101 protein-coding genes, 1 tRNA gene and 1 pseudogene (2 of these 103 cut by a window edge) are annotated in these 113,605 nt (G+C 67.7%); 56 read left to right on the top strand and 47 right to left on the bottom strand.

Annotation, left to right across the window (positions count from 1 at the left end; translation table 11 throughout):
* From LA521A_RS13560 to LA521A_RS13545, 4 genes are all read right to left on the bottom strand, one after another.
* Positions 1-312, bottom strand: partial view of an NBR1-Ig-like domain-containing protein gene (locus tag LA521A_RS13560; protein ID WP_281779405.1) — the 5' portion only. It extends 1,248 nt beyond the left edge of the window; only the first 312 of its 1,560 coding nucleotides appear in the window; the start codon lies at positions 310-312; its stop codon lies beyond the left edge, outside the window.
* Between the two features lie 2,428 nt (positions 313-2,740).
* Positions 2,741-3,817 (bottom strand): right-handed parallel beta-helix repeat-containing protein, encoded by a 1,077-nt coding sequence (locus LA521A_RS13555; protein WP_281779404.1) that lies wholly within the window; start codon positions 3,815-3,817, stop codon positions 2,741-2,743.
* A gap of 146 nt (positions 3,818-3,963) precedes the next feature.
* The gene (locus LA521A_RS13550; RefSeq protein ID WP_281779403.1) at positions 3,964-4,704 is read right to left on the bottom strand and encodes an SOS response-associated peptidase family protein; all 741 of its coding nucleotides are present in this window, start codon (positions 4,702-4,704) and stop codon (positions 3,964-3,966) included.
* A 181-nt stretch (positions 4,705-4,885) separates the two neighbouring features.
* A tRNA-Phe gene (locus tag LA521A_RS13545) sits at positions 4,886-4,961 on the bottom strand.
* Positions 4,962-5,133: 172 nt separating this feature from the next.
* Between LA521A_RS13545 and LA521A_RS13540 the strand changes: the two genes are divergently transcribed.
* A complete protein-coding gene (locus tag LA521A_RS13540; protein ID WP_281779402.1) occupies positions 5,134-5,577 on the top strand; it encodes a DUF6491 family protein in 444 nt (147 codons plus the stop codon).
* On the opposite strand, the gene LA521A_RS13535 is transcribed toward LA521A_RS13540, so the two are convergent.
* From LA521A_RS13535 to ftsY, 4 genes are read right to left on the bottom strand one after another with little or no spacing between them, the layout of a single operon-like run.
* Positions 5,574-5,849 (bottom strand): oxidative damage protection protein, encoded by a 276-nt coding sequence (locus tag LA521A_RS13535; RefSeq protein WP_281779401.1) that lies wholly within the window; start codon positions 5,847-5,849, stop codon positions 5,574-5,576. The genes LA521A_RS13540 and LA521A_RS13535 overlap by 4 nt on opposite strands.
* A 1-nt stretch (position 5,850) precedes the next feature.
* Positions 5,851-6,921: an A/G-specific adenine glycosylase gene (mutY, locus tag LA521A_RS13530; RefSeq protein ID WP_281779400.1), complete on the bottom strand. Its 1,071-nt coding sequence runs from the start codon at positions 6,919-6,921 to the stop codon at positions 5,851-5,853.
* Complete coding sequence (locus LA521A_RS13525) at positions 6,918-8,183, bottom strand: AsmA family protein (RefSeq protein WP_281779399.1); 1,266 nt, start codon at positions 8,181-8,183, stop codon at positions 6,918-6,920. The genes mutY and LA521A_RS13525 overlap by 4 nt, the downstream gene beginning before the upstream one ends.
* Positions 8,184-8,200: 17 nt before the next feature.
* Positions 8,201-9,463 carry a signal recognition particle-docking protein FtsY gene (ftsY, locus tag LA521A_RS13520; protein ID WP_281779398.1) on the bottom strand — a complete coding sequence of 421 codons (1,263 nt, stop codon included), beginning with the start codon at positions 9,461-9,463 and terminating at the stop codon, positions 8,201-8,203.
* Positions 9,464-9,527: 64 nt separating this feature from the next.
* Here ftsY and rsmD point away from each other — a divergent pair, with 64 nt between their 5' ends.
* From rsmD to LA521A_RS13480, 8 genes are all read left to right on the top strand, one after another.
* A complete protein-coding gene (rsmD, locus tag LA521A_RS13515) occupies positions 9,528-10,217 on the top strand; it encodes a 16S rRNA (guanine(966)-N(2))-methyltransferase RsmD (RefSeq protein ID WP_281779397.1) in 690 nt (229 codons plus the stop codon).
* Between the two features lie 7 nt (positions 10,218-10,224).
* Positions 10,225-10,728 carry a pantetheine-phosphate adenylyltransferase gene (gene coaD / locus LA521A_RS13510; RefSeq protein WP_281782099.1) on the top strand — a complete coding sequence of 168 codons (504 nt, stop codon included), beginning with the start codon at positions 10,225-10,227 and terminating at the stop codon, positions 10,726-10,728.
* Between the two features lie 64 nt (positions 10,729-10,792).
* Positions 10,793-11,284: a hypothetical protein gene (locus tag LA521A_RS13505; protein WP_281779396.1), complete on the top strand. Its 492-nt coding sequence runs from the start codon at positions 10,793-10,795 to the stop codon at positions 11,282-11,284.
* A gap of 340 nt (positions 11,285-11,624) precedes the next feature.
* Positions 11,625-12,395, top strand: a complete 771-nt coding sequence (locus LA521A_RS13500) for a hypothetical protein (protein ID WP_281779395.1) — start codon at positions 11,625-11,627, stop codon at positions 12,393-12,395.
* Positions 12,396-12,429: 34 nt separating this feature from the next.
* On the top strand, positions 12,430-12,684 hold the full coding sequence (locus tag LA521A_RS13495; protein WP_281779394.1) for a YfhL family 4Fe-4S dicluster ferredoxin: 255 nt from the start codon (positions 12,430-12,432) through the stop codon (positions 12,682-12,684).
* A complete protein-coding gene (ggt, locus tag LA521A_RS13490) occupies positions 12,684-14,417 on the top strand; it encodes a gamma-glutamyltransferase (RefSeq protein ID WP_281779393.1) in 1,734 nt (577 codons plus the stop codon). Before LA521A_RS13495 ends, ggt begins: the two co-directional genes overlap by 1 nt.
* A 367-nt stretch (positions 14,418-14,784) precedes the next feature.
* Positions 14,785-15,675 carry an MBL fold metallo-hydrolase gene (locus tag LA521A_RS13485; protein WP_281779392.1) on the top strand — a complete coding sequence of 297 codons (891 nt, stop codon included), beginning with the start codon at positions 14,785-14,787 and terminating at the stop codon, positions 15,673-15,675.
* The gene (locus LA521A_RS13480; RefSeq protein WP_281779391.1) at positions 15,672-16,427 is read left to right on the top strand and encodes a TMEM43 family protein; all 756 of its coding nucleotides are present in this window, start codon (positions 15,672-15,674) and stop codon (positions 16,425-16,427) included. The genes LA521A_RS13485 and LA521A_RS13480 overlap by 4 nt, the downstream gene beginning before the upstream one ends.
* Before the next feature lie 191 nt (positions 16,428-16,618).
* Here the strand turns inward: LA521A_RS13480 and LA521A_RS13475 are convergent, their stop codons facing one another.
* A complete protein-coding gene (locus LA521A_RS13475) occupies positions 16,619-17,260 on the bottom strand; it encodes a helix-turn-helix domain-containing protein (RefSeq protein WP_281779390.1) in 642 nt (213 codons plus the stop codon).
* Positions 17,261-17,454: 194 nt separating this feature from the next.
* Here LA521A_RS13475 and LA521A_RS13470 point away from each other — a divergent pair, with 194 nt between their 5' ends.
* The 9 genes from LA521A_RS13470 (at position 17,455) to LA521A_RS13430 (ending at position 28,164) form a co-directional block, all read left to right on the top strand.
* Complete coding sequence (locus LA521A_RS13470) at positions 17,455-19,491, top strand: serine hydrolase (RefSeq protein WP_281779389.1); 2,037 nt, start codon at positions 17,455-17,457, stop codon at positions 19,489-19,491.
* Positions 19,492-19,543: 52 nt separating this feature from the next.
* Positions 19,544-20,563, top strand: coding sequence for a dipeptide epimerase (locus LA521A_RS13465; protein WP_281779388.1), 1,020 nt, complete (start codon positions 19,544-19,546; stop codon positions 20,561-20,563).
* Positions 20,560-21,879, top strand: coding sequence for a peptide MFS transporter (locus LA521A_RS13460; RefSeq protein ID WP_281779387.1), 1,320 nt, complete (start codon positions 20,560-20,562; stop codon positions 21,877-21,879). Before LA521A_RS13465 ends, LA521A_RS13460 begins: the two co-directional genes overlap by 4 nt.
* Before the next feature lie 61 nt (positions 21,880-21,940).
* Entirely contained in the window at positions 21,941-22,174 is a 234-nt protein-coding gene (locus LA521A_RS13455) for a hypothetical protein (protein ID WP_281779386.1), read from the top strand.
* Between the two features lie 38 nt (positions 22,175-22,212).
* The gene (locus LA521A_RS13450) at positions 22,213-24,555 is read left to right on the top strand and encodes a TonB-dependent receptor (RefSeq protein WP_281779385.1); all 2,343 of its coding nucleotides are present in this window, start codon (positions 22,213-22,215) and stop codon (positions 24,553-24,555) included.
* Positions 24,556-24,635: 80 nt separating this feature from the next.
* Entirely contained in the window at positions 24,636-25,655 is a 1,020-nt protein-coding gene (locus tag LA521A_RS13445; protein WP_425494521.1) for an N-acetyltransferase DgcN family protein, read from the top strand.
* Between the two features lie 20 nt (positions 25,656-25,675).
* Entirely contained in the window at positions 25,676-27,280 is a 1,605-nt protein-coding gene (locus LA521A_RS13440; protein ID WP_281779383.1) for a serine hydrolase, read from the top strand.
* A 174-nt stretch (positions 27,281-27,454) separates the two neighbouring features.
* Positions 27,455-27,856, top strand: a complete 402-nt coding sequence (locus LA521A_RS13435) for a GFA family protein (RefSeq protein WP_281779382.1) — start codon at positions 27,455-27,457, stop codon at positions 27,854-27,856.
* A 23-nt stretch (positions 27,857-27,879) separates the two neighbouring features.
* Positions 27,880-28,164 (top strand): hypothetical protein, encoded by a 285-nt coding sequence (locus LA521A_RS13430; protein ID WP_281779381.1) that lies wholly within the window; start codon positions 27,880-27,882, stop codon positions 28,162-28,164.
* A gap of 62 nt (positions 28,165-28,226) precedes the next feature.
* Here the strand turns inward: LA521A_RS13430 and upp are convergent, their stop codons facing one another.
* Entirely contained in the window at positions 28,227-28,859 is a 633-nt protein-coding gene (upp, locus tag LA521A_RS13425; RefSeq protein WP_281779380.1) for a uracil phosphoribosyltransferase, read from the bottom strand.
* A 91-nt stretch (positions 28,860-28,950) separates the two neighbouring features.
* Positions 28,951-31,296, bottom strand: coding sequence for a TonB-dependent receptor plug domain-containing protein (locus tag LA521A_RS13420; protein ID WP_281779379.1), 2,346 nt, complete (start codon positions 31,294-31,296; stop codon positions 28,951-28,953).
* A 184-nt stretch (positions 31,297-31,480) separates the two neighbouring features.
* Between LA521A_RS13420 and LA521A_RS13415 the strand changes: the two genes are divergently transcribed.
* The gene (locus LA521A_RS13415; RefSeq protein ID WP_425494520.1) at positions 31,481-32,620 is read left to right on the top strand and encodes a phytase; all 1,140 of its coding nucleotides are present in this window, start codon (positions 31,481-31,483) and stop codon (positions 32,618-32,620) included.
* A gap of 269 nt (positions 32,621-32,889) precedes the next feature.
* Here LA521A_RS13415 and LA521A_RS13410 read toward each other — a convergent pair whose 3' ends face one another.
* On the bottom strand, positions 32,890-34,386 hold the full coding sequence (locus tag LA521A_RS13410) for an aminotransferase class III-fold pyridoxal phosphate-dependent enzyme (RefSeq protein ID WP_281779378.1): 1,497 nt from the start codon (positions 34,384-34,386) through the stop codon (positions 32,890-32,892).
* A 126-nt stretch (positions 34,387-34,512) separates the two neighbouring features.
* Here LA521A_RS13410 and LA521A_RS13405 point away from each other — a divergent pair, with 126 nt between their 5' ends.
* From LA521A_RS13405 to LA521A_RS13375, 7 genes are all read left to right on the top strand, one after another.
* On the top strand, positions 34,513-34,944 hold the full coding sequence (locus LA521A_RS13405; RefSeq protein WP_281779377.1) for an Lrp/AsnC family transcriptional regulator: 432 nt from the start codon (positions 34,513-34,515) through the stop codon (positions 34,942-34,944).
* A 281-nt stretch (positions 34,945-35,225) separates the two neighbouring features.
* Complete coding sequence (queA, locus tag LA521A_RS13400) at positions 35,226-36,299, top strand: tRNA preQ1(34) S-adenosylmethionine ribosyltransferase-isomerase QueA (RefSeq protein ID WP_281779376.1); 1,074 nt, start codon at positions 35,226-35,228, stop codon at positions 36,297-36,299.
* Positions 36,296-37,408, top strand: a complete 1,113-nt coding sequence (gene tgt / locus LA521A_RS13395) for a tRNA guanosine(34) transglycosylase Tgt (protein WP_281779375.1) — start codon at positions 36,296-36,298, stop codon at positions 37,406-37,408. The genes queA and tgt overlap by 4 nt, the downstream gene beginning before the upstream one ends.
* A 149-nt stretch (positions 37,409-37,557) precedes the next feature.
* A complete protein-coding gene (gene yajC / locus LA521A_RS13390; protein ID WP_281779374.1) occupies positions 37,558-37,899 on the top strand; it encodes a preprotein translocase subunit YajC in 342 nt (113 codons plus the stop codon).
* A 58-nt stretch (positions 37,900-37,957) separates the two neighbouring features.
* Positions 37,958-39,802, top strand: a complete 1,845-nt coding sequence (gene secD, locus LA521A_RS13385; RefSeq protein WP_281779373.1) for a protein translocase subunit SecD — start codon at positions 37,958-37,960, stop codon at positions 39,800-39,802.
* A gap of 18 nt (positions 39,803-39,820) precedes the next feature.
* The gene (secF, locus tag LA521A_RS13380) at positions 39,821-40,795 is read left to right on the top strand and encodes a protein translocase subunit SecF (RefSeq protein WP_281779372.1); all 975 of its coding nucleotides are present in this window, start codon (positions 39,821-39,823) and stop codon (positions 40,793-40,795) included.
* A gap of 230 nt (positions 40,796-41,025) precedes the next feature.
* Complete coding sequence (locus LA521A_RS13375; RefSeq protein WP_281779371.1) at positions 41,026-43,593, top strand: Cache 3/Cache 2 fusion domain-containing protein; 2,568 nt, start codon at positions 41,026-41,028, stop codon at positions 43,591-43,593.
* A gap of 1,178 nt (positions 43,594-44,771) precedes the next feature.
* Here LA521A_RS13375 and LA521A_RS13370 read toward each other — a convergent pair.
* Positions 44,772-45,590, bottom strand: a complete 819-nt coding sequence (locus tag LA521A_RS13370) for an inositol monophosphatase family protein (protein WP_281779370.1) — start codon at positions 45,588-45,590, stop codon at positions 44,772-44,774.
* Between the two features lie 103 nt (positions 45,591-45,693).
* On the opposite strand from LA521A_RS13370, the gene LA521A_RS13365 reads away from it, so the two are divergent.
* The 3 genes from LA521A_RS13365 to LA521A_RS13355 all read left to right on the top strand — a co-directional run bounded on the left by LA521A_RS13365 (position 45,694) and on the right by LA521A_RS13355 (position 49,641).
* The gene (locus tag LA521A_RS13365) at positions 45,694-46,503 is read left to right on the top strand and encodes an RNA methyltransferase (RefSeq protein ID WP_425494519.1); all 810 of its coding nucleotides are present in this window, start codon (positions 45,694-45,696) and stop codon (positions 46,501-46,503) included.
* A gap of 88 nt (positions 46,504-46,591) precedes the next feature.
* Entirely contained in the window at positions 46,592-47,518 is a 927-nt protein-coding gene (locus tag LA521A_RS13360; RefSeq protein WP_425494601.1) for a phosphate/phosphite/phosphonate ABC transporter substrate-binding protein, read from the top strand.
* The gene (locus LA521A_RS13355) at positions 47,515-49,641 is read left to right on the top strand and encodes a putative bifunctional diguanylate cyclase/phosphodiesterase (protein WP_281779368.1); all 2,127 of its coding nucleotides are present in this window, start codon (positions 47,515-47,517) and stop codon (positions 49,639-49,641) included. Before LA521A_RS13360 ends, LA521A_RS13355 begins: the two co-directional genes overlap by 4 nt.
* 202 nt (positions 49,642-49,843) lie before the next feature.
* Here the strand turns inward: LA521A_RS13355 and LA521A_RS13350 are convergent, their stop codons facing one another.
* The 3 genes from LA521A_RS13350 to LA521A_RS13340 form a co-directional block, all read right to left on the bottom strand.
* Positions 49,844-50,140 carry a TFIIB-type zinc ribbon-containing protein gene (locus tag LA521A_RS13350; protein WP_281779367.1) on the bottom strand — a complete coding sequence of 99 codons (297 nt, stop codon included), beginning with the start codon at positions 50,138-50,140 and terminating at the stop codon, positions 49,844-49,846.
* A gap of 54 nt (positions 50,141-50,194) precedes the next feature.
* Positions 50,195-51,460, bottom strand: coding sequence for a polyhydroxyalkanoate depolymerase (locus LA521A_RS13345; protein ID WP_281779366.1), 1,266 nt, complete (start codon positions 51,458-51,460; stop codon positions 50,195-50,197).
* A 96-nt stretch (positions 51,461-51,556) separates the two neighbouring features.
* Complete coding sequence (locus LA521A_RS13340) at positions 51,557-52,165, bottom strand: class I SAM-dependent DNA methyltransferase (RefSeq protein WP_281779365.1); 609 nt, start codon at positions 52,163-52,165, stop codon at positions 51,557-51,559.
* Positions 52,166-52,352: 187 nt separating this feature from the next.
* Between LA521A_RS13340 and LA521A_RS13335 the strand changes: the two genes are divergently transcribed.
* Together LA521A_RS13335 and LA521A_RS13330 are read left to right on the top strand one after the other, a co-directional pair.
* On the top strand, positions 52,353-52,802 hold the full coding sequence (locus tag LA521A_RS13335) for a CopD family protein (protein WP_281779364.1): 450 nt from the start codon (positions 52,353-52,355) through the stop codon (positions 52,800-52,802).
* 81 nt (positions 52,803-52,883) lie between these two features.
* Complete coding sequence (locus tag LA521A_RS13330) at positions 52,884-54,029, top strand: hypothetical protein (RefSeq protein ID WP_281779363.1); 1,146 nt, start codon at positions 52,884-52,886, stop codon at positions 54,027-54,029.
* 9 nt (positions 54,030-54,038) lie between these two features.
* Here LA521A_RS13330 and LA521A_RS13325 read toward each other — a convergent pair whose 3' ends face one another.
* Genes LA521A_RS13325 through LA521A_RS13315 form a run of 3 tightly spaced genes read right to left on the bottom strand, consistent with a single transcriptional unit; the run spans position 54,039 to position 55,156 of the window.
* Positions 54,039-54,257, bottom strand: a complete 219-nt coding sequence (locus LA521A_RS13325) for an RNA-binding S4 domain-containing protein (RefSeq protein ID WP_281779362.1) — start codon at positions 54,255-54,257, stop codon at positions 54,039-54,041.
* A gap of 39 nt (positions 54,258-54,296) precedes the next feature.
* Positions 54,297-54,566 carry a GIY-YIG nuclease family protein gene (locus LA521A_RS13320; RefSeq protein ID WP_281779361.1) on the bottom strand — a complete coding sequence of 90 codons (270 nt, stop codon included), beginning with the start codon at positions 54,564-54,566 and terminating at the stop codon, positions 54,297-54,299.
* On the bottom strand, positions 54,563-55,156 hold the full coding sequence (locus tag LA521A_RS13315; protein WP_281779360.1) for a hypothetical protein: 594 nt from the start codon (positions 55,154-55,156) through the stop codon (positions 54,563-54,565). Before LA521A_RS13315 ends, LA521A_RS13320 begins: the two co-directional genes overlap by 4 nt.
* A gap of 90 nt (positions 55,157-55,246) precedes the next feature.
* Here LA521A_RS13315 and dbpA point away from each other — a divergent pair, with 90 nt between their 5' ends.
* On the top strand, positions 55,247-56,662 hold the full coding sequence (gene dbpA, locus LA521A_RS13310) for an ATP-dependent RNA helicase DbpA (RefSeq protein ID WP_281779359.1): 1,416 nt from the start codon (positions 55,247-55,249) through the stop codon (positions 56,660-56,662).
* Positions 56,663-57,470: 808 nt separating this feature from the next.
* On the opposite strand, the gene LA521A_RS13305 is transcribed toward dbpA, so the two are convergent.
* The 5 genes from LA521A_RS13305 to LA521A_RS13285 all read right to left on the bottom strand — a co-directional run bounded on the left by LA521A_RS13305 (position 57,471) and on the right by LA521A_RS13285 (position 61,575).
* Positions 57,471-57,815, bottom strand: a complete 345-nt coding sequence (locus tag LA521A_RS13305) for a hypothetical protein (RefSeq protein WP_281779358.1) — start codon at positions 57,813-57,815, stop codon at positions 57,471-57,473.
* A 106-nt stretch (positions 57,816-57,921) separates the two neighbouring features.
* On the bottom strand, positions 57,922-58,317 hold the full coding sequence (locus tag LA521A_RS13300) for a DoxX family protein (protein ID WP_281779357.1): 396 nt from the start codon (positions 58,315-58,317) through the stop codon (positions 57,922-57,924).
* A gap of 121 nt (positions 58,318-58,438) precedes the next feature.
* Positions 58,439-59,254 (bottom strand): general secretion pathway protein GspB, encoded by an 816-nt coding sequence (locus tag LA521A_RS13295; protein ID WP_281779356.1) that lies wholly within the window; start codon positions 59,252-59,254, stop codon positions 58,439-58,441.
* Positions 59,255-59,258: 4 nt separating this feature from the next.
* A complete protein-coding gene (locus LA521A_RS13290; protein WP_281779355.1) occupies positions 59,259-60,575 on the bottom strand; it encodes an ExeA family protein in 1,317 nt (438 codons plus the stop codon).
* 70 nt (positions 60,576-60,645) lie between these two features.
* The gene (locus LA521A_RS13285; protein WP_281779354.1) at positions 60,646-61,575 is read right to left on the bottom strand and encodes a DMT family transporter; all 930 of its coding nucleotides are present in this window, start codon (positions 61,573-61,575) and stop codon (positions 60,646-60,648) included.
* Between the two features lie 541 nt (positions 61,576-62,116).
* On the opposite strand from LA521A_RS13285, the gene LA521A_RS13280 reads away from it, so the two are divergent.
* From LA521A_RS13280 to LA521A_RS13265, 4 genes are all read left to right on the top strand, one after another.
* Complete coding sequence (locus LA521A_RS13280; RefSeq protein WP_281779353.1) at positions 62,117-64,582, top strand: TonB-dependent receptor plug domain-containing protein; 2,466 nt, start codon at positions 62,117-62,119, stop codon at positions 64,580-64,582.
* 136 nt (positions 64,583-64,718) lie between these two features.
* Positions 64,719-65,051 carry a TfoX/Sxy family protein gene (locus LA521A_RS13275; protein ID WP_281779352.1) on the top strand — a complete coding sequence of 111 codons (333 nt, stop codon included), beginning with the start codon at positions 64,719-64,721 and terminating at the stop codon, positions 65,049-65,051.
* A gap of 740 nt (positions 65,052-65,791) precedes the next feature.
* Entirely contained in the window at positions 65,792-66,382 is a 591-nt protein-coding gene (locus tag LA521A_RS13270) for a YceI family protein (RefSeq protein ID WP_281779351.1), read from the top strand.
* A gap of 68 nt (positions 66,383-66,450) precedes the next feature.
* Positions 66,451-66,819 carry a DUF1428 domain-containing protein gene (locus LA521A_RS13265; protein WP_281779350.1) on the top strand — a complete coding sequence of 123 codons (369 nt, stop codon included), beginning with the start codon at positions 66,451-66,453 and terminating at the stop codon, positions 66,817-66,819.
* On the opposite strand, the gene LA521A_RS13260 is transcribed toward LA521A_RS13265, so the two are convergent.
* The 7 genes from LA521A_RS13260 to LA521A_RS13230 all read right to left on the bottom strand — a co-directional run bounded on the left by LA521A_RS13260 (position 66,788) and on the right by LA521A_RS13230 (position 71,751).
* A complete protein-coding gene (locus LA521A_RS13260; RefSeq protein ID WP_281779349.1) occupies positions 66,788-68,116 on the bottom strand; it encodes an RNA polymerase sigma factor in 1,329 nt (442 codons plus the stop codon). The genes LA521A_RS13265 and LA521A_RS13260 overlap by 32 nt on opposite strands.
* Before the next feature lie 219 nt (positions 68,117-68,335).
* Positions 68,336-68,875 carry an SRPBCC family protein gene (locus LA521A_RS13255; RefSeq protein WP_281779348.1) on the bottom strand — a complete coding sequence of 180 codons (540 nt, stop codon included), beginning with the start codon at positions 68,873-68,875 and terminating at the stop codon, positions 68,336-68,338.
* Positions 68,876-68,885: 10 nt separating this feature from the next.
* Positions 68,886-69,314: a YciI family protein gene (locus LA521A_RS13250; protein WP_281779347.1), complete on the bottom strand. Its 429-nt coding sequence runs from the start codon at positions 69,312-69,314 to the stop codon at positions 68,886-68,888.
* Between the two features lie 32 nt (positions 69,315-69,346).
* The gene (locus LA521A_RS13245; protein ID WP_281779346.1) at positions 69,347-69,751 is read right to left on the bottom strand and encodes a VOC family protein; all 405 of its coding nucleotides are present in this window, start codon (positions 69,749-69,751) and stop codon (positions 69,347-69,349) included.
* Positions 69,752-69,804: 53 nt separating this feature from the next.
* Positions 69,805-70,215, bottom strand: coding sequence for a VOC family protein (locus tag LA521A_RS13240; protein ID WP_281779345.1), 411 nt, complete (start codon positions 70,213-70,215; stop codon positions 69,805-69,807).
* A 24-nt stretch (positions 70,216-70,239) separates the two neighbouring features.
* A complete protein-coding gene (locus LA521A_RS13235; protein ID WP_281779344.1) occupies positions 70,240-70,668 on the bottom strand; it encodes a YciI family protein in 429 nt (142 codons plus the stop codon).
* 198 nt (positions 70,669-70,866) lie between these two features.
* Positions 70,867-71,751, bottom strand: coding sequence for a LysR substrate-binding domain-containing protein (locus LA521A_RS13230; protein WP_281779343.1), 885 nt, complete (start codon positions 71,749-71,751; stop codon positions 70,867-70,869).
* A 145-nt stretch (positions 71,752-71,896) separates the two neighbouring features.
* Between LA521A_RS13230 and LA521A_RS13225 the strand changes: the two genes are divergently transcribed.
* The 3 genes from LA521A_RS13225 (at position 71,897) to LA521A_RS13215 (ending at position 74,344) form a co-directional block, all read left to right on the top strand.
* Positions 71,897-72,340, top strand: a complete 444-nt coding sequence (locus LA521A_RS13225) for a cupin domain-containing protein (protein WP_281779342.1) — start codon at positions 71,897-71,899, stop codon at positions 72,338-72,340.
* Between the two features lie 34 nt (positions 72,341-72,374).
* Positions 72,375-73,274 carry a DMT family transporter gene (locus LA521A_RS13220; RefSeq protein WP_281779341.1) on the top strand — a complete coding sequence of 300 codons (900 nt, stop codon included), beginning with the start codon at positions 72,375-72,377 and terminating at the stop codon, positions 73,272-73,274.
* Positions 73,275-73,450: 176 nt separating this feature from the next.
* Entirely contained in the window at positions 73,451-74,344 is an 894-nt protein-coding gene (locus LA521A_RS13215) for a cyclase family protein (RefSeq protein ID WP_281779340.1), read from the top strand.
* 275 nt (positions 74,345-74,619) lie between these two features.
* On the opposite strand, the gene LA521A_RS13210 is transcribed toward LA521A_RS13215, so the two are convergent.
* From LA521A_RS13210 to LA521A_RS13195, 4 genes are all read right to left on the bottom strand, one after another.
* Positions 74,620-75,942 (bottom strand): NTP/NDP exchange transporter, encoded by a 1,323-nt coding sequence (locus LA521A_RS13210; RefSeq protein WP_281779339.1) that lies wholly within the window; start codon positions 75,940-75,942, stop codon positions 74,620-74,622.
* Between the two features lie 13 nt (positions 75,943-75,955).
* Complete coding sequence (locus LA521A_RS13205) at positions 75,956-76,921, bottom strand: aldo/keto reductase (RefSeq protein WP_281779338.1); 966 nt, start codon at positions 76,919-76,921, stop codon at positions 75,956-75,958.
* 404 nt (positions 76,922-77,325) lie between these two features.
* Complete coding sequence (locus LA521A_RS13200) at positions 77,326-78,141, bottom strand: DUF72 domain-containing protein (RefSeq protein ID WP_281779337.1); 816 nt, start codon at positions 78,139-78,141, stop codon at positions 77,326-77,328.
* Between the two features lie 2 nt (positions 78,142-78,143).
* A complete protein-coding gene (locus LA521A_RS13195; RefSeq protein ID WP_281779336.1) occupies positions 78,144-78,593 on the bottom strand; it encodes a VOC family protein in 450 nt (149 codons plus the stop codon).
* A 135-nt stretch (positions 78,594-78,728) separates the two neighbouring features.
* Here LA521A_RS13195 and LA521A_RS13190 point away from each other — a divergent pair, with 135 nt between their 5' ends.
* Complete coding sequence (locus LA521A_RS13190; RefSeq protein WP_281779335.1) at positions 78,729-79,079, top strand: GFA family protein; 351 nt, start codon at positions 78,729-78,731, stop codon at positions 79,077-79,079.
* 283 nt (positions 79,080-79,362) lie between these two features.
* On the opposite strand, the gene LA521A_RS13185 is transcribed toward LA521A_RS13190, so the two are convergent.
* Positions 79,363-81,177, bottom strand: coding sequence for a DUF885 domain-containing protein (locus LA521A_RS13185; RefSeq protein ID WP_281782096.1), 1,815 nt, complete (start codon positions 81,175-81,177; stop codon positions 79,363-79,365).
* 190 nt (positions 81,178-81,367) lie between these two features.
* Between LA521A_RS13185 and LA521A_RS13180 the strand changes: the two genes are divergently transcribed.
* Entirely contained in the window at positions 81,368-83,296 is a 1,929-nt protein-coding gene (locus tag LA521A_RS13180; RefSeq protein WP_281779334.1) for an alpha/beta hydrolase family protein, read from the top strand.
* Here LA521A_RS13180 and fdhD read toward each other — a convergent pair.
* Genes fdhD through LA521A_RS13165 form a run of 3 tightly spaced genes read right to left on the bottom strand, consistent with a single transcriptional unit; the run spans position 83,249 to position 86,519 of the window.
* Entirely contained in the window at positions 83,249-84,046 is a 798-nt protein-coding gene (fdhD, locus tag LA521A_RS13175) for a formate dehydrogenase accessory sulfurtransferase FdhD (RefSeq protein ID WP_281779333.1), read from the bottom strand. The two genes, LA521A_RS13180 and fdhD, sit on opposite strands and share 48 nt — an antisense overlap.
* Positions 84,043-84,279, bottom strand: coding sequence for a hypothetical protein (locus tag LA521A_RS13170; RefSeq protein WP_281779332.1), 237 nt, complete (start codon positions 84,277-84,279; stop codon positions 84,043-84,045). The genes fdhD and LA521A_RS13170 overlap by 4 nt, the downstream gene beginning before the upstream one ends.
* Positions 84,276-86,519: an FdhF/YdeP family oxidoreductase gene (locus tag LA521A_RS13165; RefSeq protein WP_281779331.1), complete on the bottom strand. Its 2,244-nt coding sequence runs from the start codon at positions 86,517-86,519 to the stop codon at positions 84,276-84,278. Before LA521A_RS13165 ends, LA521A_RS13170 begins: the two co-directional genes overlap by 4 nt.
* A gap of 186 nt (positions 86,520-86,705) precedes the next feature.
* Here LA521A_RS13165 and LA521A_RS13160 point away from each other — a divergent pair, with 186 nt between their 5' ends.
* Positions 86,706-87,560, top strand: coding sequence for a DUF2785 domain-containing protein (locus LA521A_RS13160; protein ID WP_281779330.1), 855 nt, complete (start codon positions 86,706-86,708; stop codon positions 87,558-87,560).
* Positions 87,561-87,666: 106 nt separating this feature from the next.
* Positions 87,667-88,128, top strand: a complete 462-nt coding sequence (locus tag LA521A_RS13155) for a hypothetical protein (RefSeq protein ID WP_281779329.1) — start codon at positions 87,667-87,669, stop codon at positions 88,126-88,128.
* A 34-nt stretch (positions 88,129-88,162) separates the two neighbouring features.
* Here the strand turns inward: LA521A_RS13155 and LA521A_RS13150 are convergent, their stop codons facing one another.
* Positions 88,163-88,456 carry a hypothetical protein gene (locus LA521A_RS13150; protein ID WP_281779328.1) on the bottom strand — a complete coding sequence of 98 codons (294 nt, stop codon included), beginning with the start codon at positions 88,454-88,456 and terminating at the stop codon, positions 88,163-88,165.
* 112 nt (positions 88,457-88,568) lie between these two features.
* On the opposite strand from LA521A_RS13150, the gene speG reads away from it, so the two are divergent.
* A complete protein-coding gene (gene speG / locus LA521A_RS13145) occupies positions 88,569-89,153 on the top strand; it encodes a spermidine N1-acetyltransferase (RefSeq protein ID WP_281779327.1) in 585 nt (194 codons plus the stop codon).
* Positions 89,154-89,762: 609 nt separating this feature from the next.
* Here speG and LA521A_RS13140 read toward each other — a convergent pair.
* Positions 89,763-90,740: pseudogene (locus tag LA521A_RS13140) on the bottom strand (peptidylprolyl isomerase); the annotation flags it as partial.
* 135 nt (positions 90,741-90,875) lie between these two features.
* Between LA521A_RS13140 and LA521A_RS13135 the strand changes: the two are divergent.
* From LA521A_RS13135 to LA521A_RS13120, 4 genes are all read left to right on the top strand, one after another.
* Positions 90,876-91,403 (top strand): hypothetical protein, encoded by a 528-nt coding sequence (locus tag LA521A_RS13135; protein ID WP_281779326.1) that lies wholly within the window; start codon positions 90,876-90,878, stop codon positions 91,401-91,403.
* A 230-nt stretch (positions 91,404-91,633) separates the two neighbouring features.
* Entirely contained in the window at positions 91,634-91,999 is a 366-nt protein-coding gene (locus tag LA521A_RS13130; RefSeq protein WP_281779325.1) for a PadR family transcriptional regulator, read from the top strand.
* Positions 91,996-92,934 carry a sensor domain-containing protein gene (locus LA521A_RS13125; protein WP_281779324.1) on the top strand — a complete coding sequence of 313 codons (939 nt, stop codon included), beginning with the start codon at positions 91,996-91,998 and terminating at the stop codon, positions 92,932-92,934. Before LA521A_RS13130 ends, LA521A_RS13125 begins: the two co-directional genes overlap by 4 nt.
* 120 nt (positions 92,935-93,054) lie before the next feature.
* Positions 93,055-93,264 carry a DUF6289 family protein gene (locus LA521A_RS13120; RefSeq protein WP_281779323.1) on the top strand — a complete coding sequence of 70 codons (210 nt, stop codon included), beginning with the start codon at positions 93,055-93,057 and terminating at the stop codon, positions 93,262-93,264.
* A gap of 135 nt (positions 93,265-93,399) precedes the next feature.
* On the opposite strand, the gene LA521A_RS13115 is transcribed toward LA521A_RS13120, so the two are convergent.
* Complete coding sequence (locus LA521A_RS13115; protein ID WP_281779322.1) at positions 93,400-94,005, bottom strand: DNA-3-methyladenine glycosylase; 606 nt, start codon at positions 94,003-94,005, stop codon at positions 93,400-93,402.
* 175 nt (positions 94,006-94,180) lie between these two features.
* On the opposite strand from LA521A_RS13115, the gene LA521A_RS13110 reads away from it, so the two are divergent.
* The 5 genes from LA521A_RS13110 to LA521A_RS13090 all read left to right on the top strand — a co-directional run bounded on the left by LA521A_RS13110 (position 94,181) and on the right by LA521A_RS13090 (position 103,055).
* Positions 94,181-95,212 (top strand): YihY/virulence factor BrkB family protein, encoded by a 1,032-nt coding sequence (locus LA521A_RS13110; protein ID WP_425494518.1) that lies wholly within the window; start codon positions 94,181-94,183, stop codon positions 95,210-95,212.
* A gap of 307 nt (positions 95,213-95,519) precedes the next feature.
* Positions 95,520-96,605 carry a sensor histidine kinase gene (locus LA521A_RS13105; RefSeq protein WP_281779321.1) on the top strand — a complete coding sequence of 362 codons (1,086 nt, stop codon included), beginning with the start codon at positions 95,520-95,522 and terminating at the stop codon, positions 96,603-96,605.
* Position 96,606: 1 nt separating this feature from the next.
* Positions 96,607-97,485: a LytR/AlgR family response regulator transcription factor gene (locus LA521A_RS13100; RefSeq protein WP_281779320.1), complete on the top strand. Its 879-nt coding sequence runs from the start codon at positions 96,607-96,609 to the stop codon at positions 97,483-97,485.
* A gap of 1,327 nt (positions 97,486-98,812) precedes the next feature.
* Entirely contained in the window at positions 98,813-101,914 is a 3,102-nt protein-coding gene (locus LA521A_RS13095; protein WP_281779319.1) for an efflux RND transporter permease subunit, read from the top strand.
* Between the two features lies 1 nt (position 101,915).
* Positions 101,916-103,055 (top strand): efflux RND transporter periplasmic adaptor subunit, encoded by a 1,140-nt coding sequence (locus LA521A_RS13090; protein ID WP_281779318.1) that lies wholly within the window; start codon positions 101,916-101,918, stop codon positions 103,053-103,055.
* A 485-nt stretch (positions 103,056-103,540) separates the two neighbouring features.
* Here LA521A_RS13090 and LA521A_RS13085 read toward each other — a convergent pair whose 3' ends face one another.
* The 4 genes from LA521A_RS13085 to LA521A_RS13070 form a co-directional block, all read right to left on the bottom strand.
* Positions 103,541-106,546 (bottom strand): bifunctional diguanylate cyclase/phosphodiesterase, encoded by a 3,006-nt coding sequence (locus LA521A_RS13085; RefSeq protein ID WP_281779317.1) that lies wholly within the window; start codon positions 106,544-106,546, stop codon positions 103,541-103,543.
* A gap of 152 nt (positions 106,547-106,698) precedes the next feature.
* The gene (locus LA521A_RS13080) at positions 106,699-107,079 is read right to left on the bottom strand and encodes a response regulator (protein WP_281779316.1); all 381 of its coding nucleotides are present in this window, start codon (positions 107,077-107,079) and stop codon (positions 106,699-106,701) included.
* Positions 107,072-108,259, bottom strand: coding sequence for a two-component system sensor histidine kinase NtrB (locus LA521A_RS13075; protein ID WP_281779315.1), 1,188 nt, complete (start codon positions 108,257-108,259; stop codon positions 107,072-107,074). The genes LA521A_RS13080 and LA521A_RS13075 overlap by 8 nt, the downstream gene beginning before the upstream one ends.
* A 106-nt stretch (positions 108,260-108,365) precedes the next feature.
* Entirely contained in the window at positions 108,366-108,557 is a 192-nt protein-coding gene (locus LA521A_RS13070) for a hypothetical protein (protein ID WP_281779314.1), read from the bottom strand.
* A 244-nt stretch (positions 108,558-108,801) separates the two neighbouring features.
* Between LA521A_RS13070 and LA521A_RS13065 the strand changes: the two genes are divergently transcribed.
* The 3 genes from LA521A_RS13065 to LA521A_RS13055 are packed head-to-tail and all read left to right on the top strand — an operon-like array spanning position 108,802 to position 112,593.
* Positions 108,802-110,613 (top strand): sensor histidine kinase, encoded by a 1,812-nt coding sequence (locus LA521A_RS13065; RefSeq protein WP_281779313.1) that lies wholly within the window; start codon positions 108,802-108,804, stop codon positions 110,611-110,613.
* Entirely contained in the window at positions 110,610-111,053 is a 444-nt protein-coding gene (locus LA521A_RS13060; RefSeq protein ID WP_281779312.1) for a response regulator, read from the top strand. The genes LA521A_RS13065 and LA521A_RS13060 overlap by 4 nt, the downstream gene beginning before the upstream one ends.
* A gap of 10 nt (positions 111,054-111,063) precedes the next feature.
* Positions 111,064-112,593: a response regulator gene (locus LA521A_RS13055; RefSeq protein ID WP_281779311.1), complete on the top strand. Its 1,530-nt coding sequence runs from the start codon at positions 111,064-111,066 to the stop codon at positions 112,591-112,593.
* 255 nt (positions 112,594-112,848) lie between these two features.
* Here LA521A_RS13055 and LA521A_RS13050 read toward each other — a convergent pair whose 3' ends face one another.
* Positions 112,849-113,605, bottom strand: the final stretch of a protein-coding gene (locus tag LA521A_RS13050) for an amylo-alpha-1,6-glucosidase (RefSeq protein WP_281779310.1). 1,361 nt of this gene lie beyond the right edge of the window; the window shows 757 of its 2,118 coding nt (coding positions 1,362-2,118); the start codon falls outside the window, past its right edge; it ends in the stop codon at positions 112,849-112,851.

The raw sequence follows: 113,605 nt of genomic DNA, 5'->3' as shown, positions 1-113,605 counted from the left end.
GAAGTTTGCTGCTGCATTGGGGTCCGCCCCATGCGGATTGCCGGTGGTAAACAAATGCGATGTGACCATTACCACCGCCTTGTTGCCATACGATTTGGCTAGGCCAACTTCCCTGAGAATGATTGGATCCCAATCGATGCCGTCGCCACCGGTATAGACCACCGTGACGTTTGTATGATCCTGGTTTTCCGGCTGGAACGACATGTCCGGCGGAATAGTGTTGTTGGCAAAGTAGCCGAAGTACTTCGGCAGTGCCGCCGCAGGTAGGCTGAAGAGCGACGCGAGTAGCAGAAGAGCGATTCTGTAACGCATTGGATGTCCTTATGGTTTGACAACTGCGGTCAAAAGTTCCCTTGGCGCGAATCAGCGTGTAGTGGTTCACCTCCGTTGTGAATCCTTGTCTACGAAGAACGAGGGCACGCGGCACCGAGCGCCCGTGCGTCAACAATAGAGCGTGCTCCCCATGGCCACAGTGCCGACCAACGTGGCGCGTGGGAGTGACTTCAATCACGAAACGAATGTGCCCCGTGAAGTGAAACGCGAGCGGGAATCAGCCTCCCTGCCTCGGCGCCTGGTGCGGACATCGAGGGCTTGTGGTCGCGTTCGTGGGGATGGTGTTTCCGGCGTGCTCGTCAAATCAGGAACGCGGCGGTTACGCGTGGACGCCGGAGGAAAGACCCAGTGGTAACGCGATCGGAACCGGCCCTCGGGCCCCTTGTTGAAGAGTGCGCCAAGCACGGCATCAGCCGGTCTGTGGCGTATGAACTGGTGGCCAGTGGTCACCTTGAGACGTTCAAAATCGGTGCGAAGCGCTACTCCTGGTGGACAGCTTTGGCGCGCTACCCGGGAAACTGGCCGGGCTGGAAGGGGGTGGTAAGTGACCGCCTCCGTCCTCAATCTCGGTTTGACCGCCAACCGAGCCGATATCCGCGTCGGTTACGGGGCAGGTTCGGGCCAAGCCCTGGCTACCGTGGAGCGCATGGACTCGCGCACGAACAATCCCGCTCGCCCTCTGTCGGAACGCGAGGCAGCGGCCCGCCTTGGCATCTGTCCGCGCACGCTCCAGGACTGGCGTCGTCGCGCTTGCGGTACGCGTAGCGTTACGCATTGGGCGTGCAGTGTCGCCGGTGTGCCAGTAGGTCGATCGCCTGCAGAAGCTCGTGAGAATCTTGAAAAGGCGGGCTTCCCCGGGACGAAGATCAGTAATGAAGCAGGAACTGAGGGGGGGGCTTGCATAATGTTGCGGATAAGAAGATGGATGTTCGCGTCATGGACGGCGGGCCGCACCATCCCTTGTGACGAACAGACAGGGCACCAAGCAACCGGTCAATCCTGCGGACGGAAAGAACTTCGGTAACATCCCGAAAGCCCAGCAACGCGCGGGAAGCCACATCTACTTCCGAGAGAAAAAGTGATGGAGCTAATTCGAAAGCCATCTCGCTACCTTCCACCGTCGCGGAATCCGCGTTGAGCCAAATGTTGGTCGGCGCATCCCTCGATCAGCTTAGCGCATTCAGCATTGAGGCCAGACTGAGGTTCTTAACCGACAAACTCATTTCTGGTGCGGCTAGCTATGTCGATATTGAGTTCACATGTGATGCAAGCGTAGCAACGGGTGTTCGAGCCAACTCAGCGGCTGCATGTGACGTGCCCCCGTCGGCGAGGGCTACTCTGCTGGCCGAACTCTATGAGCTTATTGGTCTGACAGTCGAAGGTGTCACGCTGCAGTCCGATGGAACATGCACTGTGCATGTTGGGAGATCGTCGATAGTCCTCAAGTTGTCGGGAGATGATCTTGAAGATGATGACTGGATGTGGAGGGTTGAGAGTGAGGTCCCCGTTGCCCATGAGATTGGCCAGATCAAAGCTGTGTCCTGCATCCCACTTGGTTCAGATGTGCAATTCATCGCGAGGAGTGTTGATTAGGCGGTGCTCAAGGATTCGCGAGGCTACAATCTGCGATAGGGACTTAGAAAAGCCCCGACGCGACCGTTCGCGCCTCGAAACCGGAGTTGTTTCATCGAATGACTTGCGCCTTCCATAGGCCCGTAGAACGCTCCTTCTGACTAGGGAGCTTGTGCTCGGTGTCTTCAATGCCCGGAAGGCTGACGGGAAGTGCAGCGGCATCAAGCACTAGGCGTACTTTCCGAAACTAACTAGACAGCGCCAGGCTGCTCGGAAAGCGGGACGGATTGCCACCTTCCCGCTGTCCTATATAGGGAGCACTTCGCCCCCCCCCCCCCCCGGCCAAACGCTACCGGTGCTGGCCCCGGCAATGACCAGTATCAATTCGGAGGGCGCCATCCGCGACACAGGATGGCTACCAAATTACGATTGGGCGGCGTAGCTCAGCGGATGATCGCTAGGTCGAAGTCTTCGAACCAGTTGTCTGCGTCAGATACGGGCTCGCCGCGGCAGCTGGGCAGTGAAGTGGGAGGCGCGCATTCGCGAGACCGTCAGGGACATAGGAGATCCGTTCGCCCACCTGATGGTGAGCAGGGGGCAGACGATCTCCACCACCCATCCCCGCAGGCGCCGCTCGCGTCGCTGACCAGGAGCCACAGATGACGACCAAATTCCCGTGGCCAGAGATCGAGCTCTGCCTCCATCAGCTCCGACTCTGCGCGGACGACCTGAAGGCGCGGTTCCCAGATGTCGGGATCACGGATATGTGCCGAGAGAGCATCGGCAACACTGATCGATGAGAATGCTCCCCTCACCGATCAGTGCAGTAGGCGAATCAGCCAACCAAACGTGAGCCTTGATATACAGGGAAATCCAGGTCGCTTGCCGCCCCTGACTTCTTGACCTCAGCAATCCCTCTTATGTCGCTGAAGGTGTGATGATTCAGACTTGACCCTTCAATCTTCTTCCCGTCTTGGGCAAAGATGCTCAGGAAGGTGCCGTAGGCTGGGCCGCCACCTGTATTTCCGAGCAGGGAAAAGAAGCTTGTAATCGTGATGCCTTTCAGGTGTGGCTCTGAAGCCACTGCGGTCGCAGCCCAGGCCGCACTAGCTGCCATGCCCACTGATGAGTAGAAGTTGCTCTCGGCACCGCAGCCGGTAAGCGCTACACCTTGGCAGTTGGACAGAAAATACCCGTACCCATTGTTGGAGTCGGCGCCGCAGTTATTGATCGTCGAGTACACCACGCTATTGAGCGAGAAGCCCGTCTGACCGCACGAATCAGCCCAGCACGTGTCGAGCTTCAGCGAAGTGTGGAAACCTAGGAATCTGAACCCGAAGTCGCGCGCTTCTCGCGCCCAGCAGCGTTCGAATGAGCACATGTAGCTGTTCTTTGCGACGAATCCGCTGCCGCCTGCGTTCACTACCAATACGTCCCGCAAGTGACAAAAATTCCTGTAGGCGATCGAGCCGCTATCGTCGATCTCTACACCGTTGCTTGCCGTGTTCGCGACGCATAGGCCTTCTACGCCAATATGGCCATAGCCGGTTAGGCGCAGGCCTGGACCTGTCTGTTGTCCTGCGAAATCCAATGTCGCCGAGTGCGGAGTTCCAGGCCCTCGCAACGTGATGTAGCTAGGGAGGATTAGAGTTTCTGCGATTAAGTACCGGCCAGAAGGTATTAAGACAACGCCTCCGCCAGTTCCGGTGCCCGCAGCAAGTGCAATCGCTGCTTTGAAGGCCTGAGTGCTGTCATTGACCCCACTCGGGTCTGCGCCCTGTTCTACTACGTCGAAGCTGTAAGACACTGTGCTGCTTGACGAAATCGAGGCGTTCGCTTGATGAGACAACCCTATCAGGGCAGCACCAGCGACCGATCCTCCGAGCAGCAAACCTCTACGGGTAGCATCCATGTCATTCCTCTTGTTAGTACAACGGAAGGTGCGCGCATTCGCGCATCGCCAGCCTCGTAGCGGCAAGGATCCGAGTCAAGGAGGAATGGGCGTCAGTGCCATCGGTGCGCGCAGGCAATCACATTTTCCGCGCATACGACACTCGATCAGCCGGTCGAGCGATGTTCGTAGTAGGGATGCTGCTTGTCCTCAAGGATCTCGTCCATAACGGCGAGATTCTTCGGGTCGGAGCTGAGCCAGGCATCCACATGCTCCGGCTTGATGTTGATGATGGTCCGATCATGGCCCGTCATCGCGACCTCAGGCTCTGGATTGTCCGTGATCGCAGCGCAAGACAGTAGCTCCTCGACGCCGTCCGTCCACGCGTACCAGAGCACCGGAATGTAGAGCGGCTCGCCCGTCTGCGGGGTGAACTCCAGCTCCATGCTCTTCGGACGCTCCCCATCGGTCAGTGCGCGCTGCTCGTAGTCGTGGCGAGCCACACTCTCGTAGAAGTGCGTCGCGACCATGATCCCGTGGTTGTAGCCATAGAGGCGCTTCCAGACGCTCCGCAGGCTGTCCCTGCGGGCGTTATAGGTGCCGGGCTTGGCCTTCTCGTCGGCGACTGTCCAGCCGGGCAGGCGGCACTGGTAGCGCATCGGCTTGACGACCTTGCGGCCATCCTCGACGACCATGACCAGCGTGTAGTCGCCGGGCCAGATACGGTCATCGTCTTCCGCAGGCTCGGTGCGCTGAAGCTTGTCGGCCTTGAGGCGTTCCGCCGCGATTCGGTTGTTCGCGACCCGGATGATCTCTTGAGACTTCTTGGTAACCCGCTTCTGGAGAGCCGCCTCAGTGCGCCCGATCTTTGAGATGTTCGCGTGGGTGCCAATCGGCCTGTTCGCCATTGCAGTCGCGCTGATGGCGAGTGGCGCATGGACCGTATGGCGTCTGCATTCCGATCCAGCGCGCTGTACGAAAGTCACTGACGCTCCTCGCGCTCCCCCGGTGCTCCCCCGGGCTTGGCCGATGGCCCAAAACAAAAAGCCCAGTAGGGCCTGAGGGCCTAACTGGGCTTGAGATTTTGAATGGTGGCCGGGGAGGGAATCGAACCCCCGACACGGGGATTTTCAATCCCCTGCTCTACCAACTGAGCTACCCGGCCATTCCGCAACGGGCTGGCCGTGCGAGAAGCGGAATGATACGGATGGCCGCGAGACTGCGCAAGCCGGATGTGTGCTGAACGGGTCGGGGCAGGGGATCTGGCGGACGCGGCGGGCGGGTGCATGATGAGGCGACGGTCCACGCCGCAGCCGCAACGGCTGCAAGGAAACCCCATGAAAGCGCTGGTTTTCGCCGTTCTTTCCACCCTGGCCTTTACCGCGTGCGCGGCCGATGCGCGCATCAGCGATGCCGACCGCCTCGCGCTCTATCGCGCCAATGCGGGGCAACCGGTCCAGAACTTCCAGTACTTCGGCCGGCTCGATGGCTGGACGCCGCTGGGCGATTCCGCGCTTGCCGTGTGGACCAAGCCGAACACCGCGTACCTGATCGAACTCAAGGGCACGTGCCAGGACCTGGATTTCGCCAACGCGATCACCGTGACCAACCAGTCCGGACGCGTGTATTCCAATTTCGACAAGGTCATCGTGCTGGGCCGCGGGCCCAACCAGATCCCATGCTGGATCAAGGAAATGCGCCCGATCGACGTCAAGGCGCTGAAGGCCGCCGAACAGGAAAAGCGCCAGGCGCAGACGGCCGAGCGCGAGCAGACGTCCTAGCCGTTGCCTTCCGGTACATAGCCTGCGGGCTTGGCGGCGTCGCGGCCGAAGAGGAACTTCTCCATCTCGCCTTCGAGGAAGGCGCGATGTTGCGGGTTCATCGGCGACAGGCGGTTCTCGTTGATCAGCATCGTCTGGTGCGCGAGCCATGCCGCCCACGCGGCCTTGCCGATGTGGGCGAAAACGCGCTTGCCCAGATCGCCGGGCCAGGGGACGAAGTCCAGGCCTTCGGTTTCGCGCTTCTCGTATTCGCAGTAGACGGTGCGGGGCATGTCAGGCGCCTTGGTTCGTGAGCAGTTTGCGGATGGGCGCGGGAATGCCGAGCGATGCCAGTTCCTCGCGCGCGACCCAGCGCAGGTCGTCATTGTCGCCGATCTTTCCGCGCGCCTCGGCACGCACGCGCAACGGTTGCAGTTGCAGCTTGTAGTGGCTGAAGGCGTGGTCGATCGGCGGCAGCGCCAGCGCGCCGGCGTAGTCGCCGGACAGGTGTTCGTCGAACCAGCCGCGCGCGGCTTCCGCGTCGTCCGCTTGTGGCAGTGTCCATAGCGATGCCCAAATGCCGGTAGGCGGACGGCGCAGCATCAGGATGCGGCCCTGTGCGTCTTCGGCCCACAACACGTGCGCGTACTTCTGCGGTGGTGTCTTGCCGGGTTTGGGCGTCGGCAGTTCGGCGATGCGGCCTTCGCGACGCGCGACGCAGTCGTCCTGCAGCGGGCACAACACGCACGCCGGGTCGCTGCGCGTGCACAGCGTCGCGCCGAGGTCCATCTGCGCCTGCGTGTAGTCGGCCAACCGGTGCTCGGGCAGCTGAGAACTCGCGACGTGCTCGTCGACCAGCGCCCACAGTTTCCGTTCGACGGCGGGAAGGCCGGGATAGCCTTCGACGCCGTGATACCGCGTCATCACGCGCTTGACATTGCCGTCGAGGATCGCGTGCCGGTCGTTCCACGCCTGCGATGCGATCGCCGCGGCCGTGCTGCGCCCAACGCCAGGCAACGCGGTGAGCGCCTCCAGATCGCGCGGCAACTCGCCGCCATGCCGTTCGACGCATTGTTTCGCCGCAGCGTGCAGGTTGCGTGCGCGGGCGTAGTAGCCCAATCCCGACCACAGCGCGAGCACGTCGTCGAGCGGCGCAGCGGCGAGGTCGCGCAACGTCGGCAATGCATCGACGAAGCGCTGGAAATATGGCGCGGCGGTTTTCACCTGCGTCTGCTGCAGCATGATTTCCGACAGCCACACGCGATACGGCGTGCGTGGATGCTGCCATGGCAGATCGTGGCGACCGCTTACGTCGAACCAGGCGAGGAGGCGGGCGGAAAAATCGGGCGGAACGCGTGCGGTCATGGGGCCTGGTCTTCGCCGAATTCGACTTCCACGCCTTCCAGCGTCGCGCCGGCGATGTCGAGTTTCGGGCTGCTCAGTCGACCATTCAACGGTGGCAGCGGCGAGGCGCTGTCGAACGCGTCGAGCCAGCGCAGGATCGACGGGAGCTTGAACGATCCGTCGAAACGCGTCGTGTCGCGGCGCAGGCGCAACGCCGTGGTCGCCGACAGATCGGCGCGGCCGCGATAGTCGAGCGCGAAGGGCAGGGGCGAGGTGGATTCGCCGAGCGGGGAAGGTAGTGCCGGCCAGGCGCGCGGCCACGACGACAACGTGCCGTCGAGCTGCAACGACAGCGAATCGCCGAACGCCAGCGCACCCGTGCCCTGGAGGTTCGGTACCGCGCCGGAGCCGTACACCACCGCGCCGAGCGGTGCGACGCGCAGCGTGCCGTCGAACACCCGCAGCGGTCCGGCGATGCCGTACGTGAACGCAAGATCGGTGTCGCCATTGCGATACGTCGCGTCGGCGCCCAGGCGCATCGCGTCCAGTCCGATGCCGTCCGCGCCGTTGTGCAGGCGGCCGGAAAGCCGCGCCCGCATCGGCATCGTCCATGGCGGCGAGAGCACGGTGACGTTTCCGACGACGCCCAGTCCAGCGCCCGCCGCGGGACGCGTCATCGCGGCGCGGACATCGAACGGCACGCGCAATTCGCCCGTCGTGAAACGCGCGAGCAGTCGTGCGCGCACCATGCGGTCGGGATGGAACGAGGGAATGTCGGCCTCGATCGCTTCCACGTGCCAGCCGTCGCCCGCCACGCGGCCGCGGACGATGCGCAGGCCGTCGGTGAGCGTCGGCAGGCGCGCCTGCTTCGAAGGCGGGCGCGTTGCCATCCAGCGCTGGAGCGCGGGCAGGTCGAGTTGCGGCGCATCCAGTTCGATGCGGCGCACGGTGAGGTCCGCACCGCGTGCGCGGATCGTCGACCACGGCAGTTCGAGGCGGATGCGATCGGCGCGCAACAGCGGCGTCGCATCGCCCGGCTTGCGCGCGACGACGTCGCGGATGGTGAGCATGGGCGTGCCACGCAGACGGTATTCGCTCGCGCCGCTCGAGGTGATTTCCAGCCGGAGCGCGCTGCCGACCTGCGCGAGGATCAACCGCGCGACGCGTTCGGGCCGCGACACCCAATGCAGGGCGAACGCGAGCACGGCCAGTGCGATCAACAGCGCCAGCAGCCCGATGCGGCGCCGGCGGGGCGGTGGGGTTTCAGGCTCCGGCGCGGCCATGCGGTGCCGGCGCGGCCTCAGGCGCCGAGGGATTCAGGCAGCAGCGCGTCGACGAAGGCTTCCGCGTCGAACACGCGCAGGTCTTCCGGTCGCTCGCCGATGCCGGCGAAACGGATCGGGATGCCGAATTCGCGCGCCAGTGCGAACACCACGCCGCCCTTCGCCGTGCCGTCCAGCTTGGTCACCACCAGGCCCGTCACGCCGACGGCCGCATGGAACTGGCGCAGCTGCGACAAGGCGTTCTGGCCGGTGGTGCCGTCGATCACCATCAGCACCTCGTGCGGCGCGGACGTGTCGAGTTTCTGCAGCACGCGCTTGATCTTGCCCAGCTCGGCCATCAGGCCCTGCTGCGTGTGCAGTCGGCCGGCGGTGTCGGCGATCAGCACCTGCGTGCCACGCGCCTTCGCAGCCTGCAATGCGTCGAAGGCGACGGATGCCGCATCGGCGTTCTGCCCCTGCGCGACGACCGGCACGCCGTTGCGGTCGCCCCATGCCTGCAGCTGGGCGACGGCGGCGGCGCGGAAGGTGTCGCCGGCGGCGAGCATCAGCGGACGGTTCTCGTCCTTGAAGCGCTTGGCGAGCTTGCCGATGGTCGTGGTCTTGCCGACGCCGTTCACGCCGACGGTAAGCAGCACGAAAGGCTTCGCGTTCGTGTCGATCTGCAGCGGCTGCGCGACGGGCTTGAGCATCGCGACCAGGTCGGCGCGCAGCGCGGCGAGCAGTGCGTTGGCGTCGGCGAACTCACGCGACTTCATGCGCTTGCGCAGCGATTCGACCAGTTGCGTCGTCGCGCTGACGCCGACGTCGGCCGTGATCAACGCGGTTTCGATCTCGTCGAGCAGGTCGTCGTCCAGGCGTGGATGGCGCGAGAACAAGCCGTTGAAGCTGCGCGCGAACGCCGACCCGCGCAGGCGCTCGCGCCAGCCCGGCTTGCCCGGTGCGGCCGGTTCGGCGACGGGATGGTCGGCAACGGGCGGCGCGGGGGCGATGGGCGCGGCGACCGGCTCGATGTCGAGCGCGGCGGCGATCACTTCGGCGGGAACGGGCTCGGGTTCGCTCGCGCGGGCCGGTTCGACTGCCGGTGCGGCCTGTTCTACCGGAACGACGTCGGACGGCTCGACGGCTTCGCGAGCAGCTTCGTGTTCGACGGCCTCGACCTCGGGCTGGCGCGAGGGAAACGCCGCGGCCAGTTCCTCGATGCTGTAGCGCTCCGTCGCGCCCTCGGGCTTCGCGGCATCGGTCGGAGGCTGGTCTTTCTTGCGACGGAAAAAGTCGAACATCGAGGCGGCGTGGGGGAATGCGCGAGAATGCGCACATGCTAGCACCGGCCTCAGCGAGCCCCCGATGAACAAAGCGCCCCGACGCCCGCCCGGGCCGGTCACCACGTCGGCCAATGCCGGCAAGGTCCGCATCATCGGCGGCCGCTGGCGCGGCACGCGGCTGAGCGTGCCGGACATCGCCGGCCTTCGCCCCACGTCCGACCGCGTGCGCGAAACCCTCTTCAACTGGCTCATGCCGATGCTGCCCGGCGCGCGCGTGCTGGACCTGTTCGCCGGCAGCGGTGCGCTCGGGTTCGAAGCGCTGTCGCGCGGGGCCGGAAGTGCGGTGCTGGTCGAACGCGACCCGGCGCTGGCCGCTGCATTGCGCGCCACCGCCGCACGATTGCCGGGCGGGGAGGTGGCGACCATCGCGCAGGCCGACGCGCAGGCGTGGCTCGCCTCGCAGGCGGAGGGAGCCTTCGACCTGGCGTTCCTCGACCCGCCCTTCGCCGCGGGGTTATGGGATGCCCTGCTGCCGGCACTGGCCCGGGTCGTCAAACCGGATGGCTGGCTCTACGTCGAAGCCCCGCACGAGGCCGCCTTCGCGCTGCCGGCCGACTGGCGCCCGCATCGCGAAGGCCGCACCCGCGAGGTGCGTTACGCGCTCTATCGGCGTGTGCCGGCGGACGCCCCGGCGGCCCCGCCCGCGGCCGGTTCCGCCACTGCTACACTGCCGGCCGCGCCGGCCAGCCCGGATTCCGGCGCCCATGCCTGACCTTCGAATGACCGCGGCCCGTAACCGAATCGCCGTCTACCCCGGCACCTTCGACCCGATCACCAACGGTCATATCGACCTGGTCGACCGCGCCGCCCCGTTGTTCGAACGCCTGATCATCGGCGTCGCCGAAAGTCCCGCGAAAGGCCCCGCGCTGCCGCTGGCGCTTCGCGTCGAACTCGCCCGCAAGGCCGTCGCGCACCACGACAACGTGGAAGTGCGCGGCTTCGACAGCCTGCTGGCGCATTTCGTCGCGCAGGTCGGCGCCGGCGTCCTGCTGCGCGGCCTGCGCGCGGTGTCGGACTTCGAGTACGAATTCCAGCTGGCCAGCATGAACCGCCATCTGATCCCGGACGTGGAGACGCTGTTCCTCACCCCCGCGGAACAGTACGGCTTCATTTCCTCTTCGCTTGTGCGCGAGATTTCCCGCCTCGGCGGCGACGTCTCCGGCTTCGTGCCGCCGGCGGTCGACGCCGCGCTGCAGGCGCAGTGGCAACGCGCTCCACGCTGATCCGGCGCCGCCGGACCAGATGCCTCATCACCACCAACACCCGGAACAAACCGAGGGGAACCCGATGAAGACCACCACCCGTTTGCTGTTGATCGCCTGCCTGTCGATGCCGCTGCTGGCCGCCTGCAACAAGCAGGAAGAGAAGACCGCCGCCGTCGCCGAGGCCCCGCTGGCCGCGCCGACCACCAACGACAGCGCGGCGTGGGACACGTACCTGACGAAGGTGGTCACGCAGAAGATCGAAGGCGCGACCAACGTCTACCTGTACACGCTGCCGGATCCGGCCGGCGCCGACTTCCAGGGCGAGTACGACCGCCAGCTGGAGAAGGCGCAGGGTGACGTCGCCCGCGGCGGCGTGGAAGGCACGCTGCTGGCGTTCGGCTCGCAGAACTCGGCCAAGTCGGCCGACCTCGCCATCGCCTCGTTCGCCCAGGCCCAGCCGGGCACGATGAAGGGCGTGCGCGTGATGTTCATCGGCGCCCAGGCCGACGCCGACCGCGTCAAGGCTGCCGTCGAACCGTCGGGCGCAAAGTTCGAGTTCGTCGAAGCGAAGTGACGTTCCGGCCCGCGTCCGCTTCGCGGACGCGGCTTTGCCGGAACGTCATCCCGGCGAAAGCCGGGATCCAGGCGGGCCCGCGAAAGCGGGCCCGTGCTTTTTGGGACGTCATGCCGCCGCGTAGCGGCGTCGCCTTTGTGGAATCGTCATCCCGGCGAAAGCCGGGATCCAGGCGGGCCCGCGAAAGCGGGCCCGTGCTTTTTGAACTTCATGCGGCCGCGCAGCGGCCACGCCTTTCCCACCAGCCACCCAGGAGCGAAAAATCCACCGCGGACGAATCGCGCCCACCCGGCACAATTCCGGACGTCGCATCGGTGCGACGTTCGAAGGTGCCAGTCCGATGCCGTCCCACGCAGGCCAGAACCGCTTCTCCCTCTTTGTCGCCACGCCTTCCCTGAGGGGTTCGTTCTGCAAGCCCTACGTCCTAGGCATCGTCGACGTGCAGAACCACTGCCTGCGTCGCGGCATCGACTTCGAGCTGCGCGTCGCGCAGGGCATCAGCGCCATCGAGGCCGCGCGCAACGCGCTGGCCAACTGGTTCCTGTTCAACTCCAGCGCGTCGCACATGCTGTTCTGGGACGACGACATGGGCGCCGTCGCCGACGACCTGGTGCGCATGTTCGATTACGGCGATCGCGACGTGGTCGCCGCCCTGTATCCGCGCAAGCGCATCGACATGGGGCAGGTGAGGCAGGCCGTGCTCAACCGGCCCGACGTCGATCCGGCCCTGCTGCACCACGTCGGCGGCGATTTCAGCGGCATGTTCCAGCCGCAGGACGTGGACTGGACCGCCGACGAGCCGGTCCGCGTCGACCGCGCCGGCACGGGCCTGATGATGATCAGCCGCGCGTGCCTGATGCGGCTGGTGGATTCCGGTCAGATCTCGTGCTCGGAGGAGCCGGCGATCCAGGGTGGGCGCATGTACCACTTCTTCCGGCACGTCAGCGAGAACGGCGTCGTCATCGGCGAGGACTTCTATTTCTGCGATCTGGTCCGCGCGTACGGCGGCGGCGTCTGGGGCTGCCCGTGGGTGCGCTCGGTGCACGTGGGGCAGATCGAAGTGTTCGGCAACCTGAAGGCCGTCGCCGGGCTGGGCATCGGGCCCCCGTGACCGGCGGGCGTGCCGGGCGTGAGACAATGTCCGCATGTCCCTGAAGATCAACGAGCTCTGCGTCAATTGCGACGTCTGCGAACCGGCCTGTCCCAATCAGGCGATCACGCAGGGCGAGACGATCTACGTGATCGATCCGGCGCGCTGCACCGAATGCGTCGGCCACTTCGACGAACCGCAATGCGTGGTCGTCTGCCCGGTGGAATGCATCGATCCCGACCCGGACCATCCTGAAACCGAAACGCAATTGCTGGCCAAGCTGGCCGGACTGCGACTGGAGACCCCCTGATGCGAAAGACGTTGCGCGTGCTGGCCAGCCAAAGTTTCCTGACCGCAAGCCTGTTGTTCCTCGCGACGACGTCTCCGCTCGAGGCCGCTCCAAAAACCGCCGCGGCTGCGAAAACGGCAGCGCACCCGCCTGGCGCCGCCATCGCCAGCGCGCACGCGCTCGCCACCGACGCCGGCATGCAGATGATCCGCGAGGGCGGCAACGCGTTCGACGCGGCGGTCGCGGTGTCGGCGATGCTGTCGGTGGTCGAGCCGATCAGCTCCGGCATCGGCGGCGGCGGTTTCTTCCTGCTGCACGACGCGAAGAGCGGCAAGGACGTCTTCGTCGACGCGCGCGAGACTTCGCCCGAATCCGCCACCCCGCAGGCGTTCCTCACGCCGGACGGCCAGCTCGACAACGATCGCGCGACCAACGGCCCGTGGTCGGCGGGCATTCCGGGTCTGCCTGCCGCGCTCGTGCACGTTTCGCAGAAGTACGGCCGACTGCCGCTGAAGACCGCGTTGGCCCCGGCGATCCGCGTCGCGCGCGAAGGCTTCGAGATCTATCCGCGCCTGGAACGCGGCTACGCGAGCCGACGCGCCGTGATGGAGCGTTATCGCGGCACGCGCGAGGTGTTCCTCGCCGACGGCACGCCGCCGAAGGCGGGCGAGATCCTCAAGCAACCTGATCTCGCGAACACGCTGCAGCTGCTCGCGGACAAGGGCTTCGACGGTTTCTACAAGGGCGAGGTGGCGAACAGGCTGCTCGCCGCGGTGAAGGAAGAGGGCGGCCACTGGCGCGCCGAGGAACTCAGCGGCTACCGCGTGAAGGAACGCGAGCCGCTGCATTTCCAGTATCGCGACTGGCGCATCACCACCGCGCCGCCGCCGTCCTCGGGCGGCGTGGCGATCGCGCAGATGCTGCAGATGTTGTCCGGCTGGGACCTCGCCACGCTCGATGAAGCCACGCGCACGCACCTCATCGTCGAGTCGATGCGCCGCGCGTTCCGCGATCGCACGATTTATCTGGGCGATCCGGATTTCGTGAAGATGCCGCTCGCGCGACTGGTCAGCCCGGAATACGCGGCCGGACAGCGCGCCAGCATCCATCCGTCGAAGGCCACGCCGAGCGATCTGCTGCCCGGCCAGCCGGCGCCGCTGGAAGACGACGAAACCACGCATTTCTCGATCATCGACGCCGACGGCAATCGCGTATCGACGACGCAGACGGTGAACCTGCTGTACGGATCGGGCCTGGTCGCGCCCGGCACCGGCGTGCTGCTGAACGATGAAATGGACGATTTCGCACTGCGTCCGGGCACGCCGAACGCGTTCGGCGTGATGGGCTTCGAAGCCAATGCGCCGGCGCCGGGCAAGCGCATGCTCAGTTCGATGACGCCGAGCTTCATCGAATCGAAGGATGAGCTCGCCGTCCTCGGCGCGCCGGGCGGAAGCCGCATCATCACCGAGGTGCTGCTGGGCATCCTGGGTTACGACGATGGTTTGAACGCGCAGCAGGTCGCGGCGAAACCGCGCATCCATCACCAGTGGATGCCCGACGTGATCACCGCCGAGCAGGGCGCGCTGTCGCCGGAAACGGTGAAGGCGCTGGAGGCGATGGGCCACAAGGTCAACGCCGGCGAAAAGCCCTGGGGCAACCTGCAGACGGTGTCGTGGGACAAGCGCACCAACACGCTGCAGGGCGGTACGGACCCGCGCAATCCGGTAGGCAAGGCGGATGTCCTGGTGAAGTGACGTTCTGGCCCGCGTCCGCAATGCGGACGCGGCTTTGCCGGATCGTCATCCGGGCGAAAGCCGGGATCCACGCTTGCGCACAGCGGCCCCGCCTTTGGCGGAACGTCATCCCGGCGAAAGCCGGGATCCAGGCCCGCAGCGTTTCCGTTTGTCTGTCGTGATCAAGGCGATTCCAGCTTCCGCTGGAACGACTGGAAGCGAAAGCATCGCTAGCTGACGATCTCCCGGCCTGGATCCCGGCCTTCGCCGGGATGACGGACAAAAGTGTGGCCGCAGCGAGGCAGCACCCGCCAACCACGTCCAAAGTGCCATTCGATTTGCCCGCCCGCAGCGCTAAAATCGACCCGTCTGACGCAACGGTGACGCCATGAAACTCTGGTCCATCCTCGGCAACAGCCAGAAGCTCGACGGGGGTGCGATGTTCGGCAACGCGCCGCGGGCGATGTGGGCGAAGTGGGCCTCGCCCGATGACGAGAACCGCATCGACCTGGCCTGCCGCGCGCTGCTCGCATCGCCGCTGAACGGCAAGACGGTGCTGTTCGAAACGGGCATCGGCGCGTTCTTCGAACCCAAATTGCGCGAACGCTACGGCGTGGTCGAAGACCGCCACGTGCTGGTCGATTCGCTCGCCGCCGCCGGTTTCAAGCCCGAGGACATCGACGTCGTCGTGCTGTCGCACCTGCATTTCGACCATGCCGGCGGATTGCTTGCGCCGTGGCGCGAAGGCGCGTCGCCGACGCTGTTGTTCCCGAACGCGACCTACGTCGTCGGCCGTCGCCACTACGAGCGCGCGCTGGAGCCGCATGCGCGCGATCGCGCCAGCTTCATTCCCGAATTGCCCGCGCTGCTCGAGGGCACCGGCCGGCTGGAGCTGGTCGATGGCGATTACTCGAAGACGCTCGGCGTCACCGTGCGCTTCCATTACAGCGATGGCCACACGCCGGGCCTGATGCTGGCGGAAATCGTCGGCCCGGACCGCGTGGATGGCGAAACGCATGGCGGCGTGGTGTTCTGCGCCGATCTCATCCCCGGTCGCCCGTGGGTGCACGTGCCGATCACGATGGGCTACGACCGCAACGCCGAACTGCTCATCGACGAGAAGAAGGCGTTCCTCGCCGACAAGCTGCGCCGCAACGTGCATCTGTTCTTCACCCACGATCCGCAGTGCGCGCTCGCGCAGGTCGTGCGCGACGAGAAGGGCAAGTTCGGCACCGCGCATGAAGTGCCGGCGCTGCACGCGAGGGCGCTGGCGGCATGAGGTTCCTGCGGGCGGCGTTCGCGCTGTCGTTGTCGTGCGCGCTGGCCATCGGCGCTGCTGCATTCGGGCAGACCGATGCGCGAGCGGACGCGGGCGACGAACCGATGGGCCTTCCGCAATCCGGCAAGGGATTGCGCGATCGCGATTTCGGCGTGGTGTCGCACCAGTTCGGCCTGGATCGCCAGGTCGAGATGTACCAGTGGCGCGCCAGCGGCGACGGTTACACGCAGGTGTGGAACGCGGCGCCGATCGATTCGCGCGGCTTTGCGCCCGACCGCCAGAACCCGCCCAAGCTGCCGATCGAGAGCCGTCGCTGGTGGGCGCAGGACGCCACGCTCGACGGTCATCCGATTGACCAGAGCGTGTTGCAGGCCCTGGGCACGTGGCGCGTGTTCCGCCCCAACTTCTCGCGCCTGCCGGCGAACCTGGCGGCCTCGTTCCAGCCGGAGGGCGATGGGCTGGGCAGCGCGGAAAATCCGCTGGAACCGCGCGTGGGCGACCTGCGCATCCTGTGGCGCGAGCTTCAGTTGCCGCCGCTGGAAGGCAAGGTCGAATTGCGCGATGGGCGCTGGCGGTTGTCGTCGAGCGCGGCGCAGGCGGCGCTCAGTGCGGCGAGCACGGCGAATGCGGTGGAACTGCCGGCCGACCAGGATCGCGCGCTGCTGCCGTGGCTGCTGGGCGGCGCGACGGTGGTGGTCGTCGTCGGCCTGGTATGGCGCCGCGTGCGTCGGCGTCGCGAGGCGGCTCGCTGATCAGCGCGCTCTTGTAGCCCGGGTAAGCGAAGCGCACCCGGGTCGGCGTACGAATAGCGTTTCGCTTGACGATTCTCCGGGTGCGGCCTTTGGCCTTACCCGGGCTACAAACGCTCGGCTGCCCGGCCGTTGTAGCCCGGGTAAGCGAAGCGCACCCGGGGCACGCCGGATGCCTCAGCGCATCCCGGCGCTCAGCGCGTCCCCGTGCGCGGCACGTCGCCGTGCAGGTGCATCAGCGATTCCATCAACTGCTCGTCGGCGCTGGAGCACACGCCCAGCAGCACCACTTCCTCGCAGCCGTCGGCGGCGATGTACGCGTGGCCCATGTTCGAATCGATGTACACCGATTGCCCGGCTTCCAGCACGATCGGGTCGTAGAACTCGGTGTGCACCTCGGCGCGGCCTTCCAGCACGTGGATGTACTCCTCGCCGGAGTGGTGCACGAGCTCGCCGAACTCCTCGATGCTCTTCGCGCGGACGCGCGTGATCACCGGAATCATGCGCTTGCGGCGCAGTTCCGGGCACAGATAGAAGTAATCGTAGTTCGGCGTGGTGACGCGCACCGAGTCCTCGATCCTGCCGATGCTGCGACGCGCCGTGACCGGCGGCTCGGGCGTGCTGTCGTCCTCGGCGAACAGCTCCGACATGCGGATGTTGAGGCGCTGGCTGATCTGCTGGAGCTTGTCGTAGGTGAGCGTGAGCCGGTCGTTCTCGACCTTCGACAGCGTCGACAGCGGAATGCCACAGCGCTGGCTCATCTCCTTGAGCGTCCAGTCGTTGCGCGCGCGCAGCGCCCGCAGGAGGCTGCCGATGGTCGGGTGTTGCTGGGTCATGCCGATGAACGCTCCTGCTGGGCCGGCGTCACCGGCGACCGCACGGCATGGGGCCGCGCGTACGGTAATTCTAGGTGACGTCCGGAGTCGGTTGACAATTTTCCAATCAGGCTCATTATCTCCAACGGGGTCAGTTGTTGTCAGGCCGTGCCTGTCGCACGGGGCTGTATTCACTGGGTGGGGAGTGGTGCTTGATGAAGAGTCCGATCACGCGGTTCGGGGTGCCTGCGGCGCTGCTGACGCTGGCCATGTCGATGTCCGCGCTGGCGGCCGGGCCGGTCGGCCAGGCGCCGACGCCGCCGAAGGCCGAGCCCGCGCTGCCGGCGCCGCCGACCGACGCGACTGCCGTCGCGGTGCCGGTCCCGGCCAGCAATGAACGCCTGAACGCGGCCGACCTGGAAGCCTGGGTCGACGGCTTCATGCCGTACGCGCTGGAGCAGACCGACGTCGCCGGCTCCGTGGTCGTCGTGGTGAAGGACGGCAAGGTGCTGTTCCAGAAGGGCTACGGCTACTCCGACCTCGCCACGCGCAAGCCGGTCGATCCGGCGCAGACGCTGTTCCGTCCCGGCTCGGTGTCCAAGCTGTTCACGTGGACGGCCGTGATGCAGCTGGTGGAGCAGGGCAAGCTCGATCTCGACAAGGACATCAACACCTACCTCGATTTCAAGATCCCGCCGTACGACGGCAAGCCGGTAACGCTGCGCAACGTGATGACGCACACCTCCGGCATGGAGGAAGCGATCCGCGGCCTCATCGCCAACGACGAGGGCGAGATCGCGCCGCTGGAGGCCACGCTCAAGCACTGGATCCCCGCGCGCATCTACGCGCCCGGCAGCACGCCGGCGTATTCCAACTACGCCACCGCGCTGGCCGGTTACATCGTGCAGCGCGCGTCGGGCGAACCGTTCGAACAGTACGTCGCCAACCACATCTTCAAGCCGCTGCAGATGCAGCATTCCAGCTTCTCGCAGCCGCTGGAGAAGCACCTGCAGCCGATGGTGTCGAAGGGCTACAAGACCGCATCGGACGGCAAGCCGCAGCCCTACGAGTACATCAACCTCGCGCCCGCAGGCAGCTTGGCATCGACTGGCGCGGACATGGGCAACTTCATGATCGCGCACCTCAACAATGGTGCCTTCGGCGATGCGCGCATTCTCTCCGAAGCCACCGCGCGCCAGATGCACGAGACCGGCCAGGATTCGATCAAGCCGCTCAACCGCATGATGCTGGGTTTCTACGAGACCACGATCAACGGCCATCGCGCGATCGCCCACGGCGGCGACACGCAGTGGTTCCACAGCGACCTGCAGCTGTTCCCGGACGACGGCATCGGGATCTACGTGTCGGCCAACAGCGCCGGCAAGGACGGCAGCGCGCGCCTGATCCGCGACGGCCTGGTCACCGGTTTCGTCAACCGCTACCTGCCGGGTCCGTCGAATATCGCCAAGGGCATCGACGAGGCGACCGCGAAGGAACACGCGCAGATGATCGCGGGCGCCTACAACAGCAGCCGCCGCGCAGATTCCAATTTCATGAACCTGGTCTACATGCTCGGCCAGACCAAGGTGACCGCGAACGAAGACGGCACCATCAGCGTGCCGATGCTCGCCGGCTACAGCGGCGCGCCGAAGAAGTGGCGCGAGATCGCCCCGTTCCTGTGGCAGGACACCGGCAGCGGCGACCGCCTCGCGGCGGAAGTCGTCGATGGCCGCGTGGTGCGTTTCAGCGCCGAGCCCATCGCCTCGATCATGGTCTTCCAGCGTGCCGCGTGGTGGCAGACGCCGGGCGTGTTCCTGACGATGCTCTTCGGCAGCCTCGCCGCGCTGCTGTTCACCGTGCTCGCATGGCCGGTGTCGGCGATGGTGCGCCGCCACTACGGTGCGCGCTACGCCCTGACCGGCGATGACGCGCGTGCGCATCGCTGGGTCCGCATCGCCTCGCTCGCCGTGCTGGTATCGATGGGCGCGATGATCGGCATGGTCTTCGCGATGATGTCCGACCTGTCGATGATGTCGCCGTCCAGCGACGTGTATGTCATCGCGCTGCGCGTGCTGCTCACGATCATCCTGCCGCTGGGTGCGCTGATCGCGCTGTGGAATGCCTGGGTCGTGCTGCGCAGCCGGCGCTCGTGGTGGGCGAAGCTGTGGAGCATCGTGCTCGCCGCAGCCTGCCTGTCGCTGCTGTGGATCGGCTTCGCGACGCACCTCATCGGCTTCAGCGCCAACTACTGACGAACCGATGCGCGGCGGTGCACGCCGCCGCGCACGCCAGGGAGTAACTGCCGTGATCAACACCGACCGCGTCCAGCTTGGACTGCGGAACGAGGACTTGCGCCTGTCCGCTCCGTTCCGCATCTCCGGCCATGTCTTCGAAGTCTCGCCCGTCACGCTGGTCACGCTGCGCAGCGGCACGCGCATCGGGCGCGGCGAAGCCGCCGGCGTGTACTACACGCGCGATACGCCTGAGCTGATGCTGACGACGATCGAGCGCCTGCGCGACGTGCTGGAAGACGGCATCAGCCGGCACGAGCTGCGCGCGCTGTTGCCGTCCGGCGGCGCGCGCAACGCCGTGGACTGCGCGCTGTGGGAACTGGAAGCGGCGCTCGCCGGCGTCCCGGTATGGCGGCTGGCGAACATGGATGCGCCCAGGCCGCTGCTCACGACATTCACCGTCGGTGCGGACGATCCCGCGGTGATGGCCGAACGCGCCCGCGCCTACACGCATGCGCGTGCGATCAAGCTCAAGCTCACCGGCGAGGCCGATCTCGACATCGAGCGCCTGCGAGCGGTGCGCGCCGCTCGCCCGGACGCATGGATCGGCGTGGACGCGAACCAGGGCTACATGCCCGACACGCTGGCGCAGCTGCTCCCGGTGCTCGTCGACGAAGGCGTGTCGCTGCTGGAACAACCGTGTCGCCGCGGGTTCGAGGGCGAGCTGGAAGGCGTCGACCGCACCGTGCCCATCGCGGCCGATGAAAGCATCCTCGACCTGGACGAACTGGAAGAGCGCGCGCACTGGTTCGATGTGGTGAACATCAAGCTCGATAAGTGCGGCGGCCTGACCGAAGGGCTGATGATGGCCCGCCGCGCGCGCGAGCTGCGCAAGCGCGTGATGGTCGGCAACATGGTCGGGACGAGCCTGGCAATGGCGCCGGCGTTCCTGCTCGGCCAGTTCTGCGACATCGTCGATTTGGACGGCCCGCTGTTCCTGGACCACGACCGCGAGCCGGGCGTGGTGTACGCCGACGGACACGTCGATTGCCCCGCGAACGTATGGGGCACGCCGGACGCGGTGATCGCGTGAGCATCGCCACCGCGCCGCGCGCCACCGCGGGAGCGCGGTGGTTCAACCAGCCGCCGGGGCTGGCGATCCTGTTCCTCACGCAGATGTGGGAGATCTTCTCCTACTACGGAATGCGCACGCTGCTCGTCTACTACATGACGAAGCAGTTGTTGTTCGACCAGCAGCATGCGTCGCTCATCTACGGCGTGTACGTCGCGACGTTCTACTTCACGCCGATCGTCGGCGGCGTCGTCACCGATCGCTGGCTGGGGCGGAAACGCGCGGTGATCATCGGCGCGGCGATCATGTCCTTCGGCCACTTCCTGATGGCATCGGAGTCGCTGCTCTATTTCGCGCTTGCGGCGATCGCGCTTGGGAACGGCCTGTTCCTGCCCAGCCTGCCGAGCCAGATCGACGACCTGTACGCGAAGGACGATCCGCGCCGCGGCTCGGCGTACAACTTCTATTACGTGGGCATCAACGTCGGCGGCCTGCTCGCGCCGCTGGTCTGCGGCACGCTCGGCGAACTCTACGGCTGGCACTGGGGCTTCGGTGCGGCGGGCGTGGGCATGCTGCTGGGTCTGGCGATCTACACGCTGGGTGCGCGCTGGTTGCCGGCGGAGCGCCCGAAGCCGCGCGACGTGCCGCCCGCGCAGCGCATGCCGCGCGAGGCGATGCGCAAGCGCATCCTCGCGCTGCTTGCGGTGGGGCTGTGCGTCATGGTGTTCCGGGGTGCGTACGAGCAGTCGGGCAACACGATCGCGCTGTGGGCCGACGTTGGCCTGGATCGCGCGGCCGGGGCCTTCACGATCCCGATGACCTGGTTCCAGGCGCTCAACCCGCTGCTGGTGATCTTCCTCACGCCGATGCTCGTCATGCGGTGGACGAAGCAGGCAGCCGGCGGCCGCGAACCGTCGCCGGCGAAGAAGATGGCGCTAGGCGCCTTCGTCGTCGCCGCCGCGTTCGTGATGCTCGCGTGCGTCGATGCGAGCGCGCAGGGAGGCGCGCACTGGAGCTGGCTCGCAGGCTTCTTCCTGCTGTTCACCCTCGGCGAGCTGTTCATCCTGCCGATCGGCCTGGGCCTGTTCGCACGGCTGGCGCCGGCGGGGCACGCCGCAACCACGATCGCCGCCTGGTACTTCGCCTCCTTCGGGGGAAACCTGCTGGCCGGTGCGCTCGGCACGCTCTGGAGCGTGATGGGCCACGCGGCGTTCTTCGGTGCGATGGCGCTCGTCGCGGCGACGGCGGGCACGTTGCTGCGGCTGCTCGATGGCGCGGTAGGCCGGGCGGAGGCGGGGAATGCCCCGGCCCCGCAGTCATCTACTGAACAGGCCTAATCGGATTGACATGTTTCCAATCAGGATGTTTATATCCTGAGAGGGAGTTAAGGAGCGCAACATGGCGACCGCGTTTCCCTTCAGCGACAGGCGGCAACGGCCCGAGGTCATGGGCACCGGCGCGTTTGCGCAGCGGCCTGCCGCCAAGCACGACGGAAAGCCGGACGCGGGAAGCGCCGCGCCTTCGCAGCACACGATCGATCCGGCCCGGGCTCCTGCCCGCGGCCATTCCTACGTCGACTTCGCATCCGTGACGGAAGGCCAGGGCCTTCCGCATCGCGACGTCTTGGGCTGACAGACCGGTTCCAACCGGCGAACTCTGGGGAGAGGGGAATGCACATGCACCACAAGCGCGACACGGCGATGCGGCGCCGCCCGCTGGCGAAGGCGATCACGCGATCGCTGGCGGTGACGCTGGCCGTCGCGTTCGCCGCGCCGGCGATGGCGCAGGAGAGCGCGACGCGGGCGCCCGCGGACGACGTCGCCGCTCAGCCGTCGATCACCACGCTCGACAACATGACGGTCACCGCGAACAAGCGCGAGGAGAACATCCGCGAGGTCGCCGCCGCCATCACCGTGCTCGGCGGGCAACAGCTGGAGAATCTCAACGCCACGCAGATGTCCGACTACGCCAGTTACGTGCCCGGCCTGCAGCTGCAGTCCAGCGGTACGCCCGGCCAGACGCAGGTGTCGATGCGCGGCATCGCGGCGTTGTCGCCCGGGTCGACGATCGGCACGTACCTCGACGAAACGCCGGTCGGCTCCAACAGCCTGTACCAGCAGGCGACGCTGTTCTCGCTGGACCTGTTCCCGTACGACATCGAGCGCATCGAAGTGCTGCGCGGCCCGCAGGGCACGCTGTACGGCGCCGGCGCGATGGGCGGCCTGCTCAAGTACATGACGCGCAAGCCGGACCCCTCGCAGACCGAGTTCCGCATCGGCGGCGGCGTGTCCGACACAGAAGGCGCGGGCGAGATCGGCACGAACTACCGCGTCGGCATGAACCTGCCGCTGGTGCAGGACAGCCTGGCGCTGCGCGTGAGCTACGCGCGCAACGACATCGCAGGCTACGTCGACAACCTCGTCGACGGGCGCCGCGACATCAACGAAGGCGACCAGACCAGTGCCCGCGCCGCGCTCGCGTGGGAAAGCGATGTCGTCGACGTGCAGTTCGCGGTCATGCAGCAGAAGATCGACAGCGAGAACAACGGCACCATCGCGCTCGATCCGGTCACGCACGAGCCCATCGCCGGCCTGAGCAACTACATCTACGAGGACGAGCCCTTCATCAAGGACCTCGACCACTACTCGCTGACCGTCGACTGGGACCTGGGCTTCGCGGACTTCGTATCGGCCACCAGCTATTCGGACACGCATACCTCGATCACCACCGACCAGACGCTGACCTACGGACCGTTCACCGCGCTGCTGGAGCTGCCGCCGGGCCGTGCGTCGCTCAACTACACGCTGGACCTGAAACAGATCACGCAGGAGTTCCGCCTGACGTCGAAGTCCGGGCAGCCGTTCGAGTGGCTCGTCGGCACGTTCTACTCCGACGAGGACGGCGACAACTTCCAGACCGTGCCGATCCTGCAGGCCGACGGCTCGCCGATCCCGGGGCTGTCGACGCTGGGCGACCTGTCGATCCCGAGCACGTACGAGGAGACGGCGGTCTTCGCCAACGGTTCGTACAAGTTCAACGACGTGTTCAAGCTCGGCGCCGGCGTGCGCTTCTCGCGCAACGAGCAGGACTTCGCGCAGATCGTCACCGACGGCATCCTGCTGCCGATCGGCACCAACGTGAACTCCTCCAGCGAGGACGTTTTCACCTGGAGCATCACGCCGCAGTTCCAGGTCAACGAGGACGTGATGGTCTACGCGAAGGCCGCGACCGGCTACCAGCCCGGTGGCCCGAACGTGCTCGCCCCCGGCCTGCCGCCGGTGGTCGATTCCTCGATGCTCACCAGCTACGAGATCGGCATGAAGTCCGCCTTCGCCGACAACCGCGTCGTGCTGGACCTCACCGCGTACCAGATCGACTGGGAAGACATCCAGGTCGCCTCGCAGGTCAACGGGGTCAGCGGCCTGGTCAACGGTGGCGAAGCGACGAGCCGCGGCATCGAGGCCTCGGCTGTGTTCCGTCCCATCGACGGCCTGACGCTCGGCCTCAACGCCGCGTACAACGATGCGAGCCTGGACGAGGATTTCCCGACGATCGTCGTGCCCGCCGGCCCGGCGCAGGTCGAGGTCAACACCGGCCTGAAGGACGACCGGATGCCGTACGTGCCCGACCTGACCTGGTCGCTCACGGCCGACTGGTACGTCCCTCTGGGCGGCAACTGGAGCGCGAACTTCGGCGGCGGCGTGCGCTGGGTCGACGACCGCACCAACGCCACGACCGAACGCCAGGTCGTGCGCCTGCTCGACCCGCCGACGGTGCTGGACGAAACGATCACCGAGCCGCTGGTCATCGACAGCTACACGGCCGTCGACCTGTACGCCGCGTTCTCCAACGACAACTGGACCGTGCGCGCGTACCTGAAGAACGCCACCGACGAGCGTGCGTACTCGACGATGAACGACATTATCAACCAGGTGACGGACGAGACGCACCACACGGCGGCCTCGCCGATCCAGCCGCGCACGTTCGGCGTGGAAGTCGATTACCGCTTCTGAAGCCTGTGGGACGCGGGCGGCCGCAACGGTCGCCCGCGCGTTGCGGCGCGCCCTCGCGCGCTTCCATTGGGGTGAATCACTTGAAGTCCGAAGTCGCGTTACCGCAACCCTATCTGTTGTTCCTCGGCGACACGACCGAGCCCGGCTACGCGAAAACCGCCTTCGGCCTGCGCGACTGGGCCGGCGAGCGATGCGTCGGCGAGTACGTCATCGACGGTGCGACCGTCAGCACCGGCCTCGCCCCGCTTACGCCGGAGGAAGCCGCGGCGCGTGGCGCGAAGGCGCTGGTGATCGGCGTCGCCAACTCCGGCGGTTTCATTCCGCCGACGTGGTGGCCGGCGCTGGTGCGCGCGATGGACGCCGGGCTCGACATCGTCAGCGGCATGCATGCGCGCCTTCGCGAGATCGACGTGCTGCGCGACGCGGCGCAACGCCTCGGGCGACGCCTGATCGACGTGCGCGAACCGCCGTCGAACATTCCCATCGCCACCGGCAAGCGCCGCAGCGGCAAGCGGCTGCTGACGCTCGGCACCGATTGCGCGCTCGGCAAGAAGTACACCGCGCTCGCGCTGACGCGCGCGTTCCACTCGCGCGGCGTCGACGCGACGTTCCGCGCGACCGGCCAGACCGGCATCCTCATCGCCGGGGGCGGTATTCCGATGGACGCGGTGGTCGCGGATTTCGCCGCGGGCGCCGCTGAAATGCTCTCGCCCGATGCGGCGCAGGATCATTGGGACGTGATCGAAGGGCAGGGCTCGCTGTTCCATCCGGCGTACGCGGGTGTTTCGCTCGCGCTGCTGCATGGCAGCCAGCCCGACGTGATCGTCGTGTGCCACGAGCCCGGGCGCGAGCGCGTGCTCGGCCATCCCGGCTACGCGCTGCCTTCGATCCAGGACACCATCGACCTCGCGCTGCGGCTCGGATCGCGTACGAATCCCGACATCCGCTGCGCCGGCGTGAGCCTCAACACCGCGCGACTCGACGACGCTGCCGCGCAGCGTGTGATCGCGCACGAATCGCAGCGCCTCGGCCTGCCGGTCGCCGATCCCGTGCGGGGCGGCGAAACCTTCGACGCGCTGGTCGACGCGTGCCTGTCGTGAACCTTTTCCGGAGACATCCCATGAGTCTGTTCGCACCGGTTCGACTGGCGGCGCTCGCCGCCGCGCTGTGCACGTTGCCGGCGTTCGCCGCGCCGCCGCCCGACCTGGACGCGCGCGTGGAAGCCGCGATGCGCGAACACGGCGTCCCGGGGCTGGCCATCGCCATCGTCGAGGACGGCAAGCCCGTGCTGGCGAAGGGCTACGGCGTGCGCCGGCTCGGTTCGCCCGAGCGCGTGGACGCCGACACGATCTTCCCGACCGGTTCCACCGGAAAGGCGATCACCGCGGCGGCGCTCGCCGTGCTGGTGGACGACGGCAAGCTGCGCTGGGACGACAAGGTCATCGACCACATGCCGTGGTTCCGCATGTACGACCCGTGGGTGACCAGCGAGATGACCGTGCGCGACCTGCTGGTGCATCGCAGCGGCCTCGGCCTGGGCGCGGGCGATCTGATGTTCGTGCCGTCGTCCTCGCGCAGCCGCGCCGACACCGTGCGCGCGCTGCGTTACATTAAGCCGGCGACGAGTTTCCGCAGCGGCTACGCGTACGACAACCTGCTGTACGCGGTCGCCGGGCAACTGATCGAGGAAGTCAGCGGGCAGACGTGGGAAGTCTTCACGCGCGAACGCGTACTCAAGCCGGCCGGCATGGCCGATTCGGTGACCGAACAGGCGGCGCGTTTCGCGAACCCGAACCGCGCGTGGCCGCACGCGCGCACCAGTGGCGTGATGCGCGGCATGGGCCCGCAGGCGGTGCTCGACGAACGCAAGACGCTGGGCGACAACGGCGCGCCCGCGGGCGGGCTGTCGTCCAGCGCGAACGACATGGCGCACTGGCTTCAGGTGCAGCTCGGCAAGGGCACGTGGACGGGCGACGATGGGAAGCCGGTGAAGGTGTTCAGCGAGGCGCAATCCAAGCAGATGTGGACGCCGGCCGTGCTCACGCCGACGCCGACGTGGCCGGGCAAGCTGGCGACCGCCGCGCCGAAGTTCTCCTCGTATGCGCTGGGCTGGAACGTGCGCGATTACCGTGGCGAGAAGATGCTCGACCATGGCGGCGCGGTGTTCGGCGTGCAGGCGTACGTCGCGATGATCCCGGACCGCGATTTCGGCATCGCCGTGCTGATGAATTCCGAAGACACGCAGGCGATGCGCGGCGTCGCGCTGGAGATCATCGACCACGCCCTCGGCGCGCCCAAGACCGACTGGGTGGCGGCGTTCGACGAGTTCATGGACCTGCGCATCGACGGCGGCCTGAAGGCGCTGGACGCCGCCGCCAAAGCCAAGCCGGTGACCGCCGGCAAGCCGTCGCTGCCGCTTGCGCGGTACGCCGGGCGGTATCGCGATGCGTGGTACGGCCCGATCGGCATCACGAACGCGAAGGGCGGGTTGCGCATCGATTTCACGCAGACACCGGGAATGGCCGGCCGCCTGGAGCACGTGCACCACGACACCTTCCGCACCGTGTGGGACGACGCGACGATCGAGCCGGCGTTCGTGACCTTCGGCCTGGGCGCGGAAGGGAAGGTCGATCGCATCACGATGAAGGCCGCCTCGCCGATCGCGGATTTCAGTTACGACTACCAGGACCTGTTGTTCACTCCGTTGGCCGAGTCGTCGAAGTAGGAGCGCGGGAACCCCGGGTGCGCTGCGCTTGCCCGGGCTACAACGGTCCCCCGCTTTTGTAGCCCGGGTAAGGCCGCAGGCCGCACCCGGGGAGCTGCCACGGCCCAACCCTGCTGCCAGCCCCTGTCAGCAGCCCGTGCCATGATCGCGGCTCCGAAGGAAAGGAGCCGTGCCATGTCGATGATCGCGTCCTGCCACTGCGGCGCCACGAAGATCGAGCTTCCCGACGTCCCCACGAAGGCGACCGAGTGCAACTGCACCTTCTGCGCCCGCGTCGGCGGCATCTGGGCCCACTATGGGCCGGGTGAACTCAACGTCCTGTCGAACGATGACGAGCGCACGTACTCCGCCCGCGGAATGAACCAGCACCGCTTCTGCGGCCGCTGCGGCATCCACACTTGGGGCGATTCGCCGGACTGGTCGTCCGCGTACAACAACGACGGCAGTCCGAAGGAAGGCTTCACCCCCGGCACTGTCCCCGAGCAGCGCACCTTCGCCGTGAACCTGCGCCTGATCGACGATCTGGACTGGTCGACGATCAGCGTCGAGAAGCTGGACGGGCGGAACAACTGGTAAGCGGTTCCGGATTCGGATCGTCATTGCCGATTTCAACCGTCATTGCCGATCTCACACCGTCTTTACCGATTTCGAACGGTCATTCCGAATTCGAGCCGCCGTTTCCGATCCCGAATCGTCATTCCCGCGAAGGCGGGAATCCATGCGTGCGTGCCTGCACGCTCGACGGAACGCGTGGCGACGTCGGGCAGTTGGAGCACGGCCTGCGCGGGGATGACCTCATCGTGACGGATGCGATCACGGCCTGGGTCCCGGCTTTCGCCGGGATGACGGAAGGCGAGGGGCGCGCGCGACCGTCGCGTCGATGAGGCCGGCGTTCGCAAAGACGCTCAGCGCGGGCCCAGGCAACCAGCGCCAGCCCCGCCGCACCTCACCCGTGCCGCGTGCCGAAAATCTTGTCGCCCGCGTCGCCCAGGCCGGGGAGGATGTAGCCCACGTCGTTGAGGCGCTCATCGACGGAGGCCGTATAGACCTCGACATCCGGATGCTTGGCTTCCAGCACGCGCAGGCCCTCCGGCGCGGCGACGAGGAACAGGCCCTTGATGCGCTTGCAGCCGGCGGCCTTGAGCATGTCCACGGTCGCGACCAGCGTGCCCCCGGTGGCGAGCATCGGGTCGAGGATCAGCGCCGTGCGTTCGTCCATGCGTCCGGTGAGCTTCTCGTAGTAGCCGACGGGCTGCAGCGTGCGCTCGTCGCGCTGCAGGCCGACCACGCCGACCTTCGCGGCCGGGATCAGTTCCAGCACGCCCGGCAGCATGCCGAGGCCGGCGCGCAGGATCGGCACCAGCGTGACCTTCGCGCCCTTGATGCGACGCGTGGCGACCGGCCCGGACCAGCCCTGGACGACGGCTTCCTCGGTTTCCAGGTCCGCCGTGGCTTCGTAGGTGAGCAGCGTCGCGACCTCGGAGGCGAGTTCGCGGAACTCCTTCGTGCTGATGTCGCCCACGCGCATCAGGCCGAGTTTGTGCTGCACGAGCGGATGGCGGACTTCGACGACTTTCATGGGCGAACCCTGGGCACGGGGGCCGCCAGTGTGCCTTACGCACCGTGATCGCCGCAGCCCCTTCCGCATGGAAGGGGCTGCATCGCGCCCGTCAGAACGAGTAGCGCATGATCAGCTGGTACACCGGGCCGGACGACTCGGTTTCCAGCTCGAACTCGTCGTAGTCGCGGTTGAACTGGTCTTGTGCGTTGTCGAATTTGTGGAACGCCTCGTCCTTGTGCGCGTCGAGCAGGTTCGAGCCGGTCAGGCGCAGCGACAGGTTGTCGCCGAAACGCTTCTCGACGAACACCTCCAGGTCGCCGTCGTAACGCGTAGTCACTTCCTCGGCGAGCAGGCGCGCGAACGCGTTGCCCTGGCGGCGGTAGCTCGCGCCGAACGACATGCCCCAGGCGCGCACGTCGTGGATGAAACCCACGTTGTAGACGTATTTGGCCTGGTTGTTGAAGCGGCGCTCGCCGAAGTCGTCGGTCACGTCGCTGTCCAGCCACGAGTAGTTCACGAACAGGCCCGTGTCCGGCAGGCCGAGCGCGGTGAGCGGCGTCGACAGGTCGAACTCGATGCCATACACGCTGCCGTCGCCGACGTTGCGCGCGGTATAGACGAAGCTGTCCGGATCGAACTCCGGGTAACCCGGTGTCGTCGGCGTCGCGCCGGGATTCTCGTCGAGGAAGTCCTCCACCTCGTCCTCGTAATCGCCCAGCGCGGTCGAACTCGGCTCGCCCGTGTTGACGATCTCGATCAGGTCCTTCACGTCGCGATAGAACACGTTCACGCCGAACACCCCGCGCGTGCCGAGGCGGCGCTCGTAGCCGACGTCCACGCCCCACGCGCGCTCGGGATCGAGCGTCGGATTGCCGGTGAAGTCGTTGTCGCCGAATTCCTCTTCCAGCGTCAGCGGCAGGATCTGATCGAAGTTCGGACGACGCACCGTGCGGCCGACGGAGAACAGCAGACGGTCGGCGCCGGTGAAATCCCACTTCAGGTGCGCCGACGGCAGCAGCGTGTTGTATTCGTTGCTGGCGCTCTCGTCGTCGAAGGCGACGTCCACGTCGGTCGTCTCGTAGCGCAGGCCCGCTTCCCATGCCAGCGCGCCCGCGCTGCCGGTGAACATCAGGTACGGATCGACTCGCGTCTCGTCGATGCGGCTGTCGTTGCGGTCGAACGCATCGTACGGCGGCAGCGCGGCGCCTTCCTCGTCGGTGTCCACCTCGCTCACCTGCAGCGTGGTCTCGCGGCGCTTGTCCTGGAAATCCACGCCGAATTCCATCATCGCGCCGCCCACGCCGCGCTTGTGCGCGAGCTTGAACGTGCCTTCGCTGTCGCGCGTGTCGGTCAGCGTGCGCGTGCCCTCGCGTTCGTCGAACGACGGCGGCGTGTCCTCGTCGTCGAAGCCGCTTTCTTCCTCGGTCGATCGCGTATCGTCGTCGAAGCGCGCGTAATCCAGGTCGAACTCGGTACGACCGCCGGCCATGTCGAACACGTACTCCACGCCGAGCGACCAGTTGTCCTGCTCGATCTTCTCGACCTGGTCGTTGATCGACAGCAGGTTGTCGCGGCGGGTGCTGGTCGGGTCGTTGTACTCGACCGAATGCTCGGTCTCGGTGCGGTCGGTGCGCACGTAGAAGCCATCGACCGACAGGCGCCCCGTGCCGATGTCGCGCGTGTACGACAGGTTGGCCGAATAGTCGTCGCCGTCGCGCGTGTCGTCCTGGTCCTCGCGGTCGGTGAAATCCCCGTCGGGTTCCTCGAAGCGATCGCTGCGCTTGAACTTCGGGTTGTAGCGGCCCTGCACGTTGAAACCGCCAAGCAGGCGGCCGCCACCCACTTCGCCGCTCGCGACGGCGCCGTAGGTCGGCTTGATCTCGCCATCGTCGAAGCGCAGCGCGCCCAGGCGCACGTACTTGCCGTCGAACTCGTAGGCGTCGCGCAGCACGATGTTGAGCGCGCCGGCGACCGCATCGCCCGAGCGGTTCGCGCTGGTGCTGCGGATGATCTCGATGCGCTCGACCAGCTCGGCCGGGATGCGGTCGACGAAAAACGAGCGGTCGTTGCTCGCGCCCGGCACCTTCTTGCCGTTGATGAGGATCTGCGTGTAACCCGGATCCAGGCCGCGCAGCTGCGCGCCGTCGTATTCGAGCACGTCCGACACGAACGCCACGCTCGGCACGCGCTTGAGCATGTCGCCGACGGTAAGCGGTTCGAAGCGCTGGAAGTATTCCAGGTCGTACGACAGCACGGGCGCCACGGCGTCGGTGCGGTTGCGGTATGCGATGTCGGCCTGCACGACCACCGAATCCAGTTGCTTCGGATCGGGCGAGGCATCGGCCGGCGCGTCCGCGGCGTACGCCGTGTTGAAGGCGGCCGCGAAGCTCATCGGCGCGACCAGCGCGCACACCAGCGCACGCGACATCGCCGCGGCCAGCACGTTACGTTTCATCGTCAGGACATCCCCAGGTAATGGAAGGCGAGGGGCAGCGCGCCCCCTGCGGCTGCCCAAGCCGGGTTTTGTAGCCGCGCGGCATGGCGGAAACATGACAGCGATGCGCGCGGCCGATGACACCGCGCCGTCACAATCGCCGCGTAGAAATTCGCGGTTTGTTACGTATCACTCAGGGGAATGCATGTCCGACTCGATGACGATGCGCTGGGCCGCGCTGGCCTTCGCGTGCTGCTTGACCGCGTGTGCGACGACGGGGAATGCGCCGCTCGCGCAGCACGATCGCGAGCCCGACGAAGCGATGGAAGTCGATCCGCTGCTGGCGCAGTCGGGCATCGCGCATGAAGTCATCGCCGAAGCGTTCCTCACCGCGTCCACGCCGGACGAGAACGTCGATTCGCCGGCGAGCTGGCGCGCGCCGGACGGCAAGCGCTGGCTGATCGCGACGGGCAAGGCGAGCGACCGGCTGATCGTGTACGACGGCGCCACCGGCGCGACGCTGCGCACCGTCGGCGGTCCGGGCACGGCGCCCGGCCAGTTGCAGCGGCCCAACGGCATCAGCGTGTCCGGCGATTTCGTGTTCGTGGTCGAACGCGACAACCATCGCGTGCAGATGTTCCAGCTGCCCGATTTCAAGCCGCTGCTCGTGTTCGGCGCGCAGGATCTGAAGCAGCCGTACGGCCTGTGGGTGCGCGCGCAGCGCGACAGCTACGAGGTGATCGTCAGCGACAATTACATGTCGCCGCAGAACGAGGACGTGCCGCCGCCGCTGGCCGAACTCGACCGGCGCTTCAAGCGATACCAGCTGCGTCGCGTGCCCGGCGGCTGGCAGGCGCGGTTGATGGAAACCTTCGGCGACACGGGCGAGGCGGGTGCGATCCGTATCGCCGAGTCGGTGTTCGGCGACATCGAGCACGATCGCCTGCTGCTGGCCGAAGAGGACGTCGCCACGGGCACGCGCCTTCGCGAGTACGGGCTGGACGGGACGTATCGCGGGCGCGACATCGGCGCCGGCCTGTTCAAGGCGCAGGCCGAGGGCATGGCGCTGTATCGCTGCGAGGGCGGCGCGGGGTACTGGATCGCCACAGACCAGTTCAAGGATCGCAGCCTCTTCCACGTGATCGATCGCGTGACGCTGAAGCATCTTGGCGCGTTCGCCGGCAACAAGACGGCCAACACCGATGGCGTGTGGCTGGACCAGTCGGCCGACAAACGCTTCCCGCAGGGCGTGTTCTATGCGGTGGACGACGACCAGGCTGTCGCGGCATTCGACTGGCAGGACATCGCGCGTGCGCTGTCGCTACCGGCGTGCAAGACGGAGTGATTTCGCCGCGTGTGCGGCAACTCATTGCGGCCATCGCATTGCGCAGCCGTGCGCATGCGGCGCGAGGTTCTTGTAGCCCGGGTAAGCGAAGCGCACCCGGGGAGCGCGTAAGCGACGAGGCTGCCCCGGGTGCGGCCTACGGTCTTACCCGGGCTACAAACGCGGGGTGCGCGACGGGAAAGCAGATCGACGGGGAGTGAAGCGGTAAAGCAGGCGAAGACGGCGGGTGTGGGGGCACCCGCCGCCTTCGCGGCGGCATCCGGGGGAGGTCAGGCCGCCGCTGCCTGCTGCGCGCGCGGGCCTTCCCGCAGCGCACGACCGACCATCGCGACCAGCAGGTCGATTTCCTCGCTGGTGATGGTGAAGGTGGGCGTGAAGCGCAGCGAGTTCACGCCGCCGTGGATCACGCCGATGCCGTGCTCGCGCAGCCATTCCTCGGTGGAACCGGCGCCGTAGCACTTGAACTCCGGCGACAGTTCGCACGAGAACAACAGGCCCGTGCCCTGCACCTTGGTGATGAGGCCGCCGAGCTCGGCCTTGAGCTTTTCCAGCTTCTGCAGCGACTCGGCGCCGCGTGCGCGGATGTTCTCGCGAAGCTGCGGGGTGACCTGCGACATCACCGCACACGCGACGTCGAGCGCGCGCGGGTTGGTCGTCATCGTGTTGCCGTACAGGCCCTTCTTGTAGAGCTGCGCGGCCTGCGCGCCGACGGCGAGCACCGACAGCGGGTACTGGCCGGCGTTGAGCGCCTTCGAATAGGTTTCCATGTCCGGCGGATCGAGCTGCTCGAAGCCGGGGTAGTCGATGATCGACAGCACGCCGTGCGCGCGCAGGCCGGCCTGGATCGAGTCCACCAGCAGCAGCGCGCCATGCGAATGCGTCAGCTCGCGCGCGGCCGCGTAGAACGCCGGCGGCACGCCGCGGCCCGGATCGCCTTCGCCCATCACCGGCTCCAGGAACATCGCCTCGATGAACCAGCCATTCGCGTCGGCATCAGCGAATACCTTCTTCAGCGCGTCGATGTCGTAGGGCTCGACGGTGAGCACGGTGTCCTCGCCGCGGAAGCTCGCCAGGTGCTGCAGGTAGGTTTTGCGCGAGGAGTCCGAATACAGCGCCGGACGCTCGGTGCGACCGTGGAAACTGCCCTTCACCACGACGCGCTTGATGGTGCGGCCGGCGTGGCGGCCACCGGTGTCGGTCATCAGCTTGGTGTTCGCATCGGCGATGCGCGCGGCGAGCGAGACCGATTCGGAACCGGAATTGAGGCAGAAGAACTTCTCGTACGGGCAGCCGCCGCGCGCCGCGCCGATCGCCCCGCGCAGCGCACGGTCGAAGCGAAGCTGCGAGAGCGACGGCGTCATGATGTTCGCCATCGCCTGCGGCCGGGCCATCGCGGCCAGCACGTGCTTGGGCGCATGGCCGAAGCCGAGCATGCCGTAGCCGCCGGAATCGTGGAGCACCGCGCCCTTCAGCGTGACGACCCACGGGCCGCGCGCGACGAGGGCGACGTACGGGTTCACCGCATCGTCCGGATAGAAGTTGACGTAGCCGCCCTGGACGGCCTGGACCTGGGCGTCCTCGTCGAGGTCGAGCAGGTCGGCGATCTCGTCCTTCACGCGCTGGTATTCCTGCTCGCCGGCCTCGATGGCCTCGATCAGCTCGGCATGCGTGTGGGCGAAGCGCGCGATGGTCGCGTCGTCCAGGCCATGGGTGCGGCGGCGGCCACCATGGGCGCGCAGGGGGGCGAGACGGTCGATGACGGCCATGGGGTCCTCCGGGGTCGAATCAGGCGACAAGCTTTCCATTATCTGGATTAAATCGTCGATCGACAGTACGGATTTGTACGAAATTATGGATAATTTCGTCGTTTCGACGAAATCCGGGAGCAAAGCGTGAAGATCACCGACGCCGACCAGCAGGTGCTCTCCGTCCTGCGCGAAAACGCCCGGGCCTCGACGGCGGACATCGCGCGACGGTTGAAGCTCTCGCGCACCACCGTCCACAGCCGGATCGAGCGCCTGGAGCGCGAGGGCGTGATCCAGGGCTACACGGTGCGCGTGCACGACGCCGCCGAGCGCGGCCATATCCGCGCCCACATCATGATCACCGTGCTGCCCAAGCGTGCGCCGTCCGTCGCCGCCGCGTTGCACGCGATGCCCGAGGTGCGCGCGCTGCATTCGGTGAGCGGCCCATTCGACCTTGTCGCGCTGGGGGTGGCGCCGTCGGTGGAGGCGATGGACGAGTTGACCGACCGCATCGGCGCGATCGACGGCGTGGAGCGCACGACCTCGGCGATCGTGCTTTCGGCGAAGTTCGAGCGGTGAGATCGAAGCCCGCCGCGCCGCCCTTTGGGGCGTGCGTTGTCGAGCCCCTCTCCCCCCGGGAGAGGGGTTGGGGTGAGGGTCGGGCCGCGCGGACATGCTCGCGCTCGCGATGTCCGCTCCTATCGCCGCGCAAGCAACACCCCCGCAGTAAGCGTGTCAGCCCCCGGGTGCGCTTCGCTTACCCGGGCTACAAAAGCGGTCCGGAAGGCCCCTCGTCCGAACCTCTTACAATGTGCGATCCCACCCGCACCCCGACCGGCCTGTCTCGCCGGCCCCACGCCTTGAAGAAATCCGACTTCCACTACGACCTGCCGCCGGAGCTGATCGCTCAGGCGCCGCTGCCGGAGCGCTCGGCCAGCCGCCTGCTGGTGGTGCCGCCCGCGCAGGACGGCGCCCATGACCGCGGTTTCGAGGACCGCGTCTTCCGCGAGCTGCCCGACCTGCTGCAGCCCGGCGACCTGCTCGTGTTCAACGACACGCGCGTGATCCCGGCGCGCCTGTTCGGGCAGAAGACCACCGGCGGGCGCGTGGAAATCCTGATCGAGCGCCTGCTCGGCGGCTTCGAGGCGCGCGCGCAGCTGGGCGTGAGCAAGTCGCCGAAGGAAGGCGGACGCATCGTGCTCGACGCCGGCGGCGAGGCCGAAGTGCTCGGCCGCGACGGCGAGTTCTACCGCCTGCGCTTCCACGTCGGCGAATCGCTGGAGAATTACTTGCTGCACGCCGGCCGGCTGCCGCTGCCGCCGTATATCCAGCGCGATGCCGGCGCGGACGACGACACGCGCTACCAGACGGTGTTCGCGCGCGAGGTCGGCGCCGTTGCCGCGCCCACCGCGGGCCTGCATTTCGACGAAGCGCTGCTGGAGGCGTTGAAGGCGCGCGGCGTGGAGTTCGGCCACGTCACGCTGCACGTCGGCGCGGGCACGTTCCAGCCGGTGCGCGTGGACGAGCTCGACCAGCACGTCATGCACAGCGAGTGGTTGAACGTCGGCGCGGCGCTGATCGAACAGATCCGCCGCACGCGCGCGGCCGGCGGGCGCGTGATCGCGGTCGGCACCACCGTCGTGCGCGCACTGGAAAGCGCGATGCGCCGCGACGATGCCGGCCAGGGCGAACTCCAGCCCTACGCCGGCGAAACGCGCCTGTTCATCCTGCCCGGCTACCGCATCCGTTCGGTCGACGCGCTGATCACCAACTTCCACCTGCCCGAGAGCACCCTGCTGATGCTTGTTTCCGCCTTCGCCGGCAAGGCGCGCGTGTTCGCCGCCTACGACCACGCCATCGCGGAGCGCTACCGCTTCTTCTCCTACGGCGACGCGATGCTGCTGTTCCCGGCGGACGGGGAGGCCGCGGCATGAGCCGGCTGTCGTTCGAACTGCTGCGCACCGACGGCGGCGCGCGCCGCGGCCGCCTCACCTTCCCGCGCGGCACGGTGGAAACGCCGACCTTCATGCCGGTGGGCACCTACGGCTCGGTGAAGGGCGTGCTGCCCGAGCAGGTCCGCGAACTCGGCGCGGAAATGATCCTGGGCAACACCTTCCACCTGTACCTGCGCCCGGGCCTGGACGTCATCGGCGACCACGGCGGGCTGCACCGCTTCACCGGCTGGAACGGGCCGATCCTCACCGACTCGGGTGGCTTCCAGGTCTTCTCGCTCGCGCACAAGCGCAAGATCACCGAGCAGGGCGTGACCTTCGCCGCGCCGACCGACGGCAGCAAGGTGTTCCTCGGGCCGGAAGAAAGCATGCGGATCCAGAAGGTGCTCGATTCGGACGTCGTCATGATCTTCGACGAATGCACGCCGTACCCGGCGACCGAGGACGTCGCGAAGCGTTCGATGGAGCTGAGCCTGCGCTGGGCAGAACGCAGCAAACGCGCGCACGAGGGCAATGACGCGGCGCTGTTCGGGATCGTGCAGGGCGGCGTCCACGAGGCGCTGCGCACGCGCTCGGCCGCGGCACTGATGGACATCGGCTTCGACGGTTACGCGATCGGCGGCCTCGCCGTGGGCGAGCCGGAGGCCGAACGCAACCACATGCTCGAGCACACCTGCCCGCAGTTGCCGGCCGACCAGCCGCGCTACCTGATGGGCGTGGGCCGGCCGGAGGACCTGGTCGAAGGCGTCGCGCGCGGCATCGACATGTTCGATTGCGTGATGCCCACCCGCAACGCGCGCAACGGGCATTACTTCACCTCCTTCGGCACGGTGCGCGTGCGCAACGCGAAGTACGAGCGCGACCTGCGGCCGATCGAGGAAGGCTGCGACTGCTACACCTGCCGCAACGGGTTCACCCGCAGTTACCTGCGCCACCTGGACCGCTGCAACGAAATGCTGGGCCCGATCCTGGGCACCTTGCACAATCTGCGCTACTACCAGCGCCTGATGGCGCAGATGCGCGAGGCGATCGGGCAGGGAACCTTCGCCGCCTTCCGCGAGTCCTTCTACGCCGCGCGGGCCGCCGATTAGCGATCCGCGCGGGCTTCCCGCCGCGACACCCGCCCGGGGGAGGGGGGGAGCAGCCCGGAGCAGGGGCGGGACGGATCTTCCGTCCGGCCCGGGCCGGCCTGCCGCCCCGTGGCATAATCCCCCGCTATTTTTCGATCAGGACGACCGTCATGAATCTGCTCGACCTCGTGATTTCCCCCGCCTACGCGCAGGCGGCCCCGCAAGCCGGCGCCGGCGGTTTCGGCATGTCGCTGCTGTTCCCCATCCTGCTGATCGCGGTCATGTACTTCCTCATGATCCGCCCGCAGATGAAGCGCCAGAAGGAACACCGCGCGATGCTGGTGAAGCTCTCCAAGGGCGATGAAGTGATCACCAACGGCGGCATCGCCGGCGTGGTGGGCGACATCGGCGAGAACTTCATCACCGTGGAAATCGCCGACAACGTGCGCATCCGCGTGCAGAAGGGCGCCATCGCCAACGTGCTGCCCAAGGGCACCCTGAAGTCGGCGTAAGCCGCTTTCCCGATCCCACCTGAGCGTGCGCCCTTGAGGGCGCGCGCGGAATGCCGCGATGCTTGAATTTCCTAAGTGGAAATATTTCCTGATCCTGCTGGTGCTCGGCCTGGGCGTGCTCTACGCGCTGCCCAACGCCTTCCAGAAGGATCCTTCCGTACAGATCACGGCCAACCGTAGCGGCCAGCTCGACGAAGCCCTGCGCACGCGCGTCAAGGCCGAACTCGCCAAGGCCGGCGTCACGCCGCGCTCGGTGGAGATCGAAGGCGACAACCTGATGGTGCGCCTGGGTTCGCTGGATGCGCAGAGCAAGGCGAACAACGCCCTGCGCACCACGCTGGGCGAGAACTACACCGTCGCGCTCAACCTTGCCTCGACCGTCCCGGACTGGCTGGCCAATCTCGGCGGCAAGCCGATGGTGCTGGGCCTGGACCTCCAGGGCGGCGTGCATTTCGTCATGCAGGTCGACCAGCGCGCCGCGCTGGAAAAGCGTGTCGACGCCTACGCCGAAGACATCCGCGTGAGCCTGCGCGACGCCAAGATCAACTACACCTCGGTCGAACGCCGCCCGGACAACAGCATCCTGGCGATGCTCGCCCCGGGCCAGGACGCCGAGCGCGCGCGCAACGAGCTGACGCGCCTGATGCCGATGCTCAACTTCGACGTCGCCGGCAGCAACGTGAACGTCACCGTGCCCGAAGCCGAGCTGCGCGCGATCGCCGCCGGCGCGATCGAGCAGAACGTCACCACGCTGCGCAACCGCGTCAACCAGCTGGGCGTCGCCGAGCCGATCATCCAGCGCCAGGGCGAGGACCGCATCGTCGTGCAGCTTCCGGGCGTGCAGGACACGGCCGAAGCCAAGCGCCTGATCGGCGCCACCGCGACGCTGGAATTCCGCGCCGTCGTCGATGGCGACGCGATGGAAGCCAAGCGCACCGGCGTGCTGCCTCCGGGCGCGCGGCTCTACACGATCCGCGACACCGAGCAGCCCGTGCTGCTGAGCAAGCGCGTGCTGGCCTCCGGCGACCAGATGGTCGGCGCGAAGGTCGGCCGCGACCAGAACGGCCTGCCGGCGGTGGACATCACGCTCAACAGCATCGCCGGCCAGCGCATGTTCGACTTCACCAGCGAGAACGTCGGCAAGCTGATGTCGGTGGTGTACATCGAGCGCATCCCCACCGTGACCATGGTCAACGGGCAGGAAGTGCGCAGCGTGCGCGTGAAGGAAGAAGCCCTGTCGCCCACGCGCATCGCCGGCGTGTTCGGCAAGAACTTCCAGACCACGGGCCTGGAGAAGACCGAGGCCGAGACGCTCGCCAAGCTGCTCAGCGCCGGCTCGCTCGCCGCGCCCATGGACTTCGTCGAGGAACGCATCATCGGCCCGAGCCTGGGCGCGGAGAACGTCGAGCGCGGCATCACCGCAGTGCTCTATGCCTTCGTGTTCACGCTGGCCTTCTTCACCATCTACTACCGCATGTTCGGCGTGATCACCTCGGTGGCGCTGCTGATGAACCTGCTGATCGTGGTGGCGGTGATGTCGATGTTCGGCGCGACCATGACGCTGCCGGGCTTCGCCGGCCTCGCGCTGTCGGTCGGCCTGTCGGTCGACGCGAACGTGCTGATCAACGAGCGTATCCGCGAAGAGCTGCGCCACGGCGTCCCGCCGAAGGCGGCGATCGCGGCCGGCTACGAGAAGGCGGGCGGCACCATCATGGACGCCAACCTGACCGGCCTGATCGTGGGCGTGGCGCTGTACGTGTTCGGCACCGGCCCGCTGAAGGGCTTCGCGCTGACCATGATCATCGGCATCTTCGCCTCGATGTTCACCGCGATCACCGTGTCGCGCGCGCTGGCGCAGCTGATCTACGGCTACCGCAAGAAGCTCAAGTCCGTGGCCATCTGACCGGGTGAGAACGAACCAATGAAACTTTTCCCGCTTCATCTCATCCCCAACGACACCAAGATCGACTTCCTGCGTACGCGCTACGTGTCGATGACGATCACGGTGCTGCTGTTCGTGGCCTCGCTGGTGATCATCGGCACGTTCGGCTTCCGCAAGGAGGCCTACGCGCTGGAATTCACCGGCGGCACGCTGGTGGAAACCACGTTCGAGAAGCCGGCCGACGTCGACCAAGTGCGCGAGGAGCTGGCGAAGGCCGGCTTCGACAACGCCCAGGTGCAGGCCTTCGGCGGCGGCAACGGCCTGATGATCCGCCTGCAGCCGCACGGCGAGAGCAACAACGCCACCGGCAGCCAGTCGATCGCCAACCAGGTGGTCAAGGCGGTGTCCACGCCGGAGAACCCGGCGCGCGTGGTGCGCAGCGAATTCGTCGGCCCGCAGGTCGGTGCCGACCTCGTGCGCGACGGCATCTACGCCACACTGTTCATGCTCATCGGCTTCCTGATCTACATCGCGTTCCGCTTCGAGCTGAAGTTCGCGATGGTGGCGAGCATCACGGCGTTCTTCGACCTCATCGTCACCGCGGCCTACATCTACGGCACGGGCCGGGAGTTCGACCTCACCGTGCTGGCGGGCCTGCTGTCGGTGATGGGCTTCGCGATCAACGACATCATCGTGGTCTTCGACCGCGTGCGAGAGAACTTCCGCACCCTGCGCGTGGATTCGATCGAAGTGCTGAACCGCTCGATCAACCAGACGCTGTCGCGAACGGTGATCACGGCGGTGATGTTCTTCCTGTCGGCCTACGCGCTGTACCTGTACGGCGGTTCGTCGATGGAAGGCCTGGCGCTGACGCACATGATCGGCGCGGCGGTCGTGGTCGTCTCGACGATCTTCGTCGCCGTGCCGATGCTCGCGATCGGGCCGTTCAAGGTCAGCAAGCAGGACCTGCTGCCCAAGGCGAAGGACGAGGCCGCGCTCGCGCGTCGCCCGTAAGCGCCAGTTCCAGCACGCACCGGAAAGGGCCGCCTCGCGCGGCCCTTTTCTTTTCCGTCCCGGTGGAAACACGGCCGGGTGTCATCCCCGCGTCACTCCACCCTGCAAGGCTATTGAGCTGACCGATCCGGCGCTCGTCGATGGCGGGATCGGTCAAAGCGGCGGAAATTGAGACTCAAGTCACATCCCGCGCCGCCGTTATCGAGGCGATTCCACACCGAACCGCTCCGATGACCCTGTCCGACGCACGCCGCGCCGCACCTGCCCTCTCGTCCCGAAGACCCGCCCGCGGCAGCCACTGGCTGCGCGGCTCGCTGGACCGGCAGATCGGCCTGCCGCTGGTCGCCACGATGGTGCTCATGATGGCCGGCCTCACCATCATGGTGAGCCACTACGCCGCCCAGGCCGTCGAGACGCGCGCGCGCGAGGACCTGCGCTCGGCCACGTCGATCCTGCGCGACAACATCGCCACCTACGAGCAGAGCCTGACCGACGCGACCGAAACCCTCGGCGGCGCGCTGCAGGCCGCGCTGCTCGGCGGCACGGTCGAACTCGCCACCGCCGACGACGGCGCGCCCGTGCTTTCGCTGCAGGGCCAGAAAGTCGACGAGACCTACGCCCCCGTCGACCGCTTCACCCAGGACACCGGTGCGGTGGTGACGATCTTCGCGCGCAGCGGCGACGACTACGTCCGCGTCTCGACCTCCGTGCGCAACGAGAAGGGCGAGCGCGTGATCGGCACGAAGCTCGCGCACGACTCGCCGGCCTACGCGCCCATCGCGAAGAACCAGGCCTACACCGGCAAGACGCGACTGTTCGGCCGCGACTACATGGTCCATTACCGCCCGCTGCTGGATGGCGCCGGCACGACCGTCGGCGTGCTGTTCGTCGGCAAGGAATACGGCGCCGAACTCGCCGCATTGAAGGAGCGCACGCGCGCCATGCGCATCGGCGAGCACGGGCATTTCCTCGTGGTCGAATCCTCGAAGGACGGCGAAACGCTGGCGATCCATCCCACCGCCGAAGGCGCCGCGCTGGCGGACCTCGTCGATGCCGAAGGATTGGCGTCGCTGCGCCAGACCATCGCCGCCGGCGGCGGCACCGCGTACCTCGGCCTGGCCGCACGCCCGAAGGCCGCCGCCGAACCCACGCTGGCCGCGGTCGAAACCTTCCCCGACTGGAACTGGGCCGTCATCGCCGCCGAGCCGGTATCGCAGATCACCGCGTCCACGCGCGCGCTGGTGGCGATGATCGCAGCGGCCGCGCTGGTCACGCTGCTGGTGATCCTCGGCGTGTCGTGGTGGTGCGTGCGCCGCATCGTGACCCAGCCGCTGGAGCAGGTCGCGCGCCTCGCCGACGACGTCGCGCAGGGCCGTTTCGACGGCGCGATGCCGCCGCGGCGCGAGGACGAACTCGGGCGCCTGCAGCAGTCGATGGGCCGCATGCGCGAGCAGGTGCAGTCGGTCATCGGCGCGCAGCGCGAGATGTCGCAGCGCCACGACGTGGGCGAGATCAGCTTCCGCATGGACGCCGACGCGTTCCCCGGCCAGTACGGCGACATGGTGCGCGACACCAACGCGCTGGTCGCCGCGCACATCGCGGTGAAGATGCAGCTGATCGAGGTGATGCAGCGTTACGCGGTGGGCGACCTGTCCGTCGACATGGCGCGCCTGCCCGGCGAGAAGGCCGTGCTCACGCAGACGATGGATACGGTCAAGGCCAACCTGTCGGCGATCAACCAGGAGATCAAGCGCCTCGCCGGCGCCGCCGCTGCCGGCGAATTCGGCGTGCGTGGCGATGCCGCACGCTTCGAGCACGACTTCCGCGCGATGGTCGACGGCCTCAACGCGATGATGTCGGTGAGCGATGCGAACCTCGACCAGGTCTCGCGCCTGCTGCGTGCGATCGCGCGGGGCGACCTCACCGAACGCATGCACGGCGCGTTCCACGGCGTGTTCGCCCGCATGCGCGACGACGCCGACGCGACCGTCGCGCAGCTGACGGGCATCGTCGGCCGCATCCAGCACGCCTCCGATGCGATCGACGGCGCGGCGGCGGAAATCGCGGCCGGTAACGCCGACCTGTCGCGCCGCACCGAACAGCAGGCGGCAAGCCTGGAGGAAACCGCGGCGTCGATGGAGGAACTGACTTCGACCGTGCGCCAGAACGCCGAATCGGCGCGTCAGGCGAACCAGCTCGCCATCGACGCGGCCAACGTCGCCTCGCAGGGCAGCGCGGTGGTGGGGCAGGCGGTGGAGACGATGCGCGAGATCGAAACTTCCTCGCACCGCATCGCCGAGATCATCGGCACCATCGACGGCATCGCGTTCCAGACCAACATCCTCGCGCTGAACGCGGCGGTGGAAGCCGCGCGCGCCGGCGAAAGCGGGCGCGGTTTCGCGGTGGTCGCCTCGGAAGTGCGCGCGCTGGCGCAGCGTTCGGCCAATGCCGCGAAGGAGATCAAGTCGCTCATCGACGACTCGGTGGCAAAGGTCAACGACGGCTCGGCGCTGGTGAATCGCGCCGGCACGACGATGAACGACATCACCGCGTCCGTGCGCCGCGTCACCGACATCATGGCCGACATCTCCACCGCGTCGCAGGAACAGAGCGCGGGCATCGAGCTGGTCAGCAGCGCCATCGCCAGCATGGAAGAGGGCACGCAGCAGAACGCAGCGCTGGTCGAGGAAGCGTCCGCGTCGGCGCACAGCATGGAAGAGCAGGCCAGGGCGCTTGCCGGCGCGGTACGCCAGTTCGTCCTGGCGGACACGCAGGTCGTCACGCGCGCGGCCGCCTGATGGTCGCGAACGGACAGCACGGAGCCTTCGGGCACGCATCGCTCGAGCGCGCCTTCGTTGGGGAGCGAAGGCGCGCTCGCGGTGCGGGTTTCGCGTGTTCTCCCGGCCCGGACGGGTGAAGCCGCGCCGGATTCACAGGCGGCCGGCCATCGAGCCGGTGCTGCAGCGCCCGCGCGAGCCGCAGGTGTTGCTGCCGATGGGAGAGTGGTTCGGCGGCCATTCCTGACGCGCGCGGGGCGTTGGTGGCGTGACGCATAGGCGCCTTCGGCAGCGTCGTGGTGCATCGTCACCCCGGTGAAAGCCGGGACCCACGCCCGTAACGCTGGGCACTCCCATAGCGGCAAACCACCCGTCATCGTCATCCCGGCGAAGGCCGGGACCCAGGCCCATACCGCTTGGGCCCTCGCATAGCGGCGAACCCCATCACCGTCATTCCAGCGAAAGCTGGAACCCATTTTGCTGTTGCGGTTGCGGTTTTGTAGCCCGGGTAAGCGAAGCGCACCCGGGACGCGACCACTTCTCCAACCCGGGTGCGCTTCGCTTACCCGGGCTACAAGAGCTGCGATTGCGTTTGCCTTGGCCCTTGCCGCTTCGCTCCCGCTCTTGATCGTCATCCCCGCGAAGGCGGGGATCCAGGGACTTTCCACGCTGTCCCATGTGCCCCGGAAGAAGAATCACAAGCCAAGCTTCGAACGCCTGGCGGCGCCCGGGTCACTTTTCTTTGCTTGCCCAAAGAAAAGTAACCAAAAGAAAGGGCCGTTCCCCGACAAATCAATCCCACGACCGGACGGAGCAAGGGCGCGTTCGCGATTCGCCATCCATGGCTCAGCCCTCACCGCCGCACATCCATGTGCGGCGCCCGTTGGGGCTAGCAGCAAATGCGCTGTTCAACAGCAACAGCAACGGCAACAGCAACGGCAACAGCAACGGCAACAGCAACGGCAACAGCAAAAGAGAACCGCCACGCGTTTGTAGCCCGGGTAAGCGAAGCGCACCCGGGACGCGACCACATCTCCACCCCGGGTGCGCTTCGCTTACCCGGGCTACAAGAGCTGCGATTGCGGTTGCCCTGGCCCTCGTCCATCGAGGGCCAGACGCCACCACCCTGCACCTGCGCAAACACAAAAAAGCCGCGCAACGCGCGGCTCTTGCGTAGTCAATCCCGCACCGCGAGGCGATCAGTCGAACGCCGCCGCATACCCGGTGTTGACGATCTTCTGCTGCAGCAGGTCGGCGACCTTCAGGTTGCCCGCGACGAGCTGGCGCGTGGCGAGGCCCCGGTTGTCCATCGGGCCGGTCGTGCGGCCGCGGAAGTCGCTGACCTTGCCGCCGGCCTCGCGCACCAGCAGCACGCCGGCGGCGATGTCCCACGGCTTCACGCCCGCTTCGAAGTACGCATCGGCGCGGCCGCAGGCGACGTATGCCAGGTCCAGCGCGGCCGAACCGGTGCGGCGGATGTCCTCGGCTTCCAGCAGCAGGTTGTCGATGGTCTTGAGCTGCGCGGAGACGCGCTCGCGCTCGCGCGGCGGGAAGCCGGTCAGGACCATCGCGCCGTTCAGGTCCTTGCGCTCGGTCACGCGGATGCGGCGCTCGTTGAGCGTCGCGCCGCTGCCGCGGCTGGCGGTGAACAGGTCGTTGCGCAGCGGATCGAAGATCACCGCGTGGATCGGCTCGCCGTTTTCCACCAGCGCGATGGACACGCAGAAATGCGGGATGCCGTGCAGGTAGTTGCTGGTGCCGTCCAGCGGGTCGATCACCCAGGTGAAACGGTTGTGGCCGATCGAGCCGGTTTCCTCGCCCAGGATCGCGTAGTCCGGCGTGGAGCGGCGGAATTCCTTGATGATTTCCTTTTCCGCCAGGCCGTCGACTTCGCTGGCGTAGTCCATCCGGTCCTTTTCGACCACGTTCAGCGCGTCGAGCTTGTTCATGTGGCGCAGCAGGACGTTGCCGGCGGAGCGGGCGGCCTTGACCATGAGGGTGACGGCGGGTTTCTGCATGGGGACGGCGCCTCGTTCGGGGGACGGGGAGAGGATGGACTGGCGGGGGTGAAAGAGCGGCACCGGCGCTGCGGCCGGGGCGCGGAGTTTACCATTGCGCGCCATGAGTTCCGAATCGAAATCCGTGAATCCTTCCCATCCCGCCGCGCAGCGCCTGCGCATCGTCCTCGTCGGCACCCAGCATCCCGGGAACATGGGCTCGGCCGCCCGCGCCATGAAGACCATGGGGCTGGCCCGCCTGGTCCTGGTCGCCCCGGAAAAGCGCCCCAACGAGGAGTCCTACGCCTTGGCGGCCGGCGCCGACGACGTCCTGGGCGACGCCGTGATCTGCCAGACGCTGGCCGAGGCCGTGGCAGATTGCCGCATGGTCCTGGGCTGCACGGCGCGCAGCCGCCGCGTCCAGCTGGAGGAGCTGATGCCCCGCGAGGCCGCCGCGCGCGCCGTGGCGCAGGCCGGCGCCGGGGCCGAGGTCGCGCTGGTGTTCGGCCGCGAACGCACGGGCCTCACGAACGACGAGCTGCAGCTGTGCCACGCATCGGTGCATATCCCGGCCAATCCGGACTACAGTTCGCTGAACCTTGCCGCCGCCGTCCAGGTGCTCAGCTACGAGCTGCGCCTGGCGCTGCTGGACGCCGCCTCCGGCGAGGGCAACGCCGACGCCGATGCCGCCGCGGCCCAGGAAGACCCCCGCGAGCTCCCGGCGTCGCACGCCGAACTGGAAGGCTTCTTCGCGCAGCTGGCCGACACGCTGGACGCCATCGACTTCCACAAGGGGCGCGCGCCCGAATCGGCCATGCGCAAGCTGCGCCGGCTGTACCTGCGCGCCGGCCTGGACGTGCGCGAGGTGCGTATCCTGCGCGGCATCCTCGCCGACGCCCAGCGCATGGCGATGCTCGCAGGATCAAAACGCTGATCTGCGAAACGCCGGGCGGTTTGCCGTTTCGGGCCGGACGCCTTTCGATTACGCTGCCGGACGGCATCCCGATGGGTCGTCGTTCTTGATCGCCAGCCTGCGTCGTACCGCCCTGCTGACCCTGTGCTCGCTGGCCTTGGCCGCCGCTCCGTTGCTGGCGGTGGCGGGTAACGACTCGGGCGTGCTCGTGCTCGGGCGCATCAGCGACAACCCCAAGAAACACTACGAGCAACTCAAGCCGCTGCTCGATTACGTCATCCCGCGCCTGGCCGACGTCGGCATCCACGAAGGCCGCATCCTGATGGCCAAGGACACGCAGCAGATGGCGAGCTACCTTCGCCGCGGCCGCGTCGACTGGGTCACCGAAACCACCGGCACCGCGATGCTGCTGCGCGAACGCGCGCGGGCGACAACGCTGCTCCTCACCGAACGCGATGGCGTGAGCCATTACCACAGCATCTTCTTCGCGCGGCGCGACAGCGGGCTCACGTCGCTGGACGACCTGCGCGGCCACAGCATCGCCTTCCAGCGTCCCAATTCGACCAGCGCGTACTTCGTGCCGGCGGCCGAACTGCTGCGCCGCGGGTTCTCGCTGGAAATCCTCCTCTCGCCGGAAGACCGCATCGAGCGCGACGAGGTCGGCTACCTGTTCGCCTGGTCGGAACTCAACATCTCGACCTGGGTGCACAAGGGCCTGGCCGACGTCGGGGTGATGAGCAACCTCGACTGGACCAACCCGCATCGCATGCCGCCGTCGTTCCGCAACGACCTGACGGTGATCGGCGAAACCAACGACTACCCGCGCGCGGTGGAAATGGTCCGCGCCGGCCTGGATCCGCGCGTCGAGGCGCGACTGCGCGAGGTGCTGATCGACGCCGCCGGCGACCCGGAAGCCGGCGATGCGCTGCTGCGCTTCTTCAACACCACGCGCTTCATGCCGGTGGATCCGGAATCGCAGGAGGCGCTCGACCGCATCTCCGAGGGCGTGGCCCGCGTGCGCGCGGAGGTCGAATGAAGCTGCGCATGGGGTTGCAGGCGCGCTTCCTCGTCCTGATGGGCGTGGCGATGCTGGTGGTGCTCGCGCTGGTCGCGCTGTTGCTCAACCGGCAGGAACAGATGCGCCGCGAGGTCGAGGGCGTCAGCCGCCAGGCCATGCGCACGATGATCGGGCAGAGCCTGCGCCGTCAGGGCGAAGTCGCGGTGACGCAGCTCGCCGCCGGGCTGACCAACCCGCTGTATTACTCCGACCTCGATGCGGTCGGTGCGCTCGCGCGCTCCGCGCAGGCCGCGCCGGACGTGCGCTACGTCATCGTCTTCGACGAGGACGGCAAAGTCGTCCACGACGGTAGCGAGGACATCGCGCATTACGGCCGCCACATGGACGATGCGATGGCGAAGGACGTCATCGCTGCGACCGCGCTGCACACGCAGTTCGACGACCGCGTCATGGACGTCTCGATGCCGATCATGATCGGCCAGCAGCGCGTCGGCGGCGTGCGCATCGGCTACGACATGCAGGCGATGCGGCGGCTGCAGGAGCAATCCGTCGACAAGCTGCGTTCGCGGCTGGACACGCTCGGCCAGCGCCACGTGATCTGGATCGGGCTGCTCGGCGCGGGCCTGCTGGTATTCGGCGCGCTGTCGCTGTGGTTGATCCAGCGACTGCTGGTGCGGCCGATCCGCCGTCTCGCCGAATCCGCGCAGGAAATCGAGGCCGGCCATTTCGACACCACGACTACGGCCGATGGGCGCAACGACGAAGTCGGCGACCTGATGCGCGCCTTCGATCGCATGAGCCGCAGCCTCGCGCGGCACGATCGCGAAATCCGCCGCATGGCCTACACCGACGCGCTGACCGGGCTCGCCAACCGGCTGGCGTTCCGCGAATCGCTCGACGAACGCCTGGCCCAGAGCGACACACGTCAGCTCGCGCTGCTGTTCGCCGACATCGACGATTTCAAGCGCGTCAACGACACGCTCGGCCATGACGCCGGCGACGACGTGCTGCTGGAATGCGCGCACCGCATCGAAAGCGCGGTCGCGCGCGTGGGCGGCGAGGACGCGCTGCTGGCGCGCTTCGGCGGCGATGAGTTCGTGATCCTCGTGCAGGGCACCGACGATCCGCACGACGACGTGCGCACGCTCGCCACCAAGCTCGCCGAAGCGCTCGTGGTAGATCTGGGCGCACCGGTGGAAGTGCAGGGACGTCAGGTGTTCCTCGGCACGTCGATCGGCATCACGCTGTTCCCCGAGGACGCCGCCAGCGGCACCACGCTGATGAAGAACGGCGACATCGCGATGTACCAGGCGAAGGTCGCCGGCAAGAACTGCTTCCGCTTCTACAGCCGCGCGATGAACCAGGCGGTGGAACGCCGCGTGCACCTGGAGCAGGAGCTGCGCGGCGCATGGGATCGCGGCGAACTGAGCCTGGTGTACCAGCCGGTGTTCCGCCTCGTCGACGGCGCGATGATCGGCGCCGAGGCGCTGCTGCGCTGGCGTCATCCGGAGCTGGGCTTCGTCGCGCCGTCGGTGTTCATCGACGTCGCCGAACAGAGCGGCCTGATCGAAGTGCTCGGCCCGCAGGTACTGCACGCGGCGTGTTCGGATGCGGTGGCGTGGCAGAAGGTGCGCAAGGATCCGGAGCCGCTGTTCGTCGCGGTGAACGTCTCGCCGCGCCAGCTGCGCAACGGCGACCTGCCGAACGTGGTGTCCGCGTGTTTGCGCGACACCGGGCTCGCCGCCGACCTGCTGCACCTGGAGCTCACCGAGACGGCGGTGATCGGCGACGAACTTCACGCCAGTGCGCTGCTGTCGGAACTGCGCGGCATGGGCGTGCGCGTGTGGCTGGACGATTTCGGCACGGGTTTCTCGGGCCTGAGCCACCTGCGCCGCGTGCCGGTGGACGGCGTGAAGATCGACCGCAGCTTCGTCGCCGACGTGCTGCGCGACCCGGACGACCTGGCGCTGACGACGGCGATCATCGCGATGGCGCATTCGCTCGGCATCCTCGTCGTCGCCGAAGGCGTGGAAAAGGAAGGGCAGTACGCGATCCTGCGCGAGCGCGGATGCGATTTCGCGCAAGGCTATTGGCTGGGGCATCCGGTGACGGTGGACGAGTTTTTGCAGCTGCGCAGGTGATGGCGCGCGCTGCGCTTGATCGTCATCCCCGCGACGACGGGAATTCATGGGCGTTCGGGGCTCGCTGCTTTTGTAGCCCGGGTAAGCGAAGCGCACCCGGGGCGCGACCACTTCTCCGAACCCGGGTGCGCTTCGCTTACCCGGGCTATAACGACAGGTGCGCGGCTACGACACGCGCATTCGAAATACCGCCCACGACCAATCAGAAATCAAACAACTCGCCCAGAAGATTCTTCTTCTTGCGGTACTTGTAGTCCGACTTGTACTCGCCCTTGTAGCGATCGTCGCGATCGTGGCCGCGCGGGTCGTGCGCCGAAGGCGGAGGCGGCGGAGCCGCGCGCGTGGGTTGCGGAGCGACATCCGCCGAAGCCCGCTCGATCAGCTTGTCGAGTTCACCGCGATCCAGCCAGACGCCGCGGCATTGCGGGCAGTAGTCGATTTCGATGCCCTGGCGATCGGTCATCGCCAGTTTCACGTCACGGCAGACGGGACAATCCATGCGGGGTTCCTCGCGTCGGGGGAACCCCTGTTTTCAGGGCGTGGAGCGGATGAGTCAAGTCGCTTCCGGAACGGGCCGTTCAGCATGGCGCGCAATGAAATCGCGCACCTGCGGATACACCTGCGTGCGCCAGCGGCGGCCGCTGAAGATGCCGTAATGGCCGGCGCCCTCGACGGTGAGGTGTTCGCGGTCGTCCTCGGCGATGCCCGTGCACAGCGTGTGCGCCGCGCGCGTCTGGCCCTGGCCGGAGATGTCGTCCAGCTCGCCTTCGATGGTGAGCAGCGCGGTGGTCCGGATCTTCGACGGATCCACCCGTTCGCCGCGCACGTCCCACTCGCCGCGCGGCAGCAGGTGGTCCTGGAACACGATGCGCACCGTCTGCAGGTAGTACTCGGCGGGCATGTCGAGCACCGCGTTGTACTCGTCGTAGAAACGGCGATGCGCGGCGGCATCGTCGAGGTCGCCCTTCACCAGGTGCATGTAGAAGTCCCAGTGCGACTGGAAATGCCGCTCGGGATTCATCGCGACGAATCCACCGTGCTGCAGGAAACCCGGGTACACGCGGCGCCCGTGGCCGGGGTAGTTCGCCGGCACGTGCTGGATCAGGTTGTCCTCGAACCACGACAGCGGCTCGTGCGTGGCCAGGTCGTTGACCTTCGTCGGGTTCTGGCGGGTGTCGATCGGGCCGCCCATCATCACCATCGAACGCGGCGTGGTTTCGCCACGCGCGGCCATCAGCGAGATCGCCGCCAGCACCGGCACCGTCGGCTGGCAGACGCTGACCACGTGCAGCGTGTCGGCGCCGATCTGGCGGATGAAGTCCTGCACGTACCCGATGTAATCGTCGAGCGAGAATTCGCCGTCTGCCAGCGGCACCATGCGCGCGTCGACCCAGTCGGTGATGTAGACCTTGTGGTCGCGCAGCAGCGTGCGCACGGTGTCGCGCAGCAGCGTCGCGTGGTGCCCCGACAACGGCGCGACGACGAGCACCGGCGGCTGTTCCTTGAGGTCGCGCAGGTTGCCGGCATCGTCGGCATAACGCTTGAAGCGCAGCAGGCGACAGAACGGCTTGCGCGCCATCTCGCGCTCGATCACCGGGTACACGGTGCCGTCGATGTCGATGGAGTGGATGCCGAACTCCGGCTTCTCGTAATCCTTGCCGATGCGGTACATCAGCTCGCAGCCGGCCGCGGTCTGCGCGGCGCCCGGCAGCGATGCCAGCCAGCCGCCCTGCTGTCCGAACATCTTGGCGCAGGCTTCGGCCCAGTACGTCATCGGGGCCATCCACGCGCGGCCCAGCTCGTGCATCTGATAGAGCATCGGTTCGAATCCGGTGGCGGGCCCGGGGCGGGCCGCATGCTGCGTCGCAGCATACTGGAACCGCCCGCGCGCCACGTTAATGCGGGGCGGGGTGGTTCAGGCGGGGCGTTCCAGGGCAACCAGGCGGTCCGAAAGGGCCGGCGAGAGCCATAGATGCGAGCCCAGCGGAACGAAGCCGGCCTTCGCGAATCGCTGCCGGTAGAAGCGCGCGGGCCGCGGATGGAAGCCGACGTCGTCGCCGTCGGTTTCGTCCTCGCCGGTGAAGGTCTCCAGGAACGCGACGCCGCCGCACAGCTCGGCCAGCCCGGGCAGGCCGCGGTCGAGTTCGCGCGTGTCGAGGTAATGCATGACGTCGCTGCAGACCAGCAGGTCGACCGGCGGGCACGGACGCAGCTGCGCGAAGTCGGCGAAGCGCGCGAAGTGCACGTTGCGCCGCGCGCCGAAGCGCTGCACGGCGTACTCGCTGCTGTCGAACCCGAGGTAGGCGGCTTTCGGCCGAAACTTCAACAGCGGTGCGCGCCACGCGCCTTCGCCGCAGCCGATGTCGAGCACGGTACGGATCGGGCGTTCGAGGTGGTATTCGGCCGTGGCCACGGCGAGCGCCACCTTGCGCGTGAGTCGCGCGGCGCTGCCGACGGCATGGTCCTTCTTCGCCGGATCGCGGTACCAGCGTTCGAAGTAGGCCTGGTCGTAGTGTTTGGTCATGGTGAGATTGTACGGGGCGATCACACCGCATCCCTTTGTAGCCCGGGTAAGCGCAGCGCACCCGGGGCCAACGCAGCGGCAATGTCGAACCCGGGTGCGCTGCGCTTACCCGGGCTACAAGAGCGCGGGCTCATTGCACCATGTGCAATCCTATGCGCCGCGCACGCGCTCCCATGCCGAGGACCCCATGGCCTATTTCTGGATCAAGACCGCCCACCTCGTGTTCGTAATGGCCTGGATGGGCGGGGTGTTCTACCTGCCGCGGATCCTGGTGAACATCGCCGAAGCCGGGAACGAGCCCGCCGTGCGCGCGCGACTGGTGCTCATGGGACGGCGCCTGTACCGCTTCGGGCACATGATGTTCGGCCTCGCGTTCGCGTTCGGGCTGGTGCTGTGGCTGGGCTACAAGGTGATCCCGGATTTCCCGACGATGGTCGGCCCCGGCGCGGGCTGGCTGCACGCGAAGCTCGCGCTGGTGGTGCTGATGCTCATCCACTTCACCGTCGCGGGCCGCTGGCTGAAGGGCGTGGATGCCGGACGCACGCTGCCTTCCTCGAAAGCGCTGCGCTGGTTCAACGAACTGCCCGTGCTGCTGCTGGTCGCGATCGTCTTCCTGGTGCTCGCCAAGCCGTTCTGACGAGGCCGGGCGGCTCTCACTCCGCCTCAACCCGCGCCTGCTAAGGTTCGCCGCAATCCACTCACGTAACGTGGAGCGCGAATGGACGAGCGTTATTCGTTGATGCGTGGCGGGCTGCTGTACCGGCTCACGCACGCCGGTGGCGCGGCATGGACCGAGCGCGCCCACGCGCCGTGGATCGCCTTCGCGCTGCTGATGGTCGTGCTGGTGCCGGTCGTCGTGTTCGCCGCGATCGACCGCCGCCTGCTCGGCGGCGTCGGGGTGCCCCTGCTGCACGACTACACCGTGTGGGCGCGGTTCGCCATCGCGATGCCCGCGCTGATCCTCGCCGCGCCGCTCGCCGACGAGCGCATGTGGCGTTCGCTGGGGCATCTGCGCAACCTCGTGCAGGCGGACGATCACGCGAACTTCGAACGCGCGCTCACGAAGCTGCGTCGATGGCGCGATTCGGTCTGGCCGGAACTGATCCTCTTCGCGATCGCCATCGCGGGCATCTTCGCGGCGCCGACGCTTCCGCTGTACGAGCAGGGCGCCACGTGGCGCAACGACGGCACGCAGCTCACGCCGGCGGGGCTGTGGCTGTCGTGGGTCGGCTTCCCGGTGTTCCGGTTCCTGGCGCTGCTGTGGCTGTGGCGCTTCGTGCTGTGGGTATGCCTGCTCGCGCGCTTCTCGCGACTGGACCTCGCGCTGCATGCGGCGCACCCCGACGGCTGCGGCGGCGTCGGCTTCCTCGGCTACGCGCATGCGTCGTTCCTGGTGATGCCCATCGTGACCGGCCTGCTCGTCGCCGGCAGCTGCGCGGTGGAAGTCGAACACCTCGGCGTGCGGCTCGACAGCCTTCGTCTGGTGCTGGGCGGCTACGCGGTGCTCGTGCTCGCGGTCATGCTCGCGCCCTTGCTGCTGCTCACGCCGAAACTCGCCGCGCTCAAGCGCAACAGCCTGCTCGCGTACGGCGCGCTCGGCACCGATGCATCGGAGGAGTTCGAGAGCCGCTGGCTCGGCCGTTCCCGGCGCGATGCCGCGCCCATCCTCGACGGTGGCGATCCGTCCGCGCTGGCCGATCTCACCGCCGTCTACGCGACGGCCAGCCGCATGGGCACCGTGCCGGTGCAGCGCTGGATCCTGCTGCAGTTCATCGGCGCGACCGTGCTCCCGCTGTTGCCGTTGCTGCTGCTGGTCATGCCGCTGGACCAGCTGGTGCAGAAGCTGTTTTCGATGCTCGTGTGAGGCGCGGCCTCAGACGGCGCGTACGCGGATCTCGACGTCGTCCAGGACCACCACCTGGCCCGCGCGGATCTTGCAGGTCTTGCGCAGCTCGACTTCACCGTCGACCGTCACCGCGCCGCTGGCGACGATCGCCTTGCCGGCGCCGCCGCTGTCGCACAGGCCGACCAGCTTGAGCAGCTGGTTCAGTTCGACGTGGTCGCGGTCGAGTTCGAAATCGATGTGCTGCATGTCGGGGCCGGCGGGCGAGGGGGCTGAAGGATACGACGCTCACGTGCCCGCGCACAGCGCACGCTTCTGTTCGGGCCTGAGCTGCTTGATCGCGTGTTCGGCGCGGCTGGCCGAGGCACGGTCCGGATGCGGGAACTGCCCCAGCAACCGCACCGGCGGTCGCGAGCGCGTGTAGCGCGCGCCTTTTCCGGCCACGTGCTGCGCGTAGCGGCGCGCGACGTCGGTGGTGATGCCCGTGTACAGGCTGCCGTCGCGGCATTCCAGCAGGTAGACGAACCAGGGCGCGGCGATGTCGGCGGCGGAGGTCATGGCAGGTAATCGTACAGCCGGTAGATCCACGACAGCTCGTAGACGATCGCGAACGCCACGAACGCCCGGTGGAAGCGCTCGCTCGACACCTTCATCGCGACCAGGCACAGCACCACGAGCAGCCCGTTGCGGATCGGGTACTCGATGCCGAAGTGCTCGTAATAGGGCTTGCCCTTGATCAGCGTGTCGACGAAGTCGATCACGTACAGCGACGCCATGATCCCGAAGAACCAGCTTCGCCGTGACTGGAAGTAATCGCGCCAGCCGCTGTAATCGGCCAGATCGTCTGGAAACAGCAGCGTGCACAGCAGGAACAGCACGACCACGTAGAGCACGAGGAACGCGTAGGAGGTGAACGTCCACGGGTGCACGCGCAGCAGGCCGAATTCCCACCACCAGAAGTGCACCAGCAGGATGAACATCGACAGCGCCCAGCCCAGGTGCACGCCGTAGATGCGCTCGCGCCCCGGATGCTGGACGAACTTCGCCAGGCCCTTCAGCAGCGTGGTGAGCGCCAGGCCCAGCACGATGCCGAGCACGATGCGGATGTGCGCGAACTGCGGATCGCTGGCGACGGCGGTCGTGTCCATGGCGCACCCGGGCTGGCGTGAGGCGATGGCGCGAGCATAGACATCGCCGCGGCGTGGCGCATTCACGCCGGCAGCTGCGATCATGGCGGCATGACCGATTCCCCCCGCTCCCCGGCCCCGGCGACCGCCGGTGCCGCCTTCGACCGCCTCCCGCTCACGCCCGCGCTGCTGCAGGGCGTGCAGGCGCTGGGCTACACGCAGATGACTCCGGTGCAGGCGCAGGCGTTGCCGGCGATCCTCGACGGCCGCGACCTCATCGCGCAGGCGCCCACCGGCAGCGGCAAGACCGCTGCGTTCGGCCTCGGCCTGCTGCACCGGCTCGATCCCGCGTCCGGCGCGACGCAGGCGCTGGTGCTGTGCCCGACGCGCGAACTCGCCGACCAGGTGGGCCGCCAGCTGCGCAAGCTCGCCTTCGCGATCCCGAACCTGAAGCTGTCGATCCTGTGCGGCGGCATGCCGCTGCAGCCGCAACTGGATTCGCTGGCGCAGCACGCGCCGCAGATCGTCGTGGGCACGCCGGGCCGCCTGCAGGAACTGCTGCGCAAGCGCGCGCTCGACCTCAAGCAGGTGCGCACGCTGGTGTTCGACGAGGCCGACCGCATGCTCGACATGGGCTTCGAGGAACCGATCCGCGAGATCGTCCGCGCAACGCCGTCGTCGCGGCAGGGCCTGCTGTTCTCGGCGACGTTTCCCGACTCCGTTCGCGAGATCAGCCGCGCGATGCTGCGCGATCCGGCGGAAGTCACCGTCGAAGGCGGCGAAACCCACGCCGCGATCGAACAGCGTTTCTACGAGATCGACCCCGCGCGCAAGACGCAGCTGCTCGCCGCGTTGCTGCTGCAGGAAAAACCCGAATCGTGCGTGGTGTTCTGCAACATGCGCCGCGACGTGGACGAAGTGGCGGGCTCGCTGTCGCACTACGGCTTCACCGCGCTGGCGCTGCATGGCGACATGGAACAGCGCGATCGCGACGAGGTGTTCGTGCGCTTCGCCAACCGCAGTTGCAACGTTCTGGTCGCCAGCGACGTCGCCGCTCGCGGGCTCGACGTGAAGGAACTGGCGATGGTGGTGAACTTCGACGTTCCCAGCGACGCGGACACCTACGTGCACCGCATCGGCCGCACGGGCCGCGCCGGTCGCGACGGCCTCGCGCTGACGCTCGTCGGCCCGCGCGAGCAGGGCCGCGTGTCCGCGATCGAGGAACAGCAGGGCGCGCCGCTGACGTGGTTCAAGGGGACGCCGCTGTCGGGCAAGCCGCCGAGCGTGCCGCCCGCGGCGATGGTGACGCTGCGCATCGATGCCGGCCGTACCGACAAGCTGCGCCCGGGCGACATCCTCGGTGCGCTGACCGGCGACGCGGGACTGAAGGCCGACGCCGTCGGCAAGATCGACGTGTTCCCGACCCGCTCGTACGTGGCGGTGGCGCGCGGGCAGGCGACGCAGGCGTTGTCGCGCTTGCGCGAGGGGAAGATCAAGGGGCGGAAGTTCCGCGTCAATCGGATGTGAGGTGGACGGCCGTCGGCGGCCCCGTCGTTGCCGTCATCCCCGGCGTACCTCACCGTCATTCCAGCGAAAGCTGGAACCCGGGCCGGTGACGTATAGGCACTCCCCGCATCGGGGAAGAACCTCACCGTCATTCCAGCGAAAGCTGGAACCCAGGCCCGCGACGCACGGGCACTCCCGCATCGTGGAAGAACCTCACCGTCATTCCAGCGAAAGCTGGAACCCAGGCCCGCGACGCACGGGCACTCCCGCATCGTGGAAGAACCTCACCGTCATTCCAGCGAAAGCTGGAACCCAGGCCCGCGACGCACGGGCATCCCCCGCACCGGAAGAACCTCACCGTCATTCCAGCGAAAGCTGGAACCCATTTTTGATGTTGTTCTTGTTGCTCTTGTTGCTCTTGTTGCTCTTGTTGTTCTTGCTGCTGCTCTAGTTGTTGCCGTTGGCGTTGTTGCTTCGCTCCCGCTCTTGATCGTCATCCCCGCGAAGGCGGGGATCCAGGGACTTTCCACGCTGTCCCGTGGGCCTTTCAGATTAGAAGAAGAATCACAAGCCAAGCTTCCGATCGCCTGGCGGCGCCCGGGTCACTTTTCTTTGCTTGCCCAAAGAAAAGTAACCAAAAGAAAGGGCAATCCCCCGACAAATCAATCCCACGACCGGACGGAGGAAGGGCGCGTTCGCGATTCGCTAGGCCCGCGCTTGCGGCGCGGGCGTTCGGGCGATGCGCGAACCAGTGGTTCGCAAGCACGCATCGCCCTCACTCCATGGCTCAGCGCTCACCGCCGCACATCCTGTGCGGCGCCCGTTGGGGCTAGTGACCAATCGGCTGTTCGACAACAACAGCAACAGCAACAACAGCAACAGCAACAGCAACAGCAACAGCAACAGCAACGGTAAGCGCCGCGCTTTTGTAGCCCGGGTAAGCGAAGCGCACCCGGGGAGCTGAGGCGCTCACACCTTCGAGTCCGAAGGTGGATGCCTGCTTTCGCTGTTGCTCGTCATCCGCGAAGGCTGGGTCGAAGGACTTCTGTGTTGACGGGAAAGCGTGAAACGTCCCTGGATCCCCGCCTTCGCGGGGATGACGATCAACAGCAACAGCAACCGCAACCGCAACCGCAACAGCAACCGAACCGCATCCACGCAGCCACAGCCACATCCACAGCCACAGCAACGGCCAACGCCACAGTCACTGCAACACGAATCAAATCGCCACGCAGTTCACGCGCACGAAAACACTTGTTCCCGCGCCTCCGCAGCGAAGCTCACCGCTGATTGAACGCCCACCGTCCCGGGCCGAGCAGTGCGACCGCCGCGCCTGCCACCAGGAACATTACCTGCAGTTCGATCGCCCAGCCGCCCTGCTGGTTGAGGTGGCCGATGTCGCCCAGGTGCACCAGGTACAGCGCGAAGAGCATGTTGACGACGATCAGGATGCCGCCGATGCGCGCGAAGAAGCCGGTGATGACCAGCAACGGCGCGATCACCTCGCCGACGATCACGCCATAGGCGAAAACGCCGGGGAAACCCTGCGTTTCCACGAGCTTGACGATGCCGTCCAGGCCACCTTCGAGCTTGCTCAATCCATGCAGGAAAACCAGTACGCCGAGCGCGATGCGGAGAATCAGCTTGCCGATGTCTTGCTGGGTGCTGCTGTTCATGGCGATACCCCCGGTAGTGGAGAGGCGTGCGTAGGACAGGCTTGCGTGAGGCAGGACGTGCGTCGGTCGTGCATGCGTCGAACAAGGCGATCCTCCGCCGACGCCGCGTCGGGCGCAACCGTCAGCGCAGGGGCAGGGCGACGCGGCGGCCGTGCCAGTTGAGCACCACGCCGTCGGCGGCGATTTCCTCCACCACCGCCTCGCCGACGCGGTCGCCCTGGCCGACGCGCGTGCCGTCGATGATCGCGAAACGCTGCGCGGGCGTCGGGCCGAACATGTGCATGCTGATCTTCAGCGCGGGCAGCTGTTCGCGTTCGCCGGGCGAAAGATCGGCCAGGCGCACGGGCGCGCCGCTGGCCGGCGGCGGAAGGGGAAGCGGCGCGACGGGTGCCGGCGTCGCCGCGGGTGAGCGCTGCGCGGGCGTGGTCGCTGCGGCGATCGCCGGCGCATACCGGTCGCCGGTGCGCGCGGGCGCCTCGGTCGTCGGCGGCGGTGCCGTGGGTTCCTGCGCGGTCGGCGGCGGGTACGCGGCGGAAGCGGCGGCGTAGACGTCGTCGGCGACCGGCTGCGTGGGTTCGGGTTCGCTGCCCGCGAGCGGCTTCGTGCGTGGCAACGGGGCGGGCGCGACGGGCGGCGGCGTCGATTCGACGACGGGCGCGGCCGCGCTGTCTACCGGCGCAGGCACGAGCTCGACGCTGTCCTGCGTCGTCGCCACGTTTGCCACGGACGGAGGCACCGGCGCAGGCGTTCGATCCCACACGCCCCAGGCCAGCGCGAGGATCGCGATTACCGCAGCGATTCCCGCGAACCAGAACGGCCAGCGGCGACGCGGCTCGACGCTGCGGGTGGTCGGCGGGAGTTCGGCGCGAAGGTCGGGCATCTCGCCGCGGCGGCGCTGTGCTTCGGACTTGCGGAGGGCGTCGAGGATCAACGACATCGCGTCACTGCGCTCCCGTGTCGGACTGGAGCGTGACGGGTCGCGGCGGCGCGGCGTCCTGTGGCGCCTGGTCCTCGTGTGCCGCCAGCGCCATCAACGTGGCGGGGCCGACGACGCCATCGGCGGCAAGGCCCGCATCGTGCTGGAAACGCCGCACGGCGTCCTGCAGCGGTGCGTCGAACACCGCCGGTGCATCCGTCTGCGGCAGGTACGCCGGCTGCAGGCGTCGCGCGATCCAGTCGACCACGATGCCGCTCGCGCCGGCCTTCAGCGGCGCATCGCGCAACGCGGCGGCGAAGGCTTCGGCATCCAGACGCGATGGTTCGGGTGCCGGGGGCGTGGCCACGGGTTCGACGACGACCGGCTTCGCGACCGGTGCGGGGGCCACTACGGCATTGGCTTCCACCGGCGCGCCGCGCGGCCACCACCACGCCGCCACGCCCATCGACGCGAGCAGCAGGGCCGCCACCGGCAGCGCGATGACCCAGCGCCGCGTGCCGCGCGTTTTGGCGGGAAGCACTTCGGCCGCGGCGCGATCGACCCATCGCGCGTCCAGCAACGGCACGTCGTGCGCGAAGCCGGCGAGCAGCGTGCGTTCGGCGATCACGTTGATCAGGCGCGGCACGCCACCGGAATGCGCATGGATGCGCTTCACCGCCGACGCATCGAACGCAAACCGCGTGCCGCCTGCGACGCGGTAACGGTGGCGCAGGTAGTCGCCGGTTTCCGCGCCATCCAGCGGCGTGAGGTGGAACCGCGCGGTGATGCGCTGAGCGAGCTGGCGCAGGTCCTCGCGCGCGAGCATGCGGCGCAGTTCCGGCTGCGCGAGCAGCACGATCTGCAGCAGCTTCTGCGTCGGCGTTTCCAGGTTGGTGAGCAGGCGCACCTGCTCGAGCGCTTCGACCGACAGGTTCTGCGCCTCGTCGATCACCAGCACCACGCGCAGGCCCTGCGCGTAGGCATCGAGCAGGTACGCGTTGAGTGCGTCGACCAGCGCCTTGGTGCTGCCGCGCCGGCCGTCGAGGTCGATGTGCAGTTCCTCGCACACCGATTCGAGCAGTTCGATCGGCGTCACGCGCGGATTCAGCACGAGTGCGACGCGGGTGTTCTCAGGAACCTGTTCGAGCAGCAGGCGACACAGCGTGGTCTTGCCGGTGCCCACTTCGCCGGTGAGCTGCACGAACCCGCCGCCGCCGCCCTGCGTGATCCCGAACAGCAGGTGCGCCAGCGCGTCGCGGTGGCGTTCGCTGAGGAAGACGAAGCGCGGGTCCGGCGTGATCGAGAACGGCGGCTCGATCAGGCCGTAGTGCTCGAGGTACATGGGCGACGGGCTGACGGCGAGGTTGAGGGCAGGGTAAGCGAGAAACGGGCGGCGCGGAATTCGCCCGCTCCTAGCTCTTCGCCTCGGCCGTGCCCAGCAGTTCCGGATCGACCCGATGCGGACGGCCCAGCAGCGGGTGGATGAACACGGCGGCCAGGATGATGACCACGCCGACGTAGAACAGCGTCGTCAGCTCGCGTTGTTCGCCCAGCAGCAGCGCGGCCAGCACGATGGCGTAGACCGGTTCCAGGTTCACCGCGAGCTGCTGCGCGAAGGCGCTCATGTGGCGCAGCGCCACCAGCGACAGACTGAACGGGAGCAGCGTGCATGCCAGCGCCAGGCCGAGCAGCAGCGCGGCATCGTGCGCGGACGGCGCGACGAGCAGCGGTCCGGCGAAGGCGGGGAACACCAGCGGCATGAGCGGCGCCAGCAGGCTCAGCGTGAGCACACCGGCGCCGAGTTCCAGCGCGGTCACCGTCAGCGGATCGCCGTGCTCGACCATGCGCTTGTTGAGCGAACCGAACACCGCCACCAGCAGCGCCGACACCGCGCCGACCGCGATGCCCGCGCGCATGCCCGCCGGCACGCCGCCGACGACCAGCACCACGCCGGGCAGCACCATCAGCCCCAGCGCGAGTTCGCGTTTGGAGAAGCGCGTGCGCGTCAGCCACGGTTCGATCATCGCCACGAACACCGTGCCCAGCGCCATGCAGGTCGCGCCGACCGAGGCGTTCGACAGCTTGATCGCGCCGTAGAAGGTGAGCCAGTGCAGCGCGACCAGCGAGCCGATGCCGGCGTAGGCGAGCATGGTCCGGCCCGACATCGCCCGCAGTCCGCGCCACACGCGCGGCACCAGCGCGAGCGCCGCGACGACCAGCAACATGCGCCACCACACCAGCGGCAGCGCCGGCAGGGTGATGAGCTTGCCGAGGATCGCCGTGAACCCCCACAGCAGCACGCAGAAATGGATTTGCAGTTGCGCCTTGCGGGTCGGGGTCATGCGGGTGATGCGGGCGGTGACGGGTGCGGAATTGTCGCAGCTTCGACGCTGCGTCATGCCTTCCCGTCGCCGAGCGGCGGTGCGTTGCGGGCCGGCTCGTTCGCCAACGCGGTCCCAACACCGCGATCCCCCAACACCGCCATCGCTCCGCCGCCGTCATCCCTTCACTACCGCCATCCCCACACTGCCGTCATCCATTCACTACCGTCATCCCCTCCTGCCGTCATCCCGGCGAAGGCCGGGACCCAGGCCCGTGTCGCCGCCGGCACTTGTCGCGTACGGGGGTGACGAGGCGGTTCCACATCCAGAGCCTTCCTTCGGGCCTCCCAGCCTGGGTCCCGGCTTTCGCCGGGATGACGGGGGTAGCGGCCGTGAGGGGAGACGTCTGTGAGGGGAGGCGTCTGGGGAGACGTCGGGCGGCGTCGTTATCACTCCGACTCGCTCAAACGGCGCACGAGCTCCCGCCAAAATCAGCAAACAAAATTGGCAAATTCTTAACATTTCGTTATAGGCTCGGGCTACGCCAATGGAAGGAGTGCCCATGAGCCAGCACCGCCGTCGTCTGTTCCGTGCCCCGCTGTTTCGTGCCATGAACGCCGCGCTGTGGCTGGGGGGCGGCCTGCTGGTCAGCGCCGCGGCTTCGGCCCAGCAGGCGCCGCCGGTGACCGGCGAGCCGCAGACCGTCGCCGAGGCGCGCGCCGAAGAGACCCGCGCGAAGACGCTCGACACCGTGTCCGTGCTGGGTTCGCGCCGCATCCAGCGCTCGTCCGACACGGCCTCGATGTCGCCGGTGGACGTCCTGCCGATGGACCAGGCGGCCGAGGAAGGCGCGCAGTTCGACCTCGCGCAGACCCTGCAGTACGCCTCGCCCTCGTTCACCTCGACCCGCCAGACCGGTGCCGACGGCGCGGACCTCATCGACGGCGCGGCGCTGCGCGGCCTGGGCTCCGACCAGACCCTGGTGCTGGTGAACGGCAAGCGCCGCCACACGGTGTCGCTGGTCAACATCTACGGCGCGCGCAACCGCGGCAACACCGGTACCGACCTCAACTCGATCCCGCTGATGGCGATCGACGCGGTCGAAGTTTTGCGCGACGGCGCGGCGGCGCAGTACGGCTCCGACGCGATCGCCGGCGTCATGAACATCTCGCTCAAGCGCGACAAGGGCTGCGAGGCCGTCGCCGGCTATGGCGAATACACCCGCGGCGACGGCGAGAACTGGCTCGCCACGGCGTACTGCGGTGCCGAACTCGCCACCGGCGGCATGTTCACCGTCACCGGCGAATGGCAGGACCGCGGTCGCTCCGACCGCTCGGTGCCCAAGGGCAGCCCGCGCATCATCGGCGATTCGGAAGTCACCAACCGCACCGTCTACCTCAACGGCGATTCGCCGCTCGGCGATGCGCCGGCCGAGGTGTACTTCACCGCCGGCATGCAGTCGCGCGACGCGTCGTCTGCGGCGTTCGCGCGCGAGGGCATCGGCTCGGAAGACATTCCGTCGCGCAACTCGGCCGCGATGTATCCCGACGGCTTCGTGCCCTTCATCGACGGTGTGCTCGAAGACCGCTACGGCATCCTCGGCCTGCGCGGCGACGCCGCGCAGTGGCATTGGGACCTGTCGCACACCTACGGCTACAACGAGCTGCGCTACACGATCAACAACACCTTGAACGCGTCGCTGGCGAACCTTGACCTGCTCACCGGCGGCGCCGGCATCAGCCCGGCGAGCTTCGACGCGGGCGGCTTCTCGTTCCAGCAGAACACCACCAACTTCGACGTCTCGCGCTATTTCGACAGCGCGCTGGCCGGCGTCAACGTCGCCTTCGGCCTGGAGCAGCGCGAGGAGCGCTACCGCATCCGCGAAGGCGAGGAAGGCTCGTACCTGGACTACGACGGCGCGGGCGAGGGCGGCAATCCGGGCAGCCAGGGTTTCCCCGGTTTCCAGCCCGGCGACGTCACCGACAAATCGCGCGACAGCACCGCCGGGTACGTCGACGTGGAGGTGAACTTCACCGACCGTTTCATGATGGATTACGCGGTGCGTTACGAGGACTACAGCGACTTCGGCAGCACGCTCGACGGCAAGATCGCCGCCGGCTTCCGCGCGACCGACACGGTGATGCTGCGCGGTTCGGTGAGCACCGGTTTCCGCGCGCCGTCGCTGCAGCAGAAGTACTTCTCCTCCACCATCACCGACTTCATCAGCGGCGAGCCGGTGGACGTGGTGATCGCCTCCAACGACAGCGAGCTCGCGCGCCTGGCCGGCGTGCCGAACCTCACCGAGGAGACTTCGCAGAGCGCCACGCTGGGCCTGACCTGGACGCCGCGCGAGAACGTATCGCTGACGTTGGACCTGTACCGCATCGACATCGACGATCGCGTCGTGCTCAGCGGCGACTTCGACACCAGCGATCCGGCGATTGGGCCGATCCTGGAGGCGATGGACGTCGGCCTCGCGCGTTTCTTCTTCAACGCCGTCGACACCAGGACCGAAGGCGCCGACCTCACCGTCACCTACGACTTCGACTGGGCCGATTCGAAGTGGAGCACGTACCTGGGCGCGAACTGGAACAAGACCGAGGTCACCCGCGTGAACACGCCGCCGGCGCTGGCCGGCCGCGAGGACACGCTGCTGCCCGAACGCGACCGCCTCTTCATCGAGAACGGCGCGCCGCGCAGCAAGGCCGTGCTCGGCGTGGACTGGACGCGCGGTTCGTGGTCGGCGAGCGCGAAGGGCATCTACTTCGGCGAGCAGGAACTGGGCACGTTCTCCGGCACCGAAGCGGGCGTGCCGAACCAGCACTACGCGAGCAAGGCCTCGGCGGACGTGAGCCTCACGTATGCCTTCGCCGAGAACACCAAGCTCACCGTCGGCGGTTCGAACGTGTTCGACACCTTCCCGACCCGGCAGAACCCGGACGAGACGGACAACGGCCACATCTACGAGAGCGTGCAGTTCGGCCTGAACGGCGCCGCGTGGTACGTGCGCCTGTGGCACAAGTTCTGAACCACGACGTTTTTCCGACAGGCCGGAGCGAACATTCCGGACGCTGGAACCCCTCTCCCGCTCGCGGGAGGGGGACGGGCGAAGGCAGGCCGCCCCTCGCACCCCTTTCGTCGCCATCGATGCAAACGGTGCCGGCATGACCGACGCATTCCTCGCGCATCTGCACGACCTGCTCGATCCCGCGGGCGAGGTGTCCACGCGTGCCATGTTCGGCGGCCACGGCGTGTACCTGGACGGCGAACTGATCGGCGTGGTGATGGAGGAAGCGTTGTACCTGAAGGTCGACGCCGAAACCCGCCTGCATTTCGAAGCCGCCGGCTGCGAGCCCTACGTCTACCTGGGCCAGGCCGAACCGATCACGATGAGCTACTGGTCCGTGCCGGACATCGCACTGGAATCGCCGGACGCGATGCGGCCGTGGGCGGAGCTGGCGTGGGCGGCGGCTCGGAGGAAGGGGCGGGGGCGGTAGGCGCGGGGGCGGTAGGCGCTTGGTTTTGCTGTTGCGGCTTCCGCTCGTCATCCCGGCGAAGGCCGGGACCCAGGCCCATACCGCGCGGGCACTCCCGCACCGGCGAACAACCCGCACTCAGCGCTTTCGCTTTTGATCGTCATCCCCGCGAAGGCGGGGATCCAGGGACTTTCCACGCTGTCCCGTGAGCCCTTCAGAAGAAGAATCACACGCCAAGCTTCCGATCGCCTGGCGGCGCTCGGGTCACTTTTCTTTGCTTGCCCAAGTCCGACTGGATTCCCTTCGGTCAAAAAGTAACCAAAAGAAAGGGCAGCTCCCCGACAAATCAATCCCACGACCGGACGCGTAGTAGGTGCGTTCGCGATTCGCCATCCATGGCTCAGCGCTCACCGCCGCACATCCTGTGCGGCGCCCGTTGGGGCTAGAGACCTGATGGGCTGTTCGACAGCAAGAGCAACAGCCTTTGTAGCCCGGGTAAGCGAAGCGCACCCGGGTTTGCGCCTCCGAGCCGACAGCGTGGATGTCCTTTTCCCCGAACGTGACGGTGACGACGTTTCGCGGCCGACAGGCTCGCCTGCGTCCCCGGGTGCGCTTCGCTTACCCGGGCTACAAAAGCGGGTAAGCATGAGGCCGCCCATCGATGCAACGCCGTGCCCCCACCCATGTCGATTTCCCCCATCCCCATTCGTCGACTACCTGAAAGCCGCGCAATCGCGGCCACAGCCGACGAGGAAAACCGCATGTCCACCCGCCTTCCGCTCGCCCGCGCGCTGCTCGCCGCCGCGTTATCGTTCTGCGCCGCCACGGCCGTCGCCGCGCCGGCCGTGTACGAGATCGATCCGGCGCACACGTTTCCCAGTTTCGAAGCCGACCACATGGGCATTTCGGTCTGGCGCGGCAAGTTCAACCGCAGCAGCGGGCAGATCACGCTCGATCGCCAGGCGCAGACCGGCAGCGTGAACGTCGTCATCGACACCACGAGCATCGATTACGGCCTGGACGAGATGAACGAGCACGCGCGCAACGACACGCTGCTGGATACAGCGAAGTTCCCGCAGGCGACCTACAAGGGCACGCTGGCCGACTTCCGCGACGGCGCGCCGACGCGCGTGAAGGGCGAGCTGACGCTCCATGGCGTCACCAGGCCGGTGGACCTCACGATCCGGCGCTTCAAGTGCATTCCGCATCCGCTGAACAAGCGCGAGCTGTGCGGCGCCGATGCGTACGGCGATTTCCAGCGCGATGCGTTCGGCATCGACGCCGGCAAGGACTACGGCTTCGACATGACCGTATCGCTGCGCATCCAGGTGGAAGCCACGCGCAAGCCCTGATTTTTCCTTCCGCTAACACCGCTTCCACCATCCTGCGGCCTCCCGCCGCCAAACACAGGAGTGAACCGATGGCCTTCTACGTAGATGGATTCGTCCTTCCCGTCCCGCGCGACAACGTGGACGCGTACAGGAAGCTTGCGCGCACGGCGGGCAAGGTGTGGCTCGAGTACGGCGCGCTGGAGTACCACGAGTGCCTCGCCGACGACGTGCAACCCGGCAAGACCACGTCGTTCCCGCAGGCGGTGAAGCTCAAGCCCGACGAGGTCGTGGTGTTTTCGTGGATCGTCTACAAGTCGCGCAAAGCGCGCGACCGGATCAACGCGCAGGTGATGAAGGATCCGCGCCTGGCCGGGATGGATCCCAAGATGCTGCCGTTCGATGGCCGCCGCATGTTCTGGGGCGGTTTCAAGCCGATCGTTTCGATGATGGCCGAGTAACGGCGTCGTCCGCGCCGGCCGCCGCCGCGCATTCGGCGGCGCGCCGGCGCAGCAGCGCCTGTTCGCGCGCGTTGCGCGTCATCTGCGCGGCGCGTTCGAACTCGCCCTGCGCCTCGCGCCAGCGTTCGAGCTTCTTCAACAGATCGCCGCGCACCGCCGGCAGCAGGTGGTAGTCCTTCAGCGCCGGCTCGCCGGTCAGCGCATCGACGACCGCCAGGCCCGATTCCGGGCCGAACAGCATCGACAGCGCCACGGCGCGATTGAGCTCGATCACCGGCGACGGCGTGATGCGCGCCAGTGCACCGTACAGGCCGGCGATCGCGGCCCAGTCGGTTTCCTCCGGCGTCAGTGCGCGCGCATGGCACGCGGCGATCGCCGCCTGCAACGTGTACGGGCCGCCCGGCGCGGTGCCGCGCGCGATGCTGCCTTTCTGCGCGCGATCGAGCGCACTCAGCCCGCGATGGATCAGCAACTGGTCCCAGCGCGCACGGTTCTGTTCGAGCAGCAGCACCGGGTCGCCGTCAGGCCCGATGCGCGCGGCCGATCGCGATGCCTGGATTTCCATCAGCGCGACCAGTCCGTGCACTTCCGGCTCGGCGGGCATCAGTTCGGCGAGCATGCGGCCCAGGCGCAGCGCGTCCTCGCATAGCCCCGGACGCATCCAGTCGTCGCCGGCGGTGGCGGCATAGCCCTCGTTGAAGATCAGGTAGATCACCGCGAGCACGGACGACAGGCGCTCGTTGAGTTCCTCGCCGCGCGGCATTTCGTAGGGCACCTGCTTCTCGGCGAGCGTGCGCTTGGCGCGCACGATGCGCTGGGCGATGGTGGGCTCGGGCACGAGGAAGGCGCGCGCGATCTCGTCCGTCGTCAGGCCGCCGAGCAGGCGCAGCGTCAAGGCGACCTGCGCATGCGTGGGCAGCACCGGATGGCACGCGGTGAACACCAGGCGCAGCAGGTCGTCGTTGAACGGATTGTCGAGCGCGTCCAGGTGCGCGTCGTCGGCATGCGCCTGCTCGTCTTCGAGTTCGCGCGCGATTTCCTCGTGCTTGCGCTGCTGCAGCTTGCTGCGTCGCAGGCGGTCGATCGCACGATGTTTCGCGGTGGCCATGAGCCACGCGCCGGGCTGGTCCGGCACGCCGGATTCCGGCCATTTTTCCAGCGCCGCCACGAGCGCGTCCTGCGCCAGTTCCTCGGCCAGTCCCACGTCGCGCAGCATGCGCGCGAGCGAGGCGATGAGCCGCGCGGATTCGATGCGCCATACGGCATCGATGGTGCGATGGATATCGGTCGCCGTCATGGCGACGGATGAGAGCATCGCGGGGCGGTGGGTGCAAGTGCGCGAAGTACGTTTTGCGCCGCAGGCGCCGGCAGGTGCGATCGACTGCATTACGACGTCGGCCGCACGGTCCGTCGAAGGGCGCCGGCTTTTGTAGCCCGGGTAAGCGCAGCGCACCCGGGTTCGAGTGGTTTCCGCGCAGCCCCGGGTGCGCTGCGCTTACCCGGGCTGCAACCGCCCTCAGGTGCCCTTGCGCTCGGCGACGTTCTTCAAACCCACCAGCCCGCGTTCGAAGTCCTGCCCGACCATCCGATCCATGCTGAATACGAGCGAGATCAGCTTGCCGATGTAAGGCTGCGGCCCGTGCATCGCCCAGGTGACGCGGCTGGCGCCGTTGCCTTCGGGGACGATGAGGAACTCGGCCGTGTTGTGCGCTTCCATCGGGCGGGTGAAATCCAGCTTGATGCGCACCGCTTCGCCCGGCACGGAGTCGACGATTTCCATGCGCCCCGCGCCGGCCTTCGAATTGCCATCCCACGTGTACACCGCGCCGACGCCGCACGGCGTGCCGGCGATTTCGCGTTTCATCGCCGGATCCAGCGTTTCGAACGGCGACCACGCGCGCCAGCGGTTGAAGTCGTTTACCTGTTCGAACACGCGCTCCGGCGGCGCGTGCACCACGATGCTGCGCTCGACGCGGAACGTGTCCGGCCGCGTGGCCGCGACCACGAGCACGGCCACGATGGCCACCAGCAACGTCGCTGCGATGATCTTCCACATATTGGCGTCCTCAGTCCTTTCGTGCGTGCGCACTGGATTGCTGCATCTGCTCGTACCCGGAACTCGCCTGCTGCAGGTCCTCGGGGAAATCGTCGAACTCCATCACCTGGCGGATCTCGATGGTTTCGTTCTCCGAGGCCGGGCAACGCGACGCCCACGCGATGGCTTCCTCGCGCGACTTCACCTGGAGCATCCAGTAGCCGCCGAGCACTTCCTTGGCTTCGGAGAACGGGCCGTCGGTGACGTGCGGGCGGCCGCCCTCGAAGCTCACGCGCGCGCCCATCGACGGCGGATGCAGCCCGTCGAGCGCGAGCAGTACCCCTGCCTTCTGGAGCGATTGGTTGTATTTCATCATCTCGGCGACGCGGTCCGTCGGCGGCAGCGTGCCGGGCGCGGCGTCCTCGTAGCCCTTGGGGATCATCAGCATCATGAAGCGCATGGTCGTGTCTCCTGCAGGAAGGAACGCGCGCGTCACGCGGCGTCGGGGGTGCCGCTCATGTGCACGAATTCCCAGTGGTTGCCGTCGATGTCCTGGAACGCGCGCGAGTACATGAAGCCGTAATCCTGCGGATCGCCGCCGGAGGTCGCGCCCGCCTTCAACGCCTTGGCGTGGATCTCGTCGACCGCCTCGCGGCTGTCCAGCGACATGCAGGTGATCGCGCCGACGACCTGCCGCGTGTCTGCAACGGGCTTCTTTACGAACGTGCCGAAGAACTCGCGCGTGAGCAGCATCACGTAGATGCTGTCGTCCACGACCATGCAGGCGCCCTTGTCGTCGGTGAACTGCGGGTTGAACGCATAGCCGAGCGATTCGAAGAACGTCTTGGACTTCGGGAGGTCGTGGACGGGAAGGTTGACGAAGATCTGCGTGGACATGGGGATTCCTGTTTGAGGGGTGGGGGCGGATGTGACCGGAACGCGTGGCGCGCTCATTCCTTCTCGCAATTGACCATCCACGACACGCTGAAGCGGTCGACGAACATGCCAAAGCGCGCGGCCCAGAACGTGGGGCCCAGCGGCATGATCACGTGGCCGCCTTCGCTCAATGCGGCGAACACGCGCTCGGCTTCGCTCGCCGTGTCGACGTTGAGTGCGAGCGAGATGCCCTTGATGCCCTCGAACGGATGCTCGGGGACGGAATCGGACCCCATGATCGCCTGGTCGTCGATGACCAGCCGCGCGTGCATGATCCGGTCGCGGTGCGAAGCGGGCACGTGGTCGCACGCGGGCGTGTCGCCGAAACGGTTGAGCGCTTCCAGCGTGCCGCCCAGGCACTGGTGGTAGAAGCGGAAGGCGGCTTCGCACTGGTCGTCGAAGGACAGGTAGGCGTTGATCTTCATGCGCGGTGCTCCTTGTGTGGACCGTTACTGCGCGCGCGCGTCGATGTGCGCGCGGATGCGTTCGCCCTGCGCTTTCAGTTCCGGCGTGACTTCACCGCCGCAGGCGTGGCCTTCGTAGACTCGCCGGATCTCGATCTGGCTCGGGCCGCAGCCGGGGTTGGGGCAGCGCTTCACCCATTCGATCGCCTCCTGCAGCGACGCCGTCTGGAACAGCCAGAAGCCGGCGATGAGTTCCTTGGATTCGGCGAACGGCCCGTCGATCACGCTGCGGCGATCGCCATCGAAACGCACCCGCGCGCCGTGCGAGCTCGCGTACAACCCGGCCGCGTCCAGCAGCACGCCGGCCTTGGCGAGTTCCTCGTTGTAGCGGCCCATCTGTTCGACCAGCTCCGCGCTGGGCGGCGCACCGGTTTCGCTTTCCGGCGTGGCGTGGACGATCACCATGAATTTCATTGTCGTGTCTCCGTATCGGCGCGCGGTTTTGCGCGCTCTTGTGGAGACGACGAAGGGGCGTGGGGGAAATCGACACGGCCTCGAAAAAAGTTTTCCGCTGCGGTGGTAGCCCGGGTAAGCGAAGTGCACCCTGGGGCTGGTCGCGCTTCGTTCCCCGGGTGCGGCTTCGCCTTACCCGGGCTACAAGAGCGCCAGTGCCTACCGCTCCCGGTGTTCGACCAACCAGTCCAGGAACGCCTGCGCCGCCGGTCGCAGGCGGCGGTGCGCGGGATACACCGCGTAATACCCCCATCGCGCCGGCATCGACGGCACGGGCAGGCGGACGAGTTCGCCACGCTCCAGGTAGGGCACCGCGATGCGCGAGCGCGCCAAGGCGATGCCGAGTCCCGCCGCGGCGGCCTTCATCGCGTCGGTGGTATCGCTGAAGGTGTAGCGCTCCTCGAACTTCGCCCCGTGCACGTGCGTGGCGCGGAACCAGTCGTGCCACCCCTGGCGCGCGTGGTCGGCGATGAGCGGATGGCGGGCGAGGTCGGGCGCCGACGCGATGCCGGCCGTCGCCGCGTAGTCGGGCGAGGTCACCGGGAACAGCGACTCATCCATCAGGAAATGCGCCGTCAGCCCCGGCCAGTGGCCCGGCCCGTGGCGGATGCCGAGGTCGGGGCCGCCCTCGTCGAACCGCGTCAGGGCGATCTCGGTATCGACGTTGAGGCTCAGGCCCGGGTGCGCCCGGGTGAAGTCGGGCAGCCGCGGCAGCAGCCACGTGTAGGCCAGCGAGTGCAGCGTCGTGATGCGCACGCGGCCCTCGTCCTCGCGCGAACCGCGCAGGCTGCGCAGCACGCCGTCCACGTCGGCCAGCGCGGTGCCGGCCGCATCGGCGAGCTGGCGGCCCTGCGCCGTCAGCGAGACACCGCGCGCATGGCGCTGGAACAGCGGCACGCCCAGGCGGGATTCGAGCTTGCGGACGTGGTGGCTGACGGCGCTCGCCGTGAGGTGCAGTTCCTCCGCGGCGTGGGCGAAGTTCTGGTGGCGTGCCGCCGATTCGAACGCCGTGAGGGCAGGCAGCCAGTCCGCGCGCAGGGCCATGTGAGCCTCAAATTATTTTTGTGTCTGTCTGCGAAAGTATGCGCTTGTAAGGTCCTGCGCCAGAACGACAATGGCGGTTCGGGTTGAGCCGTATTTCTCGATCGTCGTCGCGCCGCCGCCCGGGCGGGCGACGCAGGAGCCGCACATGGACCGTTCCAACGACACCACGCCGCACGAGGTCGCCTCCAACGACGCCGACTTCGACACCCCGGCGCCCGCCGCGATGCGGGCCTGGCACCTCGACGAGGTGCCCGCGCTGCACATCGGCGAAGGCTGCACGCGGCGCGACCTGCCCGCGGGCCCGGGCGTGCGCGTGTGGGTGGTCGACATGGCGCCGGGCGCGCAGTGGCCGGTGCTGGACCACCACGAAACCGGCGAGTCGTACTACGTCATCGAAGGCGAGGTGATCGAGGGCGCGGCGCGCTTCGGCCCTGGTACCTATGTCTACTTCGCGCCCGACAGCCGCCATCGCCCGCGCACCGACACTGGCGTGCGGCTCATCGGCATGAACCTCGGGTATTCGGCGTTCCTCGCCGCCGGCGGCAGCCCGGAATCCATCACGCACTGCTACCACCCCACGCAGGGCTGACCTGCTTTCACATCCTCCCCCCACGAGGTTTGCGATGAACACCGCTGTGACCGCTCCCGTAGTGCCCGACGCGCGCGAACGCGGCTGGCTGACCCCGCTCGAACTCGCGCTGCTCGGCGCGATCTGGGGCGCCTCGTTCCTTTTCATGCGCGTGGCGGCGAAGGATTTCGGCGCCATGCCGCTGGTGGAACTGCGCCTGGCGCTCGGTTCGCTGGTGCTGCTGCCGTTCCTGTTGCGCTCACGCGCCCAGTTCCCGCTGAAGCTGTGGCCGAAGCTGGCGATCATCGGCGCGGTGAATTCCGCGCTGCCGTTCATGCTGTTCGCGTGGGCCGCGCAGCGTGCGCCCGCGGGCATCGGCGCGATCTCCAATGCGATGACCGTGCTGTTCACCGCGATGGTCGGCGCGCTGTTCTTCCACGAGAAGATCGGCGCACGCCGCGCAATCGCGCTGGTCGTCGGTTTCGCCGGCGTGGTCGTCCTGGCCGGCGACAAGACCGCCGGCGGCGACCAGGTCGGCTGGGCGGTGGCGGCGGGCGCGACGGCGTCGTTCCTGTACGGCATCGGCATCAACCTGGTGCGTCGCCACCTCACCGGCTTGCCGCCGGCCGCGGTGGCGTCGGCGACGCTGGGCGTGTCGGCGGTGCTGACGCTCCCGTTCGCACTGGCGACATGGCCGACGCATGCGATCCCGGCGAAGTCGTGGTTCTCCGTCGCGATGCTCGGCGTCGTCTGCACGGGCCTGGCGTTCGTCATGTACTACCGCTTGATCGCGCGCATCGGCGCGAGCCGCGCATCTACGGTGACCTACCTGATCCCGGTGTTCGGCGTCGCGTGGGCGTGGCTGCTGCTGGACGAACCGCTGACGATCAAGATGGGCATCGCCGGCGCGATGATCCTGGGCAGCGTGGCCTTCAGCCAGCGCGCCGCGAAATGACGCGCCTTTAAGCCCCTCTCCCAGCGGGAGAGGGGTTGGGTGAGGGGCGGGGCGTGCGATGCAACGATGCGCCTCCGTGCCCTTTTCCCTCGCTTCCCGGGCGCTGCGTACCTCACCCTTCCCCAAGCCTCCTCTGCACGCAGGGGAGTGTGCCCTTGTCTTCACGGAACGAGCCCATGACCCAGAAACGCGTCGTCTTCGATTTCGATCTGCAGTTCACCAACGGCGGCGGCATCCAGGGGCAGGACTTCCGCCTCGACATCGAAGGCGACGACATCGACGATGCCGCGCTCGTCGATTACATCGTGCGCGACCTGCGCCTGCTCATGGTCGGGCCCGCGCGCATCCTCAACAAGAAGATCATCGTCGAGGCGCACAAGCGCAAGACGCGCGATGCATCGGACGAGCGCCGCCTCTACATCGAGCTGAGCCACGTCATCGAGGACGGCCTGGTCACGTATCCCGGCCTGCCGGCCGCGCGCATCTGCGATTACCTCAGCCGCGAGCGGTCGCGCGAGGTGTACGAGGCCGGCACCGAGTTCCAGATCGGCCGCATCGACATGGTGGCCAACACCGGCACTTACCTCGACTGTCCGTCCCACCGTTACGAACACGGCCACGATCTGTCGCAGATCGAACCGGAAGCGTTCTGCGACCTCGACGCGATCGTGATCCGCGCCGATCACCGCGACGTGCGCGCGATCGACGCCTCGTGGTTCCGCGACCGCGAGCTGCGCGGCCGCGCCGTGCTGGTGCACACCGGTTGGGATGCGTACTGGCGCGAGGCGTCCTACGCGGTGGAGCACCCGTTCCTGACGCAGGACGCGGCGGAGTACCTGCGCGATTGCGGCGTCAAGCTGGTGGGCATCGACTCGATGAACATCGACGACACCAGCGGAAAATCGCGGCCGGTGCATTCGGTGCTGCTGGGCGCAGACATCCTGATCGTCGAGCACCTGTGCAATCTGGCCGCGCTCCCGGATGAGGGATTCGAGTTCAGCGCGATGCCGCCAAAGGTGCGGGGCATGGGGACGTTTCCGGTGCGGGCGATGGGGAAGTTGCGGGGGTGAGGGTGATGGACCATGCCCGTAACGCGCGGGCACTCCCTCATCGGCCAACCACCCGCCGTCATTCCAGCGAAAGCTGGAACCCATCTTGATGTGGCGTTCTCCCGCTCTGCTCTCGCCGCGGGCCTGGATCCCGGCCTCCGCCAGGATGACGGTGTCGTACGCTTTTGTAGCCCGGGTAAGCGAAGCGCACCCGGGGAACGCGACCGACCTGACTCCCTTCCTTCGCCGGGATGGTTTGAAGGGAAGCCGCGCCAACGCACCCACGCAAGACCTCCCTACCGCCGCAACCCCTCACCCGCGACATCCAACCCTTCCGGCAACGCGTCCTTCTCGATCACGCGCGCCTGCGCACGTGCCAGGCCGGCGCCGGTCAATGCCCACGCCAGTGCAATGGCCGCGCCGAGCAGCGCGGCGATCGCCGGCTGCTGCGCGAGCATGTCGACCAGCGCCTTCGCCCAGCCGCTGACCGCGTCGGCGCCGCGGTACACGACCGAGTCGATGAAGTTCTTCGCCTTGTACTTGGCTTCCGTCGGCACGACGGTGAACAGCATTTCGCGGCCCGGTCGCACGAAGGCGTACTCGCCCGCGCGACGCACGACCATCACCACCGCGAGCACCGCGAACGTCGGCGCGAACGCGAGCCACACGAAACCCAGCATCGTCACCACCGGCACCGCGACCAGCAGCGCCGCCATGCCCAGGCGCTGCACCAGACGCCCGGTGATGAACAGCTGCGAGAGGATCGTCAGGCTCTGCACGATCGCGTCGATGGTGCCGAACACGCGCGTCTGGTCGTCGCGATTGGGGAACTTCATCTCCACCAGTCGGGCCTGTTCGAAGTACAGGAACGTGCTCACGCTCGCCAGCAGCAGCACGAACAGCGAGATGCCCAGCAGGTACGGCGAGCGCAGCACCGTCGTGATGCCGGCGAACGGATGGCCGCCCAGCGGACGCGCACGCGCCTGCGCGGTCAGTTCGTCGCGCACCGGCTGCGCATCGCGCCAGTGCTGCAGGTGCCGCGCGATGCCGATGCCGACCAGCAGCAGCGCCGCGGCGAGCCACAGCAATCCCGCGTGGCCGATCGGGCCGACCAGCGCGATGCCGAGCAGCGGCCCGACCAGTCCGCCCAGGCTCGCGCCGGCGGCCATCAACGCGAACAGCCGCTTGGCCTGCGCGCTGGGGAACAGGTCGACGCACACGCTCCAGATCACCGAGATCGCGATCAGGTTGAACACCGAGATCCAGATGTAGAACGTGCGGGCGATCCACACGTTCTCCGGATCGCGCTGGAAACCCAGCGCGAAGAGAGCCAGGTTCACCGCGAAGAAGCCGAACGTCCACGGCAGGATGCGCCGGCGCGGCACCTTCGAAGCGATCCAGCCGAACAGCGGCATCGCCGCGAGCGTCGCCAGGAACGTGCCGGTGAACAGCCATTGCAGGTTGTCCACGCCGCCGGCGACGCCCATGGTTTCGCGCACCGGCCGCAGCATGAAATAGCCGGCGAACATCACGAAGAAGAGCAGGGCGCCGGTGAGGACCGGACGTTCTTCGCCTTCGGCCACGCCGAAGGTGCGGGCGATGCGCGTGCGCAGGCTCATGCGGCGTCCGTGCTCAGGCCAGCGCCGCGATCAGCGCGTCGCGCTGCTTCGCATCCAGCAGCGTGCCGGTGCCCGCGCGCAGGTTGTCGACCTGGTGCTTCACCTTCGACGTTGCCGGAATCACCACCGTCACCGCCGGATGGCTCAGCACGAACTTCAGGAACAGCTGCGCCCACGAATCCGCGCCGACGTCTTTCGCCCACGGCGGCAGCGGCTTGTCGCGCACCTGCGTGATGAGGCGTCCGTCCTCGAACGCACGGTTGATCATCACCGCGCAGCCCAGTTCCTGCGCGAGCGGGAAGATCGTCTGCTCCGCGCCGCGCGACACGGGCGAGTAGTTGATCTGGATGAAGTCGGGCTTGTACTTGCGCATCTCGTCGGCGAGCTGCGCCTGGCCGTCCTCGCGGTAGTGCGTGAGGCCGGTGTATTTCGTCTTGCCCTGCTGCTTGAGTTCGCGCGCGAGCGCAATCTGCGCCGCGGTGTCGCGCAGGTTGTGCACCTGCAGCAGCTCGACCTTGTCGGTGCGCAGCCGGCGCAGCGAATCGTTGAACTGCTTCAGGCCTTCGTCGCGGCCGGTCACGCCGGAGAGCTTCGTCGCCAGGAACAGCTTGTCGCGCGTCTTCGTCTGCGCGATGAGATCGCCCAGCACGTCCTCGGCGGTGGAGTAGGTGGGTGCGGTGTCGATGAGCGTGCCGCCGGCGGCGACGAAGGCCTCCAGTACTTCACGCAGCGGCGCGCGTTCGCCGGCGTCGGCGCCGGTTTCGAAACTGCCCGAGGTGCCCATGCCGATCACCGGGATCTTCTGGCCGCTGGACGGGATGGTGCGCGTGATGAGCTTGCCGCTGAACGGCTTGGCGGGCACAGCGTTCGAAGCGGCCGCGGCGGGTGGGCGTTCCTGGCTGCAGGCGGCGAGCGGCGCGAGAGCGACGCCCGCGGCGGCCAGGGTGGCGGTGGAGATGAATTCGCGACGGCTGGTCATGGCGATCACTCTCTTCACGGCGGCGGGAAAGCCGATAGTGCCGTTGATAGTGTCGCGGCCGCGCGCAGGGGAGTGCCGTTCGGCACGGTCCATGCGGCGAAATGCCGGAAATGTGGGCCGAGGCGTTGGAGGCGGATGCGGGATGGGAGCGTCGGAGCCGGCACGTCCTTCGACGTCACAGTGGCGGATCCGCGCCGGGCCTGGGTCCCGGCTTTCGCCGGGATGACGGAGTGGGGAAGCTACGACGATTCCCGATTCCCGATTCCCGATTCACAAATCACAAATCACAAATCACAAATCACAAATCACAAATCACAAATCACAAATCACAAATCACAAATCACAAATCACAAATCACAAATCATGAATCACGAATCACGATCCCAATTCCCAATTCCCAACCCCTACAACCGCTCGATCAACGCCATCGCCGCGGCCGGGTTGCGCTCTTTCGCGGCGCTGATGAAGAACACGTACACGTCGCGTGTCTGCTTCGGCGCGGCGTCCTTCGCCAGCGTCGGCAGTCCGGGCGGCTGCGCGCCCGTCGCCCATTCATGCGCGCGCTTGGCCCACGTGGCGAGTTCCGCGTCGGTGTAGCCGGTGGGGATGTCGCTGCGTGAGCGCATCAGCCGCGCGTAGACGAAATCGGCGGTGACATCGCTGAAAGACGGGTGCTCGTCGGAGTCGGTGAACACCGTCGCCATGCGGTGGCTGCGGGCGAGCGCGATGTAATCGGCGTCGACGAACTTGGGATCGCGCACGTCCAGCACGTGGCGCAGGGGCCGGCCTTCGACCTGCGTGGGAAGCATCGACAGGAATTGCGCGAACGGCTCGCGCTGGATCTTCTGGTTCGCGTCGAACTGCCACACGATCGGGCCCAGGCGATCGCCGAGCGAGGCGATGCCGCCGAGGAAATCCTCGATCTGCGGGCCGGTCTTCGCAAGCGCGCGCGACTGCATGATGCGCATCGGCGCCTTCGCCGAGAACACGAAACCTTCCGGCGTTTCCGCTGCCCATTTGGCGTAGGTCGCCGGTTTCTGCGCGCCGTAGTAGGTGCCGTTGACCTCGATCGCGGTGAGGCGGCGGCTGGCGTATTCCAGCTCGCGCCGCTGCACGAGGCCCTTGGGGTAAAAGTTGTCGCGCCACGGCGCGAACGTCCAGCCGCCGATGCCGACGCGGATGCCGTCGATCGGCCGCGGATGTTCTTCGAACAGTTCCATGCTCAGGTGTTCCCGGTTTCGTTTTCGCCTTCGGACCACGGATCGTAGCTGCCGAACCACCACACGTACCCTTCCGGATCGCGCGCGGCAAAGCCGCGTCCGCCGTAGTGCTGGTCGGCGATGTCGATGACGATCCCGGCGCCGGCGTCTTTCGCGCGGGCGTAGAGCGCGTCGGCATCGTCGACGACGACGCACACGCCGTGGGTGGAACGGCCGCCGATCTCGTCCGGCTGCGCCATCAGTTTCGCCCAGTCGCCGTCCTTGTTCGCCGAGCCGAGCATGATCATGCCGGTGTCGCCGAAGGTGAGCTGCGCGTGCAGCACGACGTCGCCGTCCATGTACACGGCCTGTTTCTGGAAGCCGAAGGCGCGCACGAGCCAGTCGATCATCGCCGGCGCGTCGCGGTAGCTGAGGGTGGGGACGACGGTGCTGCCGCGGCGTGAGGTGGGCATGGCGACTTCCCTGGCGGAGACGGGGCCGCAGGATAGCGCGGGCGGGTTAAGCCGATGTCGGCTTGGGCACATTCCGGCGTCGCCGTGCTGGGGCACAATCGCCACTTTCCCCACACCTGCACGGAGGATCGCGACATGGCGCATTACAGCGGAGGTTGTCATTGCGGCGGCATCGCCTATGAAGTCGACGGCGAGATCGACCAGGTCCTGGACTGCAATTGTTCGCTGTGCGCCAAGCGCGGCGGATTGCTGTGGTTCGTGCCGGCCACCGCGTTCGACCTGAAGACGCCGGCGTCGAACTACCGCACCTACACCTTCAACACGCACAAGCTGCAGCACCACTTCTGCCCGGAGTGCGGCATCTCGCCGTTTACCGAAGGCCAGATGCCCGACGGCACGCCGATGGTCGCGATCAACGCCCGTTGCCTGGAAGGCGTGGAGCCGGCGTCGCTGAAGGTGGTGCAGTTTGACGGGCGGGCGCGCTGATCGAAGCCGGCGTTTGTAGCCCGGGTAAGCGCAGCGCACCCGGGGAACACGGAGCGTCAACGCATCGCTTAGTCGTGGCGAACACCCGGGTGCGGCTTCGCCTTACCCGGGCTACAAGAGCGGCATGCGGGTGCCGGCTTTCGCCGGGATGACGGAATAAAGAGCCGCGACTGCAAGCAGCCGCGGCCTTGAACACGATGACGTCGGACGGTTGGATCCCCGCCTTCGCGGGGATGACGGTCCGGCGAAGGCGTGGCCGCGAGCGCGGCCACGCGCCGGACCGTCACTGGATCGGCTCGTCCAGCATCATCTCGCGCACGAAACGCACCGGCGGGGCGCCGTAGCTCAGCACCTGGTCGTGGTAGGCCTTGGCGTTGAACTTGTCGCCCAGCTTGGCTTCCACCGCCTTGCGCATGTCGAAGTGCTCCTGCGCGCCGACGAAGTACGTCGGCAGCTGCGCGCTGGTCAGCTGCGCGCGCACCCACTTGCCGGCGGCTTCGCGCTCCTGCTGGAACGCCTGCTTCGTCATCAGCTCCATCGCCTGTTCCTTGCTCCAGTTGTCCACGTGCACGCCCTGGTCGAGGATCGCGTTGGCGATCGTGCGCAGGTAGAACTTCAGCTGCACCAGGCGGAACAGCGGGTCGTTATCCAGATAACCCGCGTCGGCCATCATGTCTTCGGTGTAGACCGCCCAACCTTCGGCGAACAGGCCGGAACGCAATACCGACCGCAGCGTGGAATGCGACTTCACCGAGTGCGCGCCTTCCAGGTAATGACCCGGCATCGCCTCGTGGATCGACAGCAGGTGGATCATCCGGTTGTTGTATTCACGCAGGAACGAATCGGCCTGCTCGGCGTCCCACTCGTCCGGAATCGGCGAAATCGCGTAGTACGTGTCCAGGCCCTTGTCGAGCGGACCCGGCGAATCGCAATAGGCCACCGCGACGCCGCGCTGGAATTCCGGCATCAGGATGATCTTCACCGGATCGTTGGGCACGGTGACCAGGTCGTGCTTGCGCGTGAAGTCGGTCGCCGAGGCGAGCGTCTGCTTCGCGAAATCGACGACCTGATCGCGCGCGGGCTTCTCGGCGTAGGCCAGTTCGAGCGCTGCTTCGATCGCTGCCTGTTGCTGTTCCGGCGACGGGTTGGCCGGCATGTCCGGCGCGTTCGGCTTGTCCTTCAGCACGGTCTGCGCGATGGCGTACATCTCGCCGCGCACGCGCTTGAGTTCGCCCTCGGCGCGCTGCTTGATCTCCGCGCGCGACAGCGAGGAATTCAGCGAGAACTGCAGCTTCTCGTCGTACAGCTTCTGGCCGATGCGGAACTCGCCCTTCGCATTCGGCACCAGCGTCTTGTCGAGCCAGGTCTGCTGTTCGGCCACCGCGCGGCGCAGGTTGGCGACGGCGTCGTCGAGCGCCTTGCGATCCTCGCCCTGCAGCTGGCCGGCGTTGGGCGTGATGAAGGTATCGATCAGGCTGAGGATGCCGGCGTTCTGCTTGGCGACGGTCTCGGCGTGGATCTTCGGCACGCGCGCCGGATCCAGGTTCTCGCGCATCTGCGCGTAGATGTTCGGGATCTTCTGCATGCGCGCGGTCGCCGACTTCAGGCGCTGCGGCATCGGCGCGAATTCGCGCGCCATCAGGTTGTAGATCGCGCCGCCGGCCAGGCCGCTGTACACCTGCGGATCCCACGCCCAGCTCTGCAGCGTGTCGATGTTCCAGATGTCGCCGCGCACCTGGTTGCGCAGGATCGACGCATCGATCTGGTTCTCGCGCGAGAGCTTCGCGGTGTCCAGGCCATCGAGTTCGCCGAGGATCTTCTTCGCGAAATCCACCTGCGCCTGCCGGCCGGCGGCGCTGAGGTCGTCGACCTCGCTGTCGTAATCGTGCTTGCCGATCTGCGTGGCCGAGACCGGATTCAAACGCAGCCAGCCGTCGAGCCACTGCTGGGAGATTTCGGCCAGGCGCGCGTCGGCGGCGGCATCGGACGCCGGGGCGGCGGCGGTGGCCTTCGAATCGGCGGGCGCAGGCGCGGTCTGCGGCTGGCAGGCGGCGAGGCCGACGCTCAGCACGGCGGCGGCAAGCAAATGGGGACGCAACGAGGGCATGGACGTCTCTTGGGCTCGGATCAGGCGGCGGGGCCGCGGTCGGCCGAGGATATCGCCTGCGCCCCCGCCGTCGCATGGGCCGATGGTCGCCGCCGCCTTGCCGGATCTGGCGTGCGCGCAGGTGCTTGGCATATCGTGCGTTTGCCGTGGGGACGGCGCAGGGATGATGAATGGGGGACGCATGAAAGGTTTCGTAGTCGCCGCGACGCTCGCGCTCGCGGCGTGGTCGGCCAGTGCGCAGCAGGCGCCGACGCTGGAGGAGTTCCTCCGCAAGCCGGAATTCGAGTCGATGACGCTTTCGCCGGGCGGGGATTACCTCGCCGCGCGGATTCCCTTCGAGGACCGCACGCTGCTGACGATCCTGCGCGTGAGCGACATGAAGGTCACCGCGAAGCTCGATCCGGGCCGCGACGGCTTCATCGATTCGGAGCAGTGGATCTCCAGCACGCGCGTGCTCGCGTCGGCGTCGATGAAGTTCGGCACGATGGCGCAGCCCTACCAGCTGCCAAACCTGCACCCGCTGGACGTCGACGGCACCAGCGGTGCGGCGTTCGGCGCGTACCTGATCGATCCGCTGCCGGACGATCCGGACTTCGTGCTCACCGCCTATTGCTACAAGGTGCTCAAGAACGAGTGCTGGATCCGAGCGCGCAAGATGCGCAAGACCGGCGTGGGCAAGCGCGAGGACCTCGTCGATGCCCCGGTGCCGGACGCCTCGTTCCTCGCCGATCGCATCGGCACGATCCGCTTCTCGTGGGCGAGCGACAACGACGATCGCCAGCAGGTGTTCCTGCTGCGCGACGGCAAGTGGGAGTCGATCAACGACGAGAACGTGAGCGGCGTGGAGATCACGCCGATCGGCACCAGCTTCGACCGCCGGTTCGGCTTCCTGCGCAGCGAGCGCAAACAGGGCCCGGACGTCATCGAGCGCATCGACTTGGCGACGGCCGAACGCACCGTGGTGGCCAGCGACGCCAACGCGAGCCCGCAGGCGCTGGTGTGGTCGTTCGACGGCCATGAGCCGATCGGCGCGGTGTACGGCGGCGTGCAGCCGCAGGTGCGTTTCTTCGACGAGAAGCATCCGCACGCGGCGCTGGCGCGCGACCTCATCGCGAACTTCCCCGGCGAATTCGCGCGCGTGACCAGCGCCAGCCGCGACGGACGGCGCGCCGTGGTCACGGTGACCAGCCCGGTCGAACCGCCGCGGTTCTACCTGCTCGACACGGTGAGCGGCGACCTGAAACTGCTGGCGCGCAGCCGGCCGTGGCTGTCGAAACGCGCGATGCGACCGGTGCAGGCGTTCGAGTTCAAGGCGCGCGACGGCCTCACGCTGCACGGCTGGCTCAACGTGCCCGCGGGCAACGGCCCGCATCCGCTGGTGGTGATGCCGCACGGCGGGCCGTTCGAGATCAGCGACAGCTGGGCCTTCGCCGACGACGTGCAGATGCTCGCCACGCGCGGCTACGCGGTGCTGCGCCTGAACTTCCGCGGCTCCGGCGGGCGAGGGCGCGATTTCGTCGAAGCCGGCCATCGCCAGTGGGGCCGCGCGATGCAGGACGACCTCACCGACGCGACGCGCTGGGCGATCGAACACGCCGGCGTGGATGCCTCGCGCATCTGCATCTGGGGCGAGAGTTACGGCGGCTACGCAGCGCTGATGGGCGCGGTGCGCGAACCGGCGCTGTATCGCTGCGTGGTCGGCATGGCCGGTCCGTACGACCTGCCGACGATGTTCCGCTGGGGCGACACGCATCGCTCCAAGTGGGGCCGAACCTATCTCACCCGGGCGCTCGGCGACGACATGGCGCGGCTGCGCGAGGATTCGCCCACCGCCCATGCCGACAAGATCCGCGCGCAGGTCATGCTGGTGCAGGGCATGCGCGACTACCGCGTGTCGCCCGAACACCTGCACGCGATGCGCCGTTCGCTTGACCAGGCGGGCGTGAAGTACGAGGGCTATTTTCCCTCGGACGAAACGCACGGCTTCTACGACGACAAGTCGCGCCTGAAGTACTACGACAACGTGCTGCGGTTCCTCGATCGCAACCTGGCGCCGGTGCGCTCAGCCGGCAGCGGCGATGCGGGCGGGGTGGCTGTAAAGGTTGAGTGAGTCGCCGCGCGCGAAGGCGGCCAGCGTCACGCCGGCCGCTTCCGCGGTGCGGATCGCGAGGTCGGTCGGGGCGGAAATCGCCACGACCACGCCGATGCCGGCGGTCGCGGCCTTGTGCACGATCTCGTAGGACGCGCGCGAGGTGATCACCACGAAGCCGGCGTCCGGTGCGATCGCTGCGTGCGACATCGCGCCCACCAGCTTGTCCAGCGCGTTGTGGCGCCCGACGTCCTCGCGCACCAGCAATCCGCCTGCGTGCGCGAAGCCGGCCGCGTGCACACCGCCGCTGAGCGCGTTCAACGGTTGCTGCGCGGCCAGCGCGTCGAGTGCGGCGCGGATCGTCGCCACGTCCACGCGAACGGGCGAGGCCACGTGCGGCACCGGGCGCAGCGCCGCCTGCAGGCTTTCCACGCCGCACAGGCCGCAGCCGCTGCGGCCCTCCATGCCACGGCGTCGTTCGGCCAATGCATCGAAGCGCGCCTGCGGAATCGCCGCGTGCAACGCGATGCCTCCCTCGTGGCGCACGATGTCGACCAGCCGGAATTCCGACGCATCGCCGACCACGCCCTCGCTCAGCGCGAAGCCGAGCGCGAAATCCTCCAGCGATTCGGGCGTCGCCATCATCACGGCGAACGACTCGCCGTTGTAGAGCAGCGCGACGGGCGTCTCGACGATCACGCGATCGGCGTGCGGTTCGCGATCGTCGGCGCGCAGGCGCAGCGCCTGCACCGGTTGCAGCGGCTCGTTCATGCGCCTTCCACGAGGCGGCGGCCTTTGTCGGTGAGCCACAGCAACGTGCGCTCGCCATCCTGGCGGCGTTCGACCAGGTCCAGCCCGTCGAAACGCGGGTCGTCGCCCAGCGCGGCGAGCACGCGCTGCAGTTCGCTCAGGCCCAGCTGCAGGCGCTTGGCGACGCGGTGGATCGACTGGCCGTCCTCCTCGCGCAACAGGCGCAGCAACGCCAGCGCGGGTTCCTCGCTCATGCCGCACTCCGGCGCAGCCGCACGGGGATCGACTTGGAAGCCGGCGTGCGCGCGCGTTCGGCGTGGTGGTCCAGCGGCACCAGCGGATTGGTTTCGGGGAAATACGCCGCGAGGCAGCCCGGCGGGATGTCGTACTCGACCAGGCGGAAATCGCGAACGACGCGATCGGTGCCGTCGTGCCACACGGTGCCGATGTCGACGTGCTCGCCATCGCGAAGCTGCAGGCGTTGCAGGTCCGCGCGCGAGATGAACACCACGCGGCGCAGGCCGTGCACGCCGCGATAGCGGTCGTCCTTGCCGTACACGGTGGTGTTGTACTGATCGTGCGAACGCACGGTCATCAGCTGCAGCACGTCGGACTGCGCATCGTGCGTGTCCAGCGCATGCGCATAGAAACCCGCCTTGCCACTCTTCGTCGGGAACATGCGCTCGCGCGCCGGATGGTGCAGGTGGAAGCCGCCGTCGGTGCGCACGCGCGCGTTGAAGCCGGCGAAGCCATCGACCACCTGCGCGATGCGGTCGCGGATGCGGTCGTAGTCCTCGACCAGCCAGCGCCACGGCGTGCGGCTGTTCGGTAGCGTCGCCGCGGCCAGATGCGCGACGATCGCCGGTTCGGACATCAACTGCGTCGACGCCGGCGGGTTCATGCCCGAGGACAGGTGCACCATGCTCATCGAATCCTCCACCGTCACCGCCTGCGGGCCTTCGGCCTGCAGGTCGATCTCGGTCCGGCCCAGGCACGGAAGAATCAGCGCATTGCGCCCGTGCACCAGGTGCGAGCGGTTGAGCTTGGTGCTGACGTGCGCCGTGAGGTCGCAACGCCGCAGCGCTTCGTGCGTGTGCGCGGTGTCCGGCGTGGCCGCGGCGAAGTTGCCGCCCATCGCGAAGAACACCTTCGCGCGGCCGTCGTGCATGGCCTGGATCGCCGCGATGGTGTCGTAGCCGTGCGCGCGCGGCGGCGTGAAGTCGAACGCCGCGCCGAGCCGGTCGAGGAATGCGGGCGATGGCTGCTCGTAGATGCCCATCGTGCGATCGCCCTGCACGTTGGAGTGCCCGCGCACCGGGCACGGCCCCGCGCCGGCCTTGCCGATGTTGCCGCGCAACAGCAGCAGGTTGCCGAGCATCTGGATGGTCGCGACGCTGCGCGGATGCTGGGTGATGCCCATGCCCCAGCAGACGATGGTGGCGTCGCTGGCGAGGTAAGTGCGGCCGGCCTGTTCGAGGTCGGCGCGCGACAGGCCCGATTCGCGTTCCAGCGCGGCCCATTGCGTCGCGCGCACGGTCGCGGCGAAGTCGTCGTAGCCGTGCGTGTGCGCGGCGACGAACGCGTGGTCGACCGCGCCGGACTCGATCACCACCTTGCACAGCGCCGTCGCGACGGCGAGATCGCCGCCGATGCGCGGCTGGTAGTACTCCGAGGCCAGCTGCGTGCTGCCGCCGCCGAGCATCTCGGTCGGCGACTGCGGATTGGCGAAACGCTCCAGTCCGCGTTCGCGCAGGGGATTGAACGCGACGATGCGGCAGCCGCGCCGGGCCGCGGTGCGCAGTTCGCCGAGCATGCGCGGGTGGTTGGTGCCCGGGTTCTGGCCGAAGATGAAGATCGCCTGCGCGTGCTCGAAATCGGCCAGCGTCACCGAGCCCTTGCCGCTGCCGAGCTGTTCGGTGAGCGCCACGCCCGATGCCTCGTGGCACATGTTCGAACAGTCGGGCAGGTTGTTGGTGCCGTACTCGCGCACGAACAACTGGTAGAGGAACGCCGCTTCGTTCGACGTGCGCCCGGAGGTGTAGAAGATCGCCTCGTCCGGCGAGGCCAGTGCATTGAGCGCCTGCGCTATCGTGGCGAATGCGTCGTCCCAGGCGATGGGGCGATACCGGTCGGTCGTCGCGTCATAGGCCATCGGCTCGGTCAGCCGGCCCTGCGCTTCGAGGAAATGGTCGTCGCGTTCCTCCAGCGACGCCACGGTGTGTTCGGCGAAGAATTCCGGCGTGACGCGCCGCGACGTGGCTTCGTTCGCCACGGCCTTGACGCCGTTCTCGCAGAATTCGAAGGTCGAATGCGCGTTGCGGTCGGGCCATGCGCAGCCGGGGCAATCGAAACCGCGCGGCTGGTTGGCGCGCAGCAGCGTGCCGGCGCCCTTCATCACGACCTGCTGGTCGCGCAGCGCCTGCCAGGAACTGCGCAGCGCGTCCCAGCCGCCGGCGGGCTTCACGTAGAGTTCGATGGATTTCTTTTCGGACATCGCGATGTTGCAGCTGGATGGCGCAATGCGGCCGGCGGCCGCATCAGGGCATCATAGGCCCGTGCGCGCGCCGCGGCGATGACGTCGCATCGATGCGGCCGCCCTCGCGGACACCGTCCTTGGCCCGGAACCCATCACATGCGCCTATCGCCACTGCATTGTCTGACGCTGCTCGCCGCCCTCGGAGTGGCCACGCCCGCTTTCGCGGCGCCGGGCTGCCCGCCGGAGGGTTGGCCGGTCGAACGGCTCGATGCGCTGCGGCAGGGCGGGTTCGTCGTGCCCGACGCCGGCGAGCGCGCGACGCTCGCCTACGCGCTGGCGAACTGCCTCGCCTCGCCGGACTCGCACCTGCGCGACGAGCTAGCGTACGACGCGTTGTCGAACTGGATGCGCAAGGGCGAGCTCGCGCCTGACACCCTGCGCGCGCTACGCGACCGCTTCTACGCGATGCTTGGCGAACCCGATCCGGACGCCGTGGCATGGCCGTTCGCGGCGCTGGCGCTGGCGGAAGTGGCGCGTACCGACCGGACGTCGCCGTGGATGACGCCCGCCGAACGCACGGCGATGGTGCTGCGTGCGGTCACCTATCTGGAATCGGTGCGCGATTACCGCGGCTTCGAACCCGGCGAGGGCTGGCGACACGGCGTCGCGCATGGCGCGGACTGGCTCATGCAGCTCACGCTGAATCCGGCGCTGGATGCCCCGCAACTGCACCGCATCGTCGACGCCATCGCGACCCAGGCCGTGCCGACGGCGGGCGTGGCGTACGTGTTCGGGGAACCACAGCGGCTGGCGGCTCCGATCGTGCTTGCCGCGCAGCGCGGCGTGCGCGACGAGGCCGGCTGGAAGGACTGGTTCACCGCGCTGGTACCGCGCCTGGGCGATCCGTCGCTGGCCTGGAAGGACGCGCAGTGGCTGGCGCGTCGCCACGACCTGGTGGCGTTCCTGCAGGCGGTGTACGTCGAGGCCGACCGTTCCAGCGACAAACGCACGCGTACGGTGCTCCCGGGCGTCGTCGCGGCGTTGCAGGCGATTCCGTGAACCACCGCGAGTAACGCCCACCGGACGCGTAATTCAGACCCGTCCGATTCAAGCGCATGCCGCGCCTGCCGACCATGGCCGTTTGTTCGACAGGGACGACGGCCGCATGCGAGACACCCCAGAACGCGAATACTGCCCGCGCTGCAACGCCCGGGTCCGCAGCCTGCAACTGGCCGACGACCTGGTCCGGCACCACCAGTGCACCGACTGCGGCTATCGCTACGAGAACGTGTCCGATGGCGAGTTCGACGAGGACGGCGAGTTCGATGGCCTGATCGGCATCGACGCATTGCCCGAGGACGATCGCGACGCGATGGAAGGGCAGGTGTTCCTGATCGTGGGCAACGGCACCATGATCGGCGGCATCGAACTGACCTCGCGCACGATCGCCGACCTGGTGGGCGAGCACGGCGCGCCGCAATCGGTCCTGCGCAGCTTCACGTGGCCCACGCACCAGTGGCTGCTGCGGCGCGCACGGCGTTTCTCGTCGTATTACGTCGCCATCGACCAGGGCCGATGGCGCGTGTGCTTCACGATCCGGCGACTAAGCCCGGTCGCGTTGCGCTGACGCCGCGCGTCGTCATCGCGCCGAACGCGGCGCCTCAGCCTTCGTCGTTGTCGAATTCCACCAGCACGTCGAGGTCGAAGGCGAGCGCTTCGACCGCATCGCGGATGCGGTTGGCGGTGGACAGGTTCGGCGCTTCGATCTCGAGCGCGTGCTGGCCCGGGCCCTGGTCGTCGGGCAGGCCGGCGGAGCTGGAATCGTCGTCGTCCATGTGCGGCATCAGGTCGTCGACTTCCTCGATGTGCTCCACGCCGTCGAGGCTGGTGAGCAGGTTGGCGATGGCGCGGACGTCGTCGTCGCTGCCGGTCACGCGCAGGCGCATCAGGGGCATGGGTGGAACCTTCATCGGTAGGACTCTGCGGGCAGGCTATTGAGCGCCCGGGCAAGGCCGTGTGATGGCGCGCCGCGTGCGCGTGTCATGCGCGTGGAGTAGGGTGGCGAGCATGAATGCGAAACCACCGGTCGCCGGCGTGACCCTTCGTCCGCTCGAACGCGGCGACCTGCACTTCGTGCACGTGCTCAACAACAACCGCAGCGTGATGGGCTACTGGTTCGAGGAACCGTACGAGTCGTTCGTCGAGCTGGAAGAGCTGTATCGCAAGCACATACACGACCAGTCCGAGCGGCGCTTCATCGTCGAGGACGCGGCGCACGAACGCGTGGGGCTGGTGGAACTGGTGGAGATCGACCATCTGCACCGGCGTGCGGAATTCCTGATCATGATCTCGCCCGAGCAGCAGCGCCGCGGGTACGCGCGCGCGGCGACGCGGCTGGCGATCAACTACGCGTTCCGCGTGCTCAATCTCTACAAGCTGTACCTGCTGGTCGACGTGGACAACACGCGCGCGATCCGCATCTACGAGGATGCGGGGTTCCGCCGGGAAGGCGTGTTGATCGACGAGTTCTTCAGCGATGGCCGCTACCACGACGTGGTGCGGATGTGCCTGTTCCAGCGCGAGGCGCTGCGGGATGCGGATGTCGAGGGTGGGGCGCGGGTGGGCGTGGAGGAGCGGACGGCGCCGCCGTGATTGGAGCGGCTCTCGCTAACCAGAGAAAGCGCAGCGCCCTGACAAATCATTTGGCTGTTCAACAGCAACAGCAACAGCAACAGCAACAGCAACAGCAGCAACAGCAGCAGGCAAAGCGCTGCGCTTTTGTAGCCCGGGTAAGCGAAGCGCACCCGGGATCGGCGAAGCGACCGCGTCCCCGGGTGCGCTTCGCTTACCCGGGCTACAAGAGCTGACGCGCGTTAGTTGAAGCGTGGAAATGCCTGGATTCCCGCTTACGCGGGAATGACGATCAAAAGCGCAACGAAGCCCCGGGTGCGCTGCGCTTACGCGGGCTACAAGAGCTGACGCGCGTTAGTTGAAACGAGGAAAGTCACTGGATTTCGGCTACGCGCGAATGACGATCAAAAGGGCGACGAAGCCCCCGGGTGCGCTTCGCTTACCCGGGCTACAAGAGCCGACGCGCGTTAGTTGAAGCGTGGAAGTCCCTGGATTCCCGCCGGCGCGGGAATGACGATCAAAACAAAGGGCCAACGCAACGAAGCCCCCGGATGCGCTTCACTTAGCACGCGCCTGCCTTGGCTTCTTCGCGCGCGGCTTGGGCTTGGTTTTTTCGACCACCGGCTTCGGCGGCGGCGCGCGGGTGGGGAGCGGGACGTTGCACAGGTCGATGTGGCCGGCCATGTGCTTGTACCACTCGTCGCGACGGTTACGGCGCGCTTCGACGAGTTCGGCGAACAGCGGCGTGTCGGTGCGCAGCACTTCGATGCCGACGCGCTCCTTCTTCGGCACTTCCGATGCAAGGCGGATCGCCCTGATCGGCGTGCGCTGCGACGGCTGCTCGTAGAAGCCCAGCGGGCCGGTGCCACGCGGCAGGACGGACAACAGTTCCATGCCCTGCAGGACGCGGCCGACGACGGTGATGTTGCGGTCGAGCTGGCGCGGCGACTGGCCGATCACGACGTACAGCTCGGTGCCGTTGCTGGAGTCGGCGGCCATGTCGCGACCCGCGCCGACGGTGCCGTAGCAGTGCGCCATCCACGCGGCGTCGGCTTCGGCATCGCGCCCGGCCGGGAAGCCGTTGGAAAACCCGACTTCCGGCGCCCAGCCGTCCAGATCAGGCAGGCGGTCGAACGCCAGGCCCTTGGTCTTGCGCGCGAATTCCGCCGGCAGTTTCGCCTTGGCGCCGCGGCCGAGCGGCTTGCGGTCCTTCTCGTCCTGTGCCGGGTCGCCCCACTGCACGACGAAGTTGTCCTGCGAACGGTTGATGCTCATGCCGTTCCAGTAACCGTTCTTCGCCAAGGCGCGGATGTTGGCCACGTGCGCGGGCGCGAAGGACGGCGCCAGTTCGATCAGCATGCGGCCGCTGTCCAGGTCCAGGTACAGCAGGTTCTTGTTGTCCGGCGTGCGCCAGTCCGACGGCTGCGAGGCGTCGAGGATTTCCTGCATCGAGCGCGGCTTGCCCGGCACCGCGTCCTCGGCGGACGCCGGCGCAAGGGGCAGGGCGGCGAGCAGCGCGCACAGCAGGACGTTACGCCAGCGCCGTGCGCCCGGCTTCGAGGTGGATGGTTTCGACGCCCACGGTGTCGACGGATGGACTTTGCGCACGACGGAACTCCCCTTGATCCGGATCGCTGAACACGCGGATTCTGGCCCACGGCATGTCGACGCGGCCAGCCCCATGCCGTGGGAACGTGATGGCCGTTGCGCGACCGGACACCATGACCCGCCCGAAGGCGGATCGTGGCGGTGCATCAGGGCGAGGCGCCGTTGCCGCTGCGCTTCCGGGCGCGCGTCCGGGCGGCCTTCTTCGCGGCCGCGCTGCGCGAGGCGGAGGTGCGGCCCGATTTCTTTGCCGTCTTCTTGGCGGCCTTCTTCGTCGCCTTGCTCGCGGTCTTGCGGCCGGTCGATTTCTTCGTGGCCTTGCTCGCCGTCTTCTGCGTGGCCTTGCGCGCACCGGTCTTCTTCGCGGCTTTCTTCGCCGTCTTCTTCGCCGTCTTGCGGGCGCCGGTCTTCTTCGCCGCCTTCTTCGTCGCCTTTTTGGCCGCCTTCTTCGTCGCCTTTTTGGCCGCCTTCTTCGTCGCCTTCTTCGCGGTGCTCTTGCGAGCGCCCTTCTTGGCTGCCGACTTCCTGGCGGCCTTCTTGGTCGCCTTCCTGGCTGACTTCTTCGCCGTCTTCTTGCGACCCGAGCCGCTGCGCTTGCCGCCGCCGTCCTGCTTGTTGACCGTCGCCCACGCGATGCGCTCGGCGGCCTCCTCGGAGCGGCCCTGATCGCGCTCGCTTTCCTCGATGTGTTCGGCCTGTCGCTGCTGCTTCTCGGTGTACGCGGATTTGTCGCCTCTGGGCATCTCGAACCTCCTCGCCGCGGGGCAATGGGCGGCGTCGGGTCGGTCATAGCAGCCGCCCGGTGGAGGATTCGGCAAGGCGCGTGACTAATGGCAGGTTCGGTATATGGAACTTCACAGTAGTGTTGAGTCCAGCCTACCGGGCCACCGACCGCCATGATCGAACTCGACACCCAGCTGCGGAAATTCCAGAAGGAGCTCAGCGCCGGCACCGTGTCGCTGGCGCTGCTCGCGGTGCTGGGGTCCGCGCCGGACCCGCTGTACGGCTACCAGATCGCCAAGCAGCTCGAACGCATCGGCGGCGGCGTGCTCGCCGGCAAGCAGAGCGCGCTGTATCCGGTGCTGCGCAACCTCGAAGGGGCGGGGTTGCTCGAAAGCCATGTCGAGCCGTCGATGACCGGCCCGCCGCGGCGCTATTACCGCATCACCGATGCCGGCCGCACGGTGCTGCACGAATGGGCCGCCGCGTGGCGCGCGACCCGCGACAGTGTCGATTCCGTCCTGGGGGGACTTGAGCCATGAATGCCTTCGAATCCAGCCGCAGCGCCCGCCCCGGCGGACTGCCGACCACCATTCCCGAATACCTCGAACACCTGCGCCGCTCGCTCGCGGGCGCGGATCCCGCGCTGGTGCAGGACGCGCTGTACGACGCCGAGGAATACCTGCGTTCGGAGCTGGCGGAAAACCCGGGCCGGAGCGAGGCCGACGTCATCGTCGCCGTCGCCGGCAGTTACGGCGCGCCGGACGAAGTGGCAGACATCTACCGCGACACCGAAGTGAAGGTGCAGACCGCGCTGCGTCCGCCGGCGCCGACGCCGCGCCGCTCGTGGATGGGCCAGTTCTTCGGCGTGATCGCCGAACCGCGCACGTACGGCGCGCTGTTCTACATGCTGCTCTCGCTCGCCACCGGCATCTTCTACTTCACCTGGGTGGTGACGGGGCTGTCGCTCTCGCTGGGCCTGGCGGTGCTGATCATCGGCGTGCCGTTCGTGATCCTGTACTTCGGATCGATCCGCGTGCTGTCGCTGGTGGAAGGCCGCATCGTGGAAACGATGCTCGGCGAACGCATGCCGCGACGTCCGCTCTACAGCAGTCGTGGGCAGCCGCTGCTCAAGCGCATCGGCGAGCTGTTCACCGACCCGCGCATCTGGGCGACGCAGCTGTATTTCCTGTTCATGCTGCCGCTGGGCATCGTGTACTTCACCGTGGTGGTGACGTGCCTGAGCGTGTCGCTGTCGTTGATCGCGGTGCCGGTGATGCTGGTGCTGGGCCTGGGCGGGAACCTGTCGTTCGGCGACTGGGACATGTTCGTCAGCGGCGAGCCGTGGATGTGGCCCATCGCGATGCTGGTCGGCGCGCTGCTGCTGTTCGTCACGCTGCACATCGCGCGCGGCGTGGGCTACCTGCACGCGCTGCTCGCCAAGCACATGCTGGTGAAGACCGCGCAGTACGACTGAACCGTGGCGCCGCGTGAAGAAACGTTCACGCGCGGAATGCGGGCTGGTTAACAAAACCGGCCCGCGTCATCGCCTACGGTGCGCGGGCGGAACCTTGCCGCGACATCAAAGGAGATGAGCATGCGTCGTTTCAGGATCTTCGCGTTGGCCGCACTGGTCGGCATCACCTCGTTCACCGCATCCGCGAGCTGGCAGGGCACGTGGCTGTATTACGACGACGAGGGCGTGCTGGTCGGTTCCTGGACCGCCGGCTGCCGCGAAATGGACGGCCGCTGGGGCGTGGAAACCGACAACAAGGTGTTCGTGCAGGGATGTCGCGCGTCGAGCTGACGCGCGCCGCCTTTGGTCACGAAGAAGCCCCGCGACGCGGGGCTTCTTTTTTCGTCGGTCTCGCGAAGGCTCGCCACGATCTTCGTCATCGTTCCGCGAAGGCGGGCTTTAGACGTCGTTCGCGCGAAGGCGGCGCTACGGCTTCTTCCGCACCTTCGCCTTGCCGCCCTTCGACACGTGCGGATCGGCCTCCACGTGCCATCGCCAATGCACGTCGACCGCCTTGCTGATGCCGATGCGCGGCGATGCGACGGGCGACTCCGGCGGCGGGGTGCCGTCGTCGCCGAACCACACCGGCGATGCGCGATCGGTGATGTCCACGCCGTTGTGGATGCCGCTCAGGCCCATCGCCTGCGCGAGCCGGCCGGGTCCGCTCGCGAGCAGGCGCACATCGTCCATGCCGCGCGCGCGTCGCATGCGGTCGATGCCGTCCAGCGGAGACAACGCGCGGATCAGCACCGCATGCCCGGCCGGACCGCCGCACACGGCGTTGATCGCCCAGTGCATGCCGTAGATGAAATACACGTACAGATGCCCGGGCGGACCGAACATCACCTGCGTGCGTCTGGTCGGACCGCGGAACGAATGCGCGGCCGGGTCCTCGCCGCCGCGATACGCCTCCACCTCGACGATGCGCCCCACGCGCCCGTCGGCGGTGACGATCACCTTGTTCAGCAGCAGCGGTGCGACTTCGCGTGAATCGTGGGCGTAGAAGCGGCGGGGCAGGGGTCTGATGGGCATGGCGGCATCGTACCCAGCGCCGCGTCGCCGCCTGATCGTGGCGGGCGTCTGTCGCCCGGGTAGGGACGGAGGCGCACCCGGGCCACGTACCAGCCCACTTCGCTTGCCTGGACGACAAGCCCGAGCCGCCGTTCGGCATACGGACTTCACGCCCGTCGCGCTATGTCTTCCCGCGATGGCAGACGACACCGCGAAAACCCCCGTCGAGAAAACCGCAGAGAAGCTCGACCCCACGGCGCCGCGCCGGAGCGAGCCCGACCGCGGCAGCTCGTTTCGTCGACCGGCGATGCAGGCGCTGGTGCGGCGCGCGCAGGGAAGCCTTCCCGCCGCCCTGCTGCGGCGCTTCGTCGACACCGAACTGATGGCGCAGGCGGCCGCGCTCGCGCTGTACGCGATGCTCTCGCTCGCGCCGCTGCTGCTCATCCTGGTGTGGCTGACCAGCGCGCTGCTGCCCGGCGCGCAGGACTCGCTGATGCAGCAGATCGGCCTGCTCGCCGGCGGCGAGGCGGAGCGCGTGGCGCGCACCGTCGTGGACAACGCGCGCGATCGTCCCGATACCGGCTCGATCGCCGGATGGTGGAGCGTGGCGCTGCTGTTCGTCGGCGCGACGGCGGTGTTCGCGCAGTTGCAGGACGTGCTCAACAAGATCTTCCGCACCGACGCCACGCGCCTGGCCGGCGCGATGGCGTGGCTGCGCAAGCGCGTGTTCTCGATGGGCCTGGTACTGGCGATGGGCTTCCTGCTGCTGGTGTCGATGACGGTCTCCACGCTGGTGCAGCTGGCGTTCTCGCGCGTGGAATGGGCGCTGCCGATCGTCATGAACGTGGCGACGTGGGCCGTGTACGCGATCAGCTTCGCGCTGATGTACCACTACCTGCCGGACCGTTCGGTGGGCTGGAAACGCGCGCTGGGCGGCGGCGCCATCACCGCGGTGCTGTTCGTGTTCGGCCGCTGGCTGATCGGCTGGTACCTGCACCGCTCCAATCCCGGTTCGGCATACGGCTCGATGGGCGCGCTCGTATTGGCGCTGGTGTGGATGTACTACGCGGCGCTGATCGTGTTCATCGGCGCGCTGATCACGGCGGTGATCGATGAGCGGCGGAAGAAGCGGAAGACGTCGGCGGGCGATGGACGTGATGGCGATAAATCGCAGCGGGACGACGCCGTGCGCCGTCATGCGGGCGAAAGCGGTGATTCAGGCCCGTAACGCGCGGGCACTGCGTTAGCACCTAACCCATTTCATCTTCACCGTCCTCATTTTCACCGTCATCCCGGCGAAAGCCGGGACCCAGGCCTGTGACATAGAAGCGCCAGCGTGGCCGCGCGTCCCGACCCTCACCCCAACCCCTCTCCCGTGGGGAGAGGGTCAAGGCGCGGCGCCAGCTAGACCGGCCCCCGAGCCACCCCTCAGCGCCCCCGCGCCAAACCGTTCCCCCCGCCCGACGAGCCGTTGCCGCGCCGCCCCGCCAACGGGCTAGCATCGGTCCACCGCGTCCTCGCTCCTGCGGCTTTCGATGGCCATTACCGCGACCCACCCGCTGGACCTGCCCCGCCAGCACCTGTTCTGGATATTCCACAGCGCCGGCTGGCTGGGCTATTTCGGCCAGAGCTGGCTGGCGGCGATCGCCTACGGCAAGCCGTCGGGCTACTGGATCGTCCCGTTCACCGCCGCCTGCACCGGCTTCGTCGTCACGCTCGGACTGCGCTACCTGCTGCGCGCGTGCTGGGGACTGTCGCCGCGCAAGCTGCTGATGACGATGATCCTGCCGATCCTCGCCAGCTCCGCGGTGATGGACCTCACCACGCGCACGATGCTCGTGCGCTTCTGCGACACCTGCGCGCCGACCAGCCGCATGGCGTACATCGCCTACTCGCTGACCTACATCTACGTGGTGCTGGCGTGGGTGGGCCTGTACCTGGGCATCAAGTACTACCGCCAGCTGCAGGACGAAACGCAACGCGCGCTCGCCGCGCGCACCATGGCGCACCAGGCGCAGCTGAAGATGCTGCGTTACCAGCTCAATCCGCATTTCCTGTTCAACACGCTCAACGCCATCTCCACGCTGGTGCTCGATCGCGACAACGCCACCGCCAACCGCATGGTGCAGGGGCTGTCGTCGTTCCTGCGGCATTCGCTGGACAACGATCCCATGCAGCGCGTCACGCTGCGCCAGGAACTCGACGCGCTCACGCTGTACCTGGACATCGAGAAGATCCGCTTCGCCGAGCGCCTGCGCATCGAAACCGACATCGACGAGGACTGCTGGCGCGCGCTGCTTCCGAGCCTGCTGATGCAACCGCTGGTCGAGAACGCCATCAAATACGCCGTGGCGAAACAGGTCGCCGGCGGCCTGCTGCGCATCGAGGCCGAACGCGACGGCGACCAGCTCGTGCTGCGCGTGATCGACGACGGCCCGGGCTGTTCGAGCCTGGAAGGCAGCCAGTTGCCGCCCGGCAAGGGCGTCGGCCTGCGCAACACGCGAGAACGTTTGAACGTGCTGTACGGCGAGGAAAGCAGCTTCGCCGTGCGCAATCGCGAGCGCGGCATCGAAGTCGAACTGCGCCTGCCGTTCGAAACCAAACAGCTGGGCGGAGAGTGAGATGGACAAAGTCGTCGAACGCGAACGCCTGTCCGACTCCGCCACGCACGGGCGCCTGCGCGCGCTGATCGTCGACGACGAACCGCTGGCGCGTCGCGGCCTGGAAATCAGGCTGGAAGCGCATCCCGATGTCGAGATCGTCGGCGAATACGGCGATGGTCTGTCGGCCATCGCGGGATTGCGCGAGCACCGTCCGGACCTGGTGTTCCTCGACGTGCAGATGCCCGGCATGGACGGCTTCGAAACGCTGCGCAGCATCCCCGCGCACGAGATGCCGCTGGTCGTGTTCGTCACCGCGTACGACCACTACGCGATCCGTGCGTTCGAGGCATCGGCAACTGATTACCTGCTCAAGCCTGTGGAAGAGACGCGCCTGGCGCAGGCGCTCGCGCGCGTGCAGCTGGCGCGTTCGCAGCGTGAGGCGAGCGGGCATTGCGCGCACCTGCTCGGACTGCTCGGCGAACTGAGCGGCCGGCCGCTGCTGGACCTGGACGAAGCGCTGAAACCCGATGCGCTGGAGCAGTTGCGCCGCGACGACAAACTCGCCGTGCGCGATGGCGGCCGCACCGTGCGCGTGGACCTTGCGAGCATCCGCTGGATCGACGCCGCCGGCGATTACATGTGCATCCACACGGACGGCCCGGTCGATCGCGCCGCGCCGCAGGGCGAGACGCTGGTATTGCGCGCGACGATGCGCGACCTCGAAAAACAGCTGGACCCGCAGCGTTTCCCGCGCATCCACCGTTCCACGATAGTGAACGCGCGCCGCGTGGTGGAATTGCGGCCGCATACCAACGGGGAAGGTTTCCTGCGACTGGATTGCGGCCAGGAGCTGAAGCTGTCGCGCACGCATCGGGACAAGCTGGCGTTGTTGCTTTGAGGTTTGGGTCTAGATCCAGCTCCAGCTCTATCGTCATCCCGGCGAAAGCCGGGACCCAGGCCCGTAGCGCACGGACAAGCCCGCAGCGGCAAACCACCTCACCGTCATTCCAGCGAAAGCTGGAACCCATCCGACGTTGCTCTCGCCCTTGCTGCGGCAGTGCCCGAACCCCGGGTGCGCTTCGCTTACCCGGGCTACAAGAGCGCAGCGTGCTGCTGCTGCTGCTGCTGCTGCTGCTGTTGCTGTCGCGGTCGCCGTTTGCCCGTCGCTGGCTCTTGATCGTCATCCCCGCGAAGGCGGGGATCCAGGCCCGCAGCGCATAGACACTCACAGCGGCAAACCACCCACCGTCATTCCAGCGGAAGCTGGAACCCATTTGCCGTTCCCTTGCTGCGGCAGTGCCCGAACCCCGGGTGCGCTTCGCTTACCCGGGCTACAAGAGCGCGGCGTGCTGCTGCTGCTGTTGAACAGCCTTATTCGTTGCTGGCCCCAACGGGCGCCGCACAGGACGTGCGGCGGTGAGCGCCGAGCCATGGAGTGAGGGTGATGCGTGCTTGCGAACCACTGGTTCGCGCATCGCCCGAACGCCCGCGCCGCAAGCGCGGGCCTAGCGAGTCGCGAACGCGCCCTTGCTCTGTCCGGTCGTGGGATTGATTTGTCGGGGGACTGCCCTTTCTTTTGGTTACTTTTCTTTGGGCAAGCAAAGAAAAGTGACCCGGGCGCCGCAGGCCCTCGGAAGCTTGGCGGGTGATTCTTCTTTTGATCCGCTTGCGTGAATCCCCGACTTCGCGGGGATGACGATCAAGAGCGAAGAGCGAGGCTTAAGCAGAGCAAGAGCAGCAGCATCAAGAGCAAGAGCAAGTGGGTTCCAGCTTTCGCTGGAATGACGGTGAAGTGGTTCGCCGCCATGGGCGTGTCCTGACGCTACTGGCCTGGATCCCCGCCTTCGCGGGGATGACGATCAAAAGTAGGTGCAGCGGGAGAGCAAGAGCAAATGGGTTCCAGCTTTCGCTGGAATGACGGTGGAGTGGTTTGCCGCGATGGGCGTGCCGAGTGCTACGGCCTGCCATGCCGAAAGTCCCCCTGCCATTCGTCGGGTGCAACGTGCACTCTCGTTGCATCAATGAAACACGGTGCCGTCACGCTGCCGCGTCACGCCCCCGCATCACGCACCGCATCACGCCACCGCATCACGCCACCGCAACGCTTCACCGCGACCATTCAACCACTGATCGCAAAGCGCCACCGCGCGTGACTTCCGGACCATTCGTGCAAAGCCGGGCCGGCGCATCGTGCGCACCGCACTCGTCCCCCGCGGAGCAGCACGATGAAAATCACGCAAGCGTCGCTCCGCAATCCCGCCGCGGTCGCCGTGGCCGTGGTGATGGTCTGCGCGTTCGGCGTGCTGAGCCTGCTCAAGCTGCCGCTGCAGCTGTTTCCCGACATCGAGCGCCCGCAGATGTCGATCCAGACCGGCTGGCGCGCCGCGTCGCCGCAGGAGATGGAATCGGAAATCGTCGAGCCCATCGAAGCGGTGATGCAGGGCCTGCCGGGTCTTGAGGAAATCGAATCCAACATCAACGCCGGCAACAGTTTCATCAACCTCACCTTCGCCGTCGGCAGCGACATGGACGCGATGCTGGTCGAAGTGCTCTCGCGCATGAACCGCCTGCAGCCGCTGCCGCGCGACGCCACGCCGCCGGTCGTCCAGGCCGGCGCTGACAACGCCAACAACTCGCTCACGTATTTCTTCGTGCAGAAGCTGCCGGACACGCCGGGCGACATCCTCGATCGCCGGCAGATGATCGAGGACCGCATCGTGCCGCGCCTGTCGGCGGTGGAAGGCGTCGCCGGCGTGGAGATCAACGGCGGCGCGCCGGAAGAACTCACCATCACCATGAACCTGGAGCGCGCGGCCGCGCTGGGCATCCAGATTCCGCAGGTCGCCGACGTCGCCGCGCGCGCGACGGATGTCTCCGGCGGCGTGGTCGAGGCCGGCCGTCGCGAATACGTTCTGAGGTTCGCCGGGCGCTATTCCCCCGAAGCGCTCGGCGACCTCATCCTCGCATGGCGCGACGGCCGGCCGGTGCGGCTGGGTGACGTCGCCACGGTCGAAGTGAAGCGACCGGAACAGCGCTTCTTCGCCTACCAGAACGGCAATCCCGCGATCGGCCTGCGCATCCTGCGCGAGAGCGGGGCGAACGTGCTCGACACGCTCGACCGGGTGAAAGCGGTCGTCGAAGAGATCCGCGTGAAGGAGCTGCAACCGCAGGGGCTCGACATCCGCCAGAGCTTCGACGCGTCGGTGTTCATCAATCGCGCGATCGGCCTGTTGTCGGGCAGCCTCGGCGCCGGCGTGCTGCTCGCGGTCGGCTGCCTGTGGTGGTTCCTGCGCGACGTGCGCGCCACCGCGCTGATCGCCTGCGCCATTCCGATCTCGCTGCTCGCCACGTTCATCGTGCTGCAGCTCACAGGCCGCAGCCTCAACGTGATCTCGCTCGCGGGGCTGGCGTTCGCGGTCGGCATGGTGATGGACGCGGCCGTCGTCGTCGCGGAAAACATCGTGCGGTTGCGCGAGGAGGGCATGCCCGCCACGCAGGCCGCGCTGGAAGGCTCGCGGCAGGTGGGCGGCGCGCTGGTCGCCTCCACGCTCACGACCATCGCGGTGTTTTTGCCGGTGATCTTCATGGACGACGTCGAAGGACAGCTCTTCGCCGACCTCGCACTGACGATCTCCATCGCCGTCGGCATCTCGCTGCTGATCGCCGTCACCGTGCTGCCGGCGGCGGCGAGTTCGTGGTTGCGCAAGCGCGAGGACGCGCACGAGCAGCAACAGCATCGCTTCTGGGTCGGCGTCAGCGCGTGGGCGATGCGCGTGACCACCGGTCGCCGCAACCAGCTGGCCTGGGTCGGCGGGCTGGTCGTCGCGCCGATCCTGCTGACCCTGGTGCTGATGCCGAAGATCGACTACCTGCCGCCGGTGAAGCGCGCGGCGGTGGACGCGTTCTTCAACTTCCCGCCCGGCATGAGCCCCGAACGCGTGAACGCGGAAATGGCGCCGACGCTGCTCGCGCGCATGAAGCCCTACATGGACGGCGAGAAGGGCCCGCAACTGAGCAACTGGTACCTCAACCTGTGGCCGGGCGGCGGCACGCTCGGTGCACGCGTGGTCGATCCGGAGGACATCGGTGAGCTCGAACGCATCGTGCGCGACGAAGTGACCGTCGGCTTCCCCGACACGCGCGCGTTCGCGAGCGAGGGCGAGTTGTTCGGCAGCTTCGGGGGTTCCGCGCGCGCCATCGCGATCCATCTCCAACACGCCGACGGCGACGCGCTCACGCGTGCGGCCGAAACCGGACGCAAGCTGCTGTCGGAGAAGTTCGCCGGCGCGAACGTGCAGGCGTGGCCCAACGCCGACGCCGGCACGCCGGAGCTGCGCATCAATCCGGACGACCGGCGCCTGGCGGAAGTCGGCTGGCGTCGGCCGGATCTCGCCACGGCGGTGCGCGCGCTCGGCGACGGCCAGTGGCTGGGCGAATACTTCGACGGCGATCGGCGCCTGGCGATCATCCTGCGCAGCGATCGCGAGGACGACGTGGAGCGCCTAGGCGCCGCGCCGCTCGCCACGCCGGGCGGCGGCGTGATGAGCCTGGCCGAACTCGCGCAGGTCGACACGGTGCTCGCGCCGAACCAGATGCGTCGCGTCGATCGTCGCCGCACCGTCACGCTGACCGTCGATCCGCCGCCGGCGATGTCGCTGGAGGAAGCGCTCGGCATCGTCGAGGACGACGTCGTGCCGGTGCTGCGCGATGCGTTGCCCGACGACGCGGCGATCCGCGTATCGGGCAGCGCCGACCGCCTCGGCGAAGTCGTGCGCAGCATGGGCACCAACTTCGCGATGGCGCTGGTGGTGCTGTTCCTGCTGATGGCGGCGATGTTCAAGTCGCTGCGCGACAGCGCGTACGTGATGGCGACGCTGCCGATGGCGGTGCTCGGCGGCGTGATCGGCCTGCGCGTGCTCGACCTGGTCGCCGGGCAGACGCTCGATCTGCTGTCGATGATCGGTTTCATCATGCTGCTGGGCATGGTGATCAACAACGCGATCCTGCTCGTCGCGCAGGCGCGCGAAGGGCAGGCGGCGGGCGCGACGCTCGAGGACGCGCTGAAGCAGGCGCTCGACCAGCGGCTTCGCCCGATCCTCATCGGCGCGCTCACCGGCGTGCTCGGCGCGCTGCCGATGGCGATCAATCCCGGCCCCGGCGCGGTGATCTATCGCGGCCTGGCGGCGGTGTCCGTCGGCGGGGTCGCGCTGAGCCTGGTGTTCATCGTCGTGCTGGTGCCGGCGTTGCTGCGTTTGTGCGAGTCGCGTCGCGCGAGCGCCGTCGACGAAGCGCGCACGCTTGCTCCCCTTCCTTCCCCCGGAGGCTGAAATGAAAACCCCGTCCCGTCTTCCCGGACGCATCATCCTGTTGCTCGCGCTGGTACCCGTGCTGCTCGTGCCGCTGATCAAGTGGGACGCCGAGGCAACGCCGCCGAAGAAGCCCGATGCGCCGCCGGCGGTGGTCGGCGTGGCGAACGCGGTGACGACGGAACTCGCGCCGGTGCACTGGGCACCTGGCAGCGTCATCAGCCGGCGCGACGCGAAGGTTGCCAGCGAGCAGGAAGGCCGCGTCGTGCGCGTGGTCGAAGTCGGGCAGAAGGTGCGCGCCGGCGAACCGCTGGCGGTGCTCGACGACACCGCGCTCGCGTTGCAGGAGCGGCAGGGCGAGGCGGACCTGGCGCGCATCCAGGCGCAGCTCGACATGGCCGCGCGGCAGGAACAGCGTTACGCGCAGCTCGCCGCGCAGCAGAACATCGCGCGTGCGCAGTACGAACAGCTGCGCGCCGATCGCGACATGCTCGCGCAGGATCGCGCGCGGGCGCAGGCGCTGCTCGCGCAGACGCGCCATCGCCGCACGCAGATGGTGGTGCGCGCGCCGTTCGACGGCGTGGTCGCCGAACGCTCCGTGCAGCTGGGCGAATACGTGGATACCGGCGCGCCGGTGGCGCGGCTGGTCGACACCGGCGCGCAGGAAGTGCGCGTGCGCGCGCCGGTGGACCTGGCCGAGCACCTCGCGGTCGGCATGCCGGTGCAGGTGAGCGTGGGCCGTCGCGATACGGCCAATGCATCGAACGCGAAGTACCGCACCCATCCGGTGAGCGCGCTGGTGCCGGTGGGCGACGAAGCATCGCGCCAGCTCGAACTGCGCATCGCCATGGACACCGGCGAGTTGCCGGTCGGCACGGCGGTCGATGTCGGCATGCCGGGCGCACGCAAGCGTTCGGTGGTCGCGGTGCCGCGCGACGCGGTCATCCTGCGTCGCGAAGGCGATTACGTGCTGCGCGTGGCGTCGAACGACACGGCCGAACGCCTGCCGGTGAAGACCGGCACGGAAGTCGGCGGACTGGTGGAAGTGCAGGGCGCGGTGAAGCCGGGCGACCGGCTGATCGTGCGCGGCGGCGAGCGGATCGAAGCCGGGCAGGCGGTCTCGATCCAGCCGGATCTGTCGCGGGCGACGGCGTCGCGGTAAGTCATGCCGCGAAGGCGTTGCGGTGAGTCATCCGGCGAAGGCGGGTGCGAAGGCGGGGCTCCGCGCCCGTATCGCGCGGACACTCTCATGTCAGCGCACCATCCCGCCGTCATTCCAGCGAAAGCTGGAACCCATTTTGATCTGGCTCTTGCTTTTGATCGTCATCCCGCGAACGCGGGAATGCAGGGACGTTTAGAAAGAGCAAGAACAAGAGCAACCGCAAAGCACTCCGCTTTTGTAGCCCGGGTAAGCGAAGCGCACCCGGGGTCGGAGAAGCGACCGCGTTCCCGGGTGCGCTTCGCTTACCCGGGGCTACACGAGCAAGAAGCGCCGCGAGCGCCTGCGTGGCCGCACGTCCCGACCCTCACCCCAACCCCTCTCCCGCGGGGAGAGGGGCTCAAAGCAACGTCGCCGCACGTCCCCACTTCACCCCAACCCCTCTCCCGCAGGAGAGGGGTTGAAAGCATCGTGGCCGCTTCGACCCATCACCGCTCCGTCGCGAACGCCTGCCACGGCCCGTCCACCCATTCGCGCATCTCGCGCAGGGTTTCGATGGCCTGCGCGAGCGGCGCCGGGCGGTGGATGCCGAAGCCCTGGACCTGGTTGCACCCATGCATGGCGAGCCATTCGTACTGCGCCTGCGTTTCGACGCCTTCGCCCACGACCTTCAGGCCCAGGCCGTGGCCGAGGGCGAGCAGCGCCTGGCAGATCGACGCGCTGCGTTCGTCGCGATGCACGTCGCGCACGAAGGACTGGTCAATCTTGATCGCGTCCAGCGGCAGCTGCTTGAGGTACGACATGCTCGAAAACCCCGTGCCGAAGTCGTCCAGCGACAGGCACACGCCATTGGACTGCAGGCGGCGCAGCGTCTCCAGCGCCTGTTCCGGGCGCGTCATCAGCACGCTTTCGGTCAGTTCGATGTGCAGCGCGCCGCGCGGCAGTTCGTACTCGCGCAGTACGCTCTCGATGTCGTGCGCGATGTCGCCATCGAGAAACTGCATCAGCGAGACGTTCACCGCCACCGGCAAACCCGGGAATCCGGCGCGGTCGAGCAGGCGCTGCGCCGCGGCCGCTTCGCGCAGGGCCCAGCGGCCCAGCGGGACGATCAGGCCGGTGTCCTCGCACAGGCCGATGAATTCCGACGGCGGCAGGTAACCGCCGTTGCGCTGCGGCCAGCGCAGCAACGTTTCCAGGCCGGCCGGCCGCGAGTACGCGACATCCCACAGGATCTGGAAATGCAGTTCGAATTCGTCCGCGTCGATCGCGCGATGGATGCGTCCGGCCAGCCGCAGGCGATCGCTCGCATGGCGCGCCATGCCCGCTTCGAACACGGCGACCGGGCGATGTTCGGTGCGCGCGACGTGCGCGGCGAGGCCGGCGTTGGCGATCGCCTGCGTCGCCTTGCCGTCGCCCGGGCGAAGTTCGGCCACGCCGATCCACGATTCCAGCCGATGCAGCGTGTCCTCGCCGGGGATCGGCCGCTCCAGTTCCAGTTGCAGGCATTCCAGCGCCTGGTCCCACGCATCCGCCGGGCACACCGCCAGCGCGAACTCGTCGCTACGCACGTGGCCCGCCGCGCCGAAACGCTCGCCCAGCCGCGCGATGCGCGTGGCCATCACGCGCAGCGTGTCGTGGCCGGCTTCGCGGCCCAGGCTGTCCTCGATCAGTTCCAGCCCGCGCAGCTGCACGCACGCGATGCGGCACGAATCGGCGTCCATCGCATCCACGCGACTAGCCAGCGCGTCGGCGTTGAGCAGGCCGCTGGTCATGTCGTGGCTGGCGCGATAGGCCAGTTCGCGCTGCTGCGCCATGCGGTCGGTGACGTCCTCGGCCAGCACCAGGCGCGAAGGCCGGCCGCGGAAGTCGATGTCGGTCGCGTGGATGCGCACTTCCAGCAGGCGGCCGTCCTTGCGGCGATGCACCCACAGCTTCACCTCGTCGCGTTCGCCGGGGCGATGGTTCGCCAGGTCGGTGGCGACCTCGTTGCGGTGTTCCTCGGGGCGGATGTCGTAGATGGTCATCGCGAGGAATTCCTCGCGCGTGTACCCGTACTGCTCAATCGCCGCCTGGTTCACCTCGACGAAGCGCAGCGTCTGCACGTCGAACACCCAGAACGGCAGCGGGTTGCGCTCGAACAGCATGCGGAACTGGCGCTCGGTTTCCTCCAGCGCCAGCTGCACTTCCATGCGGTCGGTGACGTCGACCACGGTGCCGGCCATTTCCACCGTGCCGTCGGCATCGCGTGTGGCCGCGCCGCGCGCGGACATCCAGCGCACCTGGCCGTCGTCGCGCCGCACGATGCGGTAATCCAGCGAATACGGATCGCCGCTGCGCCAGGCCTGGCCGAAATGCTCGGACAACCGCTCGCGATCGTCGGGATGCACGATGGAATAGAACTCGCCGATGTTCGCCGCCGACTGGCCTTCCGGCAGGCCGAGCAGGTCGCTCACCGGTTCGGACCAGCACACGGTGCCGTTGCGGTCGGCGATCCACGTGCCGGTGCGGCCCAGTTGCTGTGCGCGGCGCAGGTTGTCCGCCGCTTCGGTCAGGCGTTCGACCATCTGCGCGTTCGCGCGCGCATTGCGACGCACCGTGCGCACCAGGTAGACCAGGCCGGCGAGGTACAGCAGGTACAGCGCGACACCCGCCGCGACGAGCCGCCACCACGGCGCGAGTACGCGGTCGCGCGCGATGGCGACGTCCACGTGCAGCGGGTAGTCGGGCACCGCGCCGCTCACGGTGATGCGCTCGACGCCGTCGCGGGCGTCGTCGTCGTCGGCCTCCATCAGCCGCGGTTCGACGGAGGTGGGCACGAGGGAGTCGTCGAACTGGCCGACGTACTGCGCGCCGCGCGTGTCGGCGACGAGCAGGCCGTCGTTGCCGGCCAGCTGGATCAGGCGCACGCGGTCCGCATCCAGGTGCATCACCAGCTTCTGCAGCTCGCTCGTGCGAAGGCGCGCGACGATCCAGTTGCCATCGTCCATGCGCAGCGCGAGCGGCAGCAGCCATTGCCCGCGATGGCGCGTGAGCGGGCCGACATACATCGAATACGAGTACGGCTGCGCGACTTTGCGGTCCGGCCAGTCCGAAAGCCCCGGTTGGCCGCGCCCGCCGCTGAGCGGGGCGCCGTTCGCGTCGGTGAGTTCCAGGCTCTCCAGTTCCTGCTGCCGCTGCGACACGCCGGCGAAGAACGGGGCGATCAGCCTGGGCAGGTCGTCGGGCGCGGCGACCGCGACGCGCTGCACGTCGTTGGAGACGCCGCGCATCGCGCGTTCGAGGTTGCGAAGTTGCAGCCACACCAGCCGCTCGGCGCCGGAGGCCAGCGCGAGGTTCTGCTGTTCGGCCGCTTGCAGGCGGTTGCTGCGATCTGCTGCCGCGACCGCGAACAGCGTCGCGGCGAGCACCACCGCCACCGCGAGCCCGAAGCCGAGCACGGCGGCGGCCGATTGCGTTCGACGACTGGCGGGACGGGAGCGTTCGGCTTGGGGCATCGCGTCGCGTCTTGCTCTCCGGCGGCGTTCCGGGGTCGGTCCTATTCAGTGCGTCCGACGGTGACAACGTTGTGAGCGCATGAAGCGCACGCACGCGGCGATCGTCGGCACATCCCTTCGGATATCGGCGGCGACGCGCGCAACTTCAGTCCTCACGCCGGCAATGCTTCCTCGCCGGGTGCGGCGCGCTCGGGAAGCAGCGCCAGCAGTTGCGGGATGCGATAGGGCTTGGGCAGGAAGATCACGTTGCCGGGCAGGGCGGGCAGCTGCGCGCGGGCGAAACCCGACGCGAGGATCACCCGCGCCTTCGGCTGCAGGCGCGCGGCATGGTCGGACAGCTCGATCCCCGACATGCCGTTGGGCATGCTCACGTCGCTGACCACGACATCGAAGCGCTCGCGCTCCATCGCCGTCACGGCCTCGGGGCCATCGGACGCCGTGCTGACGCGGTAACCGGTCATGCGCAGCGCTTCGCCGATCAGCATGCGCAGATCGTCCTCATCCTCGACCAGCAGGACGCGTACTTCAGACATCGCCGCGTTCTCCGTTCGCGGTGCGCGCGGCCGGTGCCGGCTGCGCGGGAAGGTGGATGCCGACCTGGGTTCCCCGGCCGGGCTCGCTGTTCAACAGCACGAAACCGCCCGACTGCGCGGCGAAACCGAACACCTGGCTCAGGCCCAGGCCGCTGCCCTTGCCGACTTCCTTGGTGGTGAAGAACGGCTCGGCGGCGCGTTCGATGACCTCCGCGCTCATGCCCGAACCGGTGTCGACGACCTCGACGACCACGTACTGGCGGTCGCCTTCGTCCGGCGCTTCGGGGCGCGGGCACGTCGTCTGCCGCGTGCGCACGGTGATGGCGCCGCCACCGGGCAGCATCGCATCGCGGCTGTTGACGACCAGGTTGAGCACGGCCGCCTCGAACTGCGTGGCGTCCACCTCCAGCAGAGGCGCCTCGTCGCTGAGGTCGAAATCGAACTGGATCGACGCGCCGCAGGCACGGCGGTACAGCTCGGCCGAACGCGCGAGCAGGTCGTTGATGTCGTGCGGTTCCAGCGACAGGTTCTGCCCGCGCGCGAAGGCGAGCAGCTGGCGCGTGAGCAGCGTGCCGCGATCGGCGGCGCGCTGCGCGGCTTCGATCCATTCCAGCGTGCGCGGATCGTCGGTGTTCTTCAGGCCGATCAGGTCCAGGCTGTTGACGATCACCGTCAGCAGGTTGTTGAAGTCGTGCGCCAGCCCGAGCGTGAGCTTGCCGATCGCCTCCAGCTTCTGCGACTGCGCCAGCGCCTTCTGCGCGGCCTGCAGGCGCATCTGCGCCTCGTAGCGCTCGGTGACATCGCGGGTGACCTTGGCGAAACCGATCAGTTCGCCTTCCTGCCAGATCGGGTCGATCACCACGCTCGCGCGAAAGCGCGTGCCGTCCTTGCGCAGGCGCCAGCCTTCGGACTCGAACTTGCCCTGCGTGCGCGCGCATTCCAGACCGCGCTGGGGCTCGCCGCGGACCACGTCCTCGGGCGTGTAGAAGCGGGAGAAGTGCTGGCCGACGATCTCGCGGTCGGTGTACCCCTTGATGCGTTCCCCGCCGGGGTTCCAGCTGCGGATGTAGCCGTTGGGGTCGAGCATGTAGATGGCGTAATCCGTCACGCTGCCGATGAGCAACGCGAACTGCCGGACCTCGTCGTCGAGGCCACGGCCGGAAGGATCACCCGGGACCACGCGCGGATCCCGCGGCGTGGGAATTGCGTCTACCAATGTCACGTCCCCCTTTCAGGACGAAAGCCTAGTGGTGCAAACGTTAAATTTCCGTGCAACGGGCAGGGCGTTACCGCTCGGGTAGCGAGGGCGTGCCGTTGTCGGGGAGGTCGGCGTCGGCGTCCAGCGCCGTGTTGCGCAGGGGCGGAGTCAGGTTGGCGCCCTGACCCGGCTGGTCGTCACGATCGTCGGGTTTGCGCAGTTCGCCCTTGCGGGTGTCGGCCTCGTCCAGCCCCTGCTGGTCGCGATGGAGTTTGCTCACGGCGTGCGTCCACGGTGGTTCCCAGGGGCAAAGGTGACCACACGGCGCGGCCACGGCAAGTGAAGCCTGGCCCATGCGCCCCAGGCCGCATGGGCTGCGGCCCGACATGGCAAACAAGGCAAAACAGGCGAGGTCGTCTTCACCTGACGCAGGCAGGCTCATCCGTTAGCATCGCCCGCGTTTTTTGCCAGCGCGTCGTCACGAGCACGCCTTGCCGGCGTCCGACGCCGGCATCCGGGGAACGATGGAACCAGTCACGACTCGCATCCAGTGGGGATGGTGGAGGCTGCCGCTGTTGGCGGCCGGCATCGTCCTGATCATGGTCGCGCCCTTCCTGCTGCTGCAGCGCCTGTCGCAGCAGAACCTGGACGCGGCCGACGCCGTGTCGCACACGCACGAGGTCGAGGCCGCCGTGGCGTCGGTCGCGCTCAGCGTGCGCGATGCCGAATCGGCGGCGATGGGCATCGCGCTCGGCCTGGACCGTCCGCTCTCGCGCCAGCGCTATGCCGAAAGCAAAGCCGCCATCGGCCCGAACCTGGACCGGCTCACCGTGCTCACCGCCGACAACCCCGAGCAGCAGGTCCTGATCGGCCGCCTGCGCGAGCTGGTCGACAACCGCATGGACGTGATGGACGACCTGATGCGCGAGGGCGGCCGTGGCGATATCGCGCGCAGCACGCAGATCCTCGCGCCGCTGGTGGACCGTTTCGCGATCCGTCCCGCGCTGGAGGAGATGCGCAACAACGAACGCGAGCTGCTCGCGCGCCGCAACTTCGACGCCGAGCGCCAGCGCCGCCAGGCTACGTGGCTCAGCTGGGCCGCGATGACCGCGCAGCTGCTGCTGATGGGCATCGTGATGCTGCTGCTCGGCCGGCAGATCGCCAGCCGCATCAACGCCGAGAAACGCTCCACGCAGGCCAGCGCCCGCGCGATGGCCGTGCTGCAGACGGTGCGCGAGCCGATCGTGCTGTTCGACGAGGAGCAGCGCATCGTCATGCACAACGCCGCGTTCGCCGAGATGTACGACGTCCCGGGCGACGGGCTGCCGAAGACGCTGCCGGACATCGGCCACGGCGCGTGGAACGACCCCGTGCTGCGCCAGCGCCTGCGCGACGTGCTGCTTCGCGGCCGCGAGCTGTGGGATTTCGAGCTGGAACAGGCGCTGCCCGAAGGCCCGACCCGCACCGTGCTGCTCAACGCGCGCAGCATGCCGCTGCCGGACGCGGAGGACCACGTCGTGCTGATGACGATTTCCGACGTCTCGGCGCAGAAGGCCACCAACCAGAAGATCGCCGAACTCAACCGCCAGCTGGAGGGCAAGGTCGAGCAGGTGTCGGAAGTGAACCGCGAGCTGGAGGCGTTCAGCTATTCGGTATCGCACGACCTGCGCGCGCCGCTGCGCCACGTCGCCGGTTTCTCCGACAAGCTCGCGCGCCACCTCGACGAGGACGCCGACGAGAAGACGCGCCACTACCTCGACGTCATCGGCAATTCCGCGCGGCGCATGTCGCAGCTGATCGACGACCTGCTGGTGTACTCGCGACTGGGCCGCAGCGCGCTGCGCCTGCAGGCGGTGGACATGCAGTCGGTGGTCGCCGAAACGCGCGCGATGCTCGATGCCGGTGCCGAAGCGCGCGCGCCGCGCGTGGAGTGGCGCATCGCGCCATTACCCATCCTCGTCGCCGACGAAAACATGATGCGCCAGCTGTGGACCAACCTGCTCGGCAACGCGGTGAAGTATTCCTCGCGGCGCGAGGTCGCCATCGTCGAGGTCACCCACCGCATGCTCGACGACGGCTCGCACGAATTCAGCGTGCGCGACAACGGCGCCGGTTTCGACATGACCTACGCCAGCAAGCTGTTCGGCGTGTTCCAGCGCATGCACAAGGCGACCGATTTCCCCGGCACCGGCATTGGCCTGGCGAGCGTGCGCCGCGTGCTGTCGCGCCATGGCGGCCGCATCTGGGCCGAATCCACGCCCGAGGTCGGCTCCACTTTCCATTTCACCCTTCCCGCGGCGCTGGATGCGCCCACCTACGAGCGAATCAGCGCATGACCGACTACCGCACCATCCTGCTGGCCGAAGACAGCCAGGCAGACGCCGAAATGGCCATCGACGCGCTGCGCGAGGCCAACCTCATCAACCCCATCGTGCACGTCGAGGACGGCGTGGAAGCGCTGGATTACCTGCTGCGTCGCGGCAAGTTCGAAGGGCGCGCCGAAGGCATGCCGGCGGTGCTGCTGCTGGATATCAAGATGCCGCGCATGGACGGGCTGGAAGTGCTGCAGGCGATCCGCGAGCACGACCACCTGCGTTGCCTGCCGGTGGTGATCCTGTCGTCCTCGCGCGAGGAAAGCGACCTGGCGCGCAGCTGGGACATGGGCGTGAACGCGTATGTCGTCAAGCCCGTGGACGTCGACCAGTTCTTCCAGGCGGTGAAAACGCTCGGCACGTTCTGGGCGGTGATCAACCAGGCGCCGGAAAACGCCAATTAAGAGCGTACGAATGCAGGCCAATGGCGCGCCACCGCTGGGACCGCTGAACGTCCTCATGGTCGAGGATTGCAGCGAGGACGCCGAACTGCTCGGCGAGCAGTTGCTGGAGTCCGGATTGCAGGCGAGGTTCCATCGCGTGGACAGCGAACGCGCGCTGCGCGAGGCGCTGATGCGCGAGCGCTTCGACGTGGTGCTCTCTGATCTCTCGCTGCCGGGGTTCTCCGGCATGGAGGCGCTGCGCATCCTGCGCGAGCACGATGCGGAGCTGCCCTTCATCTTCGTCTCCGGCACGATCGGAGAGGAAACCGCGGTGGACGCGCTGCATCGCGGCGCGAACGACTACGTGCTCAAGCAGAACCCCGCGCGCCTGCCCAATGCGGTGGCGCGCGCGGTGCGCGAGGCCCGCAACGCGCGCGAGCGCGAGCGCGCCGAAAAGGAGCTGATGCGGTCGCAGCGCCTGGACTGCCTGGCGATGCTCGCGGCGGGATTGAGCCACGACCTGCGCAACGTGCTGCAGCCGCTGCTGATCGTGCCGGACCTGCTGAATTCGTACAGCGACGATCCGAACATCCACCGGCTGTCCACGCTGATCGCCGAAAGCGGGCGGCGTGGCCACGAGATGGCCGAGTCGATGCTCGCCTTCGTGCGCGGTACGCGTCGCGCGAGCGAGGACGTGTCCGTCGCGCAGCTGTTCCAGGCGGTGCAGCTGCTGCTGCAGGGCACCTTGCCGCGCAACGTCACGCTGGTGTGCGAGCCGTTGGAGGAGGACGTTTTCGTCCACTGCAACTACGTCGAGTTCCAGCAGTGCCTGGTGAACCTCGCGCTCAACGGCGTGCAGGCGATGAAGGAACGCGGCGGCGAACTGCGCCTGTCGGCGCGGCGTGCGGTGCTCGATGGCGGCGAGCGGTTGTGCATCCGCGTTTCCGACACCGGCTGCGGCATGGATGCGCACACGCGTTCGCAGCTGTTCACGCCGTTCTTCACCACCAAGCCCGAGGGCACCGGTCTGGGCCTGCTGTCGTGCCGGCGTTTCGTCGATGCGCTGCAGGGGCGCATCGTGGTCGAAAGCGAAGTGGGGCAGGGCACGACGTTCGAACTGCACCTGCCGCTGCGTGGCGTCGTCGAGGGTGGCGACGCGGCGGGCGAGCGGTTCGCGGTCGGCAACGGCCAGCGCATCCTGCTGGTGGACGGCGACGGCACGCGCTTGTCGCTGCTGGCGAACGTCCTCGACAGCCAGGGCTACGAGCCGCTGATCGCCGTCGACGGCGCCGCGGCGCTGCGCCTGCTCGCACGCGAGGGCATGCCGGCGCTGGCGATCATCGACAGCGACATCCTGATGCTCTCCGCCGTGAGCCTGCTGCTCGCGCTGCGCGACGCCGGCTTCAACGGCCCGGTGATCACCCTGGGCGACCCGGCCGACCCGCTGCGCCACGACGCGCTGCCGTCCGACGCGGTCGCCGCCGTGTTGAGCAAACCGCTGCAGATGAGCGCGGTGTTCCGGGCGGTGGAGCAGGCGTTGGGGGCGAAGGAGTTGGTGTAGAAGACGGAGTTTGCGCCGGGACGAACGTGTTGGCGCAGGGCGTTGCCTCTGCTCGTCGCTTTCGTTCGTCGCTTTTGCTGGTCGCTTTGCTCGTCGCGTCGTCGCTTTGCTCGTCGCGTTTGCACTTCTCTTTTGCTCGTCATCCCGGCGAGGGCCATCCCTGGCGGAACACAACCACCTCCGGATAGCCCCGCCCGGCCATCCTTGGCCGGGCGTTCGACAGGCTACGCGGCAGTGCCGCGTAAGCAGCCTGTCTCACCCCCGAACCCGCGCCACCACCCCGGCCGCATCCGGCCCTTCCACGAATACCGCCACCCGATCGCCCACGCGCTTGAGCACCAGGTGCGCGCGACGTTCGCCGAGCGTCAGGTTGCGGATCGACAGCTCCTCCACGCCTGCAGGCAGACGCGGATGGTCGAGCACGATCTCCGCCGAGGGCCCGTCGATATCGATGCCCAGGCACGCCTGCAACGACATGAACGCCGAGCCCGCCGCCCACGCCTGCGGCAGGCACGCGACGGGATACGCCACCGGCGCGCCGCCGGGCACGCGCGGGAAGCCGCAGAACAGTTCCGGCAGGCGCATGTCGAAGCCGACCGCCGCCTCGAATGCCGCACGCAACAGGCGCACCGAGGCCTCGCGCTGCCCGTAACGCGCAAGACCCGCCGCGCACAGCGCGCTGTCGTGCGGCCACACCGAGCCGTTGTGGTACGACATGGGGTTGTAGCGCGCTTCGCCGACCGCCAGCGTGCGGATGCCCCAGCCGCTGAAGAAATCCTGCGACATCAGCTGTGCCGACACGGCCTGCGCACGCGCGTGCTTGGGCAATCCCATGTAGAGCAGATGCCCGGGGTTGCTCGCGCGCACCGCGCACAGCGCGTTCTCGCCATCCACGGCGATGCCGTAGAAACCCGACTCCATCCAGAAATGCTGCTCCACCGCCTCGGCGATGCGTTCGGAACGCCACAGCCATTGCTTCGACGAATCGTCCTCGCCCAGTGCCAGCGCGAGG

This window comes from Lysobacter auxotrophicus (assembly GCF_027924565.1).
Classification (GTDB): domain Bacteria; phylum Pseudomonadota; class Gammaproteobacteria; order Xanthomonadales; family Xanthomonadaceae; genus Lysobacter_J; species Lysobacter_J auxotrophicus.
This window is presented reverse-complemented; position numbering and strand designations above follow the sequence as displayed.

Excerpts from the sequence above, each read along its gene's own strand:
- LA521A_RS13120 (WP_281779323.1), top strand. The coding sequence starts at position 93,055 with ATGCGTCGTTTCAGGATCTTCGCGTTGGCCGCACTGGTCGGCATCACC.
- LA521A_RS13450 (WP_281779385.1), top strand. The coding sequence starts at position 22,213 with ATGCACATGCACCACAAGCGCGACACGGCGATGCGGCGCCGCCCGCTG.
- dbpA (WP_281779359.1), top strand. The coding sequence starts at position 55,247 with ATGACCGATTCCCCCCGCTCCCCGGCCCCGGCGACCGCCGGTGCCGCC.
- LA521A_RS13300 (WP_281779357.1), bottom strand. The coding sequence starts at position 58,317 with ATGAACAGCAGCACCCAGCAAGACATCGGCAAGCTGATTCTCCGCATC.
- LA521A_RS13085 (WP_281779317.1), bottom strand. The coding sequence starts at position 106,546 with ATGCCCCAAGCCGAACGCTCCCGTCCCGCCAGTCGTCGAACGCAATCG.
- LA521A_RS13150 (WP_281779328.1), bottom strand. The coding sequence starts at position 88,456 with ATGCCCCTGATGCGCCTGCGCGTGACCGGCAGCGACGACGACGTCCGC.
- speG (WP_281779327.1), top strand. The coding sequence starts at position 88,569 with ATGAATGCGAAACCACCGGTCGCCGGCGTGACCCTTCGTCCGCTCGAA.
- LA521A_RS13235 (WP_281779344.1), bottom strand. The coding sequence starts at position 70,668 with ATGAAATTCATGGTGATCGTCCACGCCACGCCGGAAAGCGAAACCGGT.
- LA521A_RS13320 (WP_281779361.1), bottom strand. The coding sequence starts at position 54,566 with ATGACCTCCGCCGCCGACATCGCCGCGCCCTGGTTCGTCTACCTGCTG.
- LA521A_RS13260 (WP_281779349.1), bottom strand. The coding sequence starts at position 68,116 with ATGACGGCGACCGATATCCATCGCACCATCGATGCCGTATGGCGCATC.
- LA521A_RS13305 (WP_281779358.1), bottom strand. The coding sequence starts at position 57,815 with ATGTGGCTGTGGCTGCGTGGATGCGGTTCGGTTGCTGTTGCGGTTGCG.
- ftsY (WP_281779398.1), bottom strand. The coding sequence starts at position 9,463 with ATGTTCGACTTTTTCCGTCGCAAGAAAGACCAGCCTCCGACCGATGCC.
- LA521A_RS13240 (WP_281779345.1), bottom strand. The coding sequence starts at position 70,215 with ATGAAGATCAACGCCTACCTGTCCTTCGACGACCAGTGCGAAGCCGCC.
- LA521A_RS13180 (WP_281779334.1), top strand. The coding sequence starts at position 81,368 with ATGAAAGGTTTCGTAGTCGCCGCGACGCTCGCGCTCGCGGCGTGGTCG.
- coaD (WP_281782099.1), top strand. The coding sequence starts at position 10,225 with ATGACCGCGGCCCGTAACCGAATCGCCGTCTACCCCGGCACCTTCGAC.
- LA521A_RS13555 (WP_281779404.1), bottom strand. The coding sequence starts at position 3,817 with ATGGATGCTACCCGTAGAGGTTTGCTGCTCGGAGGATCGGTCGCTGGT.
- LA521A_RS13095 (WP_281779319.1), top strand. The coding sequence starts at position 98,813 with ATGAAAATCACGCAAGCGTCGCTCCGCAATCCCGCCGCGGTCGCCGTG.
- LA521A_RS13495 (WP_281779394.1), top strand. The coding sequence starts at position 12,430 with ATGTCCCTGAAGATCAACGAGCTCTGCGTCAATTGCGACGTCTGCGAA.
- upp (WP_281779380.1), bottom strand. The coding sequence starts at position 28,859 with ATGAAAGTCGTCGAAGTCCGCCATCCGCTCGTGCAGCACAAACTCGGC.
- LA521A_RS13415 (WP_425494520.1), top strand. The coding sequence starts at position 31,481 with ATGTCCGACTCGATGACGATGCGCTGGGCCGCGCTGGCCTTCGCGTGC.
- LA521A_RS13540 (WP_281779402.1), top strand. The coding sequence starts at position 5,134 with ATGAAAGCGCTGGTTTTCGCCGTTCTTTCCACCCTGGCCTTTACCGCG.
- LA521A_RS13275 (WP_281779352.1), top strand. The coding sequence starts at position 64,719 with ATGACCGACGCATTCCTCGCGCATCTGCACGACCTGCTCGATCCCGCG.
- LA521A_RS13505 (WP_281779396.1), top strand. The coding sequence starts at position 10,793 with ATGAAGACCACCACCCGTTTGCTGTTGATCGCCTGCCTGTCGATGCCG.
- tgt (WP_281779375.1), top strand. The coding sequence starts at position 36,296 with ATGAGCCGGCTGTCGTTCGAACTGCTGCGCACCGACGGCGGCGCGCGC.
- LA521A_RS13245 (WP_281779346.1), bottom strand. The coding sequence starts at position 69,751 with ATGTCCACGCAGATCTTCGTCAACCTTCCCGTCCACGACCTCCCGAAG.
- LA521A_RS13345 (WP_281779366.1), bottom strand. The coding sequence starts at position 51,460 with ATGCTCTATCAGATGCACGAGCTGGGCCGCGCGTGGATGGCCCCGATG.
- fdhD (WP_281779333.1), bottom strand. The coding sequence starts at position 84,046 with ATGAACGAGCCGCTGCAACCGGTGCAGGCGCTGCGCCTGCGCGCCGAC.
- LA521A_RS13295 (WP_281779356.1), bottom strand. The coding sequence starts at position 59,254 with ATGTCGTTGATCCTCGACGCCCTCCGCAAGTCCGAAGCACAGCGCCGC.
- LA521A_RS13200 (WP_281779337.1), bottom strand. The coding sequence starts at position 78,141 with ATGGAACTGTTCGAAGAACATCCGCGGCCGATCGACGGCATCCGCGTC.
- LA521A_RS13210 (WP_281779339.1), bottom strand. The coding sequence starts at position 75,942 with ATGAGCCTGCGCACGCGCATCGCCCGCACCTTCGGCGTGGCCGAAGGC.
- LA521A_RS13410 (WP_281779378.1), bottom strand. The coding sequence starts at position 34,386 with ATGGCCGTCATCGACCGTCTCGCCCCCCTGCGCGCCCATGGTGGCCGC.
- LA521A_RS13290 (WP_281779355.1), bottom strand. The coding sequence starts at position 60,575 with ATGTACCTCGAGCACTACGGCCTGATCGAGCCGCCGTTCTCGATCACG.
- LA521A_RS13060 (WP_281779312.1), top strand. The coding sequence starts at position 110,610 with ATGACCGACTACCGCACCATCCTGCTGGCCGAAGACAGCCAGGCAGAC.
- LA521A_RS13265 (WP_281779350.1), top strand. The coding sequence starts at position 66,451 with ATGGCCTTCTACGTAGATGGATTCGTCCTTCCCGTCCCGCGCGACAAC.
- LA521A_RS13215 (WP_281779340.1), top strand. The coding sequence starts at position 73,451 with ATGACCCAGAAACGCGTCGTCTTCGATTTCGATCTGCAGTTCACCAAC.
- LA521A_RS13105 (WP_281779321.1), top strand. The coding sequence starts at position 95,520 with ATGGCCATTACCGCGACCCACCCGCTGGACCTGCCCCGCCAGCACCTG.
- LA521A_RS13220 (WP_281779341.1), top strand. The coding sequence starts at position 72,375 with ATGAACACCGCTGTGACCGCTCCCGTAGTGCCCGACGCGCGCGAACGC.
- LA521A_RS13255 (WP_281779348.1), bottom strand. The coding sequence starts at position 68,875 with ATGTGGAAGATCATCGCAGCGACGTTGCTGGTGGCCATCGTGGCCGTG.
- LA521A_RS13500 (WP_281779395.1), top strand. The coding sequence starts at position 11,625 with ATGCCGTCCCACGCAGGCCAGAACCGCTTCTCCCTCTTTGTCGCCACG.
- LA521A_RS13335 (WP_281779364.1), top strand. The coding sequence starts at position 52,353 with ATGGCCTATTTCTGGATCAAGACCGCCCACCTCGTGTTCGTAATGGCC.
- LA521A_RS13115 (WP_281779322.1), bottom strand. The coding sequence starts at position 94,005 with ATGCCCATCAGACCCCTGCCCCGCCGCTTCTACGCCCACGATTCACGC.
- secD (WP_281779373.1), top strand. The coding sequence starts at position 37,958 with ATGCTTGAATTTCCTAAGTGGAAATATTTCCTGATCCTGCTGGTGCTC.
- LA521A_RS13090 (WP_281779318.1), top strand. The coding sequence starts at position 101,916 with ATGAAAACCCCGTCCCGTCTTCCCGGACGCATCATCCTGTTGCTCGCG.
- rsmD (WP_281779397.1), top strand. The coding sequence starts at position 9,528 with ATGAACAAAGCGCCCCGACGCCCGCCCGGGCCGGTCACCACGTCGGCC.
- LA521A_RS13165 (WP_281779331.1), bottom strand. The coding sequence starts at position 86,519 with ATGTCCGAAAAGAAATCCATCGAACTCTACGTGAAGCCCGCCGGCGGC.
- LA521A_RS13440 (WP_281779383.1), top strand. The coding sequence starts at position 25,676 with ATGAGTCTGTTCGCACCGGTTCGACTGGCGGCGCTCGCCGCCGCGCTG.
- LA521A_RS13190 (WP_281779335.1), top strand. The coding sequence starts at position 78,729 with ATGGCGCATTACAGCGGAGGTTGTCATTGCGGCGGCATCGCCTATGAA.
- LA521A_RS13110 (WP_425494518.1), top strand. The coding sequence starts at position 94,181 with ATGGCAGACGACACCGCGAAAACCCCCGTCGAGAAAACCGCAGAGAAG.
- LA521A_RS13170 (WP_281779332.1), bottom strand. The coding sequence starts at position 84,279 with ATGAGCGAGGAACCCGCGCTGGCGTTGCTGCGCCTGTTGCGCGAGGAG.
- LA521A_RS13330 (WP_281779363.1), top strand. The coding sequence starts at position 52,884 with ATGGACGAGCGTTATTCGTTGATGCGTGGCGGGCTGCTGTACCGGCTC.
- LA521A_RS13525 (WP_281779399.1), bottom strand. The coding sequence starts at position 8,183 with ATGGCCGCGCCGGAGCCTGAAACCCCACCGCCCCGCCGGCGCCGCATC.
- LA521A_RS13125 (WP_281779324.1), top strand. The coding sequence starts at position 91,996 with ATGAATGCCTTCGAATCCAGCCGCAGCGCCCGCCCCGGCGGACTGCCG.
- secF (WP_281779372.1), top strand. The coding sequence starts at position 39,821 with ATGAAACTTTTCCCGCTTCATCTCATCCCCAACGACACCAAGATCGAC.
- LA521A_RS13350 (WP_281779367.1), bottom strand. The coding sequence starts at position 50,140 with ATGGATTGTCCCGTCTGCCGTGACGTGAAACTGGCGATGACCGATCGC.
- LA521A_RS13195 (WP_281779336.1), bottom strand. The coding sequence starts at position 78,593 with ATGCCCACCTCACGCCGCGGCAGCACCGTCGTCCCCACCCTCAGCTAC.
- LA521A_RS13435 (WP_281779382.1), top strand. The coding sequence starts at position 27,455 with ATGTCGATGATCGCGTCCTGCCACTGCGGCGCCACGAAGATCGAGCTT.
- LA521A_RS13420 (WP_281779379.1), bottom strand. The coding sequence starts at position 31,296 with ATGAAACGTAACGTGCTGGCCGCGGCGATGTCGCGTGCGCTGGTGTGC.
- LA521A_RS13205 (WP_281779338.1), bottom strand. The coding sequence starts at position 76,921 with ATGACCAGCCGTCGCGAATTCATCTCCACCGCCACCCTGGCCGCCGCG.
- LA521A_RS13315 (WP_281779360.1), bottom strand. The coding sequence starts at position 55,156 with ATGGACACGACCGCCGTCGCCAGCGATCCGCAGTTCGCGCACATCCGC.
- LA521A_RS13325 (WP_281779362.1), bottom strand. The coding sequence starts at position 54,257 with ATGCAGCACATCGATTTCGAACTCGACCGCGACCACGTCGAACTGAAC.
- yajC (WP_281779374.1), top strand. The coding sequence starts at position 37,558 with ATGAATCTGCTCGACCTCGTGATTTCCCCCGCCTACGCGCAGGCGGCC.
- LA521A_RS13230 (WP_281779343.1), bottom strand. The coding sequence starts at position 71,751 with ATGGCCCTGCGCGCGGACTGGCTGCCTGCCCTCACGGCGTTCGAATCG.
- LA521A_RS13365 (WP_425494519.1), top strand. The coding sequence starts at position 45,694 with ATGAGTTCCGAATCGAAATCCGTGAATCCTTCCCATCCCGCCGCGCAG.
- LA521A_RS13270 (WP_281779351.1), top strand. The coding sequence starts at position 65,792 with ATGTCCACCCGCCTTCCGCTCGCCCGCGCGCTGCTCGCCGCCGCGTTA.
- LA521A_RS13485 (WP_281779392.1), top strand. The coding sequence starts at position 14,785 with ATGAAACTCTGGTCCATCCTCGGCAACAGCCAGAAGCTCGACGGGGGT.
- LA521A_RS13475 (WP_281779390.1), bottom strand. The coding sequence starts at position 17,260 with ATGACCCAGCAACACCCGACCATCGGCAGCCTCCTGCGGGCGCTGCGC.
- LA521A_RS13470 (WP_281779389.1), top strand. The coding sequence starts at position 17,455 with ATGAAGAGTCCGATCACGCGGTTCGGGGTGCCTGCGGCGCTGCTGACG.
- ggt (WP_281779393.1), top strand. The coding sequence starts at position 12,684 with ATGCGAAAGACGTTGCGCGTGCTGGCCAGCCAAAGTTTCCTGACCGCA.
- LA521A_RS13100 (WP_281779320.1), top strand. The coding sequence starts at position 96,607 with ATGGACAAAGTCGTCGAACGCGAACGCCTGTCCGACTCCGCCACGCAC.
- LA521A_RS13355 (WP_281779368.1), top strand. The coding sequence starts at position 47,515 with ATGAAGCTGCGCATGGGGTTGCAGGCGCGCTTCCTCGTCCTGATGGGC.
- LA521A_RS13065 (WP_281779313.1), top strand. The coding sequence starts at position 108,802 with ATGGAACCAGTCACGACTCGCATCCAGTGGGGATGGTGGAGGCTGCCG.
- LA521A_RS13285 (WP_281779354.1), bottom strand. The coding sequence starts at position 61,575 with ATGACCCCGACCCGCAAGGCGCAACTGCAAATCCATTTCTGCGTGCTG.
- LA521A_RS13480 (WP_281779391.1), top strand. The coding sequence starts at position 15,672 with ATGAGGTTCCTGCGGGCGGCGTTCGCGCTGTCGTTGTCGTGCGCGCTG.
- LA521A_RS13225 (WP_281779342.1), top strand. The coding sequence starts at position 71,897 with ATGGACCGTTCCAACGACACCACGCCGCACGAGGTCGCCTCCAACGAC.
- mutY (WP_281779400.1), bottom strand. The coding sequence starts at position 6,921 with ATGACCGCACGCGTTCCGCCCGATTTTTCCGCCCGCCTCCTCGCCTGG.
- LA521A_RS13370 (WP_281779370.1), bottom strand. The coding sequence starts at position 45,590 with ATGCAGAAACCCGCCGTCACCCTCATGGTCAAGGCCGCCCGCTCCGCC.
- LA521A_RS13080 (WP_281779316.1), bottom strand. The coding sequence starts at position 107,079 with ATGTCTGAAGTACGCGTCCTGCTGGTCGAGGATGAGGACGATCTGCGC.
- LA521A_RS13550 (WP_281779403.1), bottom strand. The coding sequence starts at position 4,704 with ATGGCGAACAGGCCGATTGGCACCCACGCGAACATCTCAAAGATCGGG.
- LA521A_RS13250 (WP_281779347.1), bottom strand. The coding sequence starts at position 69,314 with ATGCGCTTCATGATGCTGATGATCCCCAAGGGCTACGAGGACGCCGCG.
- LA521A_RS13340 (WP_281779365.1), bottom strand. The coding sequence starts at position 52,165 with ATGACCAAACACTACGACCAGGCCTACTTCGAACGCTGGTACCGCGAT.
- LA521A_RS13455 (WP_281779386.1), top strand. The coding sequence starts at position 21,941 with ATGGCGACCGCGTTTCCCTTCAGCGACAGGCGGCAACGGCCCGAGGTC.
- LA521A_RS13280 (WP_281779353.1), top strand. The coding sequence starts at position 62,117 with ATGAGCCAGCACCGCCGTCGTCTGTTCCGTGCCCCGCTGTTTCGTGCC.
- LA521A_RS13535 (WP_281779401.1), bottom strand. The coding sequence starts at position 5,849 with ATGCCCCGCACCGTCTACTGCGAATACGAGAAGCGCGAAACCGAAGGC.
- LA521A_RS13155 (WP_281779329.1), top strand. The coding sequence starts at position 87,667 with ATGCGAGACACCCCAGAACGCGAATACTGCCCGCGCTGCAACGCCCGG.
- LA521A_RS13375 (WP_281779371.1), top strand. The coding sequence starts at position 41,026 with ATGACCCTGTCCGACGCACGCCGCGCCGCACCTGCCCTCTCGTCCCGA.
- LA521A_RS13055 (WP_281779311.1), top strand. The coding sequence starts at position 111,064 with ATGCAGGCCAATGGCGCGCCACCGCTGGGACCGCTGAACGTCCTCATG.
- LA521A_RS13130 (WP_281779325.1), top strand. The coding sequence starts at position 91,634 with ATGATCGAACTCGACACCCAGCTGCGGAAATTCCAGAAGGAGCTCAGC.